Here is a 115,343-nt window from a genome sequence, read left to right as displayed (position 1 = left end):
CAGATAAAAAAGCAGGAATGCTCCTGCTTTTTTCCTTTTAAACTGACAGGTTGTTTCAGTTTAAGACAGTTATTGCTGCTGAACTACATTCTAAATGCTTCGAACTAAAGTTTACGCGTTAAGCTTTAGTCTGTACTCTATCCATCCTCGGATTGGTTCAGTTTATGAGGGAGAAGATAGACTGTACTACATTATACATCAAGTAGAATACAGTTCAGCTGCTCAAGATGCTCTAAACTCAACTGTTACTGGCTGTCTTCAATCACTAACTTTTTATCGATGGGTTTAAGCAGGTCGTGTACCTTTTCGGGATCAGCTTCGAGATCAAGATACAGCTGTTCCTGTTCAGGCTCCAGAATGACCGGCATGCGGTCATGGATCGGTCTCACCTGGTCATTCGCTTCAGTTGTGAGGATCGCAAAGGTCAGTATGCTGTTTCCATCCTCATCCTCGTAGCGTTCACACACGCCTGCCATTGAAAAGACCGACAGATCGCTAACTGCGATGCGCTTCTTGTCTTTTTTCTTCTGACCTTCTACTGACTGCCACTCAAAAAAGTAACTTGCAGGCACGAGGCACCGTTTACTAATAAACGGCTCTTTAAAGGTTTTCTTCTCCAGTATACTTTCTGAACGGGCATTGATCAGCGGCCGTTTTGCAAATCCTGGAGTGAAGCCCCACTTGACTAGATAGAGTTTCTTATTCGGTAGCAGGACAATATTGCTGGTCGTCGGAAAAATCTCTTCCTTTTCCTCAAATGAATAGTCCCCTAATGTGTACGCATCCTGATCGAGGTGGTACCTTTCAATCAATTCTTCTTTTGAGACCGTCAGTCCATATCTTCCGCACATGGAAGTCCCTCCTTTAGACCTTATTCGCTGGCAGTTTGATCTATGTATCTCTTTCTATTCTATCAGAAACAGCTGCTTCGATCGGCCAGGAAGGTTTTCTACTGAAATTATTAGCTGATTAATTATAAATGTAGAATGCCAGAACTATGGCAGAGATAAAAAGAAGAAAATAAACAAAAAATGATGCCTGGGTCAGCTCGTTCATTTCGCTTACATAGTTAATCAAGCTTTTTGTATCAACTGTCTGATTGTTTTCCCCTTCAGACTGCAGGTGTTTAGCCTTAATCTTGGCTCCCCTATGTGTGAAATGGCGCAGTACCAGTGCTCCTACAAATATTAGAAGAACTAGACTTAGCGGTTGAGTCAGTATAGGTGCGACTTCCATAATATTTTTCCTCCTTTCTTTTCAGAATAGATACTTTGATACGCTTATTGTAGCTTATTCTTTAGATGCTGTAACTACTAAAAATAGAAATTGTTAATTATAAGTAATAATATGTGATTGTATCTCCCCCCTCTCCTATGCCTTACAATAGGGTTATCCTTTTCTTTTAAAAATCGAGAGTGCTATACTCTAGGAAACATAAACTCGTACTTAGACTATAAAAAGAGGTGGCTGTATTATGGCAAATGACTATACTGATTCTTCCTTCTCGCAGTTTCCTAATTCCTACTGGCTTAAACATCCCGTTCCTCATTTCCCATCACTTCAGGACGACGTGACAACTGAATTTGCCGTTGTAGGCGGCGGGATTGTCGGAATCATTACCGCCTATCTGCTGGCTAAAGAGGGAAAGGACGTTACCCTTGTCGAAGCAAGAGACCTGCTTACCGGAGTGACCGGTAATACGACGGCCAAACTGACGGCTCAGCACTCTCTTATTTATGACGAACTGATCAGCACGTTCAACGAAGATAAAGCCCGACTCTATTACGACGCTAACATGGATGGCCTGCGTTTTGTCAGACAGACAGCTGAGCAATTAGGAATCGGCTGTGACCTTGACGAGAGAGATGCCATTGTTTTCTCAACAACTGAAAAAGGGAAAAAACAGATCGAGAAAGAATCCCGTGCTTATGCTGAATTGGGGATCGACGGGTTTCTGACACTGGGACAAGTAAGGGAGCTCCCATTCAGCACGACCGCAGCATTGACCATGACTGGCCAGGCTCAGTTTCATCCTGTGAAATTCCTCGCTGGACTTGTGGAAGAAACCATTCGCCTCGGAGGAAAAATATACGAGCAGACTCGCGTAGTCAGTCAGCTGAAAAAGAAAACAGGCCTCCTGACGGAACATGGCTCAGTCATCGACTGCAAGAAAATCGTCGTTGCTACACATTATCCATTCAACGACTTCAACGGGCTGTATTTTTCAAAACTGACGATCAAACGCTCATATGGTCTGTTGGCAGATGTTGGCGGACCGATCCCTGAAGGCATGTACATCAATGCTGAATCACCAAGTCGTTCTCTGCGTTCAGTCGAAAATGATGATGGTGAAACATTACTGCTGATTGGCGGAGAAGGGCATCAGACTGGGAAAAGCAGCGTGCCTAATCAGGAACATTACACCAATCTGGAATCTTACGGAAAAGACCACTTCGACCTTAAGACTGTCCGCAATCACTGGTCGGCGCAAGACATGACGACGCTGGATAAAGTGCCTTATGTCGGACAGATGTCGCTTCTTTCAGGCAATACGTATGTCGCAACCGGCTTCAATAAATGGGGAATGGCAATGGGTGCTACGGCTGCCAAAGTACTGACTGATCAACTCTTGGACCGTCCAAATGCCTACTCCGGTCTCTTGAATCCATTGCGCAGCAAGCTGAAACTGAAAGATGCCGGCCAGTTCGCTAAGAAGAATGTGTCTGTCAGTAAAGACTTTGTCTGGACCAAAGCCAAGCGGCCGCACAAGACCCCTGACCAACTGCGCCCAGATGAAGGCGGCTTTGTCTCAGTTGACGGCAAGAAAGTCGGCGGCTATCGTGACAAAGACGGAACTGTTCATCTAGTCAAAACCACCTGTACGCATATGGGTTGCGGGCTCGACTGGAACGACGGAGAACGATCCTGGGACTGCCCATGTCACGGCTCCCGCTTTTCTTATGAGGGAGAGGTTCTGGAAGGGCCAGCTGTGAAACCACTGAAAAAGATGGAGTAATTAATAATAGAAAGAGCAAAAAGTACTCTAATCAGTACTTTTTTGCTCTTTAACTATTGTGTAGTGCTGAACTTGTTGTATACTGAATCTGTACATATTATTATACATACGAGGTGGATGCTACATGGAAACAAGCACACGTTCTGCACTCGAACAGAGAAATGGACGGCAGTCATTTTTTGATGGCGGGCTGTTTCAGCTGATTGGCTGGTCACTTCTCGGCCTGATCGCTACAGTTTTATCTTTTGGTCTCTTATATCCTTGGAGTTTATGCAGACTCTTTGGATGGCGGATCAACCACACAGTTATAGACGGCCGTCGTCTGCACTTTTCAGGGTCAGCAGCCGGACTATTCGGTAACTGGATCAAGTGGTGGGCACTGACCATCATTACATTCGGCATTTACGGCTTCTGGGTTCGCATTAAATTGGAAGACTGGAAAGCCAAGCACACGCATTTTGTCAGTTAATCCATACATAAAGCCCACGACCTTCAGTCTCCTCTGAAGATCGTGGGCTGTTATTTTTTAAATATAGACGAGTTCTCACATTCCTATTTATCCAAAGGCTCCCATTTCCATTCGGTCACTTCGGGCATATCATCGCCGTATTCTCGAATGTACTGGTAATGCTTGTCCAGCAGCTGGTCCATCTCGTTTTCAAAATCTACAGCCTGGTCACCGTATACTACATGGACAGCGTCTTTCGCCAGATGGAAACGGTCGAGTTCATTGACTACTCGCATATCGAATGGCGTCGTCACGTTCCCATTTTCCCGGTAGCCATGAGTGATCAGCTGTCTGTTTTCTCTATCGAAAAACAAGTCTCTTATTAACCCTTCATACCCATGGAAAGCGAAGAGAACAGGTTTATCCTTAGTAAACAACTTATTAAAGGCGTCGTCACTCAAGCCACGTGAATCCTTTTTCTGGCTGGCCAGTTTTAACAAATCCACCACGTTGATGAATCGGATACTCAAATCGGGATAGGCCTCGTGCAGAATCGATACCGCGGCCAGGGCTTCCAGATTCGGTTCTGTTCCGGCAGCGGCGATGACGATATCCGGGTCGTCTGAGTCATTGACGCTTGCCCAGTCGATCACTTTAAGTCCTTTGTCGACCAGCTCTTCTGCTTCTTCTGCTGAATAGAACTGCGGACGCGGATGCTTACTTGACACAATGAGGTTCACTTTCTGTGTCGAGGTCAGAACTTTATTCATGACAGCCATCAGTGAATTGGCATCAGCCGGGAAGTATGCTCTGATGTATTCACGCTTCTTGTCGGCCAGATGCGTGCTGATGCCAGGATCCTGGTGCGTATAGCCATTATGATCCTGCTGGAAAACTGATGATGACGCAATGATGTTCAGTGACGGATACTTGCGGCGCCACTTCTGTTCATCAGCTTTTCGTATCCATTTAAAATGCTGCGTCAGCATCGAATCGACAATGCGCAGAAAGCCTTCATAACTGACAAAGAACCCATGGCGGCCTGTCAGCACATAGCCTTCCATCCAGCCTTCAGCCTGATGCTCGGACAACTGTGAATCGATCACACGTCCGGTACTTGACTGAGCTTCATCTTCCGGTTCGTCAATATCTTCCATCCACTGGCGATCTGTCGTCTCCAGGACTTCATTCAGCCGATTGGACTTCAGTTCATCGGTACTGATGATCCGGAAATTTTCTGGATTTGCATCAATGATGTCACGGGCAAATCGACCGAACACCATCATATCCTTTTCCTTTTCAGCTCCAGGCGTAGAAATTTCAAGTGCATGTCTGTGCCAGTCAGGAATCTTCAATGGTTTCGGATCGATGCCTCCATTGGTTACTGGATTGGCTCCCATCCGTCTGTTTCCTTTTGGTGCGATAGCTTTCAACTCTTCGATCAATTTGCCCTCTTCGTCAAAGAGCTCATCCGGTCGGTAAGCGGTCATCCAGTCAGTTAACGCTTCGCTGTATTCCATGCTTCCTTGCTCTGCAGGAATCGGTACCTGATGCGAACGAAATGTCCCTTCAACCGGCTCGCCGTCCCATTCTTCAGGTCCCGTCCATCCTTTTGGACTGCGAAGAATAACTACCGGCCAGTGCGGCATCTCAGTATCTTCTGCCGACTTTTGACGCGCGTTTTTTTGAATAGACTGAATCTGTTCGATCGCCTGATCCAATGTGTCAGCCATTTTCGGATGCATGCTGTCTGGTTCATTTCCTTCGACAAATAAAGGGGTCCAGCCGAGACCTTCAAAGTATTTCGTCAGTTCTTCATCCGACTTGCGCGAAAGAATCGTCGGATTTGCAATTTTGTAGTCATTCAAATGCAGGACAGGCAGGACTGCCCCGTCCGTTACGGGATTGATGAAGACATTTGAGAACCAGGAGGTAGCCAATGCACCAGTTTCAGCTTCTCCGTCACCAATAGTAACTGCAGCAATCAGATCAGGGTGATCCAGTACCGCACCTGTCGCATGAGACAGGGCGTAACCCAGCTCCCCACCCTCGTGAATCGACCCTGGTGTCTCCGGAGCCGCATGAGAGCCTATTCCTCCAGGGAAAGAGAACTGCTGAAAGAGTTTTGCCATTCCCTCTTCGTCAGTTGTAATATCTGGATAGACTTCTGAGTAACTTCCATCTAAATAGGCATTTGACACCATGACTTGACCGCCGTGACCTGGTCCTTCAATGAAGAACATGTTCAGATCGTACTTATTGATGACTCTATTCAAGTGGGCATAAACAAAGTTCTGTCCTGGAACAGTCCCCCAATGCCCGATTGGGTTGATTTTGATATCCTCTTTTTTTAAGGGACGCTTGAGCAGAGGATTGTCTTTCAGATAAATCTGTCCGATCGATAGATAATTCGCCGCCCGCCACCAGGCATCCACTTTATTCAGATAATCTTTAGAAGAGTAATTGACTTCACTCATAAAAAAGGCTCCTTTCCTGATTCTATAAGGGTTTACGTTCGGTCTACTTTAGTTTACTGTAGCATAACCTTATTTATCCTACCAAGAATAGCCACTAGGAATAGCACTTGTTAAATTTTAAAGCCTGTAATTTATGAAAGTCCGAGCACTTAATGACACTTTATCCCATATAATTATTACTCTCTTTTTCCTGGATTGTTTTAAAGTAAAGCTCGCATTCGGTTGGATTTTTAAAAACGGTCAGTTCGCAAGTTTCCGGTAAATGAGCCTGAACAGTCTGTAAGAGTTTATCCCGACGTTTGGTTTTAAAGTTCCAGACATACTTGAGAAAAGCAAGATCGATTCTTTCAGGGCAGCCAGGAGCCATATCTTCTCTTACTTTCCCATAAGAAGTAAATAAACGCCTGATCACTCGGTAAACATATAAATGCCTCGGATAATCTAAAATGATCAGGTGAGTACTATGAGCCAGTCTGGACTTCAATGTTCGGTTATAGTTTCCTTCAATCACCCATTCGTCGTTTGATTCTAAGATAGATTCTACTAATTCAGCTAATTCTTCTTTTGATTTTTCAACCCACCCCGGATCAAAGAAGAGCTGATCCATATGAAAAACAGGCAGATGAAATAGATTTCCTACTTGCCTTGCTAAAGTTGACTTACCCGATCCTGATGGTCCTACAATGGTTACGCGTTTCATAACGTCCTCCCTTACTCCACGATAAAAAATGAGACCTAACATATCCCATCATTTGTTATTTTTACATTACCTCAATCTTATCGTCCTTTTATTCGGTAAGTTCACATGGGTCAACAAATAATACTATCCTACTAGTTAAAGGGTCATGACTCCATAGCTGATTACACTCTTCCGGGACTATAATTTGATCTTTAGACTACTGCTACAAACTGTAGCGTCTGATATGACAAGCTTTTTCGTCCCTTCCACATCCTGTAGCTGGATTTATCCCATTGCTAATTATACAATTAAATTAAGCCATTAAAGGAGGCAGATAAATGAAACTAGGAAATAAACTCAAAGAAAAAAGACTTGAAGCAGGACTAACTCAAAAGGAGCTGGCAGATACCCTTCACGTCTCTCGTCAGACTATTTCGAGCTGGGAGGTCGGTCGTACCTTTCCGGATCTGACCATCCTAGTCACATTGAGTGACATATATGATATACCTTTGGATGACCTTGTCAAAGAAGATTCCCGTTTAGTGGATCACATCACGGAAAAAGTTAAGAAGAGTGAGCGTAGAAAATACATTAATATCGTACTTAGTTTTCTGCTGACAGCGGCAACTATTTTCCTAGTCTATCTGGGTCTCCAACAGCATCAGGCAACACAAACAAATGAGTACGGCCTGAGTCCTAGCGATATATATAATTCGACATGGGAAGTTCACTACGATCCTACCCGAGAACTTGACCAGTCTTTCATCTCATTCGATAACAATAGAGCCGGTATACTGAATATATATGACCCTAGACTGACAAATCCCAACATATCAGACGAAGAACGTGCAGACTTCGAAGAAGCATGGGTTGCTAGAGGACTTGAAGATGGACTAAATACTTACAGAAATTTGGAAGTTGATGTTGAGGAAGAGACATACGTCGTCTCTGCACAAGGCTTACGTATCGAGTTCACTCGTTTAAGCAGCACGCTGATAAGAAATGAGGATGGCATTGAATACCACAGAGTATTAGATGAATCGACTATCGATGACTTATATCTTGTCGATGAGCACCTGACTGAAGAACATGACACAAACGACGAATCATAAATAAACATGCACCCTATCAGTCTTTACGCCTGATAGGGTGCATGTTTTAATTTACTGCATGACCCAGTGATTTGCTTTCACTTCCTGTAATGTTTGGCCTTCTAGAGATATTTCGACTGAATCGTCATGTGAAAATGACGCATCCGTTGCCGTATAGTGCGGATCTGGTACAGGTATTGCTGACAGCAATTTCCTTGTGTAATTATGCATCGGATTTGTAAAGAGTTCTTCTGAATCAGTCAGCTCGACGATCTGACCTTTGTACATAACCGCTACTCGATCAGACAATTTTTTGACGGTTGCCAGATCGTGAGCAATAAAGAGATAAGTCAGATTCAGTTTGCGCTGCAGCTCTTCTAGAAGATCCACTATTGTCAGCTGGACGGATGCATCCAGAGCAGATAAGGGTTCGTCAAGGACAATGAATTCCGGTTCAACAGCTAGAGCTCTTGCGATACCGATACGTTGACGCTGCCCCCCTGAAAATTCATGTGGGAAGCGCTGGCTGAATGATTTATCCAGACCAACTAAAGTAAGCAGTTCTTCTACACGTTCTCTGCGCAGTTTCTTGCTTTTAGCCAGTTTGTGGATGTCCAGTGCTTCTCCAATGATATCTTCAACTTTCTTGCGGGGATTTAATGACGAATACGGATCCTGGAAAACAAACTGGACCTTTTTCCTCATTTCTTTCATCTGTTTCTTCTTATAGGTATTCAGGTCTTCTCCCTCAAAAAAAGTTTCCCCACTCGTTGCTTCGTGCAGGCGGAGAAGTGTTCGTCCAGTAGTAGACTTTCCTGATCCGGACTCCCCTACCAGTCCAAGCGTCTCTCCTTTATAAATATCAAACGATATGCTGTCAACAGCTTTTAATGTGTTCTTTCGTCCAATAGGGAAATGCTTTGCCAGCTTGTTGACTTCCATCAGTTTTTCTCGCGTACCGGAATAAATCTGAATCAGCTTCTCTTTTGACTCAGGTGATTTTTCTTCATGCAGATTAGGGATGGCCGCCAGCAGTTTCTTTGTGTAATCTTCTTTGGGTGACGTAAATATTTCACTAGTCGTTCCACTTTCAACTACTCGTCCCTGATTCATAACAACGATTTTCTCACACATATTGGCAACTACACCGAAGTCGTGAGTGATCAGCAAGATAGATGTCCCTGTTTTTTCCTGAATATCTTTCAACAAGTCCAGGATTTGAGCCTGAATCGTTACATCTAAGGCAGTTGTCGGTTCATCTGCAATCAGCAGTTTCGGACTACAAGCCAATGCAATGGCAATGATGATCCGCTGTCTCATTCCACCAGAAAACTCAAAGGGATACTGATCAAATCGTTCATCAACGTTTGGGATCCCAACAAGACGCATGATTTCTTTAGCTCTAGCAGCTGCTTCTTTCTTTGATGCATTTTCATGAATACGAATCGTTTCGGAAATCTGTTTCCCAACTTTCATCGTAGGGTTCAGTGAGGTCATCGGGTCCTGGAAAATCATACCGATGTCATTTCCTCGAATTCTTCTCATTTCTTTTTCTGACTTGCTTAAAATGTCTTCCCCGTTGAACTTAATGACGCTTTCAGAGCCAACCTCTGCATTATTTCCCAACAGCTGCATTATGGCACGGGCGGACACGCTCTTTCCACTTCCAGATTCGCCCACGATTCCGATCGTCTGTCCGTGGTCAATGTCGAATGATACATCTGATACCACTTCCAGAAGGGAATCTCCAGTAGAAAATGAAATTCTTAGATTTTCTACTTCAAGTAATTTTTCTTGCACGTTTCTTCATCCTCTCGAATACACAATCTATGCTCGGGCAGTTTAGTCGATGGCCCGTTTAATTTTTCTATTCATATTTAATTCAGGTCAATACGTTTATTGAGCAGACGATAGATGATATCAACCAGTATATTTACGAAAACAAAGAGGAAGGCAAAGACCAGTACCCCTCCCTGGACAATCGGAAAGTCCCTTGCCCGGATGGAGTTGATGATCAGTCGTCCCAATCCATTTATGGCGAATACCGTCTCTGTGATGACCGCTCCACCTAGAAGCGACCCGAACTGAAGGCCTACGACAGTAACTACAGGCACCATTGCATTACGTAATGCATGCTTGTAGATGACTTTTTTCTCACTGACACCTTTTGCGCGTGCCGTTTGAATGTAATCCTGCTCAATGACCTCAAGCATACTTGACCGTGTCATTCGGGCAATGATTGCTGAACCGGCCGTTCCTAATGTGATGACAGGCAGGATCATCTGCTGAGGGGTGCCCCATCCTGAAGCCTGGAACCAGCCGAACCCCTGGAACCAGCCTGTCCCTATGACCAGCCACTGGATAAGCATGAGTCCCAGCCAGAAGTTAGGCATGGACAGACCAAACAGCGCACCGATCATGAGCGTGGAGTCGATAAATGTATACCGCCGGACAGCTGATACGACTCCTGCAATCAGCCCGATAAATACCGACACCAGCGTACTGTAAAATGCCAGCTCCACAGTGGGAGCCAGTCGTCCAAACACTTCTGTAGACACTGCTCTCCCACTTCGGATCGAGCTGCCTAAATCGCCTCTTACTACACCGCTGACATAATTATAGTACTGGACTGGAACAGGATCATTTAATCCCAGACGTTCTCTCGCTGCTTCGAGCTGTGCAGGAGAAGCACTCTCTCCAGCCATAATCTGGGCCGGGTCTCCAGGGATTAGAAGCATCATACTGAAAGTCAGTACGGTAACCCCAATCAGTACTGGAATAGTCTGTACTAGTCGCTTACCTAAAAATTTCAACACAATAAATTCCTCTTCTCTAGTTTTTCGTTTTCGGATCCAATGCGTCTCTCAATCCATCACCAAAAATATTGAATGCCAGTACGACTACCACGATAGCCAGTCCCGGTATTGTAGACACATGAGGAGCGTCCCACATGTAGTTACGTCCATCACTCAACATTGCACCCCATTCAGGTGTAGGCGGCTGTGCACCCATTCCCAGGAAAGACAGACCACTTGCAGTCAGGACAGATGTCGCAATATTAAGTGTTGCCTGAACAATAATAGGAGAAAGTATATTCGGCAGCACATGCATGACAATGATTCTGAAATCACTCGCACCCAGCGCTTTAACCGCCTCAATATACTCCAGCTGTCGAACTTCCAAAGTAGATCCTCTGGAAATACGGGCAAAAACCGGAACCGAGAAAATCGCCACGGAAATGATGACGTTATTCATTCCGCCGCCAAGAACACTGACAATGGCAAGTGCCAGCAGGATCCCTGGAAAAGCTAGTAAAATATCCATTAAACGCATAATGATCGTATCAACCCAGCCACCGAAATACCCTGAAATAATACCTAAGGATACTCCTGCTGTCATACCAATCAGAACAGAAGAAAAACCTACTCGCAATGTGATACTCATCCCATGTATGATTCGACTGAAAATATCTCTACCAAAGTTGTCTGTACCAAACCAGTGCTCCAGTGATGGGCCTACAAGGCGCGCATCATAGTTCTGTGCGTTCGGTGAGTAAGGGGTCAGATATGGCCCTATTAAGGCAGTTAGTATGAGTAGGATAATCAGCGTTCCACCAATAAGAGCTGACTTGTTACGGTAAAACTTTTTCCAGAAATCCTGGAATCTGACAATATTGTGGTTAACGGGCTCCTGCCCAGTCGGACTGCCCGAATTTAAATTAACTTCTTCCTGCATAACGTTTATTCCTCTCTATAATGAAAATGTACGATTTTAACGTATATTCACTTATTGAATATTAAGTGAATAAAAATACTTATAACCACTTATATCTAATAAGCATTTTTTTCTATTCTTACATACTGAAAGGTTTTTTGCAACTCAATTTGAAGCATTGGATTAAATAATAACAATAATTCTATTAGAGAAAAACCATTATAAACAACTCATGATACAATTAAATCATTATTTCTCTAACCTGAATTTTATTTTACCTAATACAATTAGATTTAGATTAGAGAAAGATTCCAAAATATTAATAAATACCTTGACCTTTATTTTTATCTAAGTTATAGTATGGTGTATATTTTAAACAAGCAACATAGGAGAACGAAAAGGAGAGTGCATTAATAATGAGAAAAGTGAATAAACGATCGTTGTTTTTCACATCATTGACTGCTGCAGCGCTTTTGCTGGCCGCATGCGGAACAGATGACAGTGACCCGATTGATGATGGTGCTGATACTGATGAAGGAACAGAGGAAGGAACTGATACCGAAGGCGCACAAGGTGGCGATTTGATTATTGGACAACTATCTGACGCCGTATCATTGGACCCGCACGGATCAAATGATACACCTTCCAGTAACGTTGCTTACAATATTTACGAAGCTTTACTTATTCAAGACGAAAACATGGAGCTTCAACCTGGATTAGCTACAGAATGGGAAATGGTTGACGATTTGACATGGCAGTTCACTTTGCGTGAAGATGTTACCTTCCATGACGGTTCTGAATTTAACGCTGACGTTGTTCAGGCCAACTTTGAGCGTATTCTTGATGAAGAGATTGCTTCTCCAAGAGCCTTCTTATATGAGATGGTAGAAGAAATCAATGTTGTCGATGACTATACTGTCGAGTTTGTGACAGAGTATCCATTCTCACCACTTCCAGCACATATTGCTCACAATGGTGGAGGACTGATGTCAGCAGAAGTCATCGCAGAAGACTACGAAGCAATTGAGAATGGATCTGAACCAGGAAGTGTCATCAATGAGAACCCTGTCGGTACCGGACCATTTGTATTTGAAAGCTGGACACCGGGTGACGAAATCGTTCTTAACAGAAACGAAGATTACTGGGGTGGCGCACCAGCACTTGATTCCATCACTTTCCGAGTCGTTCCTGAGGGATCCACTCGTCTAGCTGACCTTGAAACAGGTGCGATCCACATCTCAGATCCACTTAGCCCGTCTGATGTTAGTCGTGTAGAAGGTACTGACGGCATGTCTGTCAACAGCCAGCCATCTGTTGGTCTATCATACATCGGATTCAATGCTCAGAAAGAGCCATTCGATGATCCATTGGTTCGTCAGGCTATCTCTAAAGCCATTGACAAAGATACAATCATTAACGGAATCTACGATGGTGTAGGACTTCCAGCAGAGAGCCCGTTAGCTCCGGATGTCTTTGGATATGACGAAAACGTATCTGGTCTTGAGTACAATGTTGAAGAAGCACGTGAACTGCTTGCTGAAGCAGGTTACGAAGATGGCTTCTCTACTACACTCTGGACGAACGATAACCAGGACCGTATCGATACGGCTACAGCAGTACAAGCACAACTGCAGGAGATCGGCATCGATGTTGAAATCGAGCAGGTTGAATGGGGTGCGTATCTTGAGGATACTGCAGCTGGAGAGCACGATATGTTTATCCTGGGCTGGACTACAGTAACTGGTGATGCAGACTACGGTATGTATCCACTGTTCCACTCTGATAACTATGGCGAAGCGGGTAACCGTACATTCTTCTCTACTGATGAACTGGATTCATTACTTGAAGAAGCACGCCAAAGCTCTGACGAAGACGAACGTCTTGACCTATACAGCAGAGCTCAAGAAATCCTTGTAGACGAAGCGCCTATGCTTTACATCCACCACCAGGAATTCCTTCTGGCTGTAAGTGATGATGTAGAGGGACTATGGCAGCATCCAACAGGTATCTTGATGCTGAGAGATGTGTCATTGAACCAGTAACATTACCATTCTCTTCTATAATGAATAGCAAGAAGCGCCACGATGTCCTGCTCAGACATCTGTGGCGCTTTTTTCTCATCGACTGCATGAATTACTTCCGACATGGATCAGCATCCAATCAGTAAAAGTCATTAATCCACTGAGGTTAGCCTTTAATATTATTGTGTTAATATGTTATAATTACTTAACATTATGTAAACGCTTTATATTTTGTTGCTTTCATTTTTTAGCCAGTTAGCCATCCACCTTTTTTCTTCTATTTCAAACCGACTTTACCGGAAACTTCTTATTCGAACACACCCTATCCCCCACTCAGACGTGAACCATCATGACAGCCTCTCATCGCTATCACTTTAGAATCAAAGGAGGAAAATATGAAAAAAGTACTTATGCTGTTAAGCTTCAGTGTTCTGTTTCTCGCAAGCTGCGGCGAAGAAGTAGAATCATCAGAGGACAACACACATGAAGAGATTATTTCAGAGCTGGAGTCAGACTTGGAAGCAGCGAATCACCAGATCGAGTCCCTGGAATCCGAGCTGCTTGATGCTCAACAAGAGATAGAAGATCTAGAAACAGCTCTGGCTGAAGCTCAGGAGGAAAACGAAGAAGTACCAGATCAGGACAGCGAAGAAATCGTAGAAGACACCGTTGAGGAGCCTGAAGAAGAAACTATCGTCACAGAAACAGAGGAAGAAGAACCTGAAGAAGTTGCCAGTGACGAACCAGCTGAGGAAGAAGCCAGTGAACCATCTGAACCTGAAGGAGAAGTATCCAGAGAATTTAGAAATGCATTAGGATCGGCTAACAGCTATCTGGACTTTACCAGCTTTTCAAAAACCGGCCTTTACGATCAGTTGATTTTCGAAGGCTACCCTGAAGATGCTGCTCAATATGCAGTAGATACTGTAGAAACCAACTGGAGTGAAAATGCGCTCCAAAGTGCTATAAATTACCTGGACTTCATGTCTTTTTCAAACCAGGGATTATATGACCAGCTGATATATGAAGGCTATACTGCAGATCAGGCACAGTACGCGATAGATAATTTGCCTTAATCCGTTCGGTGATGTGAGGCAAAACGATATGAGATAAGAAAATTAAAACAACAGACATCTTTCCTTTAGTTCTAGAGAAAAGATGTCTGTAGATTATTTACAGTTTAGCTTTTACCATGCATATGCTTCCGGTGCTCTACCCCCAGGACCAGGGAAAATTCTGTCCAGCTCGTCCCTCACATCATCTGACAGGTCGATTTTAACAGCTTTGAGAGCCTGTTCTAGCTGGTCCATTGTTCTAGGGCCGATAATAGGCGCTGTAACTGCCGGGTTCGCCAAGAGCCACGCCAACGCAACATTAGGTTCCGATTCACCCAGTTCCTCGCACAATTTAGAGTAGGCTTCTAATTGACTGCGCTCCTGTTCAGAAAGACTAGCAGCACGCTGCTCACCTCTTGAACCAGGTTCCGGATCAAGAATCTTACCGCTAAGTAATCCACCGCCAAGAGGACTCCATGGAATGACACCAATACCCAGATCTTCTGCAGCAGGAAGAACTTCAAGTTCAGGCAGCCTGCACAGGAGGTTATATTTATGCTGCTCGGATACGAGACCGAGAAAATGACGCTTCTCAGCTTCCGCTTGAGCGAGTGCTAAATGATACCCTGCAAAATTACTTGCTCCAATATAATACGTTTTTCCCTGATTGACTAACGACTCGAACACACCCCATATTTCTTCCCAAGGCGCATGCCGTTCAATATGGTGCATCTGATAAAGCTCTACGTGATCTGTCTGAAGTCTTTTGAGTGAGTGATCTAGATGCCGACGAATTTTATAGGCTGAAAGACCGCCTTTCTGATTGGGGCCATCTGTTTCATCTTCCATATCGCCATATGCTTTAGTTGCCAGAACGACTTTTTCCCGTCTTCCACCACCCTGTGCAAACCAGCGGCCGATAATCTCTTCAGTCTGCCCACGATTTCCACTGCCACCGTAAATATTAGCCGTATCGAAGAAGTTGATTCCAGCATCAAGTGCTCTGTCCATTATGTCGAACGCATCCTGCTCACTCGTATACGGCCCAAAATTCATTGTACCCAGACAAAGCCTGCTGACTTTCAGTCCCGTTCGGCCTAAATAAGTATATTCCATCCTGCTTTTCCTCCCTGACTTGTTATAATCGCATCTTTCCATCAAACTTTATCACTATTTGTGCAATAGCTCAATCATATTGAATCCGTTATCATTATATTCAAGAGTAACTTTCCTTAATCGCATCTAGTCACCCTGATATAGTTACTTTTCATTATTTCCCAAGTCCATCAATGGAATGATCGGACCTAGAAAGGAATATGGATTCTAGAGGTAATGTGCACAGTTTGTATTAAATCATATAAATTGTTTAAAGACTCAGGAGTTGTTAAGTTGTTTCGTACTGAAAAGAATGAAATTTCTCTTCTAAGACGAACACATACAGGACGATAGTCATGACCAGAAGTTATCTGTTTCGCTGCATGAAACAGCACTTCATGCATATGACTATCTTTTTTCACTTCTGGATCAGAATAAGCGATGCTCATTGCATCGATGATTTTTTCTGCATTATCTTTTTTAGCCATCCTGTCTGATACCCCTTTTTTATTTTAAAACTTTGATAGTCTGAGCTAATTGCCGCTTATCGGAGCGAATTTGTCATAAGATGGTTCTTGGAACCCACTCATTGCTTCTTTTCATCTCGAGTTGGTCGCAAGACACATCTTAGAACCCACTCGCCGGATCTTTTCTCTCGACTTGTTCGCAAGACGCTTCTTAGAACCCACTCGCTGGCTCTGTTCATCTCGAGTTGGTCGCAAGACGGATCTTAGAACCCACTCACCCGCTCTGTTCATCTCGAGTTGGTCGCAAGACGCATATTAGAACCCACTCACCGGATCTTTTCATCTCGAGTTGGTCGTAAGATGCATCTTAGAACCCACTCACCGGATCTCTTCATCTCGAGTTGGTCGTAAGACGCGTCTTAGAACCCACTCACCGGATCTGTTTATCTTGAGTTGGTCGCAAGACGTGTCTTAGAACCTACTCATCATCTCTTTTCTCTTGAGTTGGTCCCAAGACGCATCTTGGAACTCACTCAGCGGTTCTTTTCTATTGAGTTTGTCACAAGATTTAAATTTAGCTTACATGAAAATCATGCGACATTCAAAAATCATCATTTAAGATTAAATTAGGATCACGGGAGCCATCGAGTGGTCTGGCACTAAACAAATAATGCCACAGAAATCACAGACACCTATCGTCAGTTTAATCCTACCGCATAAAAAAAGACCTGCACACTAGTTGTGCAGATCATCCGATACAAATCTCTTATGGTCCTTACTGGGCATAAACACAATATTTTAAACAGTTTAAACGAGTGTCAAATACAAGTATATATTATAGAAGAAACTATCTAAGCGTATTTTATAGAGTTAATCAATTTAAAAGTATCATGCAGATAAAACATGCAAGCATTACTGCAACACTAATTTACCTCAGGGCCAGGTATTAGATCACTCATTGAGTGGTCTTTTTTTATTGCTAATCGTGTTTTGTTTTGTAATTCTGATCAGCAGCGTTGCATAGCTACTACTCTTTTTTTGACTAATAGCTGTTACTTCTTTTTGAGTATATGCTCTTTTTTGAGCGTCTACTATTGCCATAGCTAACTTTGTTCTGTTCAGTAATGGCGTTTCATGAATGACGTAACGATTCGTTAGGTTAGGTCTGCTGAATTCTCAGCAACCCTTAACCTTTGTACTTCTGCTCAAAATTGAGCGGATCAATAGACCGATAGAATATCCGGCCAACCGTAGACCTCTCCACTTTAAGAGACATCTCCCCAAAATTGGGGAGACCCTTAGACCCGTCCAGTTTTGGACATATCCCCTCAAGATTGAGGAGATCTATCTGTGTTTGTTTCGTAACGTTGCATTGAAACGCTCCGTTTCAAAAGAGCCCAATCCATTGTTGGACCGGGCGTAATCTGTGTTGTTTTGTAATTTCAATCGGAGCGCTAATCGTGTTTGTTTTGTAATCAAATTACTTTTAAATATCTACTTCTGCTTTAACTGGTTTGCCATCTATTGTACCTGTAATAAAAATACCATCTTTTTTATCTTTAGGAATTTTAATTTTTCGCCTAAAATTTATAAATTTAAAGGTCCCCCCCAGGTACGCGCACCCGTACCTAACATAATAGTAATCTTTGTCTAAGTCTTTAATAATTTTATGTGGAGTTACTCTAAGAGAATCTCTTCCTAATGGTCGTAACTTGATGCTTTTTCTACGATAATGTTTTTCTGCTGTTCTTTCTGTTTTACTTCCTAAATAACCTCCTATAAATCTGTTTTTATAATATTTAACAGCTACAGCATTTATTTGTACCTCAAAGTTACTTTTATTATGTAGCAAAACCTCTATACTGCCGTTATCTGCTTCATGTTTTAACCCTATCCTAACTTTATTGTTTCTTAAAGCTAAATATATCCCCGTTGCTGTGATTATTCCGGTGATCCATTCAGCAACTGATCCCCATTGAATATTAGATGACAATTTCATCACTCCTTTAATTAGAGTATATCAAAAGAAGGTTCCTCAATCTTCATAAACTAATAGTTCTCCATCTCTATAATACTGAGCAAACTCTATTTCTCCTTTTATCCAGGTCTTGGAATATATAGTTTGAGAATACCCCAGCTTGTCTTTCTGCTCTGACTTATGAGATATTTCCAGAGTTATGTATCGCTGCTCTATAATCTGTCTACTCTTACTATTTACTTTTTCGACTGCAACTCTTATAGCTGTTAACTCTTCTAAGCATGATAATGACAACTCTGAAAAATGCTGTCTGCCGTAATATTCTAACTCTTCTTTAGTCGGCGCTATTCTTTGTAACTGCTTATACCTTTTTAATACGTTCTGACTATTTTCCCTGGTTTTCTTTTGATCTATATCAGCCATTGAGACACCTCTTAGAGTCTATTCTTTGAAAATCAGTAGTTCTCCTGCTTTATAAGCCTCTGCGAATTGTAACAACCCTCTTTTTAAGTAGCTCCTAAAGTCTTTTAGAGATACATGTAAAGCCGCTGCCATCTCTTTCTCAGATACCCCTTCATACTTAAAATTTACATATTTTAGCTTCAATGCTTGCAGACACTCTTCTTCTACAGTCAATAGAGCCTCGTCTATTTCTTTTATCTCCTGAACAGCTTTATCTCTCTTTAATACGGCTTTACTCACTTTATCAGAATGTCCACCGTTCCCCCGGATATGACCATTAATGTACAATGAAGACCTCTGAGGATCCGCACGTAATACCGTTTTCGCTTGCAGACTTCTGTACTTCCTCATAAACTCCCTAGCGTTCTTTATCGTTTCAGGCTTATCAATCTCTTGAAATATCCAGGTAGAAAAAATATCATTTTCCAATAAGTACGCCTCCTGTAGTTGCCCGGCTGAACATTCAGCACGGGTGTAATTTAAGTCAACCTTTGTCAACCCGCTCAAAAATGAGTAAGTTCATTTATGCCATCATCCCAATAATTTTTCATGCCAACATTTGCCAACATAAATGCTAGGGTTTGCTAGGGTTATGCTGACATTTGCTAACATTTTTCACCGTGTGGTTTATCGATTTATGCTATCATTTGCAAGCGTCCTAGAGCCGATTAATACCACGATTTACCACAGCCAAAGCCTTGCAAAACCTAACATATCACTAACATTTACCAACATAATTACTAGCATTTACTAGCATCTATTAAGCCTTTTAATCCCTCTAATAAGCTGTTTTCTGCGTTGCAACGTTTTGCGTTGCGTTGCATGGAGCGTTGCATCAAATTTAGAGAAAGAACACAACAAATTTTGCTGTGCTCTATCCCTTATTTTGTTACTCTTTTATGTGCAATTTATTACTGTGATCCTCATACAGATTGTTGAACTTTTCTTCATCGCTCCATAGAATTCCCAAGTAACTAGTCTTATTAGCCTTGTCTTCATCACCCCATGAACTCTTGTTATTCTGGTCTAGTGTTCGAACGATATTATGCGCTACGTTCTGAAGCTCTTTGAGCACGTTTACCTTTTCTTTTGTGTCCACTGAGTATGTTTGTGCATAATGAACTGAATTAGATGCAGCATGATCTTTAATCGCTTTAAGCATAGTGTAGTTATCCTTGTGCTTAGCTTCCAGCAACTGATAATCTTTAGCTTGTAAGCGAATAGGACTATTGAACAATGCTAGGTCTTGATCTAAGTCTGCACCGTTCATGACTGCCCAATTATTCAACTCGTTTTCGTACTCGTTAATAAGGTTACTAATGTCATGCCTGATGGTAGAAGCTGGCTTTTCATCTTTTAACTTATCTAGTTTTAGCTCATAACTATTCTTTGAGATTTCTCCTGACTTATACAGATTGTTGATTTCCGCTTTCTTTTTATTGTAATTATTCAGACCTTCTTGGTATGTGACTACTATTTTCCTTAACTGTTTCAAATATTTACTCATTTTTTCAGCTCCTAATTTTTTGTTTTATTGCAATCATTCATGCAATGTTATTAATGTTTTAGAAGAAAGCTTGTCCCTAAACGCTAATACTAAGGCGTTTTGACTTATGCAGTTTAGAGACAGATACTCTCATTAATGTTGTCTCCATCTCATTCCATTTTGCATTTGTTGACCAAGCTCTCTATTCATTTTATCTACCATTCTTCTTGTTACTATTTGTTCTCCGTCTATATAAAAATCCGTGTCTTTTCTTATCAGATCCCGGATGTAACTTTCGATTCTAGCCAGGTCCTCTTTATAGTTAGTGCTATTATTTCTGGAAGCCTCCCCACCAGTCGTAATAATTTCTTTAGTTGTTGTAGCTGCAGCTCTTGCTGTGATGTCAGGCATCTTGACATTATTTAATGCCTTAAGTGCAGAGCCAATTGTGCCTTGTAAGCTATTTTCTATTTTTTGTTTTGTTTTTTGTTCCTCAGACTCAACCCCGACTACTAAACCTTGAGGAAGCATCTTACCTATTTCGTCTCTGAAGACTCTTGAGGGAGAATTGGTATCAAATATACCTTTTACCCAACCAGTTACATCTCCAAAGAACTCGCTGACCTTTCCGCTTAGCCATCCACCCATATCTTTGATACCGTTCCATAAGCCTCGCACAATATCTTTACCGATGTCGAATAAGTCTATTTTCAAAACCTCGTCTAGGATAGCATCGCTTATTTCTACAACAGCCGATATAACTTCATTTACGATTGATCCAATACCTTTTATCAGTTCCCAAATCAAATCAGCTCCCGCTATTAGTAAATCAGGGCCATATTCAATGATTTTATTCAGCAGATTTACCATCAATTCAACTGCACCAGCTACCAAATCAGGTATTCTTTCAATCAAACCATCTTTAAGTTTGATGACCAATTCTTTCCCTCTCGCTACAAATTTAGGAAATTCTTCTTTGATTCTATTAATCAAATTAGTAAGCATAATTATTCCTGATTCTAGAAATTCAGGTGCTTTTTCTGCTACACCTTTGACAAGATTGGATACCATTTCAATACCCATTGAGATGAGCTCTGGAAGTAACGTTTGTATTGATGTCAGAAAATCATAGATAACAAATTGCAACGCTTCAAACACTTCGCTAAAGCTCCCCGTGCCGTTCAATAAATTTCCAAAAGCAGAGGTCAATTCATTTACTGAATCTCTTAAAACTGCAGAAGTGTTGTAAACATAAATGAACAATCCTACTAGAACCCCGATCACACCAATTACTAAGCCAATCGGACTAAATAGAGCAGCGAATACCCCTTTAAGGACCCCTAGGACACCGCCAGCATTCGAAACAGCTGTAACTAGTCCTGAGATGGTGCTTTGAATAGCTAAGAACTTATCGATCATAAATGATCCGGCTAACAGGAGCGGACCAATTGCCCCGGCTACTAATGCTATTATTCCAGCTAATCTTTGTTGCTCTTCAGATAAGTTACTGACCCAGGTCACAGCATTTCTGATAACATCCAGGATACCGTTAATAGCTGGTAAGAAAGCCGTCCCCATTTCAGCAGCTACATCAATAATTTCTGCTTTTAATAAGCCCATTTTTGTTTTAGCGTCTAGGTTTTCCTCTGTGTATGCCGTTAAAGCATCCCCTGATTGAGCGTACACTTCAGCAAGTAAGACTTGTGTCCGGATCTGATTATTCATCTCATCGTCTGCGCCCATTAAGCCCATCTCAACAGCTTTATTTTTTACTGTAGTAGCATCCAGCTGAATACCAAGCCCTTGCAAGCTCTTATATTGTCCTGTGATCGCTGAACTGAGTGCATTTGTGACATCTTCAGCACTATGAGTACCACTGTTAAAGTTAGCCAGTGCCCCAGCTACATGCATGAATTCACCGGTCATTCCTGTAGCTTCTTCACGAGCAAAACCCATCGGAATTAAAAGGTCCTGAATTCCTGAAGCCATTGACCGTGCTTCTGTTTTGGTCGCTGGTGTCAGCTTCTGGAATTCCTTGATAAATGCATCCGACTGATCGGACATGCCTTCAAAAACGGTATAGTACTTCGCTTCCGTCGCTTCCAGGTCCATGGCTGCTTTCCCCATGCCGATAGCCATTCCAGCAAGGGGAACCGTGACATACTTCGTCAAGTTCTTCCCTGCGTCTTTCATCATGCCCGATATACTCTTTGCCATGTTTCCAAATTCTTTATTAATTTCCCCTGCGCCTTTCATGGCCGGGGCTTTGTCTAAATCAACATCAATTACCACTCTGCCGTCAGACATTAATTACTCCTTTCTTTTGTTAGGAGCGCCTTCTCTTTGCTTTTTTCATGAGACGTTCCTTTCTTTTTAGTTCTCTGATTTTCTTTCTTTCTACTTTCTGCTTGATCTGTTCCATCATTCGAGGGTACTCAATACATAAGCTGATGATTGAAGGGAAAACCTCGTATATCTGCTTATATGCACCCTCTCCAAGGATCAGATCATAAGTGCTTTCTAGTTCCTCATTGACTTCTTCAACAAGCTGAGGCTGGCTAATTTGCCCTGTCTGGTACTGATTTACTATCTTTCTAACTGCACGGGTTACCTGGTCAGCCTTTTTAAAGGTCTGGTCCAAGTGCTTAGCGTTGTAATCAAAAGTAAAGGTGAGGTCTGCAATGTGAACATCAATCGATTCGTTTTGTTTAGTCATTTGTCTGATCCTTTCAATAAAAAAAGACAGAAACACCCTAAATTAATAAGGTTGCTTCTGTCTCCGTCTGTACGGTCGCCAGTATTAGCATTATTCAATTTTCATGGTGTTCTCCACTGATACATGAGTAACAGCGTTTTGATGAACCTTTAGTACCACTTTCCCAAACTCAGGTAGCTTGATACGCTTGTAACTGTCTTTTTTTATGATTACTACATCTTTGCCGAGGTCTTGATTATCAAGTATCTCAGCAATAGATTTATTAAACGATTGACTCCCCATATCATACCTTCTTTACTTCAGATTTGATTTTACTTGCAAGAATTCATGCAACGATTGCCCCCTAAGTACCCTTTAATCGGCAATATCCCTTATGAAATCACTCCTTTCACTGCTTAGTTTCGAGACAAGGTATACCGTTACTGCTTTAATTTAATTGTTTTCAGCTTTCTAACTCGCTTGTTCATGTTGATTATAGAGTGTTGCAGCGGTACGATTGCTTGCTGTCTCTGCTCTTCATTCTGGATAATGTAATACCCTTGGTGGCCTTCAGTACGGCCTGCGCCTATCGGTATATCATGTTTGAGTATCAGTGTATGGATCACTGACATGACTTCTCTTTGTGATAAGCCGGTACGCTCTGCAATTTCCTTCGATTTTACTGGTCGCTTGTTGCCTTTAGGGATCTGCATTAACACATTTTTCTGAATAATACTTAACTCAGCCAATTAGATCCCCCCTTTTACGTCGCTCAATATTTCTTCGATCAGCTTGTACAGATTTACATTTCTCTCGTCCATGACATCAGTAAAACTGTCTAGTACGTTATCTTCAGAAAAAGAATCGTCTCTTGAGGCTTGTGCAAAGAGCTTATACAGTGCATTTTCATAGGCTACTGTATCTCTGGCCAGTTTCGATAACTCTGTGAATGGATCTTCTTCTTGGCCGCGGATGCTTCTCATGATCTTTATAGCTCTTTGATTCTCTTGAATCATACGATAGACGCTTGTGACTATATGAGTATCTCCTTCGACTTCTCCAAAATAACTATATAAATACTGAGCATTCACATGTTCGTACTTCTGTAACACAAGGCGTTTAATTTCTATTTTTAGTATTTCTAAATCTGTAAACATAATTTTCCTCTTTCCTTTATAAGTTTAGCCGCATAGCATTTTATTTAACGCCAGGAGAGGGCAATAAAGCCCCCTCTCAGCTTATTTTACTGGTCGTTGACGCTTATCTACTGTTTCCTTAAATGTGACTGTATACCCCTTAGAATGAGCCAATATCCTCGATATAATTCGTTCACCATAAGCCTGTCTCAATTTTGCCCCGTCCAGGTTAGTAGTAATAATCGTTGAGCGGTTCTCTCTGGCCTGTAAGATACTGTTCAGCTCTCTTATAGTGAAGTCTGAAGCTGTTTGTTTATACTTCTCTGAAGAACTCGTTTCAGCACCTAAATCATCGATAACAAGGACGTTTGCTTTTGCAGCGTCTTTTGCTATCTTATTTACCGTCTTATCAAGGTATGAATCATTAAACCCTGCCCTGCGCTCTTCCAGGAAAAATTGATAGTCTAAAAACATGCAGTGTTTATTGACGTCTAGTTTTAAAATCTCTTTTAACATTCCCATGGCTAAGGTTGTCTTTCCTGCTCCCGCAACACCATTTAATATTACGTGAGCTGTCTGACCATCATTGATAGCTAAAACCGCCTGACGGGCTATATTTAAGCCATTCTCCGTTTCTTTATCTACAACCTTGAAGTCTCTTAAATTGCGCTGGAATATTTCTTTATCTTTAACAAGTGAAGAGCCCTTCATCCGATTGACTGCTTTAAGTTGGTACGCCTTTTCTGTCCATTCCTTTCGCTGCTCTTCTTCCTCTTCCTGCTTCTTGTTAGATATGCAGTGACTACAAAAGAGCTTTTCCATACCCTCGACTTTTTTACCTGTCATATATTCACCGCATGTATCACACTGCTGATCTGACTGGTAAAATAGTTTGCCGTATTGTGTAAACGTCTCTATCATTGGCTAGCCCCTTTCAAAATGGTAGATTACTGTACCTGTCGTCTGTTGGTGTTGGCTCGTATAAATCATAATCATCAGACCAACATCCTTGAGTAAGCCATGTCGTAGGATGCTTAATATACTTTTTAGGTGTATCTTTTTGTTCGACCTCTAAAGCATATTTTTTAACACCTTCCATGATCTCCTCAAAGGTAGCTTCATTCTCGTCTATTACTTTCTCAAATAACTTAGCTGCTTTCTGTTTTGATTTCTTGTTAGGGTAGACTTTCCAGAAGTCTTCAAAAGAAGCAGTCTGAGTATCAGATTCTGTAGAATAATTGTCTGATTCTGTATTACTTAACTCTTTCTCTAACTTATCTTTACTCTTACTTATCTCTGGTGGAGATTTGTCTTTACTTTTGTCCGGACAAATGTCCGCTGTTTCAGGTAATGATTTCTTTTCATCCTCTATTCGCTTCCTGTAAGCTCTTTTCCTGTCTGCCTCTGTAGAGGATTCACCAATGAAGTTCTGAATGTCAGTGATGAAAATTGCTCCATTGTCCATTACTTCTATCAATTCGAGTTCTTTAAATACTCGTATAGCCTTCTCGATATCCCCCACACTATGACGAGTTACCTGAGCCAATATAGTCGAGTTATACGGGATCCTGTCTTTAAACATCAACTTGCCTTCGTTCTTCAGACTTCTAAGATATAATTTTAGCAAGATGTTTGAGTACATATATCCATCCGGCATGCTTTCAAGTACAATCATTGAATCATCTTCAAAGAAGTTTTCTTTCAATTTAAGATAATAATACTTCTTGTTATCGCTCACTCTTACACCTCGTCTTTTCTCTCTATTCTCGTCCTAATACCTCTTGAGCCTCAGTAGCCAGCTCATCTATCTCATTCAAATTTTCGTGAATTAGATTTATCAGTGCATCATGTCTCTTACCTATCAAAGTATCAACTGAGTAAGCCAATTCACCGTACTTTTTTTCTTTAGATAGTTGTTTGATTTTTTCTAAATCATCGCCCAAAACCGATAACAATACGGTGGCGTAATCTTTTTTGATCAATGTTGCATCTAATAGATCTCTTGCTGCTAAATTTTGTTCTTCCATGGTTTATAATCTCCTTTTGTAGTTGTTTTTGGAGACGACAACCTTTATAATAAAGAAGTAGACATAATCTCTAAAATATTGGTTTAGCCGCCAAGTAGTCATTGCCTTTTGAGTTCTGCAAAACTCAAAGGCTTTTTTCTTTGTCTTTTTCCTGCTGATCGATCTTTTTAAGACCTTTCTTGATTCCTAGCATGTAATACTTCTCAAAGTTCCAATCGATTTGCAGATATTCTTCCATTGATTCAAGTATGATTTTCGCTTTTTCTTCATCAGTCATGACACTCACTCCTTTCACCACTCATTCATAATCTCACGTATAACCTCTTTCGCTTCTTTGACCGGGTACCAGCGCTTACCGCCATCCCGTTTAATCATGATCTCTTTCATTCGTGGATCACTTAATATCTCTTCTAAGGTACTTGCGCCCATGTCCATCTTCTTTCTTAAAGTAGAAGCAGTTACATACCATAGTTCATTAATCTCTAGCAGCGCCTCTTGTGTCTGCCTTTTTACTTCTTCCCTTACTAAATCTTCGTTTATTTTCAATGTGACTTCCATGTCATCTTTCGCTCCCTTACCTATCTAGTTCTATCTGTCCTAACTCCAACCAATAGTAATCTAAATGGCTTAACAATAGTATTTTTACAGCTAAATTCCGTACTTTTGATATATAAGTGCATGTTTCTTTGCATTTCCCCCGGCCCAATGAGGTTATTTTGTTTATTTCTCGTACTTCTGCATAAAAAGTACGATTTCTTTCTTTGCTATAAATTTTTTGCCGCCTATCGTTATGGTTTTTAGTCCATAGCCACTAATAAAGTTCTTCAGTGTATTGAAGCTGACACCTATATAGGCTGCTGCTTCTTTATAGCTCAAGTAGTCCTTAGAATTGATCTCTTGCCTGCCGAGTTCATGTAATACTTCACGTGCTGATTTTCTAAAGATAGCCTGGATCTGTTCTTCTAATTCTTCTGATAAGTCCAATTGCACTTTTGCCATATCATCACCCCTATTATACTTTTGACACTTTAAAATTAAAAAAATATTTTGTCTATAGTAATATTCTTATCTACAGTTGTTAGAAGTTCTTTGATTTTGATTTTTTCTTTATCTGTAAACGGCGTCTTTCCGTGCTCCTTGTTAAAGTATGATGTTAGAGAAATATCAAGATATTTCGCCATCATAAGCTGATTATATCCCAGCATTTTCCTATAACCGGCAATTTTATTAGCCATAAAATCACTCCTTCCATTTTATATTTGAAACTTTTGATACTCTTATTATAATCTCTTCTTAAAATAATTTCAAGCATCAATTGAAACTTTTGATACTTTTTGCTAATATTAACCTATCAATTGGAATTGAGGTGAGCAAATGAAAGAAACAGATAAAATTTTATTAGGTGGTAGAATTGCTTCTATTAGAGATTCACACGGACTTACCTTAGAAGAATTCGGGAAAAGAATAGATAACGCAACTAAAAGCAATGTATCTAAATGGGAAAAAGGAACTGTTATTCCGAATAGAAAAAGACTCCAAATGATTGCTGATTTAGCCGGTATCCATGTCAATCAACTGAAGTATGGCGAATATGGTAGATTTGTAGTTAGAATGTTTTTGCAAGAATACGAGAAATTTAAAAAAAGATACGAGAACATGCCTGACGGATACTTAATACTATCTACGTTTGACTTTAATGGATGTATTGCTTCTTTCCAGGAGTGGGCAGAAGAAAATAAAGATACTATCAATTACGACGATAAAAAAATGAAAAGCAAAGCAAATGAATTAATTTATGAGTGGGCCAGCAAAAGCGCTATGTCTCCTAAAGAGAGTAATGAATCTTCAATTAATAAAGTAATTAAATCATACCGTCGTATCCTGATAGAGCTGGAAAACGATTATTATTATGGATATGAGAATGAATCTGGTGAAGTTGAGCGCAAAATAAGAGACGGAATGGATCCGGAAATATTTCGTACTGCAGAATCTATCATAAGTAATTCAATTAAACAATTAGAACTATTAAAGGATATGATCAGTTAACCCCCCTTTTACATACCCCGGCCCTGAGGTATACAAGGGAGAGAAACACCATGTTAAAGATAAAAAGCTACACTAAGAAAGACGGCAAAACCTATTATAAGTTCCAGACATACCTGGGAACAGACGAGACTGGGAAAATAGTTAGAGCAGCAAGACAAGGCTTTACCTCAAAGGCTGCAGCACGTAAGAAGGCCATGGAGTTGAAAGCGGAGTACCAGGAGTCAGGCTATCAGAAACCGACTTATGAGACGTTTGAAGAGATCTATAAGCTATGGTTTGAAGCAGTCTACCAGGATGAAGTAAGAGAGAGTACGGCTGTTAAAACGAAAGAATTGTTTAATAATCACATCCTAAAGGATCTAGGACCGATGAGGATTGCTGCTATTACACCGCAACACTGTCAGAGTGCAGTAATTAAGTGGAGTGGTAAAACATCTAAGACTAAGGTCATGAAGAACTACTGTCAGCGTATCTTCAACTATGCGAATGTCACACTAGGGATCATTAAGAATAACCCTATGCGTAATGTCGAAGTACCTAAGACTAAGAACAGCAACAAAAGAGAGTTTGACTTTTATAATAAAGAGGAACTGAAACAGTTTCTTGAAGCGGCCAAACAGGAGCAAAACCCTAAATGGTTCGTACTGTTCCGCCTGCTGTCGTTCAGCGGGATGAGGAAAGGTGAGGCGCTGGGATTACAATGGAATAAGATTAATTTTGAGGATAAGACTGTATCGATCGATCAGACACTGGCTAGAGGTGAAGAGGGAGAATTAATCATCCAGGACACTAAAACATCGTCTGGTGAGCGTATGATTTCCTTAGATGATACAACCCTTAAGATACTGAAAGAATGGCGTACAACTCAAAGACTAGACTATCTGAAGCTAGGTATGAACACAAATAAGCCTGATCAGCCAGTATTTACTAATCAGGAGAACAACTTTATCCAACATGCTCATGTTACTACAGTCATGAATCGGATCATTAAGAAGCACGATCTGAAAAAGATCACTACTCATCAATTGAGACATTCACACTGTTCACTTTTATTTGAAGCCGGAGCAACGATCAAAGAAGTACAGGAGCGCCTGGGCCATTCGTCCTATGAAGTGACCTTGAACATCTATACTCACGTTACACCGGAGAAGAAAGAAGAAACGGCTGATAAATTCGCTCAATACGTGGGCTTTTAAAGGTATATGTACATGCTGCAAGCTGAAACGGGCTTAGAATCGTCATTAGTAGCCGAGGTGAAAATCCCCCACGGCTATCCGAGCGCAATTCTGCAATGGGCAAAGGTAGAGAACGCAAAAAAGAGAGAGCAAATAGGAAGCTCCCTCTTCTCTACACATAGTTACAAAACAATATAGTTTTGTAGTTCACTCGAACGTGTCCCACGAGTAAATTATACCACAAAGCCCGGTACAAAGGCAATTCAGACTATGAACCTTTGTTCGCATGCAAGTATACTATGCAAGGGTAATAAAAAAGAAGCCTGCAAGCGTTGTAAGATTCCCGTCATACCAACGTTTGTAAGGCTTCAATATCAAAATAGTATGGTCCTTACTGGGCTCGAACCAGTGACCCCTACCTTGTCGAGGTAGTGCTCTCCCAACTGAGCTAAAGAACCGTTATTGGGTCATTACTAATAAGAGTATACTAGATTTTGCCTACTTTGTAAACAACTTTTCAATCTTAAGCAGTCCTTCCTTTTCTTTTACGATAAATTCGTTCATAATGGTTAGGAGAGAATCAGGAAGGAACCGGTGTAATGGATACAACTAAACTGAGTAAATTTTATAAAAAATCACATGAAGAAAAAATCAGTGCACTTTTTGAAGCGGGTGTCATTTCAGATGAAGAGAGACAGACCCTTTTATCAAATAATCTGGATCTGAACCTTGAAACAGGCAGCAATATGATCGAAAACCATCTGGGCAACTATTCCCTTCCTCTAGGGGTTGCCATGAATTTCGTCATCGATGGCACAAACAAAGTGATTCCAATGGCTATTGAAGAGCCGTCCGTTATTGCAGCAGCCAGTTTTGCGGCTAAAATCATCAGTACCGGAGGCGGATTTTCAACGGACGTTCCAGACAGACAAGTCATCGGTCAGGTGACCTTAAAGCACGTCGGCAACATGGCTGAGGCCAGAGAAATCGTCCTGAATGCAAAACAGGCCATTCTAGATCGAGCAAATGAAGCTCACCCTTCTATCGTTAAACGAGGAGGTGGAGCTCGAGATCTGACTGTGCGTATTCTTGAAGAACCAGCTCTGCCGGGATTCCCTGCTTTCCTTTCTGTTCATCTGCATATCGATACGAAAGAAGCTATGGGGGCCAACATCATCAACACCATGATGGAAGGCATTGCGCCTTATATTGAAGAACTGACAGGCGGAACTGCCTTGCTTCGCATCCTTTCCAATTATGCGACAGAAAGTCTGGCAACTTCACACTGTGTAATTCCAGCGCATGCGTTAAAGACCGGAAAATACACCGGTGAAGAAGTCAGAGACCGCATCATTGAAGCCACTCAGGTAGCGACGATAGACCCATATCGTGCCGTGACTCATAATAAAGGCATCATGAATGGGGTGGACGCTGTGGTTGCCGCTACAGGAAATGACTGGCGCGCAGTCGAAGCCAGCGTTCATGCCTATGCCAGCCGAAGCGGGCAGTACCGGTCGCTGACGACATGGGAGACGAATGAGCAAGGCGACCTGACCGGTTCACTCACACTCCCACTCCCAATTGGAACAGTAGGCGGCGCTATCTCGATTCATCCAGCCGCTCAGTTGTCTCATACTATCCTAGGCCATCCAAACGTAAATGAACTGGCCGGTATCCTGGCTTCAGTTGGACTGGCTCAAAACCTTGCGGCTGTCAGAGCCTTGGTGACTGACGGCATTCAAAAAGGCCACATGGGACTTCATGCCCGGTCTCTTGCCATTAGTGCGGGAGCTAAAGGCGAGCAGGTCCAGCAAGTAGCTGATTTGCTGAAACAGGCGCCATATATGAACCTGGATTCAGCTAGATCGATACTAAGGAATTTAAAGTACAATTAAGTAAATTTATATGAGTCTGTATTAAAAATTTCCTAATAAAAAAATTACATTATACAAAATGCATTCCCATTTTGTTTCCTTATAATAGGAATATAGTGGGAATGCATTTTGTAATTTTATTTAAAATTACTCGGATACAATTCAGATAAATAAAGCTTTTTCCCCAGCATTATCTATTCTTACATTATTAATCTTTCATCTCTAACATTAATTCCTTTTGATCCAAACTCTAATAATTCTGATAACTCTTCAGAAACACTAAATGCATTCGTATCAGCTACTTCTTTAATCCAGTAGCCTGATTTTTTGATTGTTTTGACTTGAGTATGGATGTTGTTGGAAATGAATCCGTAACGGTTTCGATAAGCATTCATCCATGACCAGCTGTCGATAGGAGTCCACAAATGATAGCCGAAACAGTTGGAACCTGCTTTGATGCCTTCTGATACCCAATATAGGTGCTCCTGAATGAACTGAATACGGTATTCATCTTCAATCATGCCGTCCTTGTTTAACCAGCGTTCCTCACGTGACACGCCCATGCCGTTTTCTGATACAAACCATGGAATGTTGTTATAATTATCCCGCACATTAATGGCAATGTCGTAAAGGGCTTTTGGATAGATTTCCCATCCCTTATCCACGTTCATACGTCTGTTTCGTTTTTCATAAGAATCATAGTACTTTGTCGGCATCCAGTCTACTGTTAAACTATTGGGAGAGACCGTGGGCTGTTGGACACGATTCGGGTGATAGAAGTTCACACCCAGCACATCAATCGTATTGTCGAGAATGACTTTTTCTTCTTCGATTGTCGATTCCCATAGCACGCCGTCTCTTTCTAATACATCGATTAACTCCTTAGGAAACACCCCATGAATGGATGGATCTAAAAACATTTGATTGCACCATAAATCCGCAAAGCGAGCGGCTTCTACATCTTTTGCTTCCAAAGTAGCCGGATAAGAAGGCGTCAAGTTTAAAATGATACCGATGCGTCCCTTAGGATTCGTATTCACTTCTCTGAATTTTTCAATAGCTTTGGCTGAAGCTAACACTAAGTTGTAAGCCACCTGAACGGCTTTTTTACCATCTCTCACCAATGGGTAGTGGAACTGGTATAAATACTGTCCGTCCACGACGACCATCGGCTCATTATGAGTGAACCAGTCTTCTACTCGGTCTCCAAACAGCTTAAAACATTGTTCGGCGAATTGAGCAAACAGGTCCACAACATATTTAGATTCCCATCCTCCGTATTTATGATACAGTTCAGCTGGAATGTCAAAGTGATGCAAATTGATGACGGGACGAATCCCATTTTTTAGAAATTCATCGATGAGATCATTATAAAAACGGACCCCATCTTCATTTAACGTGCCTTCTTCTAAATCGTCGATTAAACGGCTCCATTGGATAGATGTTCTCACTGAGTTCAAGCCGATTTTTTTCATCATCGTAATGTCTTCTTTAAAGCTATTATAGAAGTTTGAGGCTGTGTCTGGTCCTACGTTATTATAGAAGGCATCAGGGTCAATTTCATACCAATGATCAAATACATTGGCATGCTTTTTGTTAAACCTGCCTTCACTTTGAGGACCCGACGTGGCTGCGCCCCACCAGAACTTTTTTGGAAATTCAATTTTCATAATTACCTGACTCCTTCAATTAAAGTTTCTTTTTATAATTTGCTTCCATTAGAGGAAGTAACTTGTTTCATCCAGTAAAAGCTCTTCTTAGGAATACGCCGTAAGTCCTTTAAATCATGATTCTCACGATTGACGTAAACCATCCCGTAACGCTTACGCATATCACCTTGAGAACTTAAAATGTCGATTAATCCCCATCCTAGATAGCCAATACACTCGACGCCATCAATTAATATCGCATCTTTCATTGCCTGGATGTGATCACGGTGATAATCAATTCGATAATCATCTTGTATTTGTTCGTCTTCTGGTAACTCTTCAATAACACCAATCCCATTTTCAATTGGGAATAGTGGAAGACGGTAACGAGCATACATATCACGCATAATCAACCGGAAAGCTAATGGGTCAATTTGCCAATTCCACTCTGTTCGGTCAAGGTGCGGATTCTCTTCTCCACCGTATTTAGGATAGGACATAATAGGTATCCCATCAGGAATATTCTGTCCGTTAATCACGTTACTTGAATAGTAACTGAATGCTAACCAATCGCTTTTCATTTTCTTAATCTCTTCTAAATCATCTTCTTCCATTATAGGTGTCCATCCCTTTTCTTCAAGGTAGTTAGTGAAGTAAGCAGGGTACTCACCGTGAGTAAAGGTATATAAAAAAGCATGATTAGTAAAATCATCCAGCAAGTCAGCCGCTAAGGTATCCTTTGGATGTGAAGATGCCGGGTAGAAGGGACTGTAAGCGACCATCCCACCAATTTCACAATCTGTGGTTTCATGTAAGTAATTAGCTATCTTCGCATGAGCGACCATAGCATGGTGCTGAATCTGGTACATGGCTTTTTCACTAAATTCAGCATTCAGGACTCCTGCGACACGGAAAGTAATACCAGGGTTAGCGAAAAGGTCATGTTCATTAAATGATAACCAATATTTTACCTTGTTTTTATAACGATCAATTAATATTTTCCCGTAACGTACAAATGCATCTACAATATTTCTTGATAAGAAACCATCATATTTTTCAGCCAAAGTTAAAGGCATATCAAAATGATACATGCAGATCATAGGCTCAATCCCGCGTTCAAGTAAGGCATCTATAAATCGGTCGTAGAAAGCAAGTCCTTCTTCATTTACTTCGCCATCACCGTCTGGAATGATCCGTGACCATGAAATTTGAAATCGATAAGCATTCATACCCATTTCCTTCATCAAATCAAAATCTTCTTCGTAGCGGTGATAACTATCTGTAGCTATAGACCAGTCCGATGTATTCTCTCCTGCTTCTCGGATGTCGTAAACTGATGGTCCTTTGCCCCCTTCATTTACAGCACCTTCTGTTTGCATGCTTGATACTGAGTTACCCCATAAAAAATCTTTTTTTAATTGTTTTGACACTATAAGTCCTCCAATTTAAAAATAATTTATTATCTTTTTGACATGACTCTATCTAAAATCTTCTTATGAATAAAAGCATTTATATACCCTAACACACCAGGAGCAAAGCCTATAAAGAAAATGTTGTTTCTAAGACTAAACCACAACATAACCGCATTACTTAGTAGTAATAAAACTGTCCAAAAAATAGATTTTCCGAAGAAATATATTATCAAAGCCTGAGTCCATTTTATAGAAGGATAAAGAGCACTAAATAATGGGAATGTAAATAGCATTGTTATTGTTATAACAATTAAAAACAAGGAAAGGTATTTAAATATATACCAGAAAAATCCTTCGAATTGGCTAGGTATAGGATAAACTACCATAAGTCCCATATATAAAATGAAGAAAAAGGTAAGCAATGAAAAAAGCCTATTCTTGTCTGTGTTATTATATTTATCTTTGTAATTTTTTGAGGTCTTTTTTCTATCTTTATTTAATATATCTATACTCACTTCTGATAACACTTTAGTTGATGAGAACAGAGTTGTAATCCCTATGCCTCTTAAAAAATATAGCCAAAAACAGAAGCTATTTTTAATTAGCTCATATATAAAATCTGCTAATATGAAAAGATTTATTGATAATTTATCTAACCGTGTTGTCTCTTGTCGCATTTTAATACTCCTCTAGATTTGAGTTAGAGAATTAAACAAAGGCTAATAACTTTGCTATCAGCCTTTGTCAATCTTTATACTGAAATATACTACTCTACATCAAAGTCAGATCTAATCTCATCTGCAAGTGTTTGAATTGGTTCCTCGACCGGTGTATTATTTAAGTTTAATGTTTCAACTACAGATGTTACTCTATTTTCAATTTCTGGAACATCTGGGTGATACGGTGTGTTAGGAACAATACTTCCATCTTCCAGTTGATTTACTAGAGATACCGCATTATCTGGAGCGCCTGCTAATGATAAGACATCGTCAGTCGCTCTGTTAACAACTGGCACAGCTGAAGTAATTTCTGCTTGAATATCCTGCCCGCCACCATAAGTTAAGAATTCTAATAACTCCCATGCTTCTTCAGGATAATCTGTATTTTCACTAATACTAATTGGTAAGAAAGCAGCAGGTGATAAGTTTCCTTGATCGCTTCCAGCAGGTAGAGGGACTACATCAAAATCAAAGTCAGCATTTGTTTCGTATTCTACCCAATCCCATGGTCCAGTCATTCTCATTGCAGCGACTCCAGATAGGAAGAGATTAGATAAACCCTCTTGCTGTGCGCCAGTAGGTTGAACGTTGTATTCATTTATTAAGGCTTGACTAAATTCGATTGCTTCAATAGTCACAGGATCATCTAAAGTGACTTCAGCTGTTTCTGGATCTAAAATATTTGTTCCGTATGCTGTCAATAACTCTTTTAGATAGAAGTTTTCAATACCGAATTGTGTTGTTCTGTCACCCTCAACAACTGTTAATTGCTGTGCAATCTCTAAGAATTCCTCCATAGTCCAATCATCTTCTGGATAATCAATCCCTGCTTCATCAAATAAATCTTTATTATAACCCATTTGAACTGTAGAACGGTCTCTAATCATTCCATACTGAGTGCCGTCAACTTGTCCTAATTCAATAACCCCTGGCTGTAACTCATCTAAATCTAAGTTATCTACCTGTTCTGATAAGTCCATTATTAGACCATTATTTACAAAAGTTGCAAAACCAGCTGGTTGTACCCATATTAAATCAGGCAAATTGCCCCCAGCCGCCATAGTAAGGACTCGTTCATTATACTCGCCGTAAGTTGCGGAAACTTGTTCTATAGTAATATGAGGATTTTCTTCAGTAAAAGCATCAAAAACTTCTTGTTCCGCTCTATTCCCCTCTGGATTATCATTCCACGTCATTACTCTTAAAGTAATTTCTTCTTCACTATTGGAATTACCTGTTTGATCCTCTGCTGAGGACTCTCCATTGTCGTTACATCCAACTAGAGTAACTGCTCCCATTAATACTAATGAATATAAAGCTTTTTTACTTAATCTCATTTTAAAACTCCTCCATTTAAATTATCCTTTATTTCCTTGTGTGGCAATACCTTCAACAAAGTGCTTTTGACCAGTGAAGAAAATAATTACTAATGGTATCAACATCAACGTGCTAGCTGCCATCATTGGACCCCAGTAAACTGTTAGAGCTCCTTGGAACTGCATTACACCTATAGCTAATGTATAATTTTCAACACTGTGTAAATATATAAGCGGATTCATAAAATCATTCCAGAATCCCATAAAGCTTAATAATGTAACTGTGATGATTGCTGCTCTTGACATTGGCAGTATTAACTTCCAATAAATTTGAAAAGTATTTGCTCCATCCAAATAAGCCGATTCCTCAACTTCTTTAGGTATGGTACGGAAAAACTGTCTCAATAAGAAAATATAGTAGGAATTCCCTAAGAATGCGGGAACTATAAGTGGAACTAATGAGTCAACAAAACCTAACCTTGACCATATGATATAAACAGGTATCATCGTAACCTGAGGTGGCAACATTAATGTTGACATAAGTAATGCAAACCATACTCCTCTTCCTGTTGCTTTAATTCTAGCAAACCCATAAGCAACTAATGAACTAGATAAGACTGTACCTAAAGTCCCTAATCCTGCTACAATTATAGAATTTTTATAAAATGTCGCAAAAGGCACAATTTGGAATACTTCTCCAAAGTTTTCCAAATCCCAAACTCTTGGTAATAATCGTGGCGGAAATGCCATCGCTTCATTCTCAGGCTTAAAGGCAGTAAACAGCATCCATAAAAAAGGGAATATAAACACTATCGATAGCGATATCAAAGCCAAGTATATTAAGATCCGCTTGACTTTAATTTCCTTTTCTATACTTTTATATTTCTTTTGGATAGATTTCTGTTCTCCCGTTAGTTCCATAATTTAATCTCCTCTCACTTATTATTAATCACCTGATTCGTAATATACTTTTTTACCTACTGAATTAAAAATGAATCCAGTCAATATAAGAACTAAAAAGAATAGTATCCAGGCCATTGCAGATCCATAACCTTGGTTAAAGTAACGGAAACCTTGTTGATACAGGTAGAATACGAAGAATAATGATTGGTAATTCGGTCCTCCTGATCCACTACTTACTACGTATGCTTGAGTAAAGACTTGCAATGCTCCTATTAATCCCATTATTAGTTGAAAAAATATAACTGGCGATGTCATTGGTACAGTAATGTTAAAGAATTTTCGCCATGTACTTGCACCATCCATATCTGCAGCTTCATATAGAGATTTTGGTACCTCTTGTAATCCGGCTAAGTATATTACCATTCCTCCTCCGATTCCCCATAAGCTCATAATTACTAATGTAGGCTTGACCATCTGTTCACTTAATAACCAAAGAGAGGTTGGAAGACCAAAGAAATCTAAAATAGCATTTGCAATCCCAAAGTTAGGTTGAAAAATTAACATCCACAACAGAGATGTTGCTACAGTAGGTACAATAGATGGTAAATAAAATATTGTTCTAAATACACCCATAAATTTTACCTTGGTATTTAATAAAACAGCTAATAAATAGCCGGTTACTAGACTTAATGGTACACTCAGAGCGGTATAAAAGAATGTATTTCCCAGCGATTTCCAAAACAAAGGATCCTGATTAAACATACGACTATAGTTATCAAGACCAACCCAATCTGGGGTACCGAATCCTGAGGAATTTGTAAAGGATAGATACAAAGAATATAGCATCGGACCTGCAGTTAAAAATAAAAACCCAAAAATCCAAGGAAAAACGAATAAATAAAACAACTTTGATCTCTTTTTACTTAGCATTAATTAACTCCTTTCTAACTCCTTTAACAATTGTAATTTGAAAGCGTTTTAAAGAAACTTTAAATAAAAATATTATTGTTCTCTTAGTATATGAGAATAAAATCTATATAGCTTTTGTAAGGAAACAGTAGTACGCAACTGTTTTCATTAGTTTATCCCCCATACCAGTACTATAAGTATCATTAATTTCGTAATCATATAAAAAAGATTACAATCACAAAAATCAAACGCTTTCTTATGAATTAATTATAAAGTATATACTTTTAATTGTAAATAGCATATTTTACTTTTTTTAAAGTGTTTGTTTGACCGCTTTTTAAAAGAATACAGGTTATTCAAATAGACTACAATGATACTTACCAAAGATTCTCCTTAATGTATAAAACAACAGAATAGTTCCTCCATTCTGCAAACTCACTTATAAATTATATAGAATCAGGATATACTCAAAAAGATAATGTCCATCATACAAAATAGCGTTGAGACATTCTAGTTCAAAGTGCCTCAACGCTTGATTAATTTATTATTCTTTTGCTTTTATTTTTATGATTTTACTATGGAAATCGGATTCGCCATTAATAGACCAGAAATCTTCTCTTGTTTTTTCGTTTTGACTAAAGAATAAACCGGCATGTTTTAAATCAGATCCGTATCTTTCTTCATCGTCAGGTTGTCTGACGTAAAGCGTGTCTTCGTCCAATCCATATAACTTAAGTCGCCTGTAAGCTGGGTTAGGTTTGGCTAAGGCACAATAATACCCTACTATGGCTTCTTTCTTATCTTCAGAAACCACCATCCATGCTGTCTCATTTCCTTCGAATGGGCTGAGTAAGCGATAGAATGTTCCAGAATGAATCAGTTTTCTATTCTCTTTGAAAAATGCAATATGGTCTTTCATTCTCTCACTATCTTCATCACTTAATTGTGTTACATCCAGTTCATAACCAAATGTCCCAAAGTAAGCCACAGCTGCACGCATCTCCATAGATGTCAAGCGTCCCACTTGGTGATTCGGTACAGCAGAGACATGACTGCCTATACTGGACAAAGGATAGACGAGTGAAGTCCCGTATTGTATTTTGAGTCTTTCAACAGCGTCTGTATCGTCACTTGTCCATGTTTGTGGAGCATAATACAGCATTCCCGGGTCAAATCGTGCTCCGCCTCCTGCGCATGATTCAATTAAAAGATGCGGGTATTTTTCAAGCAGTCGGTCATAAAGAGTGTACACACCTAAAATATAACGATGGTAAAGCTCTCCTTGACGGTCGCTTGGTAAAGCAGTAGAAAAGGCTTCTGAAATGTAACGGTTCATATCCCATTTAATGTAGTCAATTTTGCTTTCTTCCAAAATGGCATCCATTTGGTCAAAGATATTATCGACCACGTCTGGGTTAGAGAAATCTAAAACAAACTGGTTTCGTCCATGAGAAATATTTTTATCCGGTACACCTATAATCCAATCTGGGTGTTCTTCATAAAGGGGAGTATCCTTATTAACCATTTCAGGCTCAAACCATAACCCGAATTTTAATCCAAGTTCCTGTACTTTCTCGGATAAGCCTTTAATCCCATTAGGAAGTTTGGTTTTATCAACTGTCCAGTCGCCTAATGAACTGGAATCGTCGTCTCTTTTTCCAAACCAGCCATCATCTAACACAAATAGCTCAATGCCCAGGCCAGCTGCTTCTTTAGCAATTGTCAGTATTTTCTCTTCATTGAAGTCGAAATACGTGGCTTCCCAATTATTAATTAGTATCGGTCTGTTTTCTTCTTTCCAAGGGTCTCTGGCTAAACGTTTGCGGTATAACTGATGGAAAGTCTGACTCATCCCGTTTATCCCGTTATCAGAATAGACCATCACCGCTTCCGGCGTTTGGAATGATTCGTTCCCTTCTAATTTCCATCTAAACTGGTAAGGGTGTATCCCCATCGTCACTCTTGCCACATCATAGGTATCTACTTCTACTTGTCCTAAATGATTTCCGCTGTAGACTAAGCTGAAGCCATAGACTTCCCCATTCGTTTCTGTTGTCGTTGGTCTAGCCAAGGCAAAGAAAGGATTATGTGTATGGCTACTGGCTCCCCGTACTGTTCCAATGGACTGGACCCCTTTAAATAATGCTTTTCTTTCTACATGTCTTTCTCTGGCCCATGCGCCATATAAATGAATCATTTCGAAATCACTGTCAGGTAAATCGACACTTGTGCTCATCGCATTTTCCAAGAACAAGTCCTCTTCCCCTTCATTGATAAACCGACTGCTACGGGTAATGACAGCTTGATCTTTGAATACCGTATAGTACAAGTGCAAAGAAATAGCTGAATAACGGTCTTTTAATTTTACAATAAGCGTTTGGGCTTCATCTTTTCTTTCGGTATAAGTAGCTGGTAAACCGTCTAGAACGGGCTTCCCATTCAACACTTCATACTCTTTGTACTCAAAATGAGAGACCTTATCGCCTTCCGGGTAATGCAACTGAAAAGCGGGTTGTCTAAAGTCAGTCGTACCAAAGCCTGGATATTCCTGCTTAATGTGTTCAAGAGACGATGTTTGGCTCTTTTCATATAAGTTATTAGACGGACGCGCTTCTCTTTCGATGAGATAGCTTAAAGATGGCAAGTGATGTATTTTTTTACCAAAGTATAAATGTTCTAACTGGTTACTTTTTTCCATTACTCTAAAGACGTAACTGATTGAATCGTTGGTCAGATGAAATTCTAGTGCCTCTTTATTAATATGAATCAATGTGTTTCCATTCGTCATGAATAAAATACCCCCTGAGTTTGTCTGCTATTTTCGGATAATGTTCATGCCCGTACTCGGGCAGTATGAGTACTTTTTTTGCGCAGTCTAGTTTGTTGTATACCGCAAACTGAGTGATAGGAAAGCAGACAGCATCTGCCAAACCCGTAACCATGATAACGCTTGCTTTTATACGTGAAACAAAATGCTGAACATCTATGTACTCTAATGTTTGGAAAAAATAATCTTCTCTTTCATGTAAAGGGTCTCTAAATCGAAACCAGTAGTAGAGTTCTTCATAGGCTGAACTTTGGACATCCAGGGCATAAGCCATTCGGTAATCACTTAAAAAGGGATGATGAACCGCAACTTTTTTAATTCTTGGTTCTAGCGAGGCACACACGAGAGCCAATGCCCCTCCTTGTGATGAGCCCTGCACGGATATATCTTCTTCATCCACTTCATCTAAATCCATTAAAATACGAGAAGCCATCACGGTGTCCATAAAAACCTTTGTGTAATAGAGGTGATCTTTTCCTTCTTCCACTCCTCTAATAACAAACCCTTTTAAAGCACTTCCTTTGACCGACGTTTCCCTGTTTTCTGATAATCCACCCTGTCCACGGCAATCCATTGCCAACACCACATAGCCCTCTGCCACCCAGCCGATTTTATCACTATAATCTCCACTGTTGACATGATACCCATGAAATAGGAGCATGCCAGGGCGCTTGCCTGATGTGTGTTTAGGTTTCAGGAGCTGGCATGTTATTTTAGCCCCATCCACTCCGTCAAAGACTAATTGATAACAGGAAGCAATCCTTGAAGGAAAGTCTACCTTCTCAGCTGTATAGGTTAGGGGATAGTTCTCCAGATTCTCTATTTTCTCGTCCCAAAACGCATCAAAGTCTTCTGGTTTCATTCCGTAACCTTTATAAGAAAAATACTCTTTAAATTGTTTGCTCGTCATATTACCCTCCTCATTTTTGCATTTCGACATAAGTATATAGTATATTTTAAAAATTGTAAATATATACTTTTAATAAATTAAATATAATTTTAAGCTTTATTTTTTCTTGATATCCGTATATAATAAGAGGTGTCATTTTATTTTATTTATTGAGACTACCGATTCTACTGCCTATACATTTAAAAATCATGAACTATATAAAGGAGCCAGCCATGAAAAAGTATTTATTTATTTACGAAGACATGAAGAACCGCATTTTGAATGGAGAGTTTAAATCAGGTGAACAACTCCCATTTGAAAAAGAGCTTTGTGTGGAATACGAAACCAGTAAGATGACCATCAAAAAAGCGTTTGATTTACTTGTAGAAGATGGATTAATCATTAAAAAACGTGGTGTCGGTACTTTTATTAAAGATATTGACATGAAGGAAATCGAAAAACTGATTTTTGCCAAACAGTTTATGGGGTTAACGACATCAAATCCGGAAAAAAAAGTAACGAGTAAGGTTCTGCATTTTGATATCATTAAAGCCACACCTCTTATTGAAAAACAGCTGAATATTGCGCCTGAATCATTTGTCTACGATATCCATCGGATTCGCTACGCAGATGATCAGCCTATTGTGGTAGAAAAGACGTATATGCCTATTGATTTAGTTCCTGGCTTGACGGAAAAGCATTTGGAAAAATCATTGTATCAGTACATTGAAAATGAATTAGAGTGTAAAATTCAAAGCTCCCATCGAAAAATTACTGTCAGAAAAGCAGATGATGATGAAACAGAGTATTTAGACTTGGAAAAGGGAGATCCTGTGGCTGTTGCCGAACAAGTTGCTTATTTCGATAATGGAAAAGCGTTCGAATTCTCTTTTTCCGTACACCGTTATGATCATTTCAGTGCCCAACTGATCATCACTAAATAAAAGAATAGATAGGAGCCACTTCTGATGGAGTGGTTTTTATTTTCTTTCCTGTCTTCCTTGAACTATTTCGTATCCTATACCTATAGCTACCAGTAATACTCCAATAATCGCCAGGAGCCAAAGCGTCTTAGAACTGGACTGTTCCTTCGTTCCTCTTTTAAGAGCTCCTTGTGCGGCTTCATATTGATTCCCTTCTTCCTCTTGAGAACCGATTCCCTGTATTCTTCCTCCCTCAACGATGAGGCGATAGCCATACTCTTCCCCATTAAATAAAGTATAAATAAGCTCATATGTGCCTTCTTCCAATAATGCCGTGTAGTCTGATGAGAGCTGAATCTTTTCTTCGTCATATAAAGGGGTAAATTCAAAAGCATATTCGAGAAAATGCCACCAGTCGTGCGTTAAGACACTCGTTCCCTGTTCATCCCTAGACTGAACGTGGTCTATATGATGGCCATTGAAGTCAGTAGGGATTAAAAAGGGCCTGCCTGTTAGTCCTGATGCTTCTTTCAAGACAGGGTCCTCTACATAAATGACTTTCATTTCCCAATCTGCTCCATCAGAAAATTGGAGACGCAATGGCACTGTTTCTCCAATAGTTGGACGGCTTTTTTCTGTTTTTTTCTCAAACAGACTGCCTGTTAAACTGACTGTCTCATCTTTATAAGTATACTCCTCTTCCACTGTCAACTTTCTATCTTCTAAAAAAAGACTGCCTAGTTTTAAATCATTTAACAGTAAAGGGATAGTGATGGCTTCCCCCATTTCGTCTGTATGTATGTAATACGTATCTAAGCCTTTTGAGTAAGCTGAACGACTATCCATTGACTGTTCAATCATCTCTCCAAAACGAGGCGTGTTCCAGCTATAGTTGTGGCGGTTCAGATGCTGACCATTGTCCCAGAGCATGAGAGCCAGGCCTTTTTCCCGTGCATAATGATTGATAAACTCAATATATTTTAACGTTTCTCCTAACTGATTCGTTGTATCTGATTTGTCGTAACCTAAAAGACCGTACTCTCCTACGACCACCCCGATACCTCTTTCGGTAAAGGTCTGGGCGACTCGATCAAATACTTCCACTAAGCTGTTTCTAGGAGTAACGTCATCCCATAACACGCCATCGAAACGTGTTTTTCCTATATTCGTGCTGTATACCCATTCTTCGTAATAATGAACAGCCGCTATAATGTAGTCGTCTTCCCAAGCTGCTATCTGTTCGAATAAGGCATCCATTTTCTTTTGTTCCGTATCTGTATAAACAGTCGGCAAAATGAGCATTCATTCAGAATTGTGGCCGCCTGACTGCCGGATTGTCTGATAAGAAGCGTCATTTAAACGGGTGAGATATTCTATTTTATTCTCATCGCTTGTATGAAAGTCCGGTTCGTTTATAGCCTCAAATGACACCCTTTCGTCATACTTTTTTAAAACGCTCTGCTAGTTGTGTTCCATATAAAAATAAAAATCAGGTATTCTTCTGAGTGAGATTCTCTGTCCCAGTCAGCTAACCATGTCCAGGAATCATGATGTATATTAATCAAGACATATAAATCTTTCTCTAAGGCCCACTGAACCACCTCTTCATACCGATTAAGTAACTCTTCGTTTATTTTGGCCTGTTCCTCCAGACTCCCTATACGCTGATGTAAAGTCAGGGGAAGGCGAATACTGTCGAAACCCTTTTCCTTAACCGCCTGAATGAGCTCTTTCGTTACTTTGGGGTTTCCCCACGTTTCTTCTCCTCTGTCATGCCCCTCCTCAAAAGAATCAAAGGTATTTCCTAAATTCCAGCCGCTTCCCATGTCTTCTACATACTGATGAGAGACCGTTCTTTCTTGAGCTTCAGCGGTAGGAATAAAGGAGGAAGATATAAGCAAACAGATCAGTATAGTTTACATACCTCTCATCTTCCACATGATTAGCCTTCTTCCTTCACTCTATTTTCCTTTTATTTCTCCATTTTCCACATGTAGGTGGTAAAGGACACGCATCCCACTAAAGAAAGTCACGTGGATAGTATATTCTCCGTCTTGTAGCTGTGAAGTAAAGTCAGACAACAAATAGATACTATCTTCTCCTGGCATGAATTCCAGACTGTGTTGTAAATACTCGAGTTCTTTATTATTGGCGACACTGTCATTATTTGAATCCTTAACAATGAGGCTTTCTAGATGATTGCCGTTAAAGATTGTAGGAATCTGAACAGCTTCTCCGACTTTTCCTGCAGCTTCTTTCAATACAGGTTTATCTGTATAAATCAAATGGTGGTGCCAGTCCGCACCTCCTGAAAAGGTTAAGATCAGCGTAACGGTTAATCCTATTTCCCCATGAGTTTCTTCATAAAGCTGTTTAAAGAAAGATTCACTTAAATAAAGGATTTCTCCTTCCAATGTATACTCTTTTCCTTTTATCAACTCTCTTGAATGAGTCCTTACTTTTTCTAAGACATGGCCGTTCAGGACCAAAGGGATAGCCATTCCTTCTTCAGGTAGGGGTTCGGTCAAGTATTCAGTATCTAAACCTTTTGAATGGGCTGAACGTTCTTTCATCGAGCGCTCGATTAGTTCACCGAATCTTGGAAGATACCATTCATACTCATAACGATTTAAATGCTGACCGTTATCCCAAAGGATGAGACTCATTCCCTTTTTATTGGCATAATAGTTAATATATTCGAGATATTTTAACGTTTCACCGAACTGATTAGCTGATTCAGATTTATCATAGCCTAATAAACCATATTCACCGATAACCACTCCGATTCCTCTATCTATGAAGGTTTCAGTCACGCGGTCAAATACTTCTACAAGACTGGTTCTTGGGGTGACATCTTCCCATAAAGTCTGATCAAATCGTGTTTTTCCTATATTCGCGCTATATACCCAAACGCTATAGTAGTGAACCGTTGCGAGTATATAGGGATCATCAAATCCTACTATCTGTTCATATAGGGCATCCAGTTTATTCTGCGAATCATTCGTCAGGAGCGTCGGTAAAACCAACATCCGTGTGGCATTGTTTCCTCCCGATTGACGAACCATATGATAGAAGGTATCATTCAGCTTTTCTAAGTATTGAATCCCGACAGATTCTTCTACATTAAACTGCGGTTCGTTAACTGATTCAAACATCACTCTATCATCGTAGTCTTTGAACCGTTCAGATAGCTGTTCCCAAATACGGACATATTTTTTAAATCTGTCTGAATCCGTTTGTCCATTCCACTCTTTGAGCCATGTGACAGAATCATGGTGGATGTTAATCATCACGTAAAAGCCTTCTTCTAAAGACCCCTTCACTGCCTCTTCGTAACGATTTAAAAACGATTCATTGATTGTATAGTCATTTTCTGGCCCATCGATTCGCATGTGCAAGGTAAGAGGGAGTCGAATATTTTTGAATCCTTTTTTCTTAACCGTCTGAAGGAGCTCTTTAGTTACTCTGGGGTTTCCCCAGGAAAGTTCTTCTTTATGGAAACTATCGAACGAATTACCTAAATTCCATCCATGTCCCATCGCATCCACATAACGAAGGGAAAGTGATTTTTCTTTTAACTGAGTCATGCATACACCTTTCTTTCTTTTATAATTGAATACTTATTCATTTTTCTCTTATCGTTTTTAACCGTATGGATGTGGTAGGTGACAGGTACATATCCAACCGATCCCTATCCGGAATAGCCAAAACTAAAGATGTTTGAGCGCCTGCTTTATATGGCTCCACTGATAAGACATGCTTCAACTGGTCGTCTGCGTATAAGCGCAATTCTCCTGATTCATCTGCGCTATACTTTATCTCAATGTATGAGGAGGTTTGCTTTAAACGAACATTCTTAAAGGCAAGCCATCCATCGGATTCAATACAGACTACTTTTTCTTTAGCTGAATCACTAGTAATAAATGCACGAGCATAGTCATCGTATCTCTCAGCATGGACAGGCTCTTTAAAGTCACGTTCCAAGCGTCTGTCTCTATGGTGTTAAATGACAAACTGTGTTCAGTATCCGAAGAGAAGCCAATAGACAGTGTTCCTTTTGCCTTCGGAAAAACCCATTTGTTCCATGCCACGTCAAAATACCCCAGCTCACTTGTCTTCACTTTGAGGGTGACTTTCTTTTTCTCCCCCGGTTTCAAAGGAACTTTCAAGAAGGAAACAAGTTGTTTTTTAGGTAGTTTTATAGCCTGATCGGATGTTAACGTTGCATATACCTGCACTGTTTCAGTTACCACCTGATTGGCAGAGTTTTGAAGTTCAACCGTTACGGTTACTTCCTCGTTTTCTCTCCATGTATACTTATCCATAGAAAGAGAGAGAATGGACACTTTGCCATAGGTCAAACCATGACCAAACGGATAAATAAAGCTTTCATTTGAGTACAGATAGGTGCGATTTCCTTTTATACTATCGTAATCTCTTATAGGCGGAAGAGCCTTTTCTGTTTGTTTATACCAGGTTTGCGACAATTTGCCCGTAGGGGCTTCTTTTCCAAAGAGTATATCCGATAAACTGGTACCCAATTCTTGAGAACCATGAGTCGTAAATAAAATACCTGGTATATGCTGATTCAGCCAGTCTATTTCAAAAGGATAGCTCCCAACTATCACCACGACTACGTTTGGATTGACTGCGTATATGTCTTTCACTAGATCCAGTTGATGGGCGGGAAGAGTCATCCCTGGTCTATCCATCGTTTCTTTTCCGTTTAACATGGGATGGTTCCCTAGTATGACGACAGAAACATCCGCTTCTTTTGCTGCGGCTGCTGCTTCTTTAATCGCCTCTTTTTTGGTAACCAGCTCAATAGGTGTGCTCTCTTTTACGGCACCTATGAACCCGTCAGGAGTGATACCGATTGGGTGATTATCCCAGGTTTGCCAATCCTTTTTGTTTTCACTGATCCAGTTTTCTTTTACAAACCAGTCGTACACCTCTTTTTTATGTAGGCGAAAGGTATTCGTCTGATCATCATACTGAATGTATCGTCCCGTCTGTTTCTCTTTCAACAAATGGGATCCGAAATCCCAATCTTCAAAGACAAATTCGGCTGCCTCTTCTTCAGACGAAACCGCTACTAATGTATCATCTTTTACAGCTAGGTAGGCATTGTTTATTTTTATAGCAACGTCATCATGTGAAGGTGAAAAAATAATGGTGTTTTCAGGCAACTTGTCCATCAAAGCTTCTTTGATGGTTATTTCATGCGGAGGATACCCGCCATACCAGTCTCTAAACCACACATCGGCTAAAGGACCCGTCAGATGCACTTTCTGTTTTTCTGATAAAGGAAGACTGTTATGATTTTTAAGCAAAACAGCTTGCTCAGCCGTCACTTTTCTCACCAGTTCAGCGTGTTCTTCCCCAGCTAAAAGTGAATGACTCACTTCATCAAAAGGAATCGCGTCTTCAAAGTGACCTAAGCGTCCTCTGACAGTTAGAATGCGTTTGACTGCACGCGTGATATCCTCTTCTGTAATCAGACTTTTTTCTAATGCTTTTTTAGCTGCTGTTTCTACTTTTTCCTTGTCATCTACAAAACAGTCAATGCCTTTTTTCAATGCATCAGCTAACGCTTCTTCATAGGTATCATAGTAATGATAGGCTTCTACGTTTAATGTCAACGCTCCGCCATCACAGACTACAAACCCGTCCATATCCCATCTTTGTCTCACAACCTGTTCAATGTCTTCGTGCTGCATCGCCGGGACACCATTTATCCCATTGTAGGCCGTCATCATTGACTGAGCTTTAGCTTCTTTAAAAGCTGGCTCAAAAGCCTTTAAATAATACTCTTCCCTATTCCTCAAATCTATACTGTTCGATGAACTTTCTCTTTTCTCTTCGTTATTATTTCCATAAAAATGCTTCGGAGCGGCAGCCATCCGAAGCCAGGTCGGATCGTCTCCTTGCATGCCTTTAATCAATTCAGCACTCAATCTCCCGGTTAAATAAGGATCTTCACCGTATGCTTCATCGTTTCTTCCCCATCTCGGGTCTCTTTCCATATCAATGGTTGGTGCCCATAAGGTAAGCCAAGTGGTCTTATTCGATTGGAGGTACTTGATTCGTGCTTCATTTCCAATCGCTGTTCCGACTTCTTTTAGTAAGTCTGGATTCCATGTTTGGGATAAGCCTAAGGGTTGGGGGAAAGAGGTGGTGATTCCACCCTCTCGATCCACCACGCCATGTGCCCCTTCTCCACCCACTTTATACTCTCTAATTCCTAAGCGTTCGATGGCACTCTGAGAAGTAGAGAGCAGACTTATTTTTTCCTCGACGGTCATCTGAGCAATAAACTTGTTGACTTGTTCTTTAATAGCCGTTATATTTTTAGTCATCCTAGTTCCTCTTTTCAAGGTGTCTGAAATGAAAATTTATGGTGTTAAAATCTGGACATCAAATGATTGAAGCTCTATTGAACGCTGGGCTTTTTCTCCACTCAATAAATCTGTATACCCTTCGAATTCTGTTTCAATGGTATGTGTCTGATCGGAATGGTTCATAACGAAGAAAAACTCTTTCCCGTCTTTCACTCGACTGGCAATTTCCACTCCTTCAGGAAGAGGTCCGAAACCTTTAATGCCTTTTTGATCCAGCAACTGAGCAATGAGTTCGTTTAACATGTTCTGCTCTAACACAGCTCCCACATACCACGCTTCTCCCTCTCCTCGTTTGTTTTTGGTCACAACAGGCATCCCTTTATAAAAATCAGAACCATATTCAGCTATCACTTCTGCGCCTTCTGTATGCATCAGGTCACAGATCATCATGCATGTATAGTCATTCTTCTCAAATAAATCAGATTCCGTTTTGATGGAGTTATAACTGTTTGGAGCCAAAGCATCTATTTCCTCTACCCAAATACCAAGTGTTTCTCTTAGTGGGCCAGGGTAGCCTCCTAAATGGACATTATCGCTCTGATCTACAATTCCACTCATGTAAGTTGTCAAGAAAGTACCACCTTGTTTAACAAAAGCATCTATTTTTTCTGCGATGCCTTCTTTAACCATATACAAAACAGGAGCTAGAACAATATCATACTTTTCAAAATCAGAATCCATGTGAATCATGTCAATAGCGACTTGCTGGTTATAACAGGCATCATAGTAGCGCTGAATCTGATCCACATATCTTAAATCAACAGTTGGTCCGCTCGTGTATTCAAGGGCCCAGTAATTATCCCAGTCAAATAAGATACCGACTCTGGCTTTTGTTTCAGCTCCGATAAGGGTATCGCCTAACTGTTCCAACTCTTTTCCTAGTTCAGTGACTTCTCTAAAGACTCGCGTCTGTTCATGCCCTACGTGCTCTATCACTGCACCGTGAAATTTTTCAACAGCACCTTTTGTGCGTCTCATCTGGAAAAACTGAATCGTATCTGCTCCATGAGCAATGGTTTGATAACTTTGAGCTCTCATTTTACCCGGACGCTTAAGTGTATTGTACGGTTGCCAGTTCTGCTGGCTCGGAGTCTGCTCCATCAGCATAAAGCTTTGCCCGTCTTTCACTCCACGCATCAAGTCATTATTCATATTGGTCTGGCTTAGAGTCGTGTGCAAGCCTGGATAATTATCCCAAGAGGCAATATCCATTTCCTTTGCCCACTTGAAATAGTCTAAGGGTTTATAGGCTCCCATAAAGTTCGTTGTGACTGGTGTTTCTTTATCAAATTCACGGATCGCTTCTCTTTCCATGATGAAATTATTAAGCAAGCTTTCTGAATTGAACCGGCGATAATCAATAGACAAGCCGGCATAAGCGGCAGCTGTATCGCTGATGCCATCTCCTAAATAATTCGGTACAAAAATATCGTCAAAGCTATGAAGGGTATGGCTCCAGAAATGCATATTCCAAGCTTCGTTGACAGCATCAATGGTTTTGTATTTATCTTTTACCCATACACGAAAGGCTCTTTCACAATTTTCACAGTAACATTCTCCCCCGTACTCATTGGAGATATGCCAGACTTTCACATGCGGGTTATCTCCGTAACGTTCGGCGACTTTAGAAACTAAGCGCTTAGCAAATCGGTGAAAAGTGGGGCTGTTGGGGCAATGATTGTGTCGATGCCCAACGCGCTGTTTTCTTCCTTCAAAATCTACTCGCATAATATCCGGGTATTTTCGACATAACCAAGCTGGAATGGCTGCCGTTGACGTCCCAAGAACAATCTCATAATTTTCCTTGCTCAGCATGTTAATGATGTCATCTAGTTCTGAAAAGTTATACTCCTGTTCAGATGGCTGCAGTTTAGCCCACGAAAAGACATTTACAGTCGCTGAATTAATATGAGCTTTTTTGAAGAGTCTCATATCCTCATCCCAAATCTCTCTCGGCCATTGTTCTGGATTATAATCTCCACCGTATAGCATTTTGTCAAATAACTGTTTTGCCATTGTCTTCCTCCTATTTATTAAATTGAATACTTAAACCAGTCAAAAGATGCTTCATTTGTGCTTTCTTTCCCATTGCCTGTTGCGTATAAACCAAAGTACACACCAGTAAAGCCTCCTGCGACCTCTTTAGATAAAAAGCCGCATTCTCCTATACCTAATTCCGTCGTCTTACCTGAAGAATCTGTGACACTAAACGTATAAGTGGTTTCATCCGCTTTGACTTTCAGTGTTAATTCTTCATCCGTATAAGGGAGGCGTTTTTCAATTAAACAAAGCGAACCGACTGTTTTTCTAAATAGTACAGATTTCTGTCCTTTTTCTTTCATAAGTGCTACATCATAGTGATACTGTTCATTCGCATAGACAGTTAACCCCGCTTCTTCTCCTTCATCAGGATTAAAAGAGAGCAAAGTTGATACAGCACAGTCAAAATGCTCCTGACGTCTTCCTACAAATGTATGGGATTCTGGTTCAGAGAGCGTGGCAGCTGCTCCTTTCAAACTGAGCCATCCTTCGTTTTTTGTAAGGGAGTAATTGGATTTAATTGGATTTCTTCTATAATTCCATTTCATCCCTAAGCTATCTTTGTTAAAGTCATCTAGCTCCTCCCAATCTGTGGATTGAGGAGTGTCTAGATGCGGTGCTTCCATCTCTACTGTCACTTTTCCGTTATCTCCAAATATCGGCCACCCATCGTCTGTCCATTGAACAGGAGCCAGGAATGTTTCTCGTCCTAAATGATGTTTGGGGAAATAGCCAATGGGGCGATACGCCAAAAAGACTGCCCACCAGGAACCATCGGTAAACTGAATCAAATCCGAATGCCCCGTACCCTGAATCGGACTTTTCAGACTTCTATGCGAAAGGATAGGATTATCTTCATAACTTTCAAAAGGACCAAAGGGATATTCACTTCTTGCGGCAACAACCATATGCCCGTATTCTGTTCCTCCTTCTGAAATTAGTAAATAATAATACCCATCTATTTTGTACAGGTGCGGGCCTTCCGGTTCAGCCGCTCCTGTCCCTTCCCAAATAAGCTGTCGGTCAGATAATAGTTTTCCTGTCACAATATCTAAAGTCGCTTGATAAATACCATGTGGAGCTTGTACACCTTCTCTTGTCCCTGTTATGTATACGGTCCCATCGTCGTCAAAAAACAGGGAAGGATCGATACCCGGCCACTCATTTAACCATACCGGATCCGACCAAGGGCCTTCTGGTTTTTCCGCCCAGACGAAGAAGTTTCCTTTATGAGAAACATTCGTTGTAATCATATAAAAGCGTCCATTATGATAACGGATGGTTGGTGCAAAAACACCTCCTGAACTGCCTGTTTTTTCTAAAGGAAGCTGTTCTTTTGTGGTTAAACAGTGCCCTATTTGTTTCCAGTTTACTAAGTCTTTACTGTGAAAAATTGGCACTCCAGGAAAGTACTCAAATGTACTGGTGACCATATAGAAGTCATCTTCTACCCGACAAATACTAGGGTCCGGATAAAACCCGCTAATGATTGGATTGGTATAGTTCATTTATGTCCTGCCTCTCAACATTTAATATGGATAAGTCTATTATTTTAGAACTCTAATATTAGTTTTAACGACGTTAGGGCTAATAATTTTTTAACTAACACCTGTAAAATTTATTTTAGCGACGTTAAGCTAATTTATTTTCTTGCTAACACCTCTAAACAAAGGTTAAACCATGTTATGCATTAAAACCTAAAAAGGAGCAGAACAGTTGACCTGTTCTGCTCCACATTTTTTAGATAGAAACAGTTAACGAGTCACTCGTTGCTTTAATTAAAGTGCCTGTTTCAGTTACTGATTGTTCGCCATTTTCTACAGATTGAATGTCTTTAATGTTGCGTAAAAGAACTGATAATCCATTGATACCAGATGAGTCGACTGTTATTTTGTCACTTTGGCGGGATACTTTTACTGTTCCGACTGTTTGACCTTTTGTATCGACCATTGTTTCTTCTACAGTTTTACCGTCTTCTAATTCAAATACATGAACAGTCACGTCTTTAGCATAATCGTACTCAGCCTGATTATCGACGGCTCCTTCGATTATTAAACTGTTCGGACGAGCGAGTAATGGTAAGGACATGTAATCATGATTTTCCTGGTACCAGCGTCCGCCATCTAAGACTTCATTAGTTAGATAGTTTGTCCAGCGCCCTTCAGGGACGTAGAAAGACACATCTCCTTTGTCGTTGAATATAGGAGCAACTAACAAGCTGTCACCTAGCATATATTGTCTATCCAGCGTGTGTGTAGACAGGTCTTCTGGGAATTCCAATACCATAGAACGCATCATAGGAATACCTTTTGTCGCTTTCACTGCTTGATTCATCAAGTACGGCATTAATCTTAATTTCAGCTTTGTAAACTCACGAGTGACGTCAACCGCCTCATCGTCATAAATCCAAGGCACTTTATATTCTTTACTGCCGTGGTAACGACTATGGGAAGACAAGAGTCCAAATTGAGTCCAGCGTTTATATAGATCAGGGGTACAGCCTTCTTCAAAGCCACCGATATCATGACTCCAGTAGCCGAAACCACTCATTCCAAAGGATAAACCTGCTCTTAGAGACTCAGCCATTGAAGGGTAGTCAGATGTGCTGTCTCCTCCCCAGTGTACTGGGAATTTCTGTCCGCCAGCCGTAGCCGAACGTGCAAACAAGACGGCTTCATTTTTGCCTCGTTTTTCTTCAAGTAAATCAAAAACAATTTGATTGTACAGTTGAGCATAGTAGTTGTGCATACGATAAGGATCGGACCCGTCATGGTAGACGGCATCTGTTGGAATACGCTCACCAAAGTCTGTCTTGAATGAATCGACTCCCATGTCCATCAAGCGTGATAGATGACCTTGATACCACTCCACAGCTTCAGGGTTCGTAAAGTCAATAATGGCTACACCTGCTTGCCATTTATCCCATTGCCAAACGTCTCCATTCTCACGTTTGATAAAGTAGCCTTTCTCCATTCCTTCGTCAAAGAGCTTAGACTTTTGTCCAACATATGGATTAATCCAGACACAAATTTTCAAGCCTTTCTCTTTCAAACGTGCCAACATGTTTTCAGGATCAGGGAACGTGCGCTTATCCCATTCAAAGTTAACCCATTCGTATTCTTCCATCCATAAACAGTCAAAGTGGAAGACTTCTAATGGAATATCGCGTTCAATCATCCCGTCCACAAAGTGGTTCACTGTTGCTTCATCATAATCAGTTAAAAATGATGTACTCATCCATAAACCAAATGACCAGGCAGGTGGAAGGGAAGGCTTGCCTGTTAATGTCGTATAATTGTCTAAAACATCTTTCATCGTATCGCCCGCTACAATATAGTACTCCATCTCTTCCCCTGGAACACTAAACTGTACGCGTGATACTTTTTCACTACCAATTTCATAACTGACTTTCTTAGGAGAATTCACAAATACACCATAACCTCGGTTACTCATATAAAACGGAATGTTTTTATAAGCTTGTTCGGTTCCCGTTCCTCCATCTGCATTCCACATATCTACTGTCTGGCCATTTTTCACAAAGTTTGTAAAACGTTCTCCCAAACCATAAACCATTTCTCCGACATCAATAGATAGTTGCTCACTTATGTAAGCTTGATTAATTCTTGTATCTCTAATATAAGCTTGTCCACGCGGTTTACTTGAAGTGAGTACTTTTCCATCTTTTTCAAATCTAATTTCATAAGGAGCTGTTTTGCTTACGATAGCTTTTAAATCACCTGAATGAAAAACAGCTGTCTCTTCTTCATTCACTATAGATACCGAAGGATTGGCTTTATGCAATTCAAAATTCGGACCATGATTGATTTGTCCTTTGTGATGGTACAGCTTGACTCCAATGACATTTTCGTGAGGCGAAGACAATTCGACTGTCATCATCCCCCCATCTAAAGTTGCTCCTTTATCACCAATGTATCTGAAAGGCGCAAACAGGGTTAACTCGTTGGCTGTTTCTCGCGTTGCATACACATGAACAGGGTAATCAATTTCATACCCCTCTTTTACTAACCATCCACCATCTAAAAACTTCATTTTTCCACCTCTAATTTATATTTTTACCATTATTTTCAATTAGTTCTTTATACCAGTAGAAACTCTTCTTAGGAATACGTTTCATATCTTTTTCATCGGTCTCTGTTCGGTTCACATAAACAAATCCATACCGTTTTTTGTACCCATTTAGCCAGCTCAGCAAATCAGTAAATGACCACGCACAGTAACCTATCATGTCCACCCCATCAGAAATGGATTTTTTCATCTCACTAATGTGATTTTCCAAATATGCAATACGGTAATCATCATGGATTTCTTCCTCTTTTGTTAACTCATCCAAAGCACCTAAGCCATTTTCCGTAACAAAAAGGGGAAGATCATACCGTGCAAAAACTTGTCTTAATGCTACTCGGAAACCAACAGGATCAATTTCCCATCCCCAATCTGTTTTCTCTAAAGAAGGGTTCTCAGTAGACTGAAACATAGGAACTTCTGGACTCTGTGACTGCTCGTCTTTCGGTTGCATTAAATAAGGATCTGTTGAAGAAAACTGTTTGTTTGTTTCTTCATTTTCTGTTGGATTTTCTAATTTATTTTGCTTAACCGTTCCACCATGATAGTAATTGATTCCTAAAAAGTCTGGTTTAGCTGACTTCAAAAGTTCTTCATCTTCTGGAAGAACAGTAGGTGCAATACCCATACGTTTTAACCGCTTAAACGTAGTGACAGGATACTTGCCTTTACAATAGATATCTAACCACCAGGCATTATTAAAATCATGTGCATTTTCAGCAGCTAGCACATCTGAAGGGTCAGAAGTTAATGGATAAACGGGACCGTATCCAAAGCTTGGGCCGATTTTTCCTTCTGGAACCATTTCTTTGAACAGGTTTATAGCTTCAGCGTTAGCCAGGTTGATAATATGGTTGGCTTCAAATAATCGCTTCGTATCCGATACATTAGGCGGGTGAGATTCCCATCGGTAGCCCATGCTGGTAAAGACATTTTGTTCATTAAATGTCACCCAATACGTGACTTTCTTACCTAATCGCTCAAATAAAAGCTCACAATACTGTTTAAAAGCCTTGATGGTTTCTCTTGATTCCCAACCGTTATATTTTTCCTGTAGAGCCAGCGGGAGGTCCCAGTGATAGAGGGTTAAAACAGGTTCTACGCCGTTTTTAATTAACTCGTCGACTAAGTCTTCATAAAATTGAAGACCCGCCTCATTTACTACCCCTTCTCCTTCGGGTAGTATACGTGACCAGGATACTGAGAATCGGTACGCTTTGAGGCCCATATCAGCCATTAACTTGACATCTTCTTTATAGCGATGGTAGTGATCAATAGCCACATCCCCATTCGTTCCTTCAAAGGTTTTTCCTGGTATTTTAGTGAATTCATCCCATATAGAAGGGCCTTTCCCATCTGCATCAAATGCTCCTTCAATTTGATAGGCAGCTGATGCCGCTCCCCATAAGAAATCTTTTGGAAATGAATCTAAAGTCTCATGAAACATAATTTTCCCCTTTCACACTAGTTTGTTGATTCGTTTGAAGTAAAAATGATAAAGCTCCTATGGCTCCTGCGTCATTTTTAAAACGCGCAATCTCAATGTCTGCTCTGTAATCTTTCCAGTGAGGATTCTCTTCTAATTTTTCTCGAATCAATGGCAGCAAGCTCGGATTTGCACTAATGCCTCCTCCAATGACTATTTTTTCAGGATTAAAACCGGCAGCGATGTTGAAAATACCTGCTGATAAATAGGTTGCCCATTCATCCACTATCTGCCGTGTCTCTTCATCTCGATGCATTTCAGAAAAGATACTTTGCGGATCGACTAATGCACTTGGAAATAAAAACTTTTTCTCTTTATAGCGTTTAATGAGAGCAGCTGTGGAAGCTAGTTCATGCATGGTCTTAGTCGGATGGTTAAGGGCATCCAGACGTATCATGCCAAATTCACCGGCGGTATAGTGATTGCCATAAACAATTTTTCGGTCATATGCTACCGCTCCGCCTATCCCTGTTCCAATAGTCATCAAAACCACATCTTGATTTTCTTTCGCTGCTCCCATTGTCAATTCTGCCATTAACGCACATCTTGCGTCATTCTCAACGTGAATCGGACATGAAAAATGTTCAGCTAATAATTCTCTTAAGTTCTTATCGTATAAATGTAAAATAGCTCCACCTAAAATGGACTTTCCTGTTTCTTTCTCTACCGTTCCAGGCACACTTATTCCTATGCCTTTAATTCGGGTTCGTTCTTCATAATAGCGAACCTTCTTTACTAAAAAATCGATAAACTCTTCAGTTGAAGAATGAATAGTTGGGGATGATCCTCTGGAGAGGATGGTTCCGTCTTTATTTGTCAGAACATATTTTATAGACGTCCCCCCAATATCAAAACACACATAACTCATCTATATTCTGCTCCTTTATTGTCGACTAGAGATGCTTATATACATTATTAATACAGTTGCTTTTTACCTTAAAATCCAGAAAACAGTTTAATCACACCTAATTGTAAACCCTTTCCTAAATATGTCAATACCTTTAAATGATAAAGTATATATTTGACTGTTTTTCAAAAAGAGGTGAAAAGTATTCATTCCTCAAAGAGTCATAAATACTTTTCACCTACCTTAATGTCTTATTCTGCTCCGCCCCATAATTCAATTCTTCTATTGATGATTTCACTCATTTCTTCATTCGCTTGATCAATATTCATCGATTCAAGTTCTGCTAACATTTCATCCCACACGTTATCAAAATTGTCTGGATCTGTTAAAATAGCTTCTGTAACTTTCTGAGTTGTATAATCATCTGCTCTTTGTTGAATAATGTTAACTTGGCTACCAGTTGGTAGAGGTATCTCCCATGCACGTCCGTGGTTTGGAATACCCAATTCATCTGCTGCTGGGAATAAATCAACCCATATGTTTGCATCATAAGCTTCAAGTGTCTCTAATTCAGATTCAGCGAAATTTGTACGAATGTCTTCTTCTGTTGTACGTGAGATAGATTGGCCATTTGAGTCAACAGCTGCCGTCCCCCACTGAGGGAATGGATGAATATATTGTCCAATTCCTGTTTCGAATGAGTAATTAGAATTGGTTTGTGCGTTTTCTCTATCTTCATCTAACTGAACACGTTTGCCGTCTATTATTTCATAATTGATGCCTTCAACACCCCAGTTTGTTAGGATTTGAGCTTCTTCTGAAGCCATCCAATCTAAGAAATCAAACGCTTCATCAATGTGGTCAGAATCAGCACTAATCGAGATACCTGTTGAACCTGTGAATCCATAATCTCTTGTTACTAATGGAGCTGTATCTTCATTTAAGGTGACAGGAAGTGGTGCCCATAGTCCCCATTCGTTTCCTTCTGCTCTAAGAGCAGCTTCAGCAGAACCAATGTTCCAATCTTGGTCAGCAATTCCCAATACTCTTCCAGAGGACAACTTAGAAATATATGTGTCATGAGTATGAGTGAATGATTCAGGGTCTAGTAATCCTTTAGCATTCATTCCATTTAACCATCTGAAGTATTCTCTAAATTCTTCACGCTGGAATTTGTAAGTTGCTTCTCCAGTTTCTTCTTCGACATACCATTGTCCGTCGCCTGAGAAGCCAGAAACAAACGATGCTGGATCACCTACAGTAATTAACCAACGCCAGTCAGCTCCAGAAAGAACCATTGGATACCATTCTTCTCCGTCTTCTGTAGTCGGATTCTCTTCCAAAAATTCAACAATTGCATTTTCATAATCTTCAAGTGTCTTGATTTCTGGATAACCTAAATCTCTCAGCATTCCAGTTTGCAACATCATTGTTCCGCTTGTTTCTAAAACTTGGTTCTCAACACCAGCAGTACCTACATGATAGATACTCGGATCATCTAAACTGTTTCTTAAACGATCTAACTGATCACCATACATCGCCTTCAAATTGTCTCCGCGTTCTTCTATTAAATCGTCAAGAGCTAATACCCCTCCCGAATCAATCAGCTGATTAAGTCCACCCTTTCCAAAAATCAGATCCGGAAAGTCACCACTCCCGATCATTAAGGCTATTGCCTCCAAGTCATCTCCGCCTACAGGATAAGATATATCAAGTTGAACGCCTGTCCTTTCAGTAATTTCCTGGGCAACAGGATTATCAAATCCATCGCTTTGAGCTAAATCCGCATGGAACATAGTTAAAGTGATTGGTTCACTTGATCCATTTCCATTATCAGAAGTATTATTCCCACCGTCAGTTGTAGACTCTCCCTCGCCATTTCCACATGCTGATAGTATTAAAGCACTTGTCAATACAACTGAGCCTACTATTTTTTTGATAGTCATTCCGTCATTCCTCCAAATATATTATTTAGCTTTTTACTGCTCCTAAAGTTAAACCTGATACAAAATACTTTTGTAAAAATGGATACACTACCACAATCGGCAGAGTAACAATTATTGTTGCTGCCATTTTTATTGATTCCGGTGTTGTTCTGATAATAGATCCTTGTGTCTGATTGAGCTGTTGTACTTGTGAAGAGGTCATTGATTGAGCATTTCCCAAGATCTGCATAAGTTCGTACTGTAACGTAGTTAAATTTACGTTTGATCCCGCATAAAGGTAGGTGTCAAACCAGTTATTCCACTGTCCTACTGCTGTAAATAAGGCGACAGTTGCCAGCACAGGCATGCATAATGGCATAATTATTTTCAAAAAGATTGTTATATCATTTGCACCATCAATTCTAGCTGATTCTTCCAATGCATCTGGTAACCCATCAATGAACGAACGAATGACGATTACATTAAATGCATTAAGCAAGGCTGGAATAATATATACTGCAAAAGAATTCATTAAACCAACGTTTCTTATTACAAGATACGTAGGGACTAAGCCACCACTAACATACATCGTAAGAACTAATATAATTCCTAACGGTCTTCTGAATACATAATTTTTTCTGCTCAGAATATATGCGAGTACAGCACATGTAAATGTTGCGGTCAATGTACCAATAGCTGTTCTTAAAATTGAATTTCTAAACGCTATAACCCAATTGTTGTTCCCTGAAAAAATTTCTCTGTAGTTCATTAACGTAAATTCTCTAGGATAAATAGTTAATCCACCTCGGGCGGTATCTACTGCATTGTTTAATGATATAGCTAGTACATGTAGAAAAGGATATAAGGTAACAATTATAACTAAAAGCATTACTATTGCTATGAAGATATCTGTCTTTGTAGGTCGCTCACTCCATTTCTTTTTCTTTTTTGAATTAATTTGTTTGCCATGTTTCTCGATAATAGTCGTTTCCATTGTTAACTCCTTTCTTAGATTATAGATATATCACTAGTTTTCTTAGCAATAGTATTAAATGTAAAGATTAAAACAATTGAAATAACAGATTTAAAAATACCAATTGCTGTCCCAAACGAATACCTGAACATTCCAATTCCATAATCCAAGGCATATTTTTCAATAACGATGGCGGCATCTGCTACGATATTATTTCCTAATAACATTTGTCTCTCAAAGCCGATGTTTATAATGTTACCAATGCTCATGATCATTAATATAATGATAATTGGTTTAATTGAAGGAAGGGTGATGTGCCACATCTTCTGAAATCGATTAGCACCATCTACGTGAGCAGCCTCATACATTTCTTCGCTTATACTAGTCATTGCAGCGAGATAGATGATCGCATTCCATCCAGTTGATTTCCAGACCTCTGCTCCAGTAACTATACCCCAGAACATATCTGGTCTAGCCATAAAATTTATCGGTGAATCTGTAAGATTCAAAAACTGAAGGATATTGTTAACTACACCTGTATTGGACAACATGGTTGTCACTAAGTTAGCAACCACTACCCAAGATACAAAGTGAGGAAGGTATGAAACGGTCTGTGTAAACTTCTTGAATCGTGTAAATCTTAATTCGTTTAACAACAAGGCGAATGAGATGGCAGTCCCAGTACCGAAAATTAAACCTAAACCTCCCATTCCAATAGTATTTCTTAATGCTCTATAAAAAAGTGAATCATTGAACAGTGCTGTGAAATGCTGAAGACCGACCCAGTCTGAACCGAGAAAACCATTTTGGGGTCTATAGTCTTGAAAAGCAACAATCCACCCTAATAATGGTGTATAGGCAAATATTGCGAGCCAGACAACAAAAGGAATGGACATGATAATCAGCAGCTTTTGCTGTTTTATAATTTTCCATGTCAATTTTTTCTTCGGCATCTGTTTTTGTCTTGCTTTTATTTGACTTTGTTTTTCAACATCTATCACTTTTGCTGATTCCATAGTAATCACCTTTAACCTTTCTTTCGTTAAGTAAATATTAACTGATAACGCTTTCAATAAAAACATGACAAATCCGCTATCAGTATAGTAAAATCTGGACACTTGAAAAAATGTCCAGATTTTACTTAGTTATTCAAATCACTGAATGCTTCAATGAGATCGTACACTCTGTCGTTTGTCATAGTGAACTCTATGACCCCGTCATTCTCGACAATATACTTGTCTGTTCCCTCAATCGGATATAAATTAATTATTTTCTCCACTGTCTCTCCTTCATTGAGGTAATGATACTTTATAGTTGTGCTTTCACTTTCACTGCGTTTTTCTTTATCTTCAGGGCTCACTTCATCGTAATAAGATAATCTAGCTAAATACTGATAGGCTCGTCTCATAACATTTTCTTCAATCGGCTCATTATTGAAATAAAATGCATGATTTGTTGATACTTCTCCTTCTTCATTTAATGAGACTTCATGATCAGCTTCCAGGATGAAACGGTCTGTTCCATTATCCAGTTCTACTCTTTCAACTGCATCCAATGGAATCAGTGCAACAAAGTTATCAGCAATGTCCAGAAATTCAAACTGGTAGGCATCAATAATCTGAGATGGAACAAGATAATGCTGATTCTGACTCATAACTTTAACCAGTGTATAGCCTTCGTTATCAGGTTCTCCTATCTCCAGAGTTTCATTACTCTCGCTACCTCGTACTTCTATCGTTTTTGTTACCGATTCTATATTCTGTTCGGCCTCTTTTCCATGCAGCCGACTAAAGCTGTCGAGCATTTGTCCCATCCAATTAAACTCAACAGAAAAATCAGTATCATAAGGTCCGTGTAGATACCAGCCACTTATAAAAGGAAGCGTTTCGACCATTGTCATATTAGTGGTCTGATTCAAAGTGACTTCCTCCTCGCCTCTAAAAACTAGTTCGCTGATCGTATCCTGTCCCAACTCAACAGCTGGTTCCAGAAATAACTTATTAAATGGTGATATAGACTCAGGTAACTGCTCTACTTGAAACATTACATCATTTGCCTGAACAACTATCTCTTCTTCATTCCAGACTAGTAAATCTATAGTTTCCTGTTCATCTGCAATAGTAATAGAAAGATTTTCTGATGTTTCTATTTTCTTTTCGATCCTCTTCCCTTTTATTCCTCTGAGGTCTTCAATGAAATAAGCAATGGCTGTTTCATCTGTATGATCCAGCTCTTCTGAATACCAGCGGGCATTCTCTCGTAGTAATTCAATTGTATCTTCATCGGACACAATAGAAATTTCAGATGGCATAATTGATTGAGGCATTACAAATTGAACAGATTCTTCACTAGTAACCGTTTCGGTGTCGCTTTCTTCAGATGAATCCTGACAGGCTGTAAGGACAACCAAAGAAAATAGCAGTATGATTTTGAGATTAATTCTTTTAAACATTAAACTCCTCCCTTTCACGAGAAAATTCATGTTTTAGCTCTTCCAATATTCCTTCATTACTTCTCATGAAATAAAATGCGGTAACGGAGAAAATAAATAATACAGCGAATCTGAAAAACCCGAACATGATCATGCTGAATGCGAAAGCATAGCACAGATGCGAAAATGTAATTCGTTTATATCTGAAAGTAAGATAGACTGAAAATATGACCAGATGTTTTAAGGATACTTCAAAGCGTGAAAGCAGGGAAAATGCATAGATTGCGGATAGAATGAATACTGTATACAGGATTATACTAATGACCGTTAAAACCAGCCAACCTCTTTGTAAAACAAAAAGAATATCGACTATCAAGATAACACTGACGACTAAAAACAGTCCCCAGTATTGCGTGCTTTGTCTGAAATTCACTTTATACGAGTTGAAAAAGTCTTTAAAAGGCGAAATTGTTTTATCCCTGTTCAATTTTCCCATAGTATAAAATAGACTGGTAATACTCGCACCTGCCGGTATAAGTGATGCTGCGAAAATAATAATATTGCTTATACTTAAAGGAATTGACCACACAGTCAAGAAAAATAACGTGTTACAAAGTAAGAACAAAGCATTCAGACTAAAAAAGTAATAAATATATTGTGTAATTTTATAAAATAATGTTTCAGTAGATTGCTTTATTTTCATGATTAATCACCCTCTTCCTGCTTTTTCTGATATTCCTTAGGACTTATATTAAATTTACTCTTAAATTTTTTATGAAAATAATCGTAATTCGAGTACCCAACCTTTTTAGCAATTTCATAAATATAGTGATTGCTATCTTTTAACAGCTCTTTAGCTTTATTTAATCTGAGATCGTCAAGATACATATGGTAACTCGTCCCTGTATCAGACTTGAATTTTTTACCTAAATACGATTGACTGTAATTAAACTCTTGGGCTAGTTCCTTCAAACTTAGATTTTTATGGTAATTTCTTTCAGTATATCTTTTAATCTCGTCTACAATATCTTGTTTTTCATTTGTTTCGTAAAAGAACCGACCAAAGTCATAAAATACATATTTAAGAAAATGAGCTGTCTGTTGGATAGAACTTTCTTTCCAGATTACTGAAAGAAGCTTATCTTTCTCTATTTCTTTAATTGGTTTCTGCATACTCGCTTCCAGAAATGCCACACATTCCATAAAAATGATCGACCACTCTCTTTTCACGATCTGACTATCTTGTTTAGTTACCTGGAAATAATCTACGCAAAAATCTATTGTTTCCTCAATTTCTTCTTTCCGATTGTCTTTTATCGCAAGCTTAAGATTAATTATCAATTTGTCTAGCGTATGCACGGCATTATTTTTGTTCAGTACCTGTTGAGTCATTATGCCTTTATTAGGGTAGAAATAGCGCTGAGAATCTAGAAATTTAATTTCTTTATAGAGGTCGGGAACATGCTCAATAGTTCGTTCTACTGAACTGATTGTCACATTCAACTGATTTTCTGAATTGATTTGAGCAATTAAATCATCCAATGTAATATCAGAATTTGCGGCTACTAGTATAAATACACTATCTCCGTAAGTGTAGATATAGTGCCTCTCATTTAGTACAGTGTTGCACGTTTCAACGATCATTTTAGTATTGATTTTTCTACCATTGTCTGATAGTTTGATTAATTTAAATATAGAGTATGGTCTCAACTTCTCAACTTCTTCTGTCTTTTCACCATGGATGACATAGGAATAAATCTGCTGATTTTCAATATAGCTCTGAACATAACGTTTAGTTTTTTCATCCTTTAACTCTTCTGCCAGCTGCTGCTTTACTTTAAATAAGACACCCATAAGTTCTTCTTCATCAATTGGCTTTAATAAATACTGAACAGCTCCATATGTTATGGCATCTTGTGCAAATTTAAAATCTGAATAACCAGACAAAATAATAAATTTAGTTTGGCAGTTTGATTCCTGAGCCTGCTTGACCATTTGAAGTCCATCTAATCCTGGCATTTTAATATCTGTTATCACAAGATCTGGCATTTTCTCAGTGATAAGAGCCAGGCCTTCCAGTCCGTTTTCAGCTGAATCAATTATCTCAAATCCTTCTTTTTTCCAATCGATCAAATATTCGATACCTTCTCTCACTATAGGTTCGTCATCGACTATGATCACTGAGTACATCTATTCTCACCTTCTTTACCTTTATTTACTTGAGGAATCACAATCGTAACATGTGTCCCTTCGCCTTCTTTGCTGTCGATATATAATCCGTACTGATCCCCGTAAAAATGTCTGATTCTCTTCTGCACATTATTAATACCTATATGAGAACTTTCTTCTTCAGAAGAAAGAACATGTCTGATTTCAGCTAATTTGTCCCTTGAAATACCTACACCATTGTCTTTAACTGATATTTCCAAGTTATTCTGATTTTCTATAATATTTATATCAATATATCCCTTACCTACTTTTGGTTCTATTCCATGGATAAAGGAGTTTTCGACTATCGGTTGTATAATAAGAGGGATAATGACTAAGTCCGCACTTGCAGTATTAGTTATAGAATAATCAATCTGCTCTCCGAAACGCAGCTTTTGTATATGAAGATACATCTCTGTAAAGTTAAGTTCTTCTTCTAGAGATGTTTCTTTTTCTGTTGTCTCCAGAGACTTTCTCATCAGCTTACTTAATATTTTGATGATTTCAGCAACTTCCCGATCTTTATTTCTCAAAGCCTTCATTCTGATCATTTCCAGTGTATTATACAAAAAATGAGGATTGATTTGACTGGCAAGCATTTTGAATTGTGTATCTTTGAGTTGCAACTGCCAGTTCTTTTCTTTTACTGCATGCTCATAGTTTATTGCCATCAAGCTTTCAATACTGCTGGAAGTATCAACTAAGTGATTATATACATCTGACAATTCATCATTACCCTTAATGGATCGATCGATTGAAAATTCTCCATTGGCAACTTTTGACATGGCTTTTTTCAATTTCATTATTCTGTTATTAAATGTTCTGATAAATATAACCAGCATTAAAATACTTATAGCTAAGACACTGCTGATAATAACGTAAGCTACTCTCAGATCTCTGCTTACATCCTCCAAGATACTGTCCGTTGGAACAACACCTATGACCTGCATTGTGGAATTTAAGGTTTTGGGAATAACCACATCTCTTATATTTAGAGTGAAGTCTGTGTTAAAACGATCCGAATCGACTATCCCGTAATTCCCTTCTTCAGTTCTTACCGTCTCAAGAACGGGCCTGTACTGGCTATAGGCCTCATTTATATCACTGTATTGAGGGTAACTATAAAGAGGGGTCTGATTGTCCAGTGTTATGAACACACTACTGGCTGAATCATTCAATATACTGTTAATGACCTCCTGGTTAACTGCGATAGCAAGAACCCCAATGAAATTGTAATTACTGTAGACTGAACGTACTAAATTTAAGTGAGTCGTTTGAGTAATATGGTCAGTAATCACTTCCCAAGCGATTCTTCCGTTACGGCTTACACTCTCCTGATACCATTCTTGCTCCTGAATGCTATCATTTGCATGGTAGATACCTGTCGTACTTGTCAGAGTCGGATTATCCACAAAAAATCTAACATGTTCGATTTCATCATAATATCTTAAATAGTCCTCAATCATCTGGTACTGCGCATAAGCCTGATATACATCGAAAGGATCATCATATACTGTAGTAACTAAAGAAGCTAAATCTTCATCCTGATAGATCCAGTCGGATACTCTTGTTATCGATGTAAGCGTAGTCACGTAATCTGATCGGATTCGTTCATTATTATTCTCAATTTCTTCCAGTTTATTCGAAATAAGATTATTCCTGATACTCATAGTCAGGTATATTCCGACCAAGGCTATAGGTATGATTAGTATTACAAAGTAAGATCCCAGCAATTTTTGCCTGATGGATATATAAGGATTATTTTTCATCTTTTTCTTCAATCAGCTCAGCCCCTGATATGTCTCTAGCTAAAAATGCTAACGGATTTATTCGCCTTTACATTTACTTCTATCATACTTGTTTTTAATTCTTTCGATTCAAATCCTTTTGGCAATTGAATAACTAGAGTCTGTGTAATTTTTGATATTAAGTTTAATATAAACGTACGCTTATTAATATCCCAGGTAAAACTTTCGATAGTAATAGTATTTGGTAATTTCACTCCTTTTATTGTTCCTTTTTCCAGCCAGGAAGGCACTGCTTTAAATAAACTCACAACTCCCGGCTTCTCTACATAAATCAATGCGTCATGGATAATCTTAGGAAATGAGCCATTGGCATCTACATTGAACACATTCTGGTGATTGTAATGACTTGTAGCTAACGAAGGGAAAAATGACTGGTTTCTAACTAATTCTCCTATTGCACTTTCCACATCTCTTGAGCGCTCCATCGCAATGGCACACATAGCTGTGTGCATTCTTCCATGAGAAGATGAAGTGTCCCCGTCTTCATTTAACAACCATGCTTCAAGTCTCTTATCAAATGCTTTATTTGCAGCTTTCCATAAATCAGGTTTGTCTGGGGTAATTTCTTTAGTCTGAAATACCGGATACAAGTTTGAGAAATGCCGATGGTTAGGATTCTCTACAGCCGATTCATCAATCCACTCTTTTAACACACCCTTTTCATCAACCATATAAGCAGGAAGGCTATTTTCAAGTTCCTCATATTTTTCAGGTATACCCATATTTAAAACAATACACGCTTGTTTTAAATAGCTAATAACTGCTTTTACAATGGCTATATCCATCGTGGAATTATCTCCCATACCGTTTTCTGCTGAATAACTGGGTCTGAATTTGGCTACGCCGTTTTCATATTCTATAAAATCTTCATAGAACAGCAAGGTCTCTTCATAAAATGGTAAAGCTGTTTGTTCAAGAAATCGTTTGTCCAAGGTATAGTCATAATATTCTTTGTAGAAATAGGCTAACCAACCTGCACCTGCAGTCCAAAATATAAGCGGCCACTCTCTATTCCAATGAACATGTAAAGCGCGCGTACTGGCATGCACTGGAACTAAGAACCCTCGACAACCATAATAGTTATGAGCATTCATTCTGAAATCATCTTCATATGTTTTTAATGTTTCAAATATCCCGGAAAAATTCTCGAACAACCCGAGACTGGCCAGAGAAGCAATTGCTAACTGTACATTTGTATCGAAAGTAAAATCTCCACTCCATGGTGGGTTGAAATCTCCGCTCCATATCCCCTGCAAATTAGGCAAAGCGGGTCCAGTCATGGATTGAATAAAGTAGCGACTCGCATCATACAGCTTTTCAAATATTATTACAGGAATACTTTTTTTCGACTCTAACAAATCAAGCAATTCTTCAAGACTTTTAGGTCTGTCTTTTTCATGACACAGATTCAGAGATACCTGATTATACTGGCTACTATGTGCTCTGATATGTTCTTTTTTTACCGTTTCAAAGTTGTTCATATCAAAAGACTTTTCGGAGTTGACACCAACTCTCATTGTTAATTTTGTGGCATCCTCAACAGCTATTCCATTATCTTTGAGTATGATCTTGCCATCAGTATCCCATTCTGTGACTATTTTATAATTACTCCCATCCATGTATGTGTTTACAACCTCGATTCTGTTGTTCTCAGTTAAAAAGATTTTTTGAGAAAGGTCGGGGTGGTCATATTCTTTAAATGAGAAGAATACTGAAAACAAGCCGTCGCAACGGAGTTCAAAGAATAAAGCATTTTCCACTTTTGATGCGAATAATTTTTTACTGAATTCTTGTCCGCTTCCCGTAGAAAAGCACTCACGGATCAAACCTGTTTCATAGTCAAGTGTCCTTATGTAATTTAGTGTTTGACTGGAAATAGAAGGATTGATTACAAATTCAATTTCCCCTCCTGGATGGAATACATCACTCATTGTAAGTCCTTTATACCCTTTTTTGAGTGCCTCTTTTTCAAAAAAATCGATCCCTTTCTGATAGCCCTGTTCTTCTACGGTATCTCTTAACTCGGTAAGGCGATTAGAAATATCGGGTATACTATCCATTCGATTAGATTTCAAATAGAGTGAATGGTGATTGACTATTAAGCTAAATTCTGTACTTTTTCCGTACATAATCCCTCCTGTTTCACCATTCCCTACAAAATATCCATCCTGCCATTTATCAGAATGGTTTGTACTCCAAACTCCTTTTTCAGGTTTTTCAAACATATCAAATCCTACTCTCTATATTGTAAACGCTTTATTTTTATCGCATTATAGCACAGTCTTTTTTTAGACAATACATGTTATTATAGACAGATTGCAGTAAAATCCAGCATTCCTATATATTGTACCAACAATCGCTTGTAACAATAAGCTTTTTTTATGAAAGAGATCTTCTGTTGGATTTTGAGTCTAGCTTCTGGAGGGCGGTTCAATACAAGTAGGTACTTTGAAGATCATTCTCAGCAAAAAAATCCGCCACTCATCAAAGAAGGGGCGGTTGTTTTTGCATATATCCTTTTTAAAGATGGACTAAATCCGATAAATCCAGGAATGGTTATTTCTTTTGAGCAAGTCTTCTGCTTTTTCTGGTCCTATTTCACCGGTCTTGTAATTTGGAAAGTCAGGTTTTGGCATGTCTTCCCATGCTTTTCGAATAGAATCAGTGATCCGCCATTGTTCCTTTACTTGTTCGAACGTGCCGATGTGTCTTTCACTATCTGTTAAGATATCCGATATAATATTCTCATATGCTTCCGGGAAATGAATCGTCTTCCAGGTTTCCTTATCCGGCCCTATAGCCGCAGCCAGGACCTCTTCATTTTCAGTCGGATGTTTCTGATGCACCACCATAGATATACCCAGTTGTGGTTCAATAGAAAAGGTCAGTCGCGGTTGTTCATCTACTGACATCTTTGATGACGTTTTTAACAGAATATCGACGGTCAGATGATTCTCCGCCAGCGATTTTCCTGTGCGCACATAAAACGGCACATCAGACCAGCGATCCGAATCAATTTCAAGCTCGATGGCTATATAGGTTTCCGTATGGCTCTCTTCTGGCACATCGTCTTCTTCGCGGTAGGTATCATATTGCCCACGAACAACCTTTTCTTTTACATCTTCCAACTTAAAGGAAGGAATAGATTTGAATAATTCCAATTTTTTCTCGTTTAATTCCTTATCGTCCATCTCTTCCGGCAAGTCCATGGCTACCACTGCTAAAATTTGCAGAATATGGTTCTGGAACATATCCAGTAATGCCCCATTTTCATCATAAAATGCCCCTCGACTGCCGATTGAAAAGTCTTCTGGCAGTGAAATCTGCACCTGCTCGATGTAGTCGCTGTTCCATATGGCCTCTAGAAATGGATTGGCCTGTCGTGTAACGAGTATATTCTGTAATGACTCAAAGCCCAAGAAGTGATCAACTAGGTATATCTCTTGAGGATCAAACGCCTTTTGAAGTAAATCGTAATACTCTTCTGCCGACTCAAGGCTTTCTCCAAAGGGTTTTTCAACCGCAACACGATGGCTCCCTTCATAATCCAAAATACCGGACTCTTTTAAATTTTTCGTCGTATCATCATACACACTAGGTGGGATTGAATAGTAATAGATATATGACGGATCGGCTTCACATTCGTTTGATGCTTTCTGTATGGTTTCCGATAGATTTTTGAAATCGTTCAGTTCCGTATTATCTGCAGCCTGATAGAAGAAGTGCTGGAAAAAGCTGTCATCAATGGTATCCTTGTCTACTACATTTTCCATCGCTTCTCGAACAAAGTCTCGGTATTCCTGATCTGACATTTCCGTACGCGACACACCGATCAAAGCAAACTGTTCAGAAAAATTACCTTCCTGGAACAACTGGTATAAGGCTGGAATAATCTCTGATTTCGCTAAATCACCTGTTCCACCAAATAGAACGATAACGCCCCCTACTTGCTTTTCTGTCATAATCACCCATTCCCTTCCTGATGTTGACAATTTTAGTCTGTTTTCATTTTAAGTAACTAGGGACTAATTAGCTAGTAATATACCCTTTACTGCATGCTATGGTCTTTATATAAAAATTTACAGAAGAGGATGTCATGATAAAAAACAATGAACAAAGGACGACCGTAAGTAAAAATGGAATCTAACGATAAGAAAACTGTTCGCCAAAAAAATACCCCCAGAAGTTAGATTTTGGGTCTAACTTCTGGGGAAAGGCTCTTTCTACAAGATGATCTTCAATTTTATTTTTTTCTCTTCATCCGCTTGTTCGGGTTAATAATGAAGGCGATGACCATGACGATCAGTGCTTCGGTCAGGACATAGGATGACCAGACGCCGTTCATGCCGAAGAAATAACTCAACACGATGGCTAACGGGATGATTAGAAGCCCACCTCTTAATAGCGAAAAGAGCAAGGCTCTGTTTGGCTGATCTGTAGCGCCAAAGTAACTTGTCAGAATCGTATTCATTCCCGCGAACACAAAGCCGATAAAATAAATCAGCAGACCACTTGTCGCCATTCGGGCAATATGTGCACTATTTTCACTATTGAAAACTGATATAATTTCTTCAGTAAAGGCCGCTGTCCCTCCATAAACACTTAGACTTAAGACCAATGTGGTCAGCAAGGACAAAACGAGAACGTGCTTCATCCCTTTCAGATCTTTCTGCCCGTAGCTTTCACTTAACAGCGGCTGGGCCCCTTGAGCGATGCCGGCGAATAAGGACAGGACTACGAACGAAATATTGGCAATAATGCCATATGCCGCCAGACCGTTATTCCCTTCCAGATTGAAAATAATCGTATTGAAAGAGAACATAACGACAGAAGCAGACAATTCATTAATAAAGGCAGATGCTCCCAAATAGGTTACATCTCTGATAAGCCAGCCTTCAATTTTCTGAAATGACAGCTTCAGTTGATTGCCCGGCGTGAAGAAATGGATGGATAGAATAATCAGACTGACAATGGGCGATACGCTTGTCGCCAGTGACGCTCCGAACATTCCAAGCTGCATCGGAAAAATGAAGATATAGTCAAGAACGACATTCAGCACGCTTCCGATGACCATGCCATACATAGCCAGAGAAGGATCGCCATCGTTTCTGACAAAGGCCAGCAGCATATTGTTGAGTACAAAAAACGGGGCGAATGTCAGGATCGTCCTTAGGTAGACGGCTGTCATTTCAAATGTTTCAGCATCTGCCCCGAGAGCACGTGCCATCGGTGAAGCTCCGAAGAGCCCAATCATCATAAATAAGATCCCCATACCTACTGCAAACAGGAAAGTCTGCGAGTAGACGCGCTTGGCCTCATCCAGCTTATTCTGCGATAAAAGAATCTTGTATCGGGTCGCTCCGCCCAAACCCAGCATCAGTCCAAAGCCGTGAATGATTCCGAACGCCGGAATACTCAAGTTCAGCGCCGCAATGCCAGTAGGTCCCAGTGCCTGAGCAATGAATAAGGTATCTGCCAGTATATAAAAAGAGATGCCCAGCATACCGAGCATGTTCAGACTGACGTATTTAAAAAACAACTTGAAATTATTCTGCATAATTATCCTCCGACTGAAAAATGAGTCTTCAACTAGCTTACTCGGCTTTGGATATAAAGTCAATTTACTTTATACCTATCTAAAATAAAGAGTGTCCTTAATACTTCCAAAGGACACTCTCTATATAAAATGATGTGTTTTCAATACACGTTTTCTTAACATAAGTTTAGATGAATATAAGGAAACGGTCGGTCCAGATCTGTTCGTAAAAGTCAGCGATTTCGTCAGGGGTCATCCATTCTGAGTCCCATGAACTGTGCAGTTTCTTTTTCATATAGACAGCATAGCCTGAACCATGAGCAAATTTCACAGTCGAATCGATACAGTAGTGCGTTTCTGCTCCACACACTTCAATGGACTGGACGTCCAGCTGATCCAGGATGGATTTAAGCTCGGTCTGGTAGAATGCATTCGGATGTGTCTTTTCTATATAATGATACGCGTGCGTCGTATCCAGTTCAGGAATCACCTTCCACTTGTCGCTCCCTTTGACCAGATAATCATCATCGTGCTGGACGAAAATGACAGGTTTTGATGCGTCCTCGTAAGCAGCGATCCGATCATTTATTCCGGAAGTCAGCTGATCAAACCGGCTGATCGTCTGATCCTCATAGTGACAGACCCCATTTTGCATATCGATAACTAGCAGGACATCTGCAGTTTCCATTGCTTTATCTCCCCTCTTGAAACAATAAGCCCTACGGTTAATCAACGTCGCTCATTTGCCCAAAGTACACCGCCTTTTAGAGAATAAGAAAAGTCATAGTCCTGCACTCGCTTCTTCTTTTTTGACCGGTTTCAGAAAAGACGAAAACAGTCTTCACATCGAAAATACCATCGTGACTTTTCCCGGTATCGTCAGTTCATGATTTTTCTGACCAATCACTGTCTGTGAGGGTCATCCGCCTGGTTGACTAGATCGGCTACATTCTCATCCAATTCGATCGTCCCGCATGGATAATTGAGCAGGGTGCCTTGTCAGGCTTTAGTATGAAGATAAACCAGCAGCGCCTGAAGATCCTCAATCTGTTCCTGCAGGCTTTCTCCGATTGTCGTATCTCTGATCAGCTTTCTTTCTCTCTTTCCATCGATGACCTGCTTCAACTGCGTATCATCTCTCAAATCTTCGAACAGCTTCTCAACGGATTCAAAGGTCTGATGGGTAACGAGCTGAAAGCCATATGAATTATTGATCAGTGAGTAGCCGGCAATTCCCGTAGCTTCCTGATAAGCTGCACTCATTCCGCCATCAATGACGATCAGCTTCCCGTCAGCTTTCACAGGCAGTTCGCCTTTCTTGACCTTCACAGGTGTATGTCCGTTGATGATGGTGGAGCGTTCATGACTTAAGCCGAATGATTTCAGGATGTGACTCATGACGGCTTTGTTGTCTCTCAACTGAAAATACGGGTTCCGATTTTCTTTATGGGTATCCGAGTCCTTTATATAATACCGCTCGAATGTAGTCATCCGGTCCCTTCCGAAAAGGGGAGACTTCTTACCGCACCAGGCGTACCAGAGTAAATCCGTCGCGTAGTCATCAGTTATCGATCGGTCTGCGGCTGATTTTCTTGCGTATGTGTCGAAGGCATCAAGCATCTGACGCCCGGACAACTCCTCTCCTTCAAATGAAAAACTGTCCAGTTCTCCATCCTCCGTAAGTGGCAGGCAGCCATGATAAAGCAGGTGATCATTGTAAATTAGATACATACTGCCTTTATCCAGCAGAAAATCAGTGTATCGGTTCAGTTTTTCTGAGTGCTGAAAACTCTCCATCAGCGTCTGTACACTATACTTTTCTTCATCGCATAACTGATACGGATCGTCTGGATCGAACTGATCATACGGAAAATCAGAGAGGTCATAGACTTGTCCGTCAATCGTTATCGTTCCGTTTTCTCTATCGATCTCATTCAGAAGAAGCCTGTCGGCCATATCATAAGACGGTCGGCGTTGAATGATCTGTCCTTCCAGTTTAAATTGAATGACAGCCAGCGCTTCGTGAACTTTCGTCAGCAGCTCTCTGCTTTCTTCCCGGAAAACATGTTCCGAAGGGCCTTCCTTGGGCCGAAACGCGTCTTTGCTTTCATAGTGGCTGTCCGCAAACAGGAAAAGCGGCCTTAGATTCAGACCATATGCTTTTTCAAGTTCGAACAAGTAGCCGTACCGTGCAGCAATTCGAAGCAGTGTGATGAGATTGGCCTTCGATCCGAACATGGCCCCCATCCACAAGATGTCGTGATTGCCCCACTGCACATCAACAGAGTGATGCGCCATCAGTCGGTCCATAACCAACTGTTCTCCACAGTCCCGATCAAACAAATCACCGACGAGATGAAGATGATCAATGACCAGCCGCTGAATGACCTGACACAATGCAGCAATGAAGGGTTCAGCCTGATTCAGACTGATCAGTCGGCTCAAAATATTGTTATAGTAGACATCTTTTTCTCCTTGAGAGAGATCAGTGTACAGAAGTTCTTCTATTATATAGGTGTATTCTTCCGGAAGTGCTTTTCTCAACTTGGACCGGGTATATTTTACTGCACAGAACTGCATGAATGTAATTAAATCTCTTATCGTCTGCTTATACCAGTCCTTATCCTTTTCAAAAATCCCTTCATCATCATCAAGCGCCTGTTCAGGATAGCTGATCAGCAGATTGAAGCGGTCCATCCGTTCAGCATCCCAGCTGTCACTAAAGCAGTTGCCGATTTTCTCACGAACATTTCCAGCCCCCGTTCGCAGAATATGATCGAACGCCAAGTCCGCCCCATGCACGTCAGATAGATAAAGTTCCGTTCCTTTAGGCAGACTCTGGATCGCCTCCAGATTGATCAGTTCCGTATAGATTTCACTCGATGTTTTAAAACTGTCCTTGAGCAGTTCATAGTATTTTTCCTCTTTCATAGCTTTCCCGCCTTTTTCACACGAATTAGTCTTCCTCTTTTCCATCATACACCATGACAACCAGAATCGCTTAACTGTTGCTGTATATATATGAGCATTCCGAAAATCTTCTGCTACCAGCTTTTGCATGATAAAATATACCATATATTATAACAAAAGTTCCGACTGAGACAGTAAGCTGTTCAGTCGGAACCCTCTATTAAGTATTATGACCGTTTATCTAGCCAGCCAACCCCCATCAACAGCTAGAACATGCCCATTGATATAGTCTGATGCAGAACTACCTAAAAACACTACTGTACCCATTAATTCTGCTGGATGCCCCCAGCGTGCTGCAGGAATGCGATCAAGGATTTCCTTGTTCCGTTTCTCATCTGCACGAATAGGTGCTGTATTTGCTGAGATAAAGTAACCCGGGGCTATTGCATTGACTTGCATCACTTAGTAAATATCTCGTCTATGCCCCACTTCTAAAATGAGTATAGTTACTGTATGATCGTCAATATCTGAAATGAGCCGATAATCGCCTATCCGATACCGCCATTTCCCTTTATGATTAGCTGTTAAAGCTTTCCCGTGAATGCGGGGGTCATGAGTCCCGACTAAATTTTTCTTTATCCAAGCCATAATGAGTCTTTTTTGTTGAGGATCCATTTTTTTTAAAGACTTTTGAGCATTTCGTTCAAACCTCACTTCATAACGTCTCATGCTTCGATATCCAATTCGTTCATCATATCCTCAAAAGAAATGGATTGATCCTCTTTTAAATGTTCTGCCATTGCTTTGTCATACAATTCTATATCAATCTCATCTTCTATCTTTTCTAACACGGACTCGCGAAATAAAGAAGATACACTGATATTTTTAGCTTTAGCGTATTCTCTAATTAAAGCTTCTTCTTTGTCATTCATACGCAAAGATATAGTCATCAAATTCACTCTCCATTCAGTCATACGTTGTATTACATTGTAACACAACGGTATTTCGAATTCTATAAAATACTTCAATCACTCGCTTTCTTTCTCAACCTAAATATACTTAGAGACTGCATACAAAAACACCGATCCCTCACTGTGTCTGGATAGACGTCATGAGAGACCGGCGCTTTATTTGAAAATTACTATATTTATCCGTTGACGAGACGTTCACGCAGTTTGTTTGAGAAAATCTCGACAGCCAGGATCAGAACAACCAGTCCAATCAGAATCGACCCGACTTCGCTCCATCTGTAGGCACGCATGGCAAAAATTAGAGGTGCCCCTATTCCACCGGCTCCTACCAGACCTAAAATGGTTGCATCACGCAGGTTCATGTCGTAACGGTAGATCGTTACAGACAGGAAGCTTGAGAACAGCTGAGGCAGAATGCCATAACGTACTTTCTGATAAGTGGTACATCCCATAGAAGTCATAGCTTCAAGAACACCTCTGTCCAGGTTTTCAATGACATCCACGTATAAACGGGAAATCATACCGATCGATGTGAGAGACATCGTCAGCACACCTGCATAAGGACCAGGGCCAGTTACACGGATGAACATCAACCCGTATACAAGTGAAGGAATGGTCCGGATAAAGATAACGACCAGACGAGTCACAAAGGCTACAGGTCTGGAAACGATACTTGGAGACATCAAGAATGAGATCGGGATCGCCAGAAAGGACCCGAATACTGTTCCTAAAAAGGCGATGGCGATCGTTTCAAACAAGAGCCCTGGGACGCCTCCACCTGATGTGAAGTCAAACAGGAATTCCAGGTCCGGTGAAAACAGCCCGCTGAAAATGTTTGTTGCGATCTGTGTCCCGCGCTGATCGAAACCAGTGATATTGACTCCCATGAATGACCAGATGATAAGAGCAGTCAGGATGATTGCAATAGTTGATAAATAAACTTTACGATTTGGTGCTTTTTCAAGTTGCTGTGCAACAGCTTTATTCATTTTTTCTCTGCTCCTTTATTAAGTCAGTTTCATTCGGAAGTATTCACTGATGCGTTCAATCACGAAGACAACCAGCATCAATATCAGAAGGACCATTCCCACGCTCGGGTAGTCTCTCCAGCCCAGACGCTCGTCCAGCAGGAGACCGACTCCTCCGGCTCCAACATAACCCAGAATGGCTGCGTATCTTATATTTCCTTCAAAGGCATATAATGACACCGACAAGTATGTCGGAAGAACATCCGGTACGATAGCATAGCGGAAGGCTTCCACTTTTGAAAGACCCATGGATTCATGCGCTTCAAATGCCCCCATATCGACATTTTCAATATGCTCATACATCAGTTTACCAATATAAGACAAGGTAAACAGGAAAATCGCCACCGTTCCGGCCATAGTTCCCAGTCCAAAGATGAACGTGGCAATCAGTGCTGAAATCAGTGTGGGCAGCGTTCTTAAAATACTAAGGAACAGTTTGAAAAAGCCGTTTAACCATCGGTTCCTTATAATGTTACTGGACGACAGCAAAGCAAACGGAATAGCCAGCAAGGCTCCGGCAATGGATCCCAGTAGTGACATCTGAATCGTATCGAAAAGCGGCCCCCAGACGTTGTTCATAAAATTAAAGTTTGGCGGGAACATATCAGTTAAGATAACAATGAACTGATACCCTCGTGTTCTTATCATCGACAGGTCCACACCTGTGACTTCCCATGACACGACCGTCACGATCAGAACGATCAGAAGAATAAGAGGAGCTCGGGAAGCACGCTGTTTCACTTCTTTTCCATTCGACAAAGTAAATGTCTTAGGTTTGAAAATCTTATCATATACCGTTTCTCTCATGCTCGTCCCTCCTAGACCTCTGCTTCTTCCGGATCATCCATTTTAGGAACATTGTCGGCACTGCCGTAGATCTGGTCCAGTACATCCTGAGAAACATCTTCGGATTTTCCGTCGTAGACCACTTCTCCCTGACGGATACCGATTACGCGATCGGCATACTCCAGAGCTAATTCGACGTGGTGGATGTTGATCAGGATGGACATGTTTGTTTCCTGATTGATGCGTTTGAAGTCGTCCATGACCACTTTAGCTGTGACTGGGTCAAGGGAAGCAACCGGTTCATCCGCTAAGATGATATCCGGGTTCTGAGCAATCGTACGGGCTAATGCCACACGCTGCTGCTGCCCACCAGAGAGCTGATCGACACGATTATAAGCTTTGTCCAGAATTCCAACTTTATCCAGAGCTTCAAGTGCTTCTACTTTTTTCTCCTTAGGAAACAGACCAACGAACTTTCTCCACCAGGACAGTTCAGGTACAGATGAAATCAATACATTATTGATTACTGATGTACGTGTCACTAAGTTGAACGACTGGAAGATCATTCCAATCTTACGACGGAAAGAACGGATCTGCTTTCCACTCAGTTTTCCGACATTTACATCATTAACGGTCAATGTCCCCTCATTAATTTCATGCATACGGTTGATGCAGCGGATAAGTGTTGATTTTCCAGCACCCGACAATCCGATGATCGCAACGAATTCTCCCTGATCAATGGTCAGATTTACATTTTTTAAAGCAGTGACCCCATTCGGGTATGTCTTGTTTACATCTTTAAATTCTATCATTTTGGCCTATTTCCTCTCTGGAGATAATCAAAAAGAAAGCCAGGAGAGGGCGCTCCCAGCTTAATTTTTCATTTAGTTTAGTCGTAAATTCATAAATTATTCAGACATGTCGCGTAGAATCTGTTGTGCTTCTCTTTCTACGTCATAGTCTTCGCTTGTTGCAGGCTCATAACCTTCGTGTGAGTAGATCGCGATAACTTCGCGTCCTTCGTCTGTCTGTGCAATGTTGATGAATGACTGCTGTAGAGCTTCGATCAGATCGTCATCCATGATTTCTGAGAACTGGCTGACACTGATTGTATCGTTGTAGATTCCCGGTGTTACACCGACGACATCTGTATCTTCCCAAATATCGTTTTCAGCACCAAAGTCTTCTTCCCAGATATCAACATAGTCGCGACGTGCATCTGCGTAAGCAACGATCAGGTCGACCTGTTCAGCTGCCAGTCTTGCAAATGAGTTCGCATAAGAGTCAGCTTGAACGATCTGGCTCAGGTCTGTCAGAGACTGACCAAAGTTTTCCTGCAGCCAGATTGTTGGATAAATGTATCCGGCAGATGAAGATGAGTTCATAACGCTCCATGACGCTGAATCAACATCCTCCCAAGTCAGTTCTTCTCCGCTGTTAATTTTATCAGCTAATTCTCTACCTTTTTCAGATGGACCGGCGATAAGGATAGAACGGTAGTATGTGACCTGTTCATCAGTACCTTCAGTCGGTTTGTTTTCATTCCATTCAGCTGGGTTATCTGAATCATTGTTCAGACCAGCACGTGTTGAAGTCAGAATAACTTCTGCAGAATCATCATACAGGACGTATGTTCCACCTGGAAGGAAGCCCACATCAAGTGTACCGGCAGACATTGCTTCTCCAACCGCTTCATAGTTTGTTCCTACAGTAATTTCAACTTCGCCGACATCGTAACCATGTTCAGCCAGCTCAGCAATCAGGAGATCTTCTAATGGTTCAGTTGCAACATAAATCTCGTCAGGGTCACGTGAAGGGACAAATCCAACTGAGATTTCATCGATTTCGATCATATCTTCGCCTGCAGCGCCATTTTCATCGGCTCCGTCAGTTTCTTCTGCTGTTTCATCAGCGCCTTCATCATCGTTCCCGCAGGCACCTAGTAACATAACTGAAGCTAGTGTAATACCTAAACCTTTTAACCATTTCTTAGACAAAATAATTCCTCCCAATTCTATGTTGCACATTTATGTGCTGTAAATATGTACGATTAACGCACTATTCGATATTAACATTCGGCAATTGAAAAGTCTATCACTTTTTTTAAGATTGTTATATCCGTTTATTTGCTAAAAAACGAACAATGTAGGTATAGCACCCCTCCTCGTTTGACTCTAATTCCAGTATACCGGGATAGATAGCCCATCTCCACCTTTTTTTTGTAAAAATTTTGTAAATGTGACTAAACTTTTACTCTTTTATTTTAAGTGAGATGGTATAAAATAGAATATAGTTAACAAATTGAGAAAGGAAGATTAATTTGATAAAAGAATTTCGCACATTTTTAATGCGTGGAAATGTGATTGAGCTGGCTGTCGGAATCGTTATGGGTGCTGCGTTTACAGCAATCGTGACTGCTTTGGTTGAACATGTGATCACACCCATCATTGCAGCAGTTACTGGTAATGCCAGCATCGACCAGCTCACCTTCCAGATCGGAACAGCACAAATTGGATACGGAGAATTTCTTCAAGCTGTCATTGATTTTGTACTTATCGCACTTGTACTATTTGTCATTATCAAAGTGATCAACAATCTGTCCCGCAAGCCGGAGGAAGCAGAAGAAGTTGAAGTCGAGGCACCGAGCGTAGAAAGCTACCTGGAAGAAATACGTGATCTGCTTGCAGAGAGAGTAGACCCGCCTCATTCTTCGCGTGATGATCGTCCTTTAGAATAAGGGTTCTTATAAAGAGTGGTATCCATAGACCAGCCGACTGCCTCAACAGCACCGGCTGGTCTTTAATTGTCTATTTCTATATGACTGGATGGAAACTCTATTCTACTGACATTACTCTAGTACAGGCGAGTTCAGACTTGTCATCATCCGAAAGCCAAAAAAGTTGCCCAGCATATCAGCTTGAGCAACTTCAGACTAAGTTCGACCTTATCTTTCCACTTATTTTATCGATGATCACAACGAACACGATGACAATGATCAGAATCACACCGACTTCTTCCCAATGCCTCTGCTGCTGTGAAAGAATCAGCGGAACCCCGATGCCTCCAGCTCCGACTAGTCCAAGTATCGTTGAAGCCCGGACATCTATTTCAAAACGGAACAGCGAGATTGACAAAAATTGCGGCAGGATCTGAGGGAGAATGCCATACCAGAACGCCTGCAGGTCATTGCCTCCGCTTGCTTTGATTGCTGCGATCGGCGCCTGATCGATCGACTCGATACTTTCCGAATACAGTTTGCCGATCATGCCAATCGAATTGACGCTGATAGCCAGTACACCTGCAAAGGACCCAGGACCGACGGCGGCCACAAAGAATACGCCGAACAGCAGCTCCGGTATCGAACGGATAGCATTTAAAAACAGTTTGCCTAGGTAACTGGCTCGGCCTCCACTGTTCCTTGCCGCTAGTATCGCAACCGGCAGGGCAAACAAGGAAGCAGCAATCCCTCCTGCATAGGCAATAGCAATCGTTTCGATCATCTGCCAGCCTCTCTCCACAAATGAAGGCCAATAGGTCGGGTCAATGAGAGGGACGACAAATAACCTGTAAAGAATCGTTCCTGGAGAAGACTGCGAGGATGCAATGGAAAAATCCTGTGACCAGAGACTGAACGCGTATAAAAAAGTCAGACTCATCACTACGAGATAGATCATTGTTTTCTGTTTTAACGTACGTTGAGACCGAAGAGAAATTCTGTCCTTGTTTTTCACGCGAGTCTGCTCCTTACTGTCTGGCTGATATAATCAATCACACTGATGGCAAGAAATAATACGAATATGATGAGCCCTAAACGGTCATACCTGAACAAGCTCATCTGTCGTCTGATCAGCTGACCGATTCCCCCTGCGCCTACAAAGCCCAGTACAACGGAGGCTTTTAAATTGATTTCAAGCACATACAATATATGTGACAGATAAATTGGGGTGATCTGTGGCAAAACGCCATACCGGATAACCTGAGGGGTGTTCCCACCCATTGCCTTGATGGCCTGGATCGGCCGTTCATCAATTGATTCGACCGATTCACTGGTCAGCTTAATTAGGATTGCTGCCGAGTAAATCATGAGTGCCAGAATACCGGATACCGACCCTAAACCTACAACGGCTACCATGAGTACGACCATTATAATGTTCGGGATCGACCGGACGATGGTCAGGACAACTCGCATCCCTCCGTAGGATAACGGGTGTCTGTTCAATGTCGATGAGGAAAAAAAGAGCAGCGGAAAAGCCAGGACTGCAGCCAGTGTTGTGCTGATCAAGGCAATATTGAACGTTTCGATCAGCTGATTCACTACCGTTGGAAAGTAGCCGAAGTCAGGCGGGAAAAAGTCCTCTATCAGCATGCGGAAGAATATCGGGAATGCCGACAGCATACGGGCCAGTGAAGCATTCGTCTGACGGATCGCAAGATAATAGAGCACGAGAACGCCCGCACTCACACCAATCAGTTTGATGTAGAATGACGGCTTGAATAGCCTGACTTTACTGGAAGAGGTCTTTTTTCGTTTCACGAGGCATCCCCTCTTTTCTCATCCTCACGAATCGGACGGCCGTATATCTCTTCAAATGTCTGTTCAGTGACTTCATCGATGTGGCCGTCAAACACCACTTCACCATCCCGCATCCCGATGATCCGGTCGGCATACTCCATTGCCAGATCGATAAAGTGCAGATTGACCAATGTTGTCAGCCCGTCTTCTTTACTGACGCGCTTAAGGTCTCTCATGACCTGATGAGATGTTGGAGGGTCGAGTGACGCAACAGGTTCGTCTGCCAGAATGACTTTAGGCTGCTGAGTCAGGACACGTGCAATACTGACCCTCTGCTGCTGCCCTCCACTGAGCTGGTCGGCTCGGACATACGCCTTCTCATCGATACCGATTCGTTTGAGATTGTTCATTGCGAGCTGGAGGTCTGCTTGAGGAAACCGCCCGATCAGACTGTTGAAGGTCGATGTATGACCCAGCCGACCGACCATCACATTTCTCAGGACAGACATGCGTTTGACGAGATTGTAATCCTGAAAAATGATACCAATCTGTGTACGCAAGGCACGCAGCTTCGACTCTTTTAATTTGGAAATAGTCTGACCGTCGACGATCACTTCGCCTTCAGTCGGCACGACCATCCGGTTGATGCAGGTCATTAAAGTAGACTTACCGGCACCGGACATTCCTACGATGACAACGAACTCGCCCTTATTTATTTTTATATTCACATTTTTTAATGCTTCGACCCCATTTGAATATCTTAATGAGACATTTTTGAATTCGATCACGCAGCTGCCCTCTTTTCATGAACTTCGATCTGTCTATTTTATCTTACTATTCAGTATACTATTTTTTCCACTCTATTTCGATTGTCTCTCATTGTCAAGCTTCAGAATAATCTCATGCTCAGACAGGCAGCAATCTAAATAAATTTTCTCTCATTTTGTAATCGCTTGCATATTTTTGTTTGAGAATAGGGTATAATAAACGAGGAGAGTAAAGGACCTTCTATAGATAAGCAGCGAGGCCCTTTCTGACTGACTTTACTTATTCTGATGGATAACCGGTTTACTAAGGACGGGTTATTGAAGAAAGATTGAAGCCCCCAGGTTTTGATCTTTCTTTTTATTTTCCTCTTGTAAAACCATTTGTATGTAACCTCAGAGCCTTATATAATAGGTTAGAATACATACCTCTGCGAAGGAGTTCTTTTTTATGTTTTTTGGAGTAATCATCAATACATTAGCTATATTCATCGGTGGAACAATCGGCTTGTTTGTCAACAAAGGGATTCCTCTAAGAATTGAGAAAGCCTTGATGCGTGCGTTGGCTCTCAGTGCTATATACATCGGCATCACAGGGATGATGTCCGGAGAAAACACCATTTATATCATTCTATCTCTAGTCATTGGAGCAGCAGTCGGCGAAGTCATTGATCTAGATGATAAAATCCATCAGCTCGGGACATCTCTGGAATACCGTTTTCCGTCGAAAAATGGTTCATTATCTATTTCCAAAGGTTTTGTCATGTCGAGTCTGATCATGGCTGTCGGCGCTATGTCGATTGTTGGCCCTCTAGAAAGTGGCTTGACGGAAAATCATACAATCCTACTGACAAAAGCTCTGATGGACGGCATTACCAGTATCATTCTCGCTTCGAGTCTGGGTATTGGCGTCATTTTTTCCGGCGTCCTTGTCTTCTTATATCAAGGGGCCATCACATTATTCGCCAGTGCATTAGATATCATCCTTACTGATGCGATGATCAACGACATCAATGCCGTTGGATCGATTCTCATTCTGGCACTTGGTCTGAATATTCTCGAAGTGACCAAGCTGAAAGTCATGAATTTCGTACCAGCCATTGCGATTCCGCTTCTTTTCTTCTTGTTTTACTAAACGAAAAATCTGCCGGCATCTGCAGCCTCTTGTAATAGAGTCACGCATACCGACAGATTTTTTTATTCCACTTATTCCTCGATTAAGTCCTCAAACTGACTGTATACATCCCGGACAACATCATAATCTTCCGATTCAGCTGGAGCGAACCCTTCCCAGTTATAGACATCTGCCAGGACTTCCAGCATATCAGGGTCATCATTCATATTCAGAAATGCATTTTCGATTCTCTCTTTTAGGTCTTCAGACAGGTCACTTCGAACTGACAATGTGGCGTTGGGTATTTCTTCTGTGGTTCCAATGACTCTGATCTGTTCGAAAATGTCCGGAATCTCATCTTCAAGGCGTACACGGGCATCTTCAAAAGTCGTTGCGAAATCTGCCTGACCATCAAGAACTGAAAGTAATGCCGTATCGTGCGCGCCGACATCGATTTGAGTAAAGTGAGTATCCAGATCGTCTACGCCAAGATCCATCATCTGCTGGGCCGGGAACAGATATCCTGATGTTGATGTATAATCGGTAAATGCCCAGACAAGCCCTTCAGATTCGATCAGATCGTCAATTGAATCAATATCTGAGTCAGCCGCAACATTATATTGAGCAACATAAGAGTCAGATCCATCACGAATGGCCTTCAGAAGCACTTCTGCATTCGCTCTTTCTTCAGCCTGCACATAGGCAAAAGGTGGCAGGAAGGCCACATCAGCATTCTTGTTACGCATCGCCTCAATCAGACCCGTGTAGTCTGTCATCACCTCGCCTGTTACCGGAATACCCAGCTGGTCAGACAAGTACTCTTCAAGTGGTCTCGCCGATTCTGCCATATTCGCCACATCGGCTGAGGGGAAATAGCCGAGTACCAGTTCTTCGACTTCCTCTACCCCATCTGATTCTGTATCTGTATCAGCCGTTTCAGTACCACATGCAGTCATAAGTAGGCCTGCGCTCAATCCGATAAATAAGCCTTTTAACTTTTTCATTGATCCATTCCTTCCAATACATCTATTCTTCTATGCTGTAACTCCCCATTATTCTGCACGAATTCACATATTCCGTCAATAGCCTACCTATTAAAACATCAAATACCGATGACTTTCCTTATAATCATGCTACCTTAGAACGTTCTTTATACCAACTTTCGTGTAATCTAATCCAAACTTCACCCGAAAACAGGTCCTTGTTTACTAGTTTATTTTTTTGTTCACAATTAATGAGTCGACATATAAAAAATAATACATCTGTTTATTTTAAAAGTGGTCGACTGCCTTAGTTAATATTTCACTGGTGAAAGGTTTACTTTTTATACGCATAGCTTACGAAACAGGTGATCAAAAAATCACATAAGGAATATATAATTTTGAAAAACAGTCAAAAAAGCACTGACTTTTCAGCCGGTGCTTCTCGTTAATCATTTTATTTTACAGCGTACACACGAATATTTTCTTTAATAGCAGCTAAATGAGCCTTTCCTACATTGACCTGTTCATTATCGATGTCCACATCTGATCCGTCTTTAGGCAGCGCCTGTTCAAGAATCGTTTCGTATTCATCAATAGACAGCTCGCGACGATCATCAAGCACAGATTCATGCGCTTCTTTATTCAGGAACTGTTTATAATCAGGCTTGACTACCCCACTGAAGAATTCACCTACCGCTCCGGAACCGTAACTGAACAATCCGATACGTGCGCCTTCTTCCAGTTCAGGTCCCTGTTCCAATAGTGACAGAAGACTCAAATATAAAGAGCCAGTGTAGACATTCCCTACTTGCTTATTGTAGTAGATGCTGTCGTGATAAGAGTTCATCAGGCGCTTCGTTTCACTGTCGTCTGCGTCTTCAGTCAGTGCGAGAATCGCTTTCTTACCCATCTTAGTATATGGCAGGTGGAAGCACATCGCTTCAAAATCGCTCAATTCACGATTAGTCTGTTCTTTATAGTTGTTCCATACTTCTTTCAGGAAGCTCAAGTAAGCTTCATTAGAAAATTTCCCGTCCACAAAGGCATAATCTGAATACAATGGGCGCCAGAAATCAGAAATATCTTTCGTCATTGACGCACTGTCATTATCCAGTGACAAGACTCGAGGGTTCTGTGAAAGAACCATCGCAACAGCTCCAGCTCCCTGGGTCGGTTCTCCACCAGTTTTCAGGCCGTATTTTGCAATATCCGCACCTAAAACGAGTACTTTACTTTCAGGATTCAATGCAATATGTCCCATTGCCATCTTGATTCCTGCAGTCGCTCCGTAACAGGCCTGTTTCAGCTCAACACAACGCGCATTTTTCTGAATGCCTGTCAGCTGATGGACCCATACGGCACCAGACTTGGAGTGATCGACACCTGACTCTGACCCAAACAAGACAAAGTCGATAGATGCTTTGTCTTCATCATCTAAAATAGATAACGCTGCATTTGCCGCCATACTGACCGAGTCGTGATGCAGTGGGGCAATAGCCATCTTTTCCTGACCAATACCGATCGTATACTTAGCAGGATCGACACCTCTGACCTCTGCTAATTTCTCCATATCTACATAAACGTTTGGTGTATAAAATCCAATCTTATCAATTCCTATATCCAATCGATTGTCCTCCTGTCGTCATTCTCTCTATCTTAACTCTCATACAGTATAAATCAGCTTGTTTAAAATTTATTTAAGAAAATTAAAGAATGACACGAGCTTTACCCTCGCATCACTGCATCAGACATGACAGTTTTCATTCTTTGAAAGGTGTATTAAGTAGTCAGCTTGTCTTAATAAAACTCCCATAAGTTGTTTTTTCGAGTTTTCTACTTTATAAATCTTTTACTATGTCGATGACTACATTTTCCTTCAGACTACCCAAGAGTGAGGCCCTTAGGACTAGTCAGTTACTAAATTATTTTCATAGTATCAAAACAAGATGATCTTAGGCATACTCTGTCCCATCAGAAGAATGAGTGGTCATGATTATCTGTATAATGATATACTCGATATATTTAAGTACATCTGACTTACCTGACATGACTGTACTTCGGTAAATTCAACTTAACCTCATCCTTAGGTACGCCTAAAATCTCATATTTCAGCATACTCACCCGTCATTAGAGTGCCAGCAAACCTAGCGTCTAAAAAAACGAGCCTCATTACAGTATACGTTACGATACCCGATTTTCTTATACGATATGCTCAACAACACCTAACAAATAACACCGCCTATCTTTAACTCTTCAATCAAAGTTAGGCGGTGTTAGTGTACTATTCAATTATTCTAAGCTCAATTAGCCCGTCAGGACCGTCGGAAGGACCGTTTTACCCATCAGATACTGGTCAACCTGATACGCAGCTTCCCGGCCTTCATTGATCGCCCAGACGATCAGACTCTGTCCGCGTCTGGCGTCTCCAGCCGCAAAGATTCCTTCTCGGCTCGTTTCAAATCGGCCGTATTCCGCATCGATGACGCCTCTGTCAGTCTGTATACCGAACTGAGTAAGTAGGTTCTTTTCTGCCCCCTCAAATCCAATGGCCAGCAGGACCAGATCAGCTTCCCATTCCTGTCCCGAATCCGGCACTTCTTCATAGACAAAGATCCGACGTTCCTCATCTCTGACTTTTCTGGCGCGTTCAGTGTATAATCCCTTGAGCACGCCTTCTTCCGTTCCGAGAAAGGCTCTGGTCTGAATCTGGTATTCTCGGATGTCTTTGCCATATAGCTTTTCTGCTTCTTCGTGACCGTATTCTAATGTAAATACTTTTGGATAAGCCGGCCAGGCATTCAGATTTTCACGCTTAAAGGGAAACTGCAGACTGCGGGCAAACTGAGTGACGCTTTTTGCCCCTTGCCTTATGGCTGTTGCTACACAGTCGGCACCCGTATCGCCGCTACCGATGACGATGACGTTTTTGCCTTTTGCATTAAGATCTTCGTCCGTCTCCGATTCTCCAATGGTCTCTTTTACTGACTGAGTCAAATAGTCCATCGCGAAATGAACCCCTTTTAAGTCGCGTCCGTCAATAGGCAAGTCGAACGGTTTTTCAGCACCAGTACAGACAATGACGGAGTCAAACTGGTCTTCGATCTCTTCAGCAGAGATATCTTTTCCAACTTCTGTATTTAAAATGAATCGGATTCCTTCTTCTTCAAGCAGATCGATCCGTCGCTGGACCACATGTTTTTCCAGCTTCATGTTTGGAATACCATATGTCAGCAGGCCGCCTGCTCTTGAATTTTTTTCAAATACAGTGACTTGATGACCAACCTGATTCAACTGATCAGCCGCCGACAGTCCGGCCGGTCCTGAACCGATGATGGCAACTTCTTTACCGGTACGACTGGATGGGATTCTCGGCTGGATCCAGCCCATTTCGAATCCCTTGTCGATAATGGACCGTTCTATGTCCTTGATTGCGACGGCATCGTCTGAAATGGCGACCGTACAGGAGCCCTCGCAAGGTGCCGGGCAGACTCGTCCAGTAAATTCCGGAAAATTGTTGGTTTTCAGAAGGCGATCCAGCGCGTCTTTCCACCTTCCTTTGTAGACCAGGTCGTTCCATTCCGGTATAAGGTTATACACCGGACACCCTGTCGTTGATCCATCGATTGTCGTCCCCATGGAACAATAGGGGATCGAACAGTCCATACACCTGGCTCCCTGACGCTGAGCCTGATCATCCGGAATTCGACTTTTGTACTCTTTCCAGTCTTCAATGCGCTCTTTAGGGTCCCGTTCTTTGACGTATTCCCGATTAATTTCCATGAATCCTGTCTTTTTTCCCATAGTCCTTCTCCTTTCCGGCTGATCGGTCAGCTTGGAACAATGGTCTGTTCCTTTTTGTTCTGAGCTTCTTTTTTCTCCATAAATACCGTCAGTTCCGCTTCATCTTCAGATAAACCTTCTGACACATAAGATCTGATTTGTGCAGTCACCGCTTTGTACTCTCTTGGAATGACCTTTACAAACTGATCGACGGCTGCATCCCAATCATTCAGCACTTCCAGAGCACGTGTCGAATGAGTGTACGCTACATGTTTCTGAATCATCTCTTTCAGTTCCTTTTTGTCCTCGTCGTCCGTCAACGGTTCGAAGTCAACCATTTCTCCATTGGCTCGTCTACTGAAGGCTTCCCGATCCGGACTCCAGACATAAGCGACTCCTCCGGACATGCCGGCTGCAAAATTCTTGCCGACCTCTCCTAGAACAGCGACTCTACCCCCGGTCATGTATTCACAGCCGTGGTCTCCAATACCTTCCACAACTAATGAGGCTCCACTGTTTCTGACCGCAAACCGTTCTCCTGCAAGACCGTTGATGTATCCTTCTCCGTCAGTCGCTCCATAGAACGCGACGTTTCCGGCAATCACGTTCTCGCTGGCGCTATATGCAGCCTCTTCCGGGGCCGAAACAACGAGCTTACCTCCGGACAGGCCCTTGCCGACATAGTCATTGGCATCTCCAGTGACGATGATTGTCATCCCTTTGGGAATAAATGCGCCGACACTTTGACCGGCTGACCCTTTACAGTTCAATGTAATGGTATCCTCAGGTAAACCGTCTGCCCCATTTGACAGCGAAATCTCGCTCCCTGTGATCGTTCCGATGACCCGATTCATATTCGATATATTTAAATGCAGACTGATTGGTTTTCCTGAAACAACAGCTTCTTTTACATTGGGAAGAATCGTCGTCATATCCAGAGACTGATCGATTTTATGATTCTGACTGGATTTATTTAGTCGCTGCTTGCCTTTTGGCTGAAACAGAATCCGGCTGAGGTCCAGCTGAGACGCTTTCCAGTGGTTCCCTGCCCATTCTCCAAGCTTTAGCAAATCTGTTCTGCCGATCAGTTCATCGATACTTCTGTAACCCAGTTCAGCTAGTATTTCTCTGACTTCCTGTGCAATAAAGGTCATGAAATGAATGACATGTTCCGGTGTTCCCATAAATTTCTTCCTGAGTTCCGGATTCTGCGTAGCAATGCCGACAGGACAGGTATCCAGATGACAGACCCGCATCATCACACAACCGAGTACAACTAGAGGTGCGGTCGCAAAGCCGTATTCCTCAGCACCGATCAAAGCAGCCAAAATGACGTCTCGTCCTGTCAGAAGCTTGCCGTCCGTTTCAAGAGTCACACGTTCTCTTAAGTCGTTCAGCAGAAGGGTCTGATGCGTTTCGGCAAGTCCCAGTTCCCATGGCAGTCCCGCATGACGGATACTTGTTTTAGGTGAAGCGCCCGTTCCCCCGTCGTAACCTACAATCGAAATGACATCCGCATTACCTTTGGCTACACCAGAAGCGATTGTGCCGACCCCGGCTTTTGCAGCCAGTTTGACACTGATTCTGGCGTGACGATTTGCATTTTTCAAATCATGAATCAGTTGAGCCAGGTCTTCGATCGAATAAATATCATGATGAGGCGGAGGTGAAATGAGTCCGACACCTGGTGTAGAGTTTCTGACAGAAGCAATCCACGGGTAAACTTTCTGACCCGGCAACTGCCCACCTTCTCCGGGTTTTGCTCCCTGGGCCATCTTGATCTGGAGTTCTTCCGCGTTGACCAGATAGTGACTGTTGACACCGAAACGGCCTGAAGCGACCTGCTTGATGGCACTTCGTCTCAAGTCTCCATTCTCGTCTCTCTGGAAACGGGCCGGGTCCTCCCCGCCTTCTCCAGAATTTGATTTGCCACCCAGACGGTTCATGGCAATCGCCAGCGTCTCATGGGCTTCTGGACTGATCGATCCAAACGACATCGCGCCAGTTTTGAATCGTTTGAACAGAGCTTCGATCGGTTCAACTTCTTCGATTGGAATAGGCTGACGGTCCGATGTCAGGTCAAATAAGTGTCGAATAAATCCTTTATGACCAATATTGATGTTTTCTGCATACTGCTTATACAGTGTTTCGTCTCCTCGTCTGGCCGCCCATTGAAGCTTGTGAAGAGACAGCGGGTTGTAGACGTGCCGCTCCCCGCCTTTTCGCCACTGCATCTCGCTTCCTGAGTCCAGAGACTGGTACAGGTCATTCTGATAGCCCTCTTCATGTCTCATTCTGGCTTCTCGAGCAATAGTTTTTAAATCGATCCCATCGATTTGAGAGGCTGTTCCGGTAAAGTGTTCCGCAATGACTGTCTCACTGATTCCAATAGCTTCGAATATCTGAGCCCCTCTATAACTTTGAACCGTTGAGATGCCCATCTTGGACATGACCTTGATGACACCTTCAGTAGATGCCTGTCGGTAGCGTTCAACGGTCTCTTCATAAGATGTTTGAAATTCCCCTTTACTCACTTCGTCACGAATCGTTTCATAAGCAAGATAAGGATAAACCGCATCTGCTCCGTAACCGATCATCGCTGCAAAATGATGGACCTCTCTTACTTCTCCACACGCGGCAATCAGACTGACCTTTGTCCGTAACCCTTTCCTCACCAGAAACTGGTGGACACTGCTTACAGCTAAAAGGGTTGGTATCGCCGCCTGGTCTTCATTCATTTGCTGATCCGAAAGAACGATTAGCACCTTACCTGAAGCAACCGCTGTTTCTACTAGCTCATGAAGCTGGGCCAGGCTTTTCTCCAAGTCGTCAGAGAAGAGCGTATCGACAGTCAGAGTGTCAAAGCCTTTTTCCTCAATATGGGCGAGACTAGTGAACTGCAGTGGACTGAGAATCGGTGAGTCCACTCTGATCCGGTGGCTCTCTTTAGACGAATTATGGAGAAGATTACCTTCCGCACCAAGCCAGGTCAGTGTAGACGTGACGACCTGCTCCCTGTAGGCATCGATCGGTGGATTGGTGACTTGCGCAAACAGCTGCTTGAAATAGAGAAACAGCGACTGCGGCCGGTCTGACAGAACTGCTAGAGGTGTGTCGATCCCCATTGCTCCGATTGGATCTTTACCTTGATTGATCAGAGGTTTCAGGTATTTCTCAATATCTTCTGTCGTGTATCCGAGAGCCTTCTGCCTCTGCACAAGCTGGTCGACAGGCTCAGCATTTTCAGTTGTATGGGCCAGATCATTTCCCAGTTCAACAACCTGCTCTTCAAGCCAGTCCGCGTAAGGTTCCTGACTGATGATGCTATCTTTCAGCTCTTTGTCCGGTATGATTCGTCCCTGTTCCAGATCGATCATCAGCATATTTCCTGGACTCAGTCTTCCTTTAGATACAATATCCGCTTCATCGACATCTATGACACCAGTTTCAGAAGCATAAATAATCGTGTCATCTTTCATGACATAATAACGTGCCGGTCGCAGACCATTTCTGTCCAGCAGAGCGGCAATCTGTCTGCCGTTTGTAAATGTAATGGAGGTCGGTCCGTCCCAAGGCTCCATCAATGTGCTGTGATACTGATAAAATGCTCGTTTTGCCTCACTCATATCTGGATTGTTTTCCCAAGGTTCGGGAATCAGCATCATCGCGGAATGCGCCAGGGAACGGCCGGCTAGCGTAAAGAACTCAAGCGCATTATCCAGAACAGACGAATCGCTGCCTGTCTCATCTAAAATGGGAAGGATTTTTTCCAGATCTTCCCCGAACGCTTCTGAAAAGAAGCTTTTTTCTCTGGCTTTCATCCAGTTGATGTTGCCTCTTAGCGTGTTGATCTCCCCATTATGGATCAGATAACGGTTGGGGTGTGCTCTTTCCCAGTTGGGTATGGTATTCGTACTGAATCGTGAATGAACCAGCGCAAACGCCGACGCATAGTCCGTATCCTGGAGATCCATATAAAATCGGTCCACTTGACCCGATGTCAGCAGACCTTTATAAACGATGGTCTCGCTGGAAAAGCTAGGAAAATAGAAGGCCTGTTCGTTCTGAGCGGACAGCTGTTCTGCCTGTTTCCTTATCACATAGAGCTTGCGTTCAACAGCTAGCGTATCAGTCAGTGAGTCGTCCATTCCGACAAATATCTGCCTGACGTATGGCGCCGTTTTCTGAGCCTTTACACCGATTTCGCGGGCATTGGTCGGTACGGTTCGCCAGTCGATGACGGTCTGACCTTCCGCTTCGATCAGCTTGTCGATTGCTGCTTCCCATTGAGCCTGATTCTCATCTCCCTGATGGAAGAAAATCATTCCCACGCCGTATCTTCCAGATTCTGGAAGCACCTTGTTCGTCATCTGCTTTCTGAAAAAAGCATCCGGTATCTGGGTCATGACTCCGGACCCATCCCCCGTATGCGGATCGCTGCCCTGACCTCCCCTATGGTCCAAATGCATCAGCAGTTCCATGCCTTTTTTTACAATATCATGGCTTTTCTTGCCTTTCATATTTGCGTACAGCCCGATGCCGCAGTTGTCCCGTTCAAACTGTGGCGTATACAAGCCCTGTTTCTGAATAACAGAATTAAATCTAGCCATTATTATCTCCCCTAACTAGTCAGTGACCCTTTATTCTGTTTTATCGTGTCCTATTATTGTAATCCTTTGCAATTATGCTTACAATACATATAATTGATCGATATGATCTGTTTTTGATATAAATAAGGAAAGAAAGGAGAAGCAGATGGAACTGAAACAGCTTATCTACTTTATAGAAGTTGCGGAACGCGAGCATATGTCAGAGGCCGCCCAGAACCTGAATGTGGCTCAGTCGGCATTGAGCCGTCAGATCAGCAATCTGGAGGGCGAACTGGGGGTCGAACTGTTTGAGCGCGCCAGTCGCAGTCTCAAGTTGCTTCCGATCGGTCAGACCGTACTGAAAGAAGCCCGGGACATCATGCATCAAGTGGATCACTTGAAAAAGCAAGTGGACGACTATAAGAAACCTGAGTCCGGAATCGTGAAAGTCGGCTTCCCGACAAGCCTGGCGACCACCTTACTGCCTCATCTCGTGAGAACATTTAATGAGAATTATCCGACAGTCCAGTTTCATCTAAGACAAGGGTCCTATCAGTTTCTTGTCGATGCAGTAAAAAGTCGGGAGCTGAATCTTGCCTTTATGGGACCCGTCATCACAGATGATCCTGCAATAAAAGGGGACCGCCTGTTTTACGAAAAAATGCTGCTGCTTGTACCGAGACATCACCGCCTGGCCGGCAAAACATCCGTCAAGATGGCGGAACTGCAGCAGGAGAATTTCATACTTTTTCCGAAGGGGTATATTCTGGAAAAGCTGGTGATCGACGCATGCCGGCGTGAAGGGTTCGACCCGCATGTCAGTACGGAAGGGGAAGATATGGATGCCGTAAAAGGAATGGTCGCTGCAGGGATAGGTGTAACCTTGCTGCCGGACAGCGCTATTACTCAGCACGAAAGCTCTTTTCTGACCTGTATTCCGGTCAGCGATCCTCATGTGGGCAGAAGTGTGGGTATGATCACTCCCACGACCAGACAGCTGACGCCTTCCGAGCAGCTGTTTTATGACTACGTATTATCACAGTTTGACGAAGCTCGTTATTAAAATGTTAACTGGACTAATTCTTCTCTCAAAATGACTGGAAGGTCTGACAGCTGGTCAGCTGTCTACATTTTAAAGGGGCGTATCGTTGGGTCTGAACCAAAATAGGACTCTGACGGGCATACTTTGTTTTTAAGACTGCACGAATGGCTCATAACTCGATATATGGATCATTGACGTACGATGATAAACTGCGAACATACCATAAAGTCGTGATATGGTATATTCGCTAGTCATTCTTATATCCGAATCGTCCATATCACCATATATGAGCGGTTCGACTCCTCCTGCTATCTATCGGAAAATAAAAAAGAGCCTGTTCGCTGCGACGCAAACGGGCTCTCCTATTTATTCTGATCAAAATGCGATTTCTTCTCCTGTTTCTAAGCTATTCAGGGAAAGTCAGGATGATTTTTCCACCTGTATGGCCTGTTTCACTCAATTCATGAGCTTTCCTGACGCCTTCTTCCGTAAAGTCCAGCATCTCTGAAATGACCGGTCTGATTTTTCCTTCCTCAAGCCACGTGAGCAGATCTTCCAGCGCTTCTTTTTTAGGACTCATTGAGAAAAATTCAGCTTTGACGGCTGTATTTTCGTCGGGTTTTGCTGCAATGGACAATAGGTGTCCGCCTTCTTTTATGACCGACAGACTTCTAGTCTGAACGTCTCCGCCTACTGTATCGAATACAAAATCAACCGGATCAAGCAACTCTTCGAAAGCCTCTGACTTGTAATCGACTGGACGATCTACATCTAAATCCTTGAGTAGACTCTGGTTCTTGCCACTTGCCGTTGATGCCACCCAGGCACCTTTGATCTTAGCGATTTGAACAGCAAGTGACCCTACACCGCCTGATCCGCCATGTATCAGGACTTTCTGACCATCTTTAACCTGCCCTCGTGTGACTACCGCTTCATAAGCCGTTTGTCCGGCTAATGGAATAGCTGCGGCTTCCTCGAATGAGACCATATCGGGCAGGACAACAGCCCTGTCAGGATTGACCACGACAAATTCTGCGTATGTTTTCGCCCCGTTTGCCATGATGCGGTCTCCAACTTTAAAGCCAGTCACGTCGTCGCCAACTTCTACTACCGTCCCCGATACATCTCCGCCGATAATCATCGGAGTTTTCCCACCAAATAACCCTTTTCTACGTTTCACGTCTACCGGATTGACACTCGTGGCAGCCATTTTAACAATCATCCGGTCTGGTTCTAGAGTCGGTCTATCGATGTCTTTCATCTGCAGTTTTTCTATTCCGCCAAACTCGTCGATCACTATTGCTTTCATGATATGACCTCCTGAAAAGTAGTCTTCTTATAATAGTTTACCATGAAAAAAAGCAGACCGCCTTGAGTGACAGCCTGCTTTTCTTCAATTAATGGGGTCTTAAATTACATCAAGTAGCCAAGCAGCTGAGTCACTAGTATGAAGTAAATGACCAGCCCAGATATATCTTTAATTGTTGTAATAATCGGATCTGCTCCTGCAGCCTGATCGATGCCTAGTTTGAATAGGATGTATGGAATAAAGAAACCAAGTGCGGTTGCCAATGTCATAGTGACTGCCAGAGCAACACCAACGGCTATTCCCAGTTCAGGAATCCCCTGCCAGACGGAAGCAATGATCCCTGTCACCAGTCCCACAAGAGCACCCATGCTTAGACCGACTAGGGTCTCTTTTCCTAAATGCTTCATAAAACGGTTGGTATCGACATGTCCCAGAATTAGTCCACGGGCAAAAATAGTTGAGGACTGTGTGCCTGCATTTCCTCCCATATCCATAATGACCGGAATAAAGATGGCTACTGCCGCAATCGCTTCTAAGGCCTCTTCAAATGAATCAATGACCACACCTGCGAGCAGACCTCCGACCATCGTAATAACTAGGAAAGGCAGTCTGACTTTCCAAATCTGCATAATAGACCCGTTGACCAGACGCTCACTGCGGTTGGATTCCCGGTCATTCAAGTCAGCCAGACCGGCTTTATCGAAGATATCTTCTGTTGTTTCTTCTTCGATGATATCCATGGCGTCATCGAAGGTCAGGATTCCAACGATCCGATTTTCCTTATCGACGACCGGCAGAGCAAGAAAGTCGAGTGTCTGAAGCATCCGTGCCGCCTCTTCCTGATCGGTATCCGTCGAAACTTTCGCTACACGCTTGTGCATGACCGTTTCGATACGTGCCTCGGGATCAGCGATGACCAGTTCTCTGAGTGACAGTACACCTTCCAACATTCTTTTTGCATCGGTCACGTACACGATATAAATTGTCTCTTTTTCAGCAGCCGTCAGCCTGATTGCTTCGAGTGCTTCCTTTACCGTCTGTTCTTTTTTAACTGTGACGTATTCCGGTGTCATCAGACGACCCGCTGTTTCTTCTTCGTAACCCATAAGCAAAGCCGTTGCCTGCCGTTCTTCCTGGTTGAGTGAGCCGATGATTTTTTTTGTGACCTTAGCTGGAAATTCATCCAGCAGACGCACACGATCATCCGGGGCCATTTCTGCAAAGACCTCGATGACTCGTTCTTCACTGAACGAGCTGATCAGCTGCTGCTGACTGTTCGGATCCAGTTCCTCGAATATATCCAGCGCACGGTCTTTAGACAGCAGGCGAAAGACCACTGCCTTTTCGTCCGCAGGCAGGTCATGCAGCAGATTAATCAGATCAAGATCCCCTGCACCTGACAGTGTCTGCTTCAAGCCTTCCATATCTCTTTTTTCAAGATGAGTCCATACTGTGTTTTTGAATTTTTCCATGATGATTCCTCCAATATAATTCTTTCTTTTGAGACTTCCTCGTCTTCCTTATAGCCCAACTTAAACTTTCACTGTCGTCATTTATCACCATGACTTCACCCCCATTTTTTTGCAGAAAAAAACGGCCTCCAGATTGTGTCCGGAAGCCGCATACTAAACCATTATCAGAATAAAGAGTAACACTCGTGCTGCTTACTGTAATTATACATTTGCCTGTCAATGCAAGCCAAATGATCATACATCTACTCTTCGTCTGGGTTTTAGCACTAAATGACGTAGATTCGTGAAGAATCAGCTATCTTATGCAAGACCTTAATCCGATCATGCCTGTTCTACCCATTGGCTTCTCTCGAAGTTTTTGGGCAATAGCCTGTGTTCATTTAGGAGCCTCTCCTAACAAGTATTTGATTTACCGTTTTTCAGTTTATATAAAAGTTTACTCCGTGTCAAAGGAAATAACTATTGTTTTTATTTCTGCCACAATTTTAATCAGTTGTCCGTTGGTTTTTTACAATGATTTCAAAAGCTTTTCCACTTCACTGTCCTCTACTTGAGGGAAATGATCATAGTAAGCCCCGACTGCCCCCAGAAAGTGATCCGGCACCTCAACAGCTACCACCTGATCGACTGCTTTTTTCAGCGTTCTATAGGTGTCCATAGGAATAACAGGCACAGCAATGATTATCTTCTCAGTGCCCTGGTCTATAACTGCATTGATCGCTGCTTTGATTGTCAGTCCAGTAGCGATCCCATCGTCTACAATAATCACCGGACGGCCCTTTACCGGTTTGGTTTCCAGCCATTTTGCATACATCTGCCGTCTGTTTGTCATCTGTTTTCTCAATACGTTTACTTCTCTATCGAGCCAGTCCCCTTCGATCCGGTCTGTTTCCATTCGATTCAAAAGCGGGTCGCCACTCTCTGAAACTGCACCGATTGCGTATTCTGACTGATACGGATGTCCGATCTTTTTTGACAGCAAAACGTCGAAGTCCAGCTGATGTTTGCGGGCAATTTCTAAGCCTAAGGGTACCCCGCCTATTGGAAGAGCAAGCACGACTGCATCTTTCACATCTATATGATTGAGTTTTTCGGCCAGTTGTCTGCCTGCATCCTGTCGGTCATGGAACAACATAAGATCCTCTCCTATCTTTTTCTTCTTGAGAGAGTGACTATTTCTTCCAAATCTGCCATTTATTTTACTCACCATTTCAGTGACTTGCTGCTTTTCGATCTTTACACACCGACTATAGCATATTATCTCGTCAGGTCCATTCAGAGCCCTTTTCTATCCGAACGATGAGCTTTTGAAATCTCTCGAGGGATTCTCTTTTCAAAAAAGTAAAGTTTGTTCTATAATGAGTAGAGAGAATTCAACATTATTTATTTGTCAGGGAGGAATGCACTATGTCATTTATTAAAGGCGCATTAATCGGAGCAGCTCTAGGATTACTGTTTGCTCCTAAAAGCGGGAAAGAAACACGTGACGATATCGCTCGTCGATTTGATGATTCGAAAAAACAGGCCAGTGAATACGCAGATAAAGCGAAAGTGAAATCTGGAGAATTGGCTCAAACTACGGGCGAAGCAACTGAAAACATTAAGCTGACTATTTCTAAGACAGCTCAGGAACTTCGCGATCAGTTGCATCATGCTTCTGAAGAAATCAGGAAAGAAGCGATGGATCTGAAAGACGAAGTTAAAGTAACTACTGAAGAAGCTGCAGAAGAAGTATCTGCAGAAGTCGATCAGGCTACTGAAGATCTGAATAAGGACCATGACAATGGGTCTAAAATCCCGGGCGAGCCTGGTTAGGTCTTTTCACTCAATCAGTCTGAAATAGATTAGCAACTTTTAATAAGCTGGAACCAGCAGGGCATCCTGTGGGTCCCAGCTTATTTTTATGTCTTTTGTTATGAATTTATTGAAGAGTTTACTCATTAGAGGCTATATATAAAATCTTACGCTATCTGTTCACCCTAATTTATCGCTGAACTGCCGTTAGACTGTTTTTACTTATAGTTAATTGGATCAAAGGTGTTCTGATCTATAAGTAGACCTCGTCTACTTATACCTTATTCAATGATTTTTCTCTGAATTACCGCTAGACCGTCTCTACTTGCATCTTATTATATTTTTTCGCCCCAAACTACCACCAGACTGCCTCTACCTATACCTTATTCAATAATTTTACTCCGAATTACCGCTAGACTGCTTCTACTTACATCTTATCCCACAATCCCACTATTAAACTACCACTAACTCCCCAGCTACTTACACCTTATTCATGATCCTAAACTCTGAACTACAAGTAGCCCTCCAAGACCCTTCCAAGTCATTAAAGGGATTGCCAGATCCTCGAATCCAGGAAATAAACCTGCTAAATCACACTGAAACCTTCTAAAAAAAACTATTTACATTTATCAGTTGACACTTCAATCGATTTGAGTTACTATACAAAGGTAAGTAATACGAATTAGAGATAATCTACTTCGAAATAATAATTAAAAAAGGAGCACATACACATGTCAGTTAAACTATCCATAATTTATTACAGCTCAACAGGTACAAACTATCAACTTGCTCAGTGGGCGAAAGCTGCTGCAGAAGCTAAAGGAGCAGAGGTTCGTTTAGTAAAAGTAACAGAACTTGCGCCAATGGGAGCGATTGAATCAAACCCTGCATGGAAAGAGCATTACGAAGCAACTAAAGATGTTCCTGAAGCTACTTCAGATGACATCACTTGGGCAGACGCACTTCTATTCAGCGTTCCTTCACGTTTTGGTACAATGCCTTCTCAGATGAAACAATACATCGATTCACAAGGTGGACTTTGGGCTAACGGACAGACAATCAATAAAGTCGTCAGCGCAATGTCTTCTGCTCAGAACCCTCACGGTGGACAGGAAGCAACAATCCTTTCACTATACACGTCTATGATGCACTGGGGCGCAATCATCGCGGCTCCTGGTTACTCTGATCCAGTATTATTTGGAGCTGGAGGAAATCCTTACGGAACATCTGTCACTGTAAGTGGTGAAGGTGAAATGCAGGAAGACGTTAAAGGTGCTGTTGAGCATCAGGTCAACCGTACACTTGATATCGCTTCTATGGTCGTTAATGGTTCAAACTAATTAACTCTACTCAAAAAGATCAGCTGCCCGGTTGGGAAAACTGATCTTTTTTTGTTTCTATGCGTTTATTCCGTTCCAGCTGCTGACTGAAGCTGTTCCTGAGCCAGTTTAGTGATCAGCAGGTACTTTTCGTTCTGCTGAATATCAAAGATGGTCTGAGCTTTTTTGTAGGCATCCAGGGCTTCATCTTTCTGACCCAGCTTTTCCAGACAAGAGCCTTTATAGTAGAAAAAGTCGCCTAGTAAAAATAAAGTCTTCTTCTCTATGACCAGCTCCAGCCCTTGCATGACTTTGTCTAGACAGCTGGAATACTTGCCTTCCCTGAACAGACAAATCGAATAGTTAAGCAGCAACTTAGCTTTCTTCTCATGATTCATCCATTCTGCAAATGAGTCGAACCCCTTCTGATAGTAAGCTTCTGCCAGGTCGTACTGTTTCTTTCTCAAGTACTGGTTTCCAATGCTGTCAATAACTTCTACACGTAGTTCTCCATTTTTAACATCGGTTTCCATCTCAATCAGATAGTCGAGTGCCTTATCATTATCCCCGTCACGATAAGCGTATAACAGTCCCTGTATCCAGTTGAAGAAGTCTCTTTCTTCCCCTATGGTCTTTTCGATAAGTTCTTCATTCGATTCGATCAGATAAGATACTGATTCATACTCTCTTCTTTCAAGGTGCTGACGAATAATGCGGCACAGCTGTGCTGTTTGAGAATAACGGCTTTCGATCGAATCTTCCCCGTAAAAATAATGAATCGATACGGCCAGCCGTTCCGCTACTTTCTCCATCAGTTCCCGACTTGGTCTGACTTTCTTCTTTTCGATCCGGCTGATCATTGCTTGTGTACAGATGCCATCGGCCAGTTCCGCTTGTGTCATTTTAATTTCTTTTCTTCTTGTCTTAATCTTCTCCCCTAATTTCATACCCCTTTTTCCTCTCATTATATTACCATTATAATATCAGTTATATTAAAATATTATACACAAAACCTCATTTATTAGCTAGAGGAAGTTGGATAAAATCCAGTCATTTTATGAAAAAAAAGGAATGAATAGGCTTTCCGCCTCTCCATTCCTTGCTTTCACCCTTTGCAGGCTTATTATGAGTAGTTATGGTGAGTATTCAATTCCTGTATTTCTCCTGTTTCAAAATAAAGGATCCATTCGGATATATTCGTGATATAATCACCCATTCTTTCAATATAGGTGCTGACAAGAATGTAGTCTGTGGCGCCTAGAACAAGCTCCGGATCCTGACGCATCTCATCGATGCTGGCTTTTTTAATTTCGTCGGCCAGCGTATCAATGGCTTCATCCTTATGCGCAATCTCTCTGGCTTTTTGAGTATCATATTGGATATAGGCATCAATAATCTCCTGACCCATCACCTTAATTTTTTCTCCAGCTAGAGAAATTTTATTTTCGATCATCGTGTTGCGTTTATTCCCTTTAACTCTGATTGTGGATTTTGAGATGGATACCGCGTGATCGCCCATTCTTTCCAAGTCAGCGCAGGCTTTCATCACTGTGATGATCTTACGCAGATCTGCTGTGACTGGCTGCTGCAAGGCAATCAGCTCAATACAATCGTGTTCAAGCTGATGTTCCATTTCATTGATTTTTATGTCTTCATCAATGACTTGCTTGGCCAGCTCTTTATCATGATTCGCAAAAGCCTTGATCGATTTATAGATGGCTTCATTAACTCGGTTACCCATCTGAAAAAACTGACGATGCAGTTTTTCGAGTTCCTCATCATACGCTCGTCGCATGCTATTCTCTCCTTTTAATCCTGAAAGCAATTACCCGAATCGCCCGGAAATGTAGTTATCTGTTTCTGTTTCGCTAGGATTCGTAAAGATCTTACGGGTTTCATCCTGTTCAATAATATTCCCATTCAGGAAGAAGGCTGTACGGTCCGAAATACGTGATGCCTGCTGCATATTGTGTGTGACCATCACAATGGTATAGTCATTTTTCAGTTCGGATACAAGTTCTTCTATTTTTGAAGTAGAAATAGGGTCAAGAGCACTTGTTGGTTCATCCATTAAAAGAACATCCGGTTCTACCGCCAGAGCACGTGCAATACAGATTCTCTGCTGCTGTCCACCTGAAATAGATAACGCATTTCTATCCAAGTGATCTTTGACTTCATCCCAGATAGCTGCCTGCTTCAAGCTCTTTTCTACAATCTCATCCAGTTCACTTTTGTTCTTGATTCCATGCGTTCTTGGTCCAAATGCAATATTGTCATAGATGCTTTTTGGAAAAGGATTGGGTTGCTGGAAGACCATTCCCACTCGTTTTCTCAAATTATTCAGCTCGACTTTTCTGCTGTAGATATCTTTTCCATCAAGCTCAACGGTTCCTTCAATTCGGCAGTTTTCAACTAGATCATTCATGCGATTGAGCGTTTTGATCAGCGTCGATTTTCCACAACCGGACGGGCCAATAAAAGCTGTGATTTCTTTTTCGTAAATATCGAGATCGACACCATGAAGGGCTTCGAAATCTCCGTACCAGAGTTTTAAATCTCTGACTGTAATTTTAGTTGTTCTAGACATTATTTTCCTCCTCCAGCCAATCGCTTGCTCACTAGTGTCGATAACGCATTGATCACTAGAACAAATATAAGCAGAACGACTGCTGTTGCATAGGCTTCATTAACGTGACGCCCTTCCTGAGACAGTATATACATATGAAGAGACAGGGTTCTTCCGGAAGCGAAGAGACTGCCTGGTAGGTTTGTTGCCGTTCCGAGCGTGAACATAAGTGCTGCTGTTTCACCCACGATTCGACCAGTAGCCAGAATGACACCCGATAAGATACCAGGCATAGCCACTGGCAGGACCACTTTGAATAAGGTTCTCAGTTTCCCTGCTCCAAGCGCATAACTAGCTTGTCTGATAGGCATACCTGTGGCAATCAGTGCCTCTTCAGTCGCTCGAATAATGACAGGCAGCGACATGATCGTGACCGTCAGAATACCTGCAATCAGTGAAAATTGAAACTCCAGGAAAATAACGAAGAAAAGCATACCGAATAATCCGTAAATGATTGACGGGATTCCAGCCAGAGTGTCTGTAGCCATTCCGATCGCTCTAACCACTGGATTCTTTCTGTCAGCATAGTCCACCAGATAAAAACCTGTGAACACGCCAATCGGAGTCGCAATCAGTAAGGTGCCCGCAACGACCATCAGTGTCGTCATAAGCGCCGGCATCATTGATACATTGGATGTGCTGTACTGCCATGAAAACAGAGAGGGCGTCAGAAATCTGACCCCGTTGATCAGAATGTAAATAACCAGATAGCCCAGCATGCCGAAAGTAAAAGCTGCCGATGCATAGACTAGACCTTTCATTAGTTTACTTGTCATGATTATTTAGCCTCCTTTGTTTTCATAATCAGAAATGTCGTGTTGATGATCATAATGAAGACGAACAAGACGACACCTGTTGCGACTAAAGCATCCCTGTGCTGACCGGATGCATAGGCCATTTCCATAACAATATTCGTAGTCAGCGTTCTGACCCCTTCCGTAAGCCCTCTAGGCATTAACGGTTGGTTTCCGGCAACCATGACCACTGCCATCGTTTCACCAATTGCCCGTCCGACTCCCAATACGATACTTGAGAAAATGCCAGATTTGGCAGCTGGAACGACAACTGAGAAAATACTTCTTTCGTGACTGGCACCCAAGGCCATGCTTCCTGAAAAATACGAACGGGGCACAGAGCGGATCGCTGCTTCAGATAAAGAAATGACTGTCGGAAGAATCATGATGGCAAGCAGGAGTATCGCTGCCAGCATACTGTTACCTGGACCGCCGAATATGCCACGAATCTGTGGAACGATGATTCTCAGTGCAAAAAATCCGTAAACAATAGAAGGAATTCCTGCCATTAAGTTAACTGCAGGCTTTAAGAATGCATAAAGTCTCTTCGGACAGAATTCCGCCATAAAAACAGCCGTCATGACACCGATCGGCACACCTAGACCTACTGCACCCAGTGTTACTAGTATAGAACCTGTGATCATAGGTAAGAGGCCGAACGTGGTCCGATTCCAGGTTGTTCCGAAAATGAAATCAGTCAAGCCATACTCGAACATCATAGGCAAACCATTAGTAAAAATAAAAATTACGATCAGTACGAGAGACAAAATGGAAGTGAATGCCGCCATGAAGAAGACGCCATGCATGATCTTTTCCTTCCAATCCGTCTTAGCTGTTTTTCTGACGGGAGGACGACGCTTAGTCTTCCCCGCTGCCCCTTCATTTATGTGTTCCATAATTAAAATCCTTTCTCAATTACAGTACAAGAGGGCTGCCGAACAGACGCATTATCTGTTCTGCAGACCCCTCTTTCCTATCTGTTTAAACGCTATTGATTAATCTAAAATGTCTGCCCATGTTGAGAAGTCGCCTCTGAAGATGTCTGCAACTTGATCCATGCTTAATGATTCAAGTGGGTTATCCGGGTGGACAACGACTGCGATTCCATCAAGTGCAACAGCTCTTACTTCAGTTACTTGACTTGTTTCGTCATCATCAAGGTCTCTTGATGCCATACCGATATCAGATGTTCCTTCAATTGCAGAAGTGACACCTGCACCAGATCCAGTTGAGTGAACAGCGATTTGTACGTCAGAATGAATCTCCTGATACGCTTCTGCCATTGCTTCAACAACTGGGTATACTGATGTTGATCCGTTAACATCGATCGATCCGCTTAAGTCAAGATCGCTGCCTTCGTATGCTGGAGCATCGGTATCAGAAGGAATGTAGCCCACTTCGTCAACAATAGCCTGTCCTTCAGCTGAAAACATAAATTCCCAGAAGTCAGCAGCAACATCGTCCAGATCTTCTCCGATAATGACGTTGAAATTACGTGCAATTTCGTAGTCGCCATCAAGGATATTCTCTTCATTCGCGTCAACACCATCAATTTGAATTGCTTTCAGTGAATCGTCCAGAGCTCCAACTGAAGTATACCCAATGGCATACAAGTCGTCTGCTACAGTACTGTTGACTGCGTTCGTTCCTTGCTGAGCTGTTGCTTCAGGAGCAATCAGGTCGTTATCGCCATCATCAAGTCCAGTTAGTTCAGCAAAAGCATCACGCGTTCCTGATCCGACTTCACGAGTAACCAAGTGCAGATTTGTTGAGTTATCGAAGTCTCCCCCGTTTGATCCTCCATCAGAACCGTTTGAAGCACCTTCGCTTCCAGTGTCAGCACAAGCGGCCAGAGTTGTTGCGGCTAAACCTACGATAGATAGCAGTTTGATATGTTTTTTCATGTTAATCTCCTTTAGTGGATAAATTAAGACATCTCCTGTCTACAGTCCCTATATTAAATGTCGACTGTGTACTTTTATTGGATTTATTGTCTGTTTTATGTAAGGGAATGTAAATATTGTGTAAAGAAAACCCACGACTCAATGGACAGGTGTCCTAAGTCGTGGGTTGCAATTTATTCTATTCATGTTTTAAAGGAAGCCAGATGGTAAAGGTACTGCCTTTATTTTCTTCGCTGTCTAATGTGATGCGTCCCTGATTATTTTCAATCAGCCATTTCACAATAGCCAGACCCAGTCCAGTTCCTCCAGCATTCCGGCTTCTAGCCTTATCTACTCTGTAAAAGCGTTCAAAGATACGCGACTGACTCTCTTTAGGGATCCCGAGGCCGTTGTCACTGACAGTTATCACGGCTTCGTGGTCTGTCCGGTCAATAGTCACGCCGATCCATCCTTTGTTCGGCGTATAGGTTACTGCATTTCCAATCAGGTTAATCAGAATCTGCTTCAGCTGGTCCCGGTCGATTTCCATTACGACGGCTTCTTTTTCCACCACATTGAGTGTGATCTGTTTCAAATCCACTTTCTGGTGAAGGATATTTCTGACCTCATCTGCGACATCCTTTATCCGTACATCCTGAATGACTCCCCGAACTTTATGTTGCTCAAGTCTGGAAAGCTGTAGAATATCCTGGACCATCAAATCCAGACGTGTCGATTCTTTGTGAATGATTTTCAGAAATTCCACAAGCACTTCTTCATCTTCAAGAGCGCCATCCAGCAGCGTTTCTGCAAATCCTTTCACTGCAGTAATCGGTGTTCTCAGCTCATGAGAAACGTTGGCCACAAAATCGGTCCGAACTTTTTCTAGTCGCCTGATTTCTGTAATATCATACAACAGGACAATATGATTGATGGTCTCTTTGGACTGATTCAAAATTGGGACAACATTGACATCGACGACCTTTTCCTCAGGATACAGCAAAGTCGTTTCTTTATTCTGCAGGCTCCGCTCCTGAATCGCTCGAGTTATCAAGTCAATCAAAGCTGTACTATGCAGGCCTTCTTCATAAGACATCCCGATTTTACCGTAAAGATCTTCCCCTACGATTTCATTCATAACGGGGTTGACCATACTGATATTTCCATAATTATCTACAACCATGACCCCAATAACTAGATGGTTGACCAGTTCCTTGAGCTGGGTCTGATTCTGATTGATTTCCTGCATCTGATAGTCAAGGTTCATGGCCAGGTGATTGATGGCAAGCCCTAACTCATCGATTTCTTTATAGGAGTGCTCCCGGTAACGGCTCGAATAGTCCTGAATCCTCAGTCGTTCAGTGATCTGCTTCATTTTTTCAATCGGGTCGCTTATTCTCTTTGTCCAGTAATTGGTAAACAGCAGCGCGACCAGAATGGAAATGACCATGAACAAGGCAAGCGTCTGAATGAACTGATCAGTCAGTCCACCCATCTCCTCTACATTTTTAGAGAGCCGGAGAAAACCGATCAACTCTCCTTCTGCATTCACGAAATCCGTAGCAGCATAATAAAGGACTTCTCCTGTGCTTTCACTGGTACGGTTGAACGTGCCGATTGATTCTCCCTCAAGCACCTGCTGAATTTCAGGCCGATCGAGATGATTTTCAAGTGTCTCTTCCTGAGCTCGTGTATCGTAAATGACCTCTCCTTCAGGCGATATAAAGGTAATACGCTCAGTAATCACTTCAGCCGTCTGGTCCAGCTGCAAATCAACCAGGTCCAGATCATCTTCAAACTGAGTTGCATCCAGCTGGCTGGATAATGTCAATAGTTGAGACTGAAGATCCTCGCCCTGCTGCTCAATAGCCTGCCGCTGAAGGATGGACGAGATAAGATAGAGAAACAGGAGGGTAAACAGCACGAGAACGAGCATGAAAAACCCGAGAATCCTGGCTCTCAGCTGTTTCATTTCGGCGCCTCCAGCTTATAACCGAACCCTCTGGCAGTTTTCAGATAGACCGGTTTCTTGGGGTCTTCTTCGATTTTTTCCCGTAAATGACTGATATGCATGTCAACGATGCGGGTCTCTCCGGTAAAGTCAAAGTCCCAGACCGCCTGAAGCAGCTGTTCCCTGTTGAGAATACGCCCTTTATGTCGCGCCAGGTAAAGAAGCAGTTCAAATTCTTTAGGTGTCACTTCCTGCTTTTCACCTCTGACAGACACTTCATACTGATCAGGAGAAATAACGATGTCACCGATGATGATGTCTTCCGTCAATTCGTTTGACTCTTCCTTCGATGCACTGTTTCTCTCCATACGTCTGAAAATAGCTTTCATACGTGCAATGACTTCTCTAGGACTGAAAGGCTTGGTCATGTAATCATCTGCCCCGAGTTCCAGTCCGACGATTTTATCAATCTCTGAATCCTTAGCCGTAAGCATAATGATCGGAGCATCGACTTTTTCTCTTCTCAACTCCCGGCAGACATCCATCCCATCCATCCCCGGAAGCATCAGATCGAGAAGAATGATATCAAAGGAAGTGCTGAGTGCCATCTCGTACCCTTCTTTTCCATCCATTGCCCCAGAAACCTCATAGCCTTCTTTCTCCAGGTTATACTGTAAAAGCTTCAAAATAGACTGCTCATCTTCAACTATCAGAACTTTTTTCATTTGCGCCCTCTTTCTCCTCATGACTGGTCTTGTTGATTATTTAATTTGATTTTACATGAATGTCGCGTTGCGGGAATGGAATTTCAATTCCATTCTGCTCGAATTTCTCAAAAATTTTAAATCTCAAGTCACTCGGAATTCTGAATTCCCGTTCTTCAGATTGTGTATCTATCCAGAACCAGACGGTGAAATCTAACGAAGAATCACCAAACTCTTCAAAAAAGACTCTCGGTTCCGGTTCTTTGAGGATATTATTCCATTTTTCTTCTCGCAGTTCAATAACAGATTCTTCAAGCAGCTGTCTGACACGGGCGACATCGCTGTCGTAAGACACCCCTACACCCACGGCAATCCTGAGTCTAGTATCAGCATAAGACCGGTTCACAAATTTTTCTTCAAGAAAATAGGAATTTGGTATAATCATGCGTTCGTGAACGCGAGTTCTAACGACAGTCGCTCTCATTTTGATTTCTTCCACATCGGCAATCGTTCCGTCGATAATGATTCGGTCTCCCACTTTTATGGGCCGTTCAAACAAAATGATCAGACCTGAAATGAAGTTGGACATGACATTCTGAAGTCCGAACCCGATCCCGACACCCAATACGCTGGCGAAAACAGTCAGACTCGTCAGATCAAAACCGATCGAGGAGAATGAAATAAGTACGGCTATCGTTACAATAAGGTAGTGAAAGAAGGTATTCATCGATGCCTGTACACCACGGTCCAGACCGTATTTATCGTATACAGTTGGTAGAATATATTGCCGGACGGCTCCGGACAACTTCACCGCCAGTACAAGTGAAAAGACAACGGTCAGTATTAGAAAAATTGTAATATTCGTATCGCCAAATGTGAAAAGCGTCTGGTAAATCAAAGCTGTTCGAGAGAAGTATGAGAACAGGAAGACAATCACCGCAAAAAAAGTCAGCCAGTTGATCACTGTAGTCAGAAATAAAGCTGTCCGTTCATTCGAAGTTATTTTTTTATTCCCTTTAACCAGGACGTATCGTACTAAGAGAATGATGATGAAGCCCAGCACTGCGCCTACCCAGAAACTGATGCCAAATTCATCCAACGATGCCATCCAATCAATCAATCTATTCATAATTTGTTTCCTCTTTTCATGTGTCGTTGAGTTTATCTTACCAAACGCGCATCAAATAAACGATTATTTCGTTGCTTTACATCCCATAATTAGTCTATGATACGCCTATAGATTGATCCCTTGACCGAAACGCCAAAGAGAATGGAGCAACGACTATGAGTATCAACGATTTGACCAAAGACACTGCCTTTACTTACGCCATCCGAAAGAATCATAAAGTGTTTATCTACTACTACGGCAAACAAGTAATGATTGTCAGTGGACACCGTGCCGCTCAGCTTATAGAAGACTTAGAATATGCAGATGAGGAAGACACACAGTATCTGCTTGCAAGACTGACAGGTAATTTTAAACGTGGCAACGAGCGCGAGTCGAAAACGAAGGATAAGTACTGATGTGTAGATGATGGGATGATTGCAGAAATTACTTCTTTTGATTCAGATACAGTTTCTAAAATTTTCTTGTCTCCCATCTCCTTTATTAGCTTAATTTTTTATGTAACGTTGATGTGACATTCGTTTAACCACAGTGTACCATCACTGATTACTTACATTTCAGTCGTTTTGAGATAACATAATTGTATCCAGATATGACAAGGAGAATCCACATGCAGTTTCCATCGAATATTATCGTTGCATTTTTAATTTCTGCAATACACGTTTTAATCTCTTTTAGCCTTAAGTTACCTAGTAGATATAAAAAGCCGTTTCGTATTTACACTGTCATAATCAATTCATTTTTTTTCTGTTCTTATTGGGCTTTTCGGTATTTTTCAATAGATCTTTGACTAATCAAAAAAAATAAATAATACCATGCTATTTGTATGATGAAGGAGTATATATTTATTATGAAAAAGAAAATAGCACTTGTGTCGATTGCTGTCTTGATCTTGCTTAGTTACGGCGTGTACAAAGCCTTTTTTGATACTAATCTATCTAATTTAGATGGGAGAGGAACATTAATTCGAGAAGTTGTTAATCCCTTCAACAGCAACATTAAAGCCCGTGTTTTTACTATCGATGATGGCGGAGCAACCGTTCGTCCATCTTTAAGAGTGGCGGCAAACTCCAATGAGGGGTCTTTTGAAGATACGACTGTTTTCTGGTATTATCCTCTATCAGAAATGGATAGTACCACTATTGAATGGATAGATGAGAGTTCATTTGAGATAAATCAAATAGAGATAGATATAAATGACAAAACTACTTGGTTTAACTGGAAGGAAGCTAATTAATATCAAACCTCACGCTGCCAATACGACAATTGGCATATCTGACCGTTTTATCCTCACAAATAAATTAGCCAGCACAAAAAAAGATGCATTCAAAAAACACACTCTCCCGAACAAGTCTAATTCGTTTGACGAATCATGTCCGGAGAATGTGTTTTTTTATTATTTTATTATGAGGCGTTGACCTTCTGGATGTCCCCTTGTTCGACGTAGACCATCAGAATAGAGATGTCTGAAGGATTCACACCACTGATACGACTGGCTTGGGCAATCGTTTCAGGTTGAATTTTCGTCAGCTTTTCTTTAGCTTCAGTGGCGAGGCCATTGATCGCTGTGTAGTCAATGCCTTCTGGAATACGCTTGTTTTCCATTCGCTTGACTTTATCCGCTTTTCTGATCGCTTTATTGATATAGCCTTCGTACTTGATGAAAATTTCAACTTGTTCTTTGACGTGTTTCGGCAGTGCCTCTTCAGTCGGAGCAAAGCTGAGAATGTCATCATATTTAACATAAGGACGTTTCAGGAAGTCGTAGACCAGCATGCCGTCTTTGAGCTGTGGTTCACCTTTTTCTTCAAGGTAGTCTGCCACTTCGCTCGGTTTTACACGTATAGTTTTCAGGCGAGCGAGTTCATTTTCAGTTTGTTCTTTCTTCAGCATGAAGGCATCGTAGCGTTCTTTGGTCAGCAGCCCGAGTTCGAAGCCTTTTTCAGACAGTCGGAAATCAGCGTTGTCATGACGTAAAAGCAGACGGTATTCCGCACGTGAAGTCAACAGACGATACGGCTCATTGGTTCCTTTAGTGACCAGATCATCGATCATAACCCCGATATAAGCTTCATTACGCTTAGGCACGTAGGCTTCTTCACCTTTGATCAGACGAGCTGCATTGATGCCGGCAATCAGACCTTGTCCGCCAGCTTCTTCGTATCCGGATGTCCCATTCATCTGACCGGCAGTAAACAGGCCGCTGATGCGTTTAGTTTCAAGAGATGGACGCAATTGATACGGTTTGACGACATCGTACTCAATGGCATAACCGGTACGCATCATCTGAGCATTCTCTAGCCCTTCGACGGAACGCAGCACGGCCAGCTGCACATCTTCTGGAAGAGAAGAGGACAGACCTTGAACGTAAATTTCATCCGTGTTTGCGCCTTCCGGTTCCAGGAAAAGCTGATGGCGCGGTTTGTCACTGAAACGGACAACTTTGTCTTCAATAGACGGGCAGTAACGGGCGCCTACTCCTTCAACGATACCAGTGAACATTGGTGCGCGGTGGAGATTTTCTCGAATAATGTCGTGAGACACGGTACTGGTGTAAGTCAGCCAGCACGAGACCTGTTCGTCAAGGTAATCTTCGTCAGGTGTTTCAAAGCTGAAATGGTTCGGCTCAGCATCTCCGGGCTGTTCTTCCGTTACAGTATAGTCGATCGATGACTTGTGGACACGCGGTGGCGTACCGGTTTTAAAACGGTCCAGTTCAAAGCCAAGCTCAAGCAGATTTTCAGATAGCTTGACGGAAGGCTGTGTGTTGTTCGGACCTGATGAGTATTTCAGTTCACCAATAATGATTTCCCCACGTGAAGACGTTCCGGCAGTGAGTACCACGGCATCCGAACGATAAATCGCTCCAGCATTGGTCTTCACACCTTTGATCACATCATCTTCGACAATCAGTTCATCGACGATTCCTTGCTTCAAGTCAAGGTTAGGTGTCCGTTCGATGGTTTTCTTCATTTCGTTAGAGTACAGATATTTATCGGATTGGGCTCTCAGTGCTCGGACGGCTGGACCTTTTGCAGTATTGAGCATACGCATTTGAATATAGGTCTTATCCGTGTTGCGTCCCATTTCGCCACCGAGGGCATCGATTTCTCTTACTACGATTCCTTTTGCCGGTCCACCGATTGATGGGTTACAAGGCATATGGGCAATCATATCCAGGTTGATGGTGATCAGTAGAGTTCTGGCGCCCATTCGAGCAGAGGCCAGCGCAGCTTCAGATCCTGCATGTCCAGCTCCAACAACAACGACATCGTAATGTCCCGCTTCATAAGTTTGCATCGCATGATTCCTTTCTATTTATCAGTCTTTTATTCCATATTCAATTTAGTTGATCGTTATTTCCCTAAACAGAACTGGCTGAAAAGCTGAGTGATCAGCTCGTCCTGTACGCTGTCTCCAGTGATCTCACCGAGCAGATCCCAGGCACGCGTCATATCGATTTGTACCAGATCGACCGGCATCCCGGTTTCAATACCTTCTATAACATCATCAAATGCTTCGATCGTATCATTCAAGAGAGCAATATGGCGAATATTCGATACATATGTTGCATCCTTCTCACCGGTGTTTCCGGCAAAGAAGAGATCCGCTATCTTGCCTTCCAGCTCGGTCAGTCCTGCCTGCGTCACTATGGACGTGTAGACGATACTGGACGGATCGACCAGCGTTTTCAGTTCATTCAGATCCAGCTTATTCTCAAGATCCATTTTATTTAAAATAATAATTCGGTGGTGCCCTTCAGTGGCTTCAAGCAGCAGCTTGTCTTCTGGCGTCAGTGGTTCGCTCTGGTTGAACACCAGCAAAACGAGATCCGCATCGCTCAATGCTTTACGGCTTCGCTCCACACCGATGCGCTCAACAATATCTTCTGTTTCGCGAATACCGGCTGTATCAATCAAGCGTAGTGGCACCCCTTTGACACTGACATATTCTTCTATGACGTCTCGTGTCGTTCCGGCGATTTCAGTTACGATCGCCTTCTCTTCTTTGAGCAAGACATTCAACAGACTTGATTTACCGACGTTAGGTCGCCCGATGATCGCGGTAGCCAATCCTTCTCTCAATATCTTTCCCTGACTCGCTGTTTCCAGTAGAGATTCAACCTGCGCTTTGACCTGTGCTGCTTTCTCGACCAGCAGCTTGGAAGTCATTTCTTCTACATCATCGTATTCAGGGTAGTCGATATTGACCTCCACCTGAGCTAATGTATTAAGAATTTCCTGCCTCAAGTTTCTGATCAGTCGGGACAAGTTTCCGTCCAGCTGAGTGACGGCCATATGCATAGCCTTGTCAGTCTTGGCACGGATGACATCCATAACGGCCTCCGCCTGAGACAAGTCAATTCGGCCATTCAAGAAGGCCCGTTTAGTGAATTCTCCCGGCTCTGCCAGTCGCGCTCCATTGCTCAATACGGTTTCCAGTACCTTATTGACGGAGACGATACCCCCATGCGTATTTATTTCAACAACATCTTCTCTTGTATAGGTCTTGGGTGCCCGCATGATCGACACCATGACTTCATCAATTGGTTCAGCTGTTTTAGGATTGACGACTCGGCCGTAATGAATCGTATGCGACGCCTGTTCCTTCAGATTCTTGCTGCCAAGCTGATAGATCCTGTCTGCAACCTCCAGTGCTTCATCTCCACTGATTCGGACGATCCCGATCCCGCCTTCTCCAGGTGGGGTAGAAATTGCCGCAATCGTATCAAATTCTATAGCCATACTATCTATCCTTCCCACTCTTTATTCACAAAAAAAAGCGCCTGATCCACTCCAATTCAGCATAGACTGCTGCCCTGGGCGGAAAAGCACTTTCACTGCTTAACCTTGATTCGTTCTTTTAATTGTTTCGACATGTTAAATCATATAAGGTATGACGCCATTTGTCAACTTTTCTACTTATTTTTTATTAGTATTTGTGACGTTTTTTTTACATAGCACCTAGTCAATACATGCTCTGATCTCATTCTCTCCTTAAACAGAAATAAAACGCCTGACATCGACAACTCGATCGCTGTCCCGTCAGGCGTGTAGCATTTATTCAGTGTCTCAGATTATACGATGACCAGATACAGCAATGCCGCTGCTACTGCGCCGAGCATTGGTGCAACAATTGGCACCCAGGCATATTCCCACTTAGAATCTCCCTTGTTTGCCAGTGGGAGAATCTGGTGAGCGATTCTAGGGCCCAGATCACGTGCCGGGTTGATCGCATATCCGGTCGATCCACCTAAAGATAGTCCAATTGACAGGATCAGCACCCCAACGACTAGTGGGTTCAGTCCTTCTGTAAAGACATTCTGTCCAAAAGCCAGTAAAGCGAATACCAGAACAAATGTGCCAATGGCCTCAGATAAGACGTTAGCTGTGTTGTCTCTAATTGCTGCTCCTGTTGCAAATGTGCTTAGAATGGCATCTTCATCCGTAGTTTCTTTATAGTGAGCCAGATATGTCAGCCAGACCAGTACTGATCCCAGGATTGCTCCAGCTACTTGAGCCAGAATGAATGGAATAACCATTCCCCATGCCAAGTCTCCAGTTATTGCAAATCCAAGTGTCACGGCAGGATTCAAATGAGCTGGACCCATGAAACCTGCAATGTAGACACCTAGTGTTACCGCAGCTCCCCAGCCCA

The 115,343-nt window shown here is 41.5% G+C and carries 99 protein-coding genes, 1 tRNA gene, 1 pseudogene and 1 riboswitch (1 of these 102 only partly in view); of the genes and pseudogenes, 16 read left to right on the top strand and 85 right to left on the bottom strand.

The window, feature by feature from the left end; all coding sequences use genetic code 11:
* Positions 1-245 precede the first annotated feature (245 nt).
* Together BMX79_RS04885 and BMX79_RS04880 are read right to left on the bottom strand one after the other, a co-directional pair.
* Positions 246-851, bottom strand: a complete 606-nt coding sequence (locus BMX79_RS04885; RefSeq protein WP_091479791.1) for an SOS response-associated peptidase — start codon at positions 849-851, stop codon at positions 246-248.
* A 118-nt stretch (positions 852-969) separates the two neighbouring features.
* Complete coding sequence (locus tag BMX79_RS04880) at positions 970-1,236, bottom strand: hypothetical protein (RefSeq protein WP_091479789.1); 267 nt, start codon at positions 1,234-1,236, stop codon at positions 970-972.
* 238 nt (positions 1,237-1,474) lie between these two features.
* On the opposite strand from BMX79_RS04880, the gene BMX79_RS04875 reads away from it, so the two are divergent.
* Positions 1,475-3,016 (top strand): FAD-dependent oxidoreductase, encoded by a 1,542-nt coding sequence (locus BMX79_RS04875; protein WP_091479786.1) that lies wholly within the window; start codon positions 1,475-1,477, stop codon positions 3,014-3,016.
* A 124-nt stretch (positions 3,017-3,140) separates the two neighbouring features.
* Positions 3,141-3,485: a YjgN family protein gene (locus BMX79_RS04870; protein ID WP_091479784.1), complete on the top strand. Its 345-nt coding sequence runs from the start codon at positions 3,141-3,143 to the stop codon at positions 3,483-3,485.
* An 83-nt stretch (positions 3,486-3,568) separates the two neighbouring features.
* On the opposite strand, the gene BMX79_RS04865 is transcribed toward BMX79_RS04870, so the two are convergent.
* On the bottom strand, positions 3,569-5,941 hold the full coding sequence (locus tag BMX79_RS04865; protein WP_091479781.1) for a phosphoketolase family protein: 2,373 nt from the start codon (positions 5,939-5,941) through the stop codon (positions 3,569-3,571).
* 160 nt (positions 5,942-6,101) lie between these two features.
* Positions 6,102-6,641: an AAA family ATPase gene (locus BMX79_RS04860; RefSeq protein ID WP_091479779.1), complete on the bottom strand. Its 540-nt coding sequence runs from the start codon at positions 6,639-6,641 to the stop codon at positions 6,102-6,104.
* Positions 6,642-6,958: 317 nt separating this feature from the next.
* On the opposite strand from BMX79_RS04860, the gene BMX79_RS04855 reads away from it, so the two are divergent.
* A complete protein-coding gene (locus tag BMX79_RS04855; RefSeq protein WP_091479777.1) occupies positions 6,959-7,732 on the top strand; it encodes a helix-turn-helix transcriptional regulator in 774 nt (257 codons plus the stop codon).
* 51 nt (positions 7,733-7,783) lie between these two features.
* On the opposite strand, the gene BMX79_RS12775 is transcribed toward BMX79_RS04855, so the two are convergent.
* The 3 genes from BMX79_RS12775 to BMX79_RS04840 form a co-directional block, all read right to left on the bottom strand.
* A complete protein-coding gene (locus BMX79_RS12775; RefSeq protein ID WP_091479775.1) occupies positions 7,784-9,511 on the bottom strand; it encodes an ABC transporter ATP-binding protein in 1,728 nt (575 codons plus the stop codon).
* Between the two features lie 77 nt (positions 9,512-9,588).
* Positions 9,589-10,527, bottom strand: a complete 939-nt coding sequence (locus BMX79_RS04845) for an ABC transporter permease (protein ID WP_091479773.1) — start codon at positions 10,525-10,527, stop codon at positions 9,589-9,591.
* A gap of 16 nt (positions 10,528-10,543) precedes the next feature.
* A complete protein-coding gene (locus BMX79_RS04840; protein WP_091479770.1) occupies positions 10,544-11,446 on the bottom strand; it encodes an ABC transporter permease in 903 nt (300 codons plus the stop codon).
* A gap of 395 nt (positions 11,447-11,841) precedes the next feature.
* On the opposite strand from BMX79_RS04840, the gene BMX79_RS04835 reads away from it, so the two are divergent.
* Both BMX79_RS04835 and BMX79_RS04830 read left to right on the top strand, forming a co-directional pair.
* Positions 11,842-13,467 carry a glutathione ABC transporter substrate-binding protein gene (locus BMX79_RS04835; protein WP_091479768.1) on the top strand — a complete coding sequence of 542 codons (1,626 nt, stop codon included), beginning with the start codon at positions 11,842-11,844 and terminating at the stop codon, positions 13,465-13,467.
* Between the two features lie 374 nt (positions 13,468-13,841).
* Positions 13,842-14,522 (top strand): Ltp family lipoprotein, encoded by a 681-nt coding sequence (locus BMX79_RS04830; protein ID WP_246117631.1) that lies wholly within the window; start codon positions 13,842-13,844, stop codon positions 14,520-14,522.
* A gap of 111 nt (positions 14,523-14,633) precedes the next feature.
* Here BMX79_RS04830 and BMX79_RS04825 read toward each other — a convergent pair whose 3' ends face one another.
* The 19 genes from BMX79_RS04825 to BMX79_RS04745 all read right to left on the bottom strand — a co-directional run bounded on the left by BMX79_RS04825 (position 14,634) and on the right by BMX79_RS04745 (position 27,082).
* Positions 14,634-15,617, bottom strand: a complete 984-nt coding sequence (locus tag BMX79_RS04825) for an aldo/keto reductase (RefSeq protein WP_091479766.1) — start codon at positions 15,615-15,617, stop codon at positions 14,634-14,636.
* Between the two features lie 188 nt (positions 15,618-15,805).
* Positions 15,806-16,084 carry a bacteriocin immunity protein gene (locus BMX79_RS04820; RefSeq protein WP_091479763.1) on the bottom strand — a complete coding sequence of 93 codons (279 nt, stop codon included), beginning with the start codon at positions 16,082-16,084 and terminating at the stop codon, positions 15,806-15,808.
* A gap of 930 nt (positions 16,085-17,014) precedes the next feature.
* The gene (locus tag BMX79_RS12500) at positions 17,015-17,164 is read right to left on the bottom strand and encodes a hypothetical protein (protein ID WP_170230963.1); all 150 of its coding nucleotides are present in this window, start codon (positions 17,162-17,164) and stop codon (positions 17,015-17,017) included.
* 385 nt (positions 17,165-17,549) lie between these two features.
* Positions 17,550-18,056: a hypothetical protein gene (locus BMX79_RS04815; protein ID WP_091479761.1), complete on the bottom strand. Its 507-nt coding sequence runs from the start codon at positions 18,054-18,056 to the stop codon at positions 17,550-17,552.
* 42 nt (positions 18,057-18,098) lie between these two features.
* Positions 18,099-18,464, bottom strand: a complete 366-nt coding sequence (locus tag BMX79_RS04810) for an ArpU family phage packaging/lysis transcriptional regulator (RefSeq protein ID WP_091479758.1) — start codon at positions 18,462-18,464, stop codon at positions 18,099-18,101.
* A gap of 18 nt (positions 18,465-18,482) precedes the next feature.
* Positions 18,483-18,932, bottom strand: coding sequence for an ArpU family phage packaging/lysis transcriptional regulator (locus tag BMX79_RS04805; protein WP_091479757.1), 450 nt, complete (start codon positions 18,930-18,932; stop codon positions 18,483-18,485).
* Between the two features lie 460 nt (positions 18,933-19,392).
* Positions 19,393-20,010, bottom strand: a complete 618-nt coding sequence (locus tag BMX79_RS04800; RefSeq protein ID WP_091479754.1) for a hypothetical protein — start codon at positions 20,008-20,010, stop codon at positions 19,393-19,395.
* Positions 20,011-20,142: 132 nt separating this feature from the next.
* Positions 20,143-22,296 (bottom strand): phage tail protein, encoded by a 2,154-nt coding sequence (locus tag BMX79_RS04795; RefSeq protein WP_091479752.1) that lies wholly within the window; start codon positions 22,294-22,296, stop codon positions 20,143-20,145.
* Between the two features lie 19 nt (positions 22,297-22,315).
* Positions 22,316-22,705 (bottom strand): hypothetical protein, encoded by a 390-nt coding sequence (locus BMX79_RS04790; protein ID WP_091479749.1) that lies wholly within the window; start codon positions 22,703-22,705, stop codon positions 22,316-22,318.
* A 90-nt stretch (positions 22,706-22,795) separates the two neighbouring features.
* The gene (locus BMX79_RS04785) at positions 22,796-22,987 is read right to left on the bottom strand and encodes a hypothetical protein (protein ID WP_091479747.1); all 192 of its coding nucleotides are present in this window, start codon (positions 22,985-22,987) and stop codon (positions 22,796-22,798) included.
* Between the two features lie 137 nt (positions 22,988-23,124).
* A complete protein-coding gene (locus BMX79_RS04780; protein ID WP_091479745.1) occupies positions 23,125-23,433 on the bottom strand; it encodes a hypothetical protein in 309 nt (102 codons plus the stop codon).
* A complete protein-coding gene (locus BMX79_RS04775) occupies positions 23,434-23,841 on the bottom strand; it encodes a hypothetical protein (RefSeq protein ID WP_091479742.1) in 408 nt (135 codons plus the stop codon).
* An 81-nt stretch (positions 23,842-23,922) separates the two neighbouring features.
* Positions 23,923-24,741, bottom strand: a complete 819-nt coding sequence (locus BMX79_RS04770) for an AAA family ATPase (RefSeq protein WP_091479739.1) — start codon at positions 24,739-24,741, stop codon at positions 23,923-23,925.
* 13 nt (positions 24,742-24,754) lie between these two features.
* Positions 24,755-25,558, bottom strand: coding sequence for a phage replisome organizer N-terminal domain-containing protein (locus tag BMX79_RS04765; protein ID WP_091479738.1), 804 nt, complete (start codon positions 25,556-25,558; stop codon positions 24,755-24,757).
* 22 nt (positions 25,559-25,580) lie between these two features.
* A complete protein-coding gene (locus BMX79_RS04760; protein WP_091479735.1) occupies positions 25,581-25,847 on the bottom strand; it encodes a hypothetical protein in 267 nt (88 codons plus the stop codon).
* Between the two features lie 124 nt (positions 25,848-25,971).
* Positions 25,972-26,124 carry a hypothetical protein gene (locus BMX79_RS12495; protein WP_170230962.1) on the bottom strand — a complete coding sequence of 51 codons (153 nt, stop codon included), beginning with the start codon at positions 26,122-26,124 and terminating at the stop codon, positions 25,972-25,974.
* A 14-nt stretch (positions 26,125-26,138) separates the two neighbouring features.
* Complete coding sequence (locus BMX79_RS04755) at positions 26,139-26,405, bottom strand: hypothetical protein (protein ID WP_091479733.1); 267 nt, start codon at positions 26,403-26,405, stop codon at positions 26,139-26,141.
* Positions 26,406-26,567: 162 nt separating this feature from the next.
* Positions 26,568-26,846 carry a helix-turn-helix domain-containing protein gene (locus tag BMX79_RS04750; protein WP_091479730.1) on the bottom strand — a complete coding sequence of 93 codons (279 nt, stop codon included), beginning with the start codon at positions 26,844-26,846 and terminating at the stop codon, positions 26,568-26,570.
* Positions 26,847-26,881: 35 nt separating this feature from the next.
* The gene (locus BMX79_RS04745) at positions 26,882-27,082 is read right to left on the bottom strand and encodes a helix-turn-helix transcriptional regulator (protein WP_091479728.1); all 201 of its coding nucleotides are present in this window, start codon (positions 27,080-27,082) and stop codon (positions 26,882-26,884) included.
* A 139-nt stretch (positions 27,083-27,221) separates the two neighbouring features.
* On the opposite strand from BMX79_RS04745, the gene BMX79_RS04740 reads away from it, so the two are divergent.
* Positions 27,222-27,893 carry a helix-turn-helix domain-containing protein gene (locus tag BMX79_RS04740; RefSeq protein ID WP_091479725.1) on the top strand — a complete coding sequence of 224 codons (672 nt, stop codon included), beginning with the start codon at positions 27,222-27,224 and terminating at the stop codon, positions 27,891-27,893.
* A 50-nt stretch (positions 27,894-27,943) separates the two neighbouring features.
* Positions 27,944-29,089, top strand: coding sequence for a tyrosine-type recombinase/integrase (locus BMX79_RS04735; RefSeq protein ID WP_091479723.1), 1,146 nt, complete (start codon positions 27,944-27,946; stop codon positions 29,087-29,089).
* Positions 29,090-29,453: 364 nt separating this feature from the next.
* Here BMX79_RS04735 and BMX79_RS04730 read toward each other — a convergent pair.
* Positions 29,454-29,526: transfer RNA gene (locus BMX79_RS04730), tRNA-Val, on the bottom strand.
* Positions 29,527-29,667: 141 nt separating this feature from the next.
* Between BMX79_RS04730 and BMX79_RS04725 the strand changes: the two genes are divergently transcribed.
* Complete coding sequence (locus BMX79_RS04725) at positions 29,668-30,963, top strand: hydroxymethylglutaryl-CoA reductase, degradative (protein ID WP_091479720.1); 1,296 nt, start codon at positions 29,668-29,670, stop codon at positions 30,961-30,963.
* Between the two features lie 179 nt (positions 30,964-31,142).
* Here BMX79_RS04725 and BMX79_RS04720 read toward each other — a convergent pair whose 3' ends face one another.
* The 8 genes from BMX79_RS04720 to BMX79_RS04685 form a co-directional block, all read right to left on the bottom strand.
* Positions 31,143-32,612, bottom strand: a complete 1,470-nt coding sequence (locus BMX79_RS04720) for a glycoside hydrolase family 1 protein (protein ID WP_091479718.1) — start codon at positions 32,610-32,612, stop codon at positions 31,143-31,145.
* Positions 32,613-32,644: 32 nt separating this feature from the next.
* On the bottom strand, positions 32,645-34,021 hold the full coding sequence (locus BMX79_RS04715; RefSeq protein ID WP_091479715.1) for a glycoside hydrolase family 1 protein: 1,377 nt from the start codon (positions 34,019-34,021) through the stop codon (positions 32,645-32,647).
* Positions 34,022-34,050: 29 nt separating this feature from the next.
* Positions 34,051-34,680 carry a hypothetical protein gene (locus BMX79_RS04710; RefSeq protein WP_091479713.1) on the bottom strand — a complete coding sequence of 210 codons (630 nt, stop codon included), beginning with the start codon at positions 34,678-34,680 and terminating at the stop codon, positions 34,051-34,053.
* Positions 34,681-34,769: 89 nt separating this feature from the next.
* Complete coding sequence (locus BMX79_RS04705; RefSeq protein ID WP_091479711.1) at positions 34,770-36,059, bottom strand: ABC transporter substrate-binding protein; 1,290 nt, start codon at positions 36,057-36,059, stop codon at positions 34,770-34,772.
* A 21-nt stretch (positions 36,060-36,080) separates the two neighbouring features.
* Positions 36,081-36,959 (bottom strand): carbohydrate ABC transporter permease, encoded by an 879-nt coding sequence (locus tag BMX79_RS04700; protein ID WP_091479708.1) that lies wholly within the window; start codon positions 36,957-36,959, stop codon positions 36,081-36,083.
* A 24-nt stretch (positions 36,960-36,983) separates the two neighbouring features.
* A complete protein-coding gene (locus tag BMX79_RS04695; RefSeq protein WP_091479706.1) occupies positions 36,984-37,871 on the bottom strand; it encodes a carbohydrate ABC transporter permease in 888 nt (295 codons plus the stop codon).
* Positions 37,872-38,394: 523 nt separating this feature from the next.
* Complete coding sequence (locus BMX79_RS04690) at positions 38,395-40,638, bottom strand: alpha-galactosidase (protein ID WP_091479704.1); 2,244 nt, start codon at positions 40,636-40,638, stop codon at positions 38,395-38,397.
* Positions 40,607-41,587, bottom strand: a complete 981-nt coding sequence (locus BMX79_RS04685; protein ID WP_091479701.1) for an acetylxylan esterase — start codon at positions 41,585-41,587, stop codon at positions 40,607-40,609. Before BMX79_RS04685 ends, BMX79_RS04690 begins: the two co-directional genes overlap by 32 nt.
* Before the next feature lie 212 nt (positions 41,588-41,799).
* Between BMX79_RS04685 and BMX79_RS04680 the strand changes: the two genes are divergently transcribed.
* Positions 41,800-42,510 (top strand): GntR family transcriptional regulator, encoded by a 711-nt coding sequence (locus tag BMX79_RS04680; protein WP_091479699.1) that lies wholly within the window; start codon positions 41,800-41,802, stop codon positions 42,508-42,510.
* Positions 42,511-42,546: 36 nt separating this feature from the next.
* On the opposite strand, the gene BMX79_RS04675 is transcribed toward BMX79_RS04680, so the two are convergent.
* The 28 genes and pseudogenes from BMX79_RS04675 to BMX79_RS04540 form a co-directional block, all read right to left on the bottom strand.
* Positions 42,547-43,782 carry a cellulase family glycosylhydrolase gene (locus BMX79_RS04675; protein WP_170230961.1) on the bottom strand — a complete coding sequence of 412 codons (1,236 nt, stop codon included), beginning with the start codon at positions 43,780-43,782 and terminating at the stop codon, positions 42,547-42,549.
* A gap of 155 nt (positions 43,783-43,937) precedes the next feature.
* Positions 43,938-44,315, bottom strand: a complete 378-nt coding sequence (locus BMX79_RS04670) for a glycoside hydrolase family 5 protein (RefSeq protein ID WP_146881522.1) — start codon at positions 44,313-44,315, stop codon at positions 43,938-43,940.
* A gap of 135 nt (positions 44,316-44,450) precedes the next feature.
* Positions 44,451-46,076, bottom strand: coding sequence for a cellulase family glycosylhydrolase (locus BMX79_RS04665; protein ID WP_091479693.1), 1,626 nt, complete (start codon positions 46,074-46,076; stop codon positions 44,451-44,453).
* A 303-nt stretch (positions 46,077-46,379) separates the two neighbouring features.
* Positions 46,380-48,848 (bottom strand): beta-glucosidase family protein, encoded by a 2,469-nt coding sequence (locus BMX79_RS04660; RefSeq protein WP_091479691.1) that lies wholly within the window; start codon positions 48,846-48,848, stop codon positions 46,380-46,382.
* Positions 48,849-48,884: 36 nt separating this feature from the next.
* A complete protein-coding gene (locus BMX79_RS04655) occupies positions 48,885-50,906 on the bottom strand; it encodes a beta-galactosidase (RefSeq protein ID WP_091479689.1) in 2,022 nt (673 codons plus the stop codon).
* A 17-nt stretch (positions 50,907-50,923) separates the two neighbouring features.
* Complete coding sequence (locus BMX79_RS04650) at positions 50,924-52,438, bottom strand: glycoside hydrolase family 43 protein (protein WP_091479687.1); 1,515 nt, start codon at positions 52,436-52,438, stop codon at positions 50,924-50,926.
* A gap of 232 nt (positions 52,439-52,670) precedes the next feature.
* On the bottom strand, positions 52,671-54,980 hold the full coding sequence (yicI, locus tag BMX79_RS04645) for an alpha-xylosidase (RefSeq protein ID WP_091479685.1): 2,310 nt from the start codon (positions 54,978-54,980) through the stop codon (positions 52,671-52,673).
* 10 nt (positions 54,981-54,990) lie between these two features.
* On the bottom strand, positions 54,991-56,460 hold the full coding sequence (locus BMX79_RS04640) for a glycoside hydrolase family 1 protein (RefSeq protein ID WP_091479682.1): 1,470 nt from the start codon (positions 56,458-56,460) through the stop codon (positions 54,991-54,993).
* Positions 56,450-57,367 carry an ROK family protein gene (locus tag BMX79_RS04635; RefSeq protein ID WP_091479681.1) on the bottom strand — a complete coding sequence of 306 codons (918 nt, stop codon included), beginning with the start codon at positions 57,365-57,367 and terminating at the stop codon, positions 56,450-56,452. The genes BMX79_RS04640 and BMX79_RS04635 overlap by 11 nt, the downstream gene beginning before the upstream one ends.
* Before the next feature lie 230 nt (positions 57,368-57,597).
* Complete coding sequence (locus tag BMX79_RS04630) at positions 57,598-59,292, bottom strand: ABC transporter substrate-binding protein (RefSeq protein WP_091479678.1); 1,695 nt, start codon at positions 59,290-59,292, stop codon at positions 57,598-57,600.
* A gap of 25 nt (positions 59,293-59,317) precedes the next feature.
* Positions 59,318-60,265 (bottom strand): carbohydrate ABC transporter permease, encoded by a 948-nt coding sequence (locus BMX79_RS04625; protein WP_091479677.1) that lies wholly within the window; start codon positions 60,263-60,265, stop codon positions 59,318-59,320.
* Positions 60,266-60,279: 14 nt separating this feature from the next.
* Positions 60,280-61,260, bottom strand: a complete 981-nt coding sequence (locus BMX79_RS04620) for an ABC transporter permease (RefSeq protein WP_091479674.1) — start codon at positions 61,258-61,260, stop codon at positions 60,280-60,282.
* Between the two features lie 125 nt (positions 61,261-61,385).
* Complete coding sequence (locus BMX79_RS04615) at positions 61,386-62,696, bottom strand: hypothetical protein (protein ID WP_091479671.1); 1,311 nt, start codon at positions 62,694-62,696, stop codon at positions 61,386-61,388.
* Positions 62,689-63,378: a DUF624 domain-containing protein gene (locus BMX79_RS12805; protein ID WP_091479670.1), complete on the bottom strand. Its 690-nt coding sequence runs from the start codon at positions 63,376-63,378 to the stop codon at positions 62,689-62,691. Before BMX79_RS12805 ends, BMX79_RS04615 begins: the two co-directional genes overlap by 8 nt.
* A 2-nt stretch (positions 63,379-63,380) precedes the next feature.
* Positions 63,381-64,808 (bottom strand): response regulator transcription factor, encoded by a 1,428-nt coding sequence (locus BMX79_RS04605; RefSeq protein WP_256212656.1) that lies wholly within the window; start codon positions 64,806-64,808, stop codon positions 63,381-63,383.
* 44 nt (positions 64,809-64,852) lie between these two features.
* Positions 64,853-66,664, bottom strand: a complete 1,812-nt coding sequence (locus BMX79_RS04600) for a sensor histidine kinase (protein ID WP_091479665.1) — start codon at positions 66,662-66,664, stop codon at positions 64,853-64,855.
* 23 nt (positions 66,665-66,687) lie between these two features.
* Positions 66,688-68,916 carry a glycosyl hydrolase family 95 catalytic domain-containing protein gene (locus BMX79_RS04595; RefSeq protein WP_091479662.1) on the bottom strand — a complete coding sequence of 743 codons (2,229 nt, stop codon included), beginning with the start codon at positions 68,914-68,916 and terminating at the stop codon, positions 66,688-66,690.
* A 306-nt stretch (positions 68,917-69,222) separates the two neighbouring features.
* Positions 69,223-70,653 carry a glucose-6-phosphate dehydrogenase gene (zwf, locus tag BMX79_RS04590; RefSeq protein ID WP_246117633.1) on the bottom strand — a complete coding sequence of 477 codons (1,431 nt, stop codon included), beginning with the start codon at positions 70,651-70,653 and terminating at the stop codon, positions 69,223-69,225.
* A 281-nt stretch (positions 70,654-70,934) separates the two neighbouring features.
* Positions 70,935-72,248, bottom strand: coding sequence for an MATE family efflux transporter (locus BMX79_RS04585; protein ID WP_091479657.1), 1,314 nt, complete (start codon positions 72,246-72,248; stop codon positions 70,935-70,937).
* A 166-nt stretch (positions 72,249-72,414) separates the two neighbouring features.
* The gene (locus tag BMX79_RS04580) at positions 72,415-72,915 is read right to left on the bottom strand and encodes a cysteine hydrolase family protein (protein WP_091479655.1); all 501 of its coding nucleotides are present in this window, start codon (positions 72,913-72,915) and stop codon (positions 72,415-72,417) included.
* Between the two features lie 311 nt (positions 72,916-73,226).
* Positions 73,227-75,158, bottom strand: coding sequence for a fructose-1,6-bisphosphatase (locus tag BMX79_RS04575; protein WP_091479653.1), 1,932 nt, complete (start codon positions 75,156-75,158; stop codon positions 73,227-73,229).
* 216 nt (positions 75,159-75,374) lie between these two features.
* Positions 75,375-75,596: pseudogene (locus BMX79_RS04570) on the bottom strand (SDR family oxidoreductase); the annotation flags it as partial.
* Positions 75,597-75,599: 3 nt separating this feature from the next.
* Positions 75,600-75,866, bottom strand: coding sequence for a type II toxin-antitoxin system RelE family toxin (locus BMX79_RS04565; protein WP_091479651.1), 267 nt, complete (start codon positions 75,864-75,866; stop codon positions 75,600-75,602).
* Positions 75,863-76,087, bottom strand: coding sequence for a type II toxin-antitoxin system RelB family antitoxin (gene relB, locus BMX79_RS04560; RefSeq protein WP_256212655.1), 225 nt, complete (start codon positions 76,085-76,087; stop codon positions 75,863-75,865). The genes BMX79_RS04565 and relB overlap by 4 nt, the downstream gene beginning before the upstream one ends.
* A 197-nt stretch (positions 76,088-76,284) precedes the next feature.
* On the bottom strand, positions 76,285-77,097 hold the full coding sequence (phnE, locus tag BMX79_RS04555; protein ID WP_091479647.1) for a phosphonate ABC transporter, permease protein PhnE: 813 nt from the start codon (positions 77,095-77,097) through the stop codon (positions 76,285-76,287).
* Positions 77,098-77,115: 18 nt separating this feature from the next.
* Positions 77,116-77,943: a phosphonate ABC transporter, permease protein PhnE gene (gene phnE / locus BMX79_RS04550; protein ID WP_091479645.1), complete on the bottom strand. Its 828-nt coding sequence runs from the start codon at positions 77,941-77,943 to the stop codon at positions 77,116-77,118.
* A gap of 11 nt (positions 77,944-77,954) precedes the next feature.
* Entirely contained in the window at positions 77,955-78,734 is a 780-nt protein-coding gene (phnC, locus tag BMX79_RS04545) for a phosphonate ABC transporter ATP-binding protein (protein WP_091479643.1), read from the bottom strand.
* A 96-nt stretch (positions 78,735-78,830) separates the two neighbouring features.
* Positions 78,831-79,919 (bottom strand): phosphate/phosphite/phosphonate ABC transporter substrate-binding protein, encoded by a 1,089-nt coding sequence (locus tag BMX79_RS04540; protein WP_091479641.1) that lies wholly within the window; start codon positions 79,917-79,919, stop codon positions 78,831-78,833.
* 323 nt (positions 79,920-80,242) lie between these two features.
* Between BMX79_RS04540 and mscL the strand changes: the two genes are divergently transcribed.
* Positions 80,243-80,659, top strand: a complete 417-nt coding sequence (gene mscL / locus BMX79_RS04535; protein ID WP_170230958.1) for a large conductance mechanosensitive channel protein MscL — start codon at positions 80,243-80,245, stop codon at positions 80,657-80,659.
* A 190-nt stretch (positions 80,660-80,849) separates the two neighbouring features.
* On the opposite strand, the gene phnE (BMX79_RS04530) is transcribed toward mscL, so the two are convergent.
* From phnE (BMX79_RS04530) to phnC (BMX79_RS04520), 3 genes are read right to left on the bottom strand one after another with little or no spacing between them, the layout of a single operon-like run.
* Positions 80,850-81,653 (bottom strand): phosphonate ABC transporter, permease protein PhnE, encoded by an 804-nt coding sequence (gene phnE, locus BMX79_RS04530; RefSeq protein ID WP_218025344.1) that lies wholly within the window; start codon positions 81,651-81,653, stop codon positions 80,850-80,852.
* Complete coding sequence (gene phnE / locus BMX79_RS04525; protein ID WP_091479638.1) at positions 81,650-82,456, bottom strand: phosphonate ABC transporter, permease protein PhnE; 807 nt, start codon at positions 82,454-82,456, stop codon at positions 81,650-81,652. Before phnE (BMX79_RS04525) ends, phnE (BMX79_RS04530) begins: the two co-directional genes overlap by 4 nt.
* Positions 82,453-83,223, bottom strand: a complete 771-nt coding sequence (gene phnC / locus BMX79_RS04520) for a phosphonate ABC transporter ATP-binding protein (protein ID WP_091479634.1) — start codon at positions 83,221-83,223, stop codon at positions 82,453-82,455. Before phnC (BMX79_RS04520) ends, phnE (BMX79_RS04525) begins: the two co-directional genes overlap by 4 nt.
* A 427-nt stretch (positions 83,224-83,650) precedes the next feature.
* On the opposite strand from phnC (BMX79_RS04520), the gene BMX79_RS04515 reads away from it, so the two are divergent.
* Complete coding sequence (locus BMX79_RS04515; RefSeq protein WP_091479633.1) at positions 83,651-84,334, top strand: DUF554 domain-containing protein; 684 nt, start codon at positions 83,651-83,653, stop codon at positions 84,332-84,334.
* A 71-nt stretch (positions 84,335-84,405) separates the two neighbouring features.
* Here BMX79_RS04515 and BMX79_RS04510 read toward each other — a convergent pair whose 3' ends face one another.
* The 4 genes from BMX79_RS04510 to gltB form a co-directional block, all read right to left on the bottom strand.
* Positions 84,406-85,317: a phosphate/phosphite/phosphonate ABC transporter substrate-binding protein gene (locus BMX79_RS04510; RefSeq protein WP_091479630.1), complete on the bottom strand. Its 912-nt coding sequence runs from the start codon at positions 85,315-85,317 to the stop codon at positions 84,406-84,408.
* 433 nt (positions 85,318-85,750) lie between these two features.
* The gene (locus BMX79_RS04505) at positions 85,751-86,920 is read right to left on the bottom strand and encodes a hydroxymethylglutaryl-CoA synthase (protein ID WP_091479628.1); all 1,170 of its coding nucleotides are present in this window, start codon (positions 86,918-86,920) and stop codon (positions 85,751-85,753) included.
* Positions 86,921-87,600: 680 nt separating this feature from the next.
* On the bottom strand, positions 87,601-89,097 hold the full coding sequence (locus BMX79_RS04500; RefSeq protein ID WP_091479625.1) for a glutamate synthase subunit beta: 1,497 nt from the start codon (positions 89,095-89,097) through the stop codon (positions 87,601-87,603).
* A 26-nt stretch (positions 89,098-89,123) separates the two neighbouring features.
* Positions 89,124-93,686 (bottom strand): glutamate synthase large subunit, encoded by a 4,563-nt coding sequence (gltB, locus tag BMX79_RS04495; RefSeq protein ID WP_091479624.1) that lies wholly within the window; start codon positions 93,684-93,686, stop codon positions 89,124-89,126.
* Positions 93,687-93,831: 145 nt separating this feature from the next.
* Between gltB and gltC the strand changes: the two genes are divergently transcribed.
* Positions 93,832-94,728: a glutamate biosynthesis transcriptional regulator GltC gene (gene gltC, locus BMX79_RS04490; RefSeq protein WP_091479621.1), complete on the top strand. Its 897-nt coding sequence runs from the start codon at positions 93,832-93,834 to the stop codon at positions 94,726-94,728.
* A gap of 385 nt (positions 94,729-95,113) precedes the next feature.
* Here gltC and BMX79_RS04485 read toward each other — a convergent pair whose 3' ends face one another.
* From BMX79_RS04485 to BMX79_RS04470, 3 genes are all read right to left on the bottom strand, one after another.
* Complete coding sequence (locus BMX79_RS04485) at positions 95,114-96,016, bottom strand: NADP-dependent oxidoreductase (protein WP_091479619.1); 903 nt, start codon at positions 96,014-96,016, stop codon at positions 95,114-95,116.
* 104 nt (positions 96,017-96,120) lie between these two features.
* Positions 96,121-97,488 carry a magnesium transporter gene (gene mgtE, locus BMX79_RS04480; protein ID WP_091479616.1) on the bottom strand — a complete coding sequence of 456 codons (1,368 nt, stop codon included), beginning with the start codon at positions 97,486-97,488 and terminating at the stop codon, positions 96,121-96,123.
* 238 nt (positions 97,489-97,726) lie between these two features.
* A riboswitch (M-box (ykoK) riboswitch) is annotated at positions 97,727-97,896 on the bottom strand.
* Between the two features lie 100 nt (positions 97,897-97,996).
* Entirely contained in the window at positions 97,997-98,623 is a 627-nt protein-coding gene (locus BMX79_RS04470; RefSeq protein ID WP_170230957.1) for a phosphoribosyltransferase, read from the bottom strand.
* A gap of 272 nt (positions 98,624-98,895) precedes the next feature.
* Here BMX79_RS04470 and BMX79_RS04465 point away from each other — a divergent pair, with 272 nt between their 5' ends.
* Positions 98,896-99,303 (top strand): YtxH domain-containing protein, encoded by a 408-nt coding sequence (locus tag BMX79_RS04465; protein WP_091479610.1) that lies wholly within the window; start codon positions 98,896-98,898, stop codon positions 99,301-99,303.
* Between the two features lie 710 nt (positions 99,304-100,013).
* A complete protein-coding gene (gene wrbA / locus BMX79_RS04460) occupies positions 100,014-100,622 on the top strand; it encodes an NAD(P)H:quinone oxidoreductase type IV (RefSeq protein ID WP_091479607.1) in 609 nt (202 codons plus the stop codon).
* A 65-nt stretch (positions 100,623-100,687) separates the two neighbouring features.
* Here wrbA and BMX79_RS04455 read toward each other — a convergent pair whose 3' ends face one another.
* The 9 genes from BMX79_RS04455 to BMX79_RS04415 all read right to left on the bottom strand — a co-directional run bounded on the left by BMX79_RS04455 (position 100,688) and on the right by BMX79_RS04415 (position 109,688).
* Positions 100,688-101,548, bottom strand: coding sequence for a helix-turn-helix domain-containing protein (locus tag BMX79_RS04455; RefSeq protein ID WP_170230956.1), 861 nt, complete (start codon positions 101,546-101,548; stop codon positions 100,688-100,690).
* A 176-nt stretch (positions 101,549-101,724) separates the two neighbouring features.
* Positions 101,725-102,396 (bottom strand): phosphate signaling complex protein PhoU, encoded by a 672-nt coding sequence (phoU, locus tag BMX79_RS04450; RefSeq protein WP_091479601.1) that lies wholly within the window; start codon positions 102,394-102,396, stop codon positions 101,725-101,727.
* Between the two features lie 30 nt (positions 102,397-102,426).
* Positions 102,427-103,188: a phosphate ABC transporter ATP-binding protein PstB gene (gene pstB, locus BMX79_RS04445; protein WP_091479599.1), complete on the bottom strand. Its 762-nt coding sequence runs from the start codon at positions 103,186-103,188 to the stop codon at positions 102,427-102,429.
* The gene (pstA, locus tag BMX79_RS04440; RefSeq protein ID WP_091479596.1) at positions 103,188-104,003 is read right to left on the bottom strand and encodes a phosphate ABC transporter permease PstA; all 816 of its coding nucleotides are present in this window, start codon (positions 104,001-104,003) and stop codon (positions 103,188-103,190) included. Before pstA ends, pstB begins: the two co-directional genes overlap by 1 nt.
* A gap of 2 nt (positions 104,004-104,005) precedes the next feature.
* On the bottom strand, positions 104,006-104,827 hold the full coding sequence (gene pstC / locus BMX79_RS04435; RefSeq protein WP_091479904.1) for a phosphate ABC transporter permease subunit PstC: 822 nt from the start codon (positions 104,825-104,827) through the stop codon (positions 104,006-104,008).
* A gap of 189 nt (positions 104,828-105,016) precedes the next feature.
* Entirely contained in the window at positions 105,017-105,925 is a 909-nt protein-coding gene (locus BMX79_RS04430) for a substrate-binding domain-containing protein (RefSeq protein ID WP_091479594.1), read from the bottom strand.
* A gap of 178 nt (positions 105,926-106,103) precedes the next feature.
* Complete coding sequence (pnpS, locus tag BMX79_RS04425) at positions 106,104-107,876, bottom strand: two-component system histidine kinase PnpS (protein ID WP_091479591.1); 1,773 nt, start codon at positions 107,874-107,876, stop codon at positions 106,104-106,106.
* Positions 107,873-108,580 carry a response regulator transcription factor gene (locus BMX79_RS04420; protein ID WP_091479590.1) on the bottom strand — a complete coding sequence of 236 codons (708 nt, stop codon included), beginning with the start codon at positions 108,578-108,580 and terminating at the stop codon, positions 107,873-107,875. Before BMX79_RS04420 ends, pnpS begins: the two co-directional genes overlap by 4 nt.
* A 40-nt stretch (positions 108,581-108,620) precedes the next feature.
* Complete coding sequence (locus BMX79_RS04415) at positions 108,621-109,688, bottom strand: mechanosensitive ion channel family protein (RefSeq protein WP_091479587.1); 1,068 nt, start codon at positions 109,686-109,688, stop codon at positions 108,621-108,623.
* Between the two features lie 155 nt (positions 109,689-109,843).
* Here BMX79_RS04415 and BMX79_RS04410 point away from each other — a divergent pair, with 155 nt between their 5' ends.
* Both BMX79_RS04410 and BMX79_RS04405 read left to right on the top strand, forming a co-directional pair.
* A complete protein-coding gene (locus BMX79_RS04410) occupies positions 109,844-110,083 on the top strand; it encodes a hypothetical protein (protein ID WP_091479586.1) in 240 nt (79 codons plus the stop codon).
* 452 nt (positions 110,084-110,535) lie between these two features.
* Positions 110,536-110,922, top strand: coding sequence for a DUF5412 family protein (locus BMX79_RS04405; RefSeq protein WP_091479583.1), 387 nt, complete (start codon positions 110,536-110,538; stop codon positions 110,920-110,922).
* Between the two features lie 167 nt (positions 110,923-111,089).
* On the opposite strand, the gene mnmG is transcribed toward BMX79_RS04405, so the two are convergent.
* The 3 genes from mnmG to BMX79_RS04390 all read right to left on the bottom strand — a co-directional run.
* Positions 111,090-112,985, bottom strand: coding sequence for a tRNA uridine-5-carboxymethylaminomethyl(34) synthesis enzyme MnmG (mnmG, locus tag BMX79_RS04400; RefSeq protein ID WP_091479582.1), 1,896 nt, complete (start codon positions 112,983-112,985; stop codon positions 111,090-111,092).
* Positions 112,986-113,041: 56 nt separating this feature from the next.
* Positions 113,042-114,430, bottom strand: a complete 1,389-nt coding sequence (gene mnmE / locus BMX79_RS04395; RefSeq protein WP_091479579.1) for a tRNA uridine-5-carboxymethylaminomethyl(34) synthesis GTPase MnmE — start codon at positions 114,428-114,430, stop codon at positions 113,042-113,044.
* A 332-nt stretch (positions 114,431-114,762) separates the two neighbouring features.
* Positions 114,763-115,343, bottom strand: the 3' portion of a protein-coding gene (locus tag BMX79_RS04390) for an MIP/aquaporin family protein (protein ID WP_091479576.1). It continues 136 nt past the right edge of the window; 581 of the gene's 717 nt are visible here — the last part of the coding sequence; its start codon lies off the right edge, out of view; its stop codon occupies positions 114,763-114,765.

This window comes from Alkalibacterium pelagium (genome assembly GCF_900109325.1).
GTDB lineage: Bacteria > Bacillota > Bacilli > Lactobacillales > Carnobacteriaceae_A > Alkalibacterium > Alkalibacterium pelagium.
The sequence above is the reverse complement of the archived record's forward strand: the minus strand, read 5'-3'. Positions and strand labels throughout refer to the sequence as shown.

What these genes read in the sequence shown, in the direction of transcription:
- BMX79_RS04885 (WP_091479791.1), bottom strand. Translation starts at nt 851, where the DNA reads ATGTGCGGAAGATATGGACTGACGGTCTCAAAAGAAGAATTGATTGAA.
- BMX79_RS04880 (WP_091479789.1), bottom strand. Translation starts at nt 1,236, where the DNA reads ATGGAAGTCGCACCTATACTGACTCAACCGCTAAGTCTAGTTCTTCTA.
- BMX79_RS04875 (WP_091479786.1), top strand. Translation starts at nt 1,475, where the DNA reads ATGGCAAATGACTATACTGATTCTTCCTTCTCGCAGTTTCCTAATTCC.
- BMX79_RS04870 (WP_091479784.1), top strand. Translation starts at nt 3,141, where the DNA reads ATGGAAACAAGCACACGTTCTGCACTCGAACAGAGAAATGGACGGCAG.
- BMX79_RS04865 (WP_091479781.1), bottom strand. Translation starts at nt 5,941, where the DNA reads ATGAGTGAAGTCAATTACTCTTCTAAAGATTATCTGAATAAAGTGGAT.
- BMX79_RS04860 (WP_091479779.1), bottom strand. Translation starts at nt 6,641, where the DNA reads ATGAAACGCGTAACCATTGTAGGACCATCAGGATCGGGTAAGTCAACT.
- BMX79_RS04855 (WP_091479777.1), top strand. Translation starts at nt 6,959, where the DNA reads ATGAAACTAGGAAATAAACTCAAAGAAAAAAGACTTGAAGCAGGACTA.
- BMX79_RS04840 (WP_091479770.1), bottom strand. Translation starts at nt 11,446, where the DNA reads ATGCAGGAAGAAGTTAATTTAAATTCGGGCAGTCCGACTGGGCAGGAG.
- BMX79_RS04835 (WP_091479768.1), top strand. Translation starts at nt 11,842, where the DNA reads ATGAGAAAAGTGAATAAACGATCGTTGTTTTTCACATCATTGACTGCT.
- BMX79_RS04830 (WP_246117631.1), top strand. Translation starts at nt 13,842, where the DNA reads ATGAAAAAAGTACTTATGCTGTTAAGCTTCAGTGTTCTGTTTCTCGCA.
- BMX79_RS04825 (WP_091479766.1), bottom strand. Translation starts at nt 15,617, where the DNA reads ATGGAATATACTTATTTAGGCCGAACGGGACTGAAAGTCAGCAGGCTT.
- BMX79_RS04820 (WP_091479763.1), bottom strand. Translation starts at nt 16,084, where the DNA reads ATGGCTAAAAAAGATAATGCAGAAAAAATCATCGATGCAATGAGCATC.
- BMX79_RS12500 (WP_170230963.1), bottom strand. Translation starts at nt 17,164, where the DNA reads ATGGCAATAGTAGACGCTCAAAAAAGAGCATATACTCAAAAAGAAGTA.
- BMX79_RS04810 (WP_091479758.1), bottom strand. Translation starts at nt 18,464, where the DNA reads ATGGCTGATATAGATCAAAAGAAAACCAGGGAAAATAGTCAGAACGTA.
- BMX79_RS04800 (WP_091479754.1), bottom strand. Translation starts at nt 20,010, where the DNA reads ATGAGTAAATATTTGAAACAGTTAAGGAAAATAGTAGTCACATACCAA.
- BMX79_RS04795 (WP_091479752.1), bottom strand. Translation starts at nt 22,296, where the DNA reads ATGTCTGACGGCAGAGTGGTAATTGATGTTGATTTAGACAAAGCCCCG.
- BMX79_RS04790 (WP_091479749.1), bottom strand. Translation starts at nt 22,705, where the DNA reads ATGACTAAACAAAACGAATCGATTGATGTTCACATTGCAGACCTCACC.
- BMX79_RS04785 (WP_091479747.1), bottom strand. Translation starts at nt 22,987, where the DNA reads ATGGGGAGTCAATCGTTTAATAAATCTATTGCTGAGATACTTGATAAT.
- BMX79_RS04775 (WP_091479742.1), bottom strand. Translation starts at nt 23,841, where the DNA reads ATGTTTACAGATTTAGAAATACTAAAAATAGAAATTAAACGCCTTGTG.
- BMX79_RS04770 (WP_091479739.1), bottom strand. Translation starts at nt 24,741, where the DNA reads ATGATAGAGACGTTTACACAATACGGCAAACTATTTTACCAGTCAGAT.
- BMX79_RS04760 (WP_091479735.1), bottom strand. Translation starts at nt 25,847, where the DNA reads ATGGAAGAACAAAATTTAGCAGCAAGAGATCTATTAGATGCAACATTG.
- BMX79_RS12495 (WP_170230962.1), bottom strand. Translation starts at nt 26,124, where the DNA reads ATGACTGATGAAGAAAAAGCGAAAATCATACTTGAATCAATGGAAGAA.
- BMX79_RS04755 (WP_091479733.1), bottom strand. Translation starts at nt 26,405, where the DNA reads ATGGAAGTCACATTGAAAATAAACGAAGATTTAGTAAGGGAAGAAGTA.
- BMX79_RS04750 (WP_091479730.1), bottom strand. Translation starts at nt 26,846, where the DNA reads ATGGCAAAAGTGCAATTGGACTTATCAGAAGAATTAGAAGAACAGATC.
- BMX79_RS04745 (WP_091479728.1), bottom strand. Translation starts at nt 27,082, where the DNA reads ATGGCTAATAAAATTGCCGGTTATAGGAAAATGCTGGGATATAATCAG.
- BMX79_RS04740 (WP_091479725.1), top strand. Translation starts at nt 27,222, where the DNA reads ATGAAAGAAACAGATAAAATTTTATTAGGTGGTAGAATTGCTTCTATT.
- BMX79_RS04735 (WP_091479723.1), top strand. Translation starts at nt 27,944, where the DNA reads ATGTTAAAGATAAAAAGCTACACTAAGAAAGACGGCAAAACCTATTAT.
- BMX79_RS04725 (WP_091479720.1), top strand. Translation starts at nt 29,668, where the DNA reads ATGGATACAACTAAACTGAGTAAATTTTATAAAAAATCACATGAAGAA.
- BMX79_RS04720 (WP_091479718.1), bottom strand. Translation starts at nt 32,612, where the DNA reads ATGAAAATTGAATTTCCAAAAAAGTTCTGGTGGGGCGCAGCCACGTCG.
- BMX79_RS04710 (WP_091479713.1), bottom strand. Translation starts at nt 34,680, where the DNA reads ATGCGACAAGAGACAACACGGTTAGATAAATTATCAATAAATCTTTTC.
- BMX79_RS04705 (WP_091479711.1), bottom strand. Translation starts at nt 36,059, where the DNA reads ATGAGATTAAGTAAAAAAGCTTTATATTCATTAGTATTAATGGGAGCA.
- BMX79_RS04700 (WP_091479708.1), bottom strand. Translation starts at nt 36,959, where the DNA reads ATGGAACTAACGGGAGAACAGAAATCTATCCAAAAGAAATATAAAAGT.
- BMX79_RS04695 (WP_091479706.1), bottom strand. Translation starts at nt 37,871, where the DNA reads ATGCTAAGTAAAAAGAGATCAAAGTTGTTTTATTTATTCGTTTTTCCT.
- BMX79_RS04690 (WP_091479704.1), bottom strand. Translation starts at nt 40,638, where the DNA reads ATGACGAATGGAAACACATTGATTCATATTAATAAAGAGGCACTAGAA.
- BMX79_RS04685 (WP_091479701.1), bottom strand. Translation starts at nt 41,587, where the DNA reads ATGACGAGCAAACAATTTAAAGAGTATTTTTCTTATAAAGGTTACGGA.
- BMX79_RS04680 (WP_091479699.1), top strand. Translation starts at nt 41,800, where the DNA reads ATGAAAAAGTATTTATTTATTTACGAAGACATGAAGAACCGCATTTTG.
- BMX79_RS04670 (WP_146881522.1), bottom strand. Translation starts at nt 44,315, where the DNA reads ATGGGAAGCGGCTGGAATTTAGGAAATACCTTTGATTCTTTTGAGGAG.
- BMX79_RS04665 (WP_091479693.1), bottom strand. Translation starts at nt 46,076, where the DNA reads ATGACTCAGTTAAAAGAAAAATCACTTTCCCTTCGTTATGTGGATGCG.
- BMX79_RS04660 (WP_091479691.1), bottom strand. Translation starts at nt 48,848, where the DNA reads ATGACTAAAAATATAACGGCTATTAAAGAACAAGTCAACAAGTTTATT.
- BMX79_RS04655 (WP_091479689.1), bottom strand. Translation starts at nt 50,906, where the DNA reads ATGGCAAAACAGTTATTTGACAAAATGCTATACGGTGGAGATTATAAT.
- BMX79_RS04650 (WP_091479687.1), bottom strand. Translation starts at nt 52,438, where the DNA reads ATGAACTATACCAATCCAATCATTAGCGGGTTTTATCCGGACCCTAGT.
- yicI (WP_091479685.1), bottom strand. Translation starts at nt 54,980, where the DNA reads ATGAAGTTTTTAGATGGTGGATGGTTAGTAAAAGAGGGGTATGAAATT.
- BMX79_RS04640 (WP_091479682.1), bottom strand. Translation starts at nt 56,460, where the DNA reads ATGTTTCATGAGACTTTAGATTCATTTCCAAAAGATTTCTTATGGGGA.
- BMX79_RS04635 (WP_091479681.1), bottom strand. Translation starts at nt 57,367, where the DNA reads ATGAGTTATGTGTGTTTTGATATTGGGGGGACGTCTATAAAATATGTT.
- BMX79_RS04630 (WP_091479678.1), bottom strand. Translation starts at nt 59,292, where the DNA reads ATGACTATCAAAAAAATAGTAGGCTCAGTTGTATTGACAAGTGCTTTA.
- BMX79_RS04625 (WP_091479677.1), bottom strand. Translation starts at nt 60,265, where the DNA reads ATGGAAACGACTATTATCGAGAAACATGGCAAACAAATTAATTCAAAA.
- BMX79_RS04620 (WP_091479674.1), bottom strand. Translation starts at nt 61,260, where the DNA reads ATGGAATCAGCAAAAGTGATAGATGTTGAAAAACAAAGTCAAATAAAA.
- BMX79_RS04615 (WP_091479671.1), bottom strand. Translation starts at nt 62,696, where the DNA reads ATGTTTAAAAGAATTAATCTCAAAATCATACTGCTATTTTCTTTGGTT.
- BMX79_RS12805 (WP_091479670.1), bottom strand. Translation starts at nt 63,378, where the DNA reads ATGAAAATAAAGCAATCTACTGAAACATTATTTTATAAAATTACACAA.
- BMX79_RS04595 (WP_091479662.1), bottom strand. Translation starts at nt 68,916, where the DNA reads ATGTTTGAAAAACCTGAAAAAGGAGTTTGGAGTACAAACCATTCTGAT.
- zwf (WP_246117633.1), bottom strand. Translation starts at nt 70,653, where the DNA reads ATGACAGAAAAGCAAGTAGGGGGCGTTATCGTTCTATTTGGTGGAACA.
- BMX79_RS04585 (WP_091479657.1), bottom strand. Translation starts at nt 72,248, where the DNA reads ATGCAGAATAATTTCAAGTTGTTTTTTAAATACGTCAGTCTGAACATG.
- BMX79_RS04580 (WP_091479655.1), bottom strand. Translation starts at nt 72,915, where the DNA reads ATGGAAACTGCAGATGTCCTGCTAGTTATCGATATGCAAAATGGGGTC.
- BMX79_RS04575 (WP_091479653.1), bottom strand. Translation starts at nt 75,158, where the DNA reads ATGAAAGAGGAAAAATACTATGAACTGCTCAAGGACAGTTTTAAAACA.
- BMX79_RS04565 (WP_091479651.1), bottom strand. Translation starts at nt 75,866, where the DNA reads ATGAGACGTTATGAAGTGAGGTTTGAACGAAATGCTCAAAAGTCTTTA.
- relB (WP_256212655.1), bottom strand. Translation starts at nt 76,087, where the DNA reads ATGACTATATCTTTGCGTATGAATGACAAAGAAGAAGCTTTAATTAGA.
- phnE (WP_091479647.1), bottom strand. Translation starts at nt 77,097, where the DNA reads ATGAATAAAGCTGTTGCACAGCAACTTGAAAAAGCACCAAATCGTAAA.
- phnE (WP_091479645.1), bottom strand. Translation starts at nt 77,943, where the DNA reads ATGAGAGAAACGGTATATGATAAGATTTTCAAACCTAAGACATTTACT.
- phnC (WP_091479643.1), bottom strand. Translation starts at nt 78,734, where the DNA reads ATGATAGAATTTAAAGATGTAAACAAGACATACCCGAATGGGGTCACT.
- BMX79_RS04515 (WP_091479633.1), top strand. Translation starts at nt 83,651, where the DNA reads ATGTTTTTTGGAGTAATCATCAATACATTAGCTATATTCATCGGTGGA.
- BMX79_RS04510 (WP_091479630.1), bottom strand. Translation starts at nt 85,317, where the DNA reads ATGAAAAAGTTAAAAGGCTTATTTATCGGATTGAGCGCAGGCCTACTT.
- BMX79_RS04500 (WP_091479625.1), bottom strand. Translation starts at nt 89,097, where the DNA reads ATGGGAAAAAAGACAGGATTCATGGAAATTAATCGGGAATACGTCAAA.
- gltB (WP_091479624.1), bottom strand. Translation starts at nt 93,686, where the DNA reads ATGGCTAGATTTAATTCTGTTATTCAGAAACAGGGCTTGTATACGCCA.
- gltC (WP_091479621.1), top strand. Translation starts at nt 93,832, where the DNA reads ATGGAACTGAAACAGCTTATCTACTTTATAGAAGTTGCGGAACGCGAG.
- BMX79_RS04485 (WP_091479619.1), bottom strand. Translation starts at nt 96,016, where the DNA reads ATGAAAGCAATAGTGATCGACGAGTTTGGCGGAATAGAAAAACTGCAG.
- mgtE (WP_091479616.1), bottom strand. Translation starts at nt 97,488, where the DNA reads ATGGAAAAATTCAAAAACACAGTATGGACTCATCTTGAAAAAAGAGAT.
- BMX79_RS04470 (WP_170230957.1), bottom strand. Translation starts at nt 98,623, where the DNA reads ATGTTGTTCCATGACCGACAGGATGCAGGCAGACAACTGGCCGAAAAA.
- BMX79_RS04465 (WP_091479610.1), top strand. Translation starts at nt 98,896, where the DNA reads ATGTCATTTATTAAAGGCGCATTAATCGGAGCAGCTCTAGGATTACTG.
- wrbA (WP_091479607.1), top strand. Translation starts at nt 100,014, where the DNA reads ATGTCAGTTAAACTATCCATAATTTATTACAGCTCAACAGGTACAAAC.
- BMX79_RS04455 (WP_170230956.1), bottom strand. Translation starts at nt 101,548, where the DNA reads ATGAAATTAGGGGAGAAGATTAAGACAAGAAGAAAAGAAATTAAAATG.
- phoU (WP_091479601.1), bottom strand. Translation starts at nt 102,396, where the DNA reads ATGCGACGAGCGTATGATGAGGAACTCGAAAAACTGCATCGTCAGTTT.
- pstB (WP_091479599.1), bottom strand. Translation starts at nt 103,188, where the DNA reads ATGTCTAGAACAACTAAAATTACAGTCAGAGATTTAAAACTCTGGTAC.
- pstA (WP_091479596.1), bottom strand. Translation starts at nt 104,003, where the DNA reads ATGACAAGTAAACTAATGAAAGGTCTAGTCTATGCATCGGCAGCTTTT.
- pstC (WP_091479904.1), bottom strand. Translation starts at nt 104,827, where the DNA reads ATGCATGGCGTCTTCTTCATGGCGGCATTCACTTCCATTTTGTCTCTC.
- BMX79_RS04430 (WP_091479594.1), bottom strand. Translation starts at nt 105,925, where the DNA reads ATGAAAAAACATATCAAACTGCTATCTATCGTAGGTTTAGCCGCAACA.
- pnpS (WP_091479591.1), bottom strand. Translation starts at nt 107,876, where the DNA reads ATGAAACAGCTGAGAGCCAGGATTCTCGGGTTTTTCATGCTCGTTCTC.
- BMX79_RS04420 (WP_091479590.1), bottom strand. Translation starts at nt 108,580, where the DNA reads ATGAAAAAAGTTCTGATAGTTGAAGATGAGCAGTCTATTTTGAAGCTT.
- BMX79_RS04415 (WP_091479587.1), bottom strand. Translation starts at nt 109,688, where the DNA reads ATGAATAGATTGATTGATTGGATGGCATCGTTGGATGAATTTGGCATC.
- BMX79_RS04410 (WP_091479586.1), top strand. Translation starts at nt 109,844, where the DNA reads ATGAGTATCAACGATTTGACCAAAGACACTGCCTTTACTTACGCCATC.
- BMX79_RS04405 (WP_091479583.1), top strand. Translation starts at nt 110,536, where the DNA reads ATGAAAAAGAAAATAGCACTTGTGTCGATTGCTGTCTTGATCTTGCTT.
- mnmG (WP_091479582.1), bottom strand. Translation starts at nt 112,985, where the DNA reads ATGCAAACTTATGAAGCGGGACATTACGATGTCGTTGTTGTTGGAGCT.
- mnmE (WP_091479579.1), bottom strand. Translation starts at nt 114,430, where the DNA reads ATGGCTATAGAATTTGATACGATTGCGGCAATTTCTACCCCACCTGGA.